Here is a 108255-nt window from a genome sequence, read left to right on the forward strand (position 1 = left end):
ATCACCTTCGGCCCTGGCTCGGCCTCGCAGCCGGCCTTCTCGCCCCGAGGCGACCTGATCGCCTACACCCGCCAGCGCAACGGCGGCTTCGCCATCTGCGTCTCGAAGCCCGACGGCTCCGGCGAGCGCGTGCTCACCGAGGGCTTCCACAACGAGGGCCCGACCTTCGCGCCGAACGGCCAGTACGTGCTGTTCTTCCGCGATCCGGGCGGCCAGGGCGGCGGCAAGCTGTTCATGGTCGACATCACCGGCAAGGTGGAGCAGCCGGTCCCGACGCCCGCCTACGCGTCCGACCCGACCTGGTCGCCGCTGCTGTCGGGCCGCTGAGCGCGTCGCGGAGCCCGGCTCACGGGGCGGGCTCCGGGGCCGTTCCCGATTCTGGTGCAACGGTTCGGCAGGACGGCAGCTCCGGTCGAGAGAGCTGCGCCTTACCCCTCCCCCATACGGGAGAGGGGACCCGCGTTTCGTGCGGCGCCGGCTCGCGGCGCCACGATCGCCACGGCCGTCATCCGGGACGCGTCGCGTCCCGAGCCGCGCGAAGGCGCGCTATCCCTGCACCATCAGCCGGTCGCGGGCCCTCAGCGCCGGGAAGAGCCTGCCCCAGAGCAGCGCGACCCCGACCGTCGCGGCGCCGCCGACCACCACCGCCGGGACCGCGCCGATCGCGGCGGCGAGCAGCCCCGATTCGAACTCGCCGAGCTCGTTCGAGGCGCCGATGAACACCGTGTTCACCGCCGAGACGCGGCCGCGCATCGCGTCCGGTGTCTCGCCCTGCACGAAGGTCTGGCGCACGTAGACCGAGATCATGTCGGCGGCGCCCGTGACGAACAGGCAGGCCATCGACAGCGGCAGCGACGTCGACAGCCCGAACGCGACCGTGGCGGCCCCGAACACCGCGGCGGCGCGGAGCATGCGCACGCCCGCGTGGCGCCGCAGGGGGTAGTTCGCCAGCAGCACCGCCATGGCGACAGCCCCGAAGGCCGGCATGCTCCGGAGCGCGCCGAGGCCGAGCGGGCCGACGTGCAAGACCTCCGCGGCGTAGATCGGCAGCAGCGCCGTGGCGCCGCCGAGCAGCACCGTGAACAGGTCGAGGCTGATCGCCCCGAGCACCACCGGCTGGGAGCGGATGTAGTCGATCCCGGCCGAGAGCGCCGCCCAGGTGATCGGCGGCCGCTCGCTCACCGCCGCCGGCCGGTAGCGGATCAGCAGGGTCAAGGCGCTGGCCAGGGCGAAGCTGCCCCCTGCCCCACCGAACACGACGGCGGGTCCGAGGGCGTAGAGGAAGCCGCCGAGCGCCGGCCCCATCACCGAGGCGCTCTGCCAGAGGGAGGCGTTCCACGCGATCGCCGAGCCGAAAAGCGGCCCGGGCACCAGGGTCGGGAGCAGCGCCTGCAGGGCCGGGTTGGCGAAGGCCCGGGCCGTGCCGACGACGATGACCAGGGCGTAGATCGGCCAGACGGAGTGCACGCCCGCGAGGGCGCAGGCGAGGAGGCCGAGGCTCGCCGCGCTCTGGAGCGCGAAGGCGGCGGCGCCGACGAGGCGCCGGTCGTAGGCGTCGGCGACGTGGCCGGTGATCAGCGCGCACAGCACCGCCGGCAGGAAGCCCGCGAGGCCCACCAGGCCCAGCGCCAGGGCGGAATGGGTCAGGTCGTAGACGTACCAGCCGATCGCCACCGCCTGCATCTGGTAGGCGAGGCCCGTGAGGAACCGGGCCGAGCCGAACAGGCGGAAGTCGCCGATGCCGAAGACGGCCCAGCCGGAACGATCATGCGCGGACATGCCTCCTGCTGCGCGGGACCGGCCGCGGAATCAAGCGCTACGGTGACGTTCGCCGGTCGGATGTCGGCGGCTCCGGCCTGCTCGACTGCAGCGTCAGGGTCGGCTTGCGCGGCGGCGGCGGCGGCGGCGGCGGAGGCGGAGGCGGCGACAGGACGGGCGGCTCGGGTTCGAGCGGCGGCGCGCGCCGGCCCTCGCCCGCGAGGTCGGTGGGGAACGTGCAGGTGACGCGGGTGCCGCTGCCCGGCGCGGTCTCCAGCTGCACCCGTCCCCCGTGCAGCTCGACGAAGGAGCGCACGATCGACAGGCCGAGGCCGACGCCCCGGTGGCGGGTTCCGAGGGTGTGGCTCTCGAAGCGGTTGAACACCGAATCGGCGATCTCGGGGGGCATGCCCCGGCCGTGGTCACGCACGCTGAGGAGAAGCTCCTGCGCGGTCCGGCGGGCGTGGACCTCCACGCGCTGGCCGGCATCCGAGAAGCCGACGGCGTTCGAGAGCAGGTTGAACAGGATCTGGCGCACCCGCTTCCCGTCGGCGTGGACGCTGCCGATATCCTCCGGCACGTCGAGGGCGAGGGTGATGTGCGATTCGGCGAGCCGGTCCTCGATGCCGCGGACGGCGGCCTCGACGGTGGCCTGGACGTCGACCTCCTCCCGCTGCAGCTCCAGCGAGCCGGCGTCGATCGAGGCGAGGTCGAGGATGTCGTTGATGATGACGAGCAGCGCCGCCGAGGAGCGCATGATGTGGTCGGAATACTCGCGCTGGCGCTCGTTGAGCGCGCCGACGGTCTCGTCGCCGAGAAGCTGGGTGAAGCCGATGATGTTGGTGAGCGGGGAGCGCAGCTCGTAGGAGACGTGGTGCACGAAGGTGTCGCGCAGCTGCGCGGCTTTCTCCAGGGCATCGTTCTTCTCGGTGAGCGCCCGCTCGACGTTCACACTCGCCGTGACGTCGATCAGGGTCAGGAGCGTCGCGCCCTCCGGGAGCGGCTGCGCGGCGCAATCGAGCACGGTGCCGTCGACCACCTCGAGGCGGCAGGTCCGGGCCGTGCGCGATTCGAGGCCGACCACCGCGTCGCGGATGTCGAGCCACGGCTCCTCGACGGGGGCGAGCGCCCGGCAGGCGGCGATCACCGCGTCCACGTGCGGGCGCTCCTCGATCATCTCCGGGTCGAGCCGCCACACGGTGAAGAAGGCGCGGTTGGCGAGGGACAGGCGCCCGTCCGCGCCGAACACGGCCACCGGCTCGGCCAGCGTGTCCAGGGTCTCGGCCTGCAGGCGGCGCAGGGCGTTGTAGCGGGACTCGGCGTTCAGGCGGTCGGAGACGTCGTCGAACAGGTAGGTCAGGCCGCCCTGCGGGTTCGGGTCCGCGACCACGCGCAGGGTCCGGCCGTCGGGCAGGTACCACCAAGTCTGGTTCGCCTCCGCGGCCCGGTAGGCGGACAGCACGCCCTGCTTCCAGCCGCGGAAATCCGCGTGCTCCTCGAGCTTCCGCTCCGCCCGCAGGTGGTCGAGGATCTCGCCGTCGGAGGGCCGGCCGTCGAGGAAGGCCTGATCGAGGTCCCAGAGCTGCCGGTAGGCGGCGTTGTGGAAGATCAGCCGCTGCGAGACGTCGAACATTGCGACCGCGGTCGGCAGCTGGTCCAGGGTCCGCACGTTGGCGTTCATCTGCCGCTGCAGGTCGGCGCGCACGCTCTCGAGTTCCGACACGTCGATGGCGATGCCGACGCGGCCGGTCTCCAGCCCGGTCTCGAATACGTCGAGCATCCGCCGGTTCCCGGCCACGATGGCCGAGAGGCGCGGGACGCTCCGGGTCAGGCCGGCGAACCGGGCCGCCTCCTCGCGGGCGATCGTCTCGCGGGCCGGCCGGTCGAACAGCTCCAGGCCGGCGTCGAGGGCGGCCTCGCGGCTCTCCGCCTCGACCGCCGCCACGTAGGCGGCGTTGATCCAGCTCAGGCCACCGTCGCGGTTGCGCCGCCAGACCGGCTGGGGGATCGCGTCGAGGAGCCCCGACAGGGCCGAGAGTCCCCGGCGGGTCTCGTCGAGGGTCGCGCGCAGGTCGGCGATCTCGCAGCGCTCCTGGCTGGTCTCGCGCAGGCGCAGGAGCGCCCGTCCCGCCACGGCCTGCCCGTGGGCCTCGATGTTGCGGCCGGTCTGGGTCCGCAGGCTCAGCGCGAAGCTGGTGCCGCGCGCCCGCAGGGTCTCCACGGCGGTCTCGACAGCGGCCGCGTCCGCGGCGACGAGCCACGTGCCGAAGGCCAGGACGCGGCGGGCGTAGCCGGAGGTCGGTCGCTCGCCGTGGATCGCGAGGCTGATGTCGCCCTCGACCACCGGCTCGCTGCGATGATCCCAGGTGACGATGATCTGCCGCTCGGCGTTGAGGAGCATCTCGGCCCGGTCATGGGCGCCGCGCAGGACGTCGAGGGTCGCGGCGAGCTCGCGCTCGCGGCGGGTCCACCGGCCGCGCTCGTAGAGGTGGAGGAGCGACAGGATCACCGCGAAGGCGACGAGGCCGCCGAAGATCGCCAGGGCGGCCACGCTGTGGATCTCCCGCGCGGGATGCGCGGCGGCGGCCTCCGGCAGCTCGGCGAAGGCCGCGCTCGCCGTCGTCAGCGCGAGCGCGCCCACGCCGATCCGAACGTGTGTCGCACGACCGACACCCATGGTTTGCCCCGCCCCCGTACCCGATGGCTGTCCGACCGGCGCGCGTCGCCGCGCGGCGCAGAAGGCACCGTTCCCGCGGCGATTCTCCCGAACCGCCGCAGCCCCATCGATCTAAGATTCGCCCGCACTCTAGGTGCGGCGGAATCGCCCCGGAAGGGGAACGAAGCGTGGCTTTGGGCAAAGTCGGCATAATCAGCCGTTAACGACACACAGAAGACACAGTTCGATTCGGCCGTCTGCGCTTGACAAACGAGAAGGCCCGGCGCAGCGCGCCGGGCCTCCAAATCTCTCCACCGGGCCGCGCCGCCGGATCGCGGCGGCACGGTGCCGGCCCCGGAAACGAGGCCGTCCGCGCCACCGATGATGCCGGCTCAGTAGCGGTAGTGCTCGGGCTTGAACGGGCCGCTCTCGGAGACGCCGATATAGGCGGCCTGATCGGGGCGAAGCTTCGAGAGCTTCACGCCGATCTTCTCCAGATGCAGGGCGGCGACCTTCTCGTCGAGGGTCTTCGGCAGGGTGTAGACCTGCTTCTGGTACTTGCCCGGGTTGGACCAGAGCTCAATCTGGGCCAGCGTCTGGTTGGTGAACGAGGCCGACATCACGAAGGACGGGTGACCGGTGGCGTTGCCGAGGTTCACCAGGCGACCCTCCGACAGGAGGATGATGCGGTGGCCGTCCGCGAAGGTGATCTCGTCCACCTGCGGCTTGATGTTCGACCACTTGAGGTTCTTCAGGCCGGCGACCTGAATCTCGTTGTCGAAGTGGCCGATGTTGCAGACGATCGCCCGGTCCTTCATCGCCCGCATGTGGTCGATGGTGATGATGTCCTTGTTGCCCGTGGCGGTGACGAAGATGTCGGCGCGCGGGGCCGCGTCCTCCATGGTCACGACCTCGTAGCCCTCCATCGCGGCCTGGAGTGCGCAGATCGGGTCGATCTCCGACACGAGCACGCGGCAGCCGGCGTTGCGCAGGGACGCGGCCGAGCCCTTGCCCACGTCGCCGAAGCCCGCGACCATCGCGACCTTGCCGGCCATCATCACGTCGGTGCCGCGGCGGATGCCGTCGACCAGCGACTCCTTGCAGCCGTACAGGTTGTCGAACTTCGACTTGGTGACCGAGTCGTTCACGTTAATCGCCGGGAAGAGCAGCTTGCCCTCCTTGGCCAGCACGTAGAGGCGGTGGACGCCCGTGGTGGTCTCCTCGGAGACACCCTTGATGCTGTCGGCGAGGCCGGCGAACCAGCCCTTCGGCTTCTCGGCGAGCTTGCGCTTGAGGAGCGCGAAGAAGACCTCCTCCTCCTCGCTCTCCGGCTTGTCGAGGAACGCGGTGTCGCCGTTCTCGGCGCGCAGGCCGAGATGGACGAACATGGTCGCGTCGCCGCCGTCGTCGAGGATCATGTTCGGCATGCCGCCGTCGTGCCAGTCGAACAGGCGCGAGGTGTAGTCCCAGTACTCCTCCAGGGTCTCGCCCTTCACGGCGAAGACCGGGATGCCGGCGGCCGCGATGGCGGCGGCGGCGTGATCCTGGGTCGAGTAGATGTTGCAGGAGACCCAGCGGATGTCGGCGCCGAGCGCCTTCAGGGTCTCGATCAGCACGGCGGTCTGGATCGTCATGTGCAGCGAGCCGGCGATCTTCGCGCCTTTCAGGGGCTGCGCGGCGCCGTACTCCTCGCGGACCGCCATCAGGCCCGGCATCTCCGTCTCGGCGATCGAGATCTCCTTCCGGCCGTAATCGGCCAGCCCGATATCCTTGACGATGTAATCCTTGGCCATGAGTCGATGGCTCCGTGTTCGCGTTGCGGGTCGGGGCAACCCCCTACCACCGCGCGGCCTACGAAGCAATCAAGACATAAAGATGTCTTTATGCGTTCTGATCGGCGGGGCGGCCGCGCGAACGCCCGCCCCGCTCCGGATCAGGTCCCGTCCGCCGCTCAGCGGGTCGGCCGCGCCAGCCACCCGAGGCCGAACGCGACGGCGGCCACCAGGGCGAGGGTCGTGCCGCGGTTCTCGTCCGCGCGCGCCGCGAGGGTGCGCCCGTGGCGCACGGCGCGGTCGCGGTAGTGCTGGCCGCGCTCGAGCGCCTCGTCTGCCAGGGCGTGCCCGCGCTCGCTGGCGTCGCGGAACCGGGCGCGCCCCTCCTCGACGAGGTGCTCGCCGCCGTCGCGCAGGTCGCGGACCGTATCCCGGGCCTCGCCGTAGGCGTACTGGGCAGCGCCGGCGGCCTGATCGTAGGCGCCGTCGAGCTGGTCGACGGCCCGGCCGCGCACCGCGCCCGCCGCCGTCTTGATCCGGCCGCGCAGATGGCGAACGCCGCCCTCGAGATGATCCCTGTTCATGCTGTCTCTCCATTCCGGCGCGCACCCCGGGGGCGCGACGCCTGCGTCGGGGCGGAACGACGGCGGAAGGCTACGGTTCCCTGAGGAGCTGCGAAACGGCCTCAAGTTTCCGTGCATCGGCGAGCCGGCGCTGGAAACAGGTCCGGACCGGCGCAGCGTCCAGGAGGGGCGCGGCGTCAATTGCCGGGATCAGATCGAGGCACATCGCGGCCGGGCGGGTGCTCCGATCTCTGCGCACGACTCCGCCTGTTCTAGGCTGCGCCGCCGCGGTGACTTGCCGAGCTGCGGGAATGTCTCGGGTCGAGGCCTAGATCTCGATCTCGGTGCCGACCTCGACGACCTGCCGGGTCGGCACGCCGAAGAAGGCGCCGGTGCGCTCGGCGTTGCGCTGCATGAAGGCGAACAGGTTCTCCCGCCAGGGGGCCATGCCCCGCTCGTCCCGTCGCGGGATGATCGTCTCGTGCCCGACGAAGACGGTCATGTCGTCGAGGACGTGCGGCGGCAGGTGGCGCGATTCCACCGCGCAGGCCAGCCCCTCGGGGATCGAGGCCTCCTCCATGAAGCCGTAGCGGAGGATGACCCGGTAGAAATCCGGCGCCAGGATCGTCACGTGGGCGCGCCGGTCCCGCGGGACGGTCGGCGTCTCCTCGTAGAGCGCCGTGATGATCAGGATGCGCTCCATCAGGGCGTGGTTGCGCTCCACGAAGCGCGAGAGATGCAGCGGGATGCCGTGCTCGGCCGCCGAGAGGAACGCGGCCGTGCCCGGCAGCCGCAGCAGGTCACGGTGCTGGAGACCGCCGAGGAAGACGTCCTCCGGCAGGCGCAGGGCGGCCCTCGCCTCCTCGACCAGCTCGTTTCCCTTCTTCCAGGTCAGCATCATCGCGGCGACGAGCCCGGCGAGCACCAAGGGAAACCAGCCGCCCTCGAGGATCTTCACGCTGTTGGCGGCGAAGAACACGAGGTCGATGGCGAGGAAGAAGCCGTTGACCGCGAGGACCAGGATCGGGTTGTAGCCCCAGCGGAGCGCGATCAGCGCGGCGAGCAGCGTGGTGATGCCCATCAGCATCGAGACCGCGATGCCGTAGGCGCCGGCCAGCGCGTCGGAGGAGCCGAAGACCACCACGGCCGTCAGGGTCGCCACGGCGAGCAGCCAGTTCACCGCCGGCACGTAGATCTGGCCGCGCTCGTCCTCATCGGTGTGCACCACCCGCATCATCGGCATGAAGCCGAGCTGGACCGATTGCTGGGTCAGGGAGAACACGCCCGAGATGATCGCCTGCGAGGCGATGATGGTCGCCATCGTGGCGAGCGCCACCAGGGGCAGATGGCCCCAGTCGGGGCTGAGGCGGAAGAACGGGTTCTCCAGGGCGTCGGGCGCGGCGATCAGCAGGGCGCCCTGGCCGAAATAGTTGAGCACCAGCGCCGGCAGGACCAGCGCGAACCACGCGATGCGGATCGGCAGGGCGCCGAAATGGCCGAGATCGGCGTACATCGCCTCGCCGCCGGTCACCGCCAGGAAGGCCGCGCCGAGCATCGCGAAGCTGACGTGCCAGCCGGCATGGAGCATGAAATCGACGGCCCGGAACGGGTTGGCCGCCGCCAGAATCTCGGGCTTGGCGACGATCCCGGCGATCCCGAGGAGCCCGAGGACAACGAACCAGACGAGCATGACCGGTCCGAACACCCGGCCGATGGCGGCGACGCCCTTGTGCTGGACCAGGAACAGACCGACCAGGATCACCAGCGTGATCGGCACGACGTACGGCCCGAGTGACGGCGCGTCGACCTTCAGGCCCTCGATCGCCGAGAGCACCGAGATCGCCGGCGTGATCGCGCCGTCACCGTAGAGCAGCGCCGCGCCGACCAGCCCGACCACCAGCAGCAGCGCCTTCCACGTTCCCGGCCGGGCGTGCCGCGCGCCGAGCAGCGCCAGCATGGCGACGATGCCGCCCTCGCCGCGGTTGTCGGCGCGCAGGATCAGCACCGCGTATTTCAGCGACACGATCAGGATCAGCGACCACAGGATCAGCGACACCGCGCCGGTGGCCGCCGCCGGCACCGAGGCGCCGCCGGCGGTCGCCGCCTTCACGGCCTCCTTGAACGCGTAGAGCGGGCTCGTGCCGATATCGCCGTACACGACACCCAGCGCGCCGAACACGAGGGCGGGCCGGAGCCTGTCGCGCGCCGCTTCCGCGTCGACCGCGCCGGTCTCGGATCGGGGACTCGCCGCCGAGGCAAGGGTCTGGCTCACCGCAGGATTCCCCCACGGCGCCACCCGGCCTCGACCGTCCGGGCGCCGGGCGCGACGCCGTGGCGGTAAAGCTAGGGGCCACGGCCGCGCCGTCCAGCGACGCTCTCGCGGCGCTCAGATCGAGCCGGTCAGCTCCTCCGGGCAGGCGTCGCCACGGCGCAGACAGAATACGGGCGCGCCGGCATGACGGGCGATGGCCGCGGCCACGGTCGCGGCGGGCGCCGGCGCGCCCAGGCTCTCGCTGACCACCACCGCGCGCAGCGGCACATCGTGGAGCCGCAGGGTCTCGCAGGCCGTGAGCGCGTGGCTGATCGCCCCGAGATAGCTCCCCGAGACGAGGAGCGCCGGGACGCCGAGCGCGCGGAGCCAGTCCAGGCCGGTTGCGGCCTCGGTGACCGGGCTCATGAGCCCGCCGACACCCTCGATCAGCAGCGTGTCCTGGGTGCGGGCGATCTCAGCCCGGCACCAGCCGACGAGGTCGGCGAGGTCCAGGGAGCGCCCCTCCAGCACGGCGGCCTGATCCGGCGAGAGCGGTGCCGAGAACCGCCAGGGCGAGCAGGCCTCCACGGCCTCCTCGTCCAGGGCGAGCCCCTGCGCGTCCAGCAGCCGGGCGGTGTCGCTCTCGACGAAGCCGGGATCGCTGAGCGGCGGGACACCGCTGGCGAGCGGCTTCACCGTCCGGACCGCCCGGCCCTGCGCCCGCAGGCGGCGGGTCAGGGCGGCGGTGACGTAGGTCTTGCCGATCTCGGTCCCGGCCCCGGCGATGAACAGCGCCCGCGCGGGCATCCCCGCCTCAGGCCTGGAGGCTGCCGTGGCAGTGCTTGTACTTCTTGCCCGAGCCGCACGGGCACGGCTCGTTGCGGCCGACGCGGCCCCAGGTGGCGGCGTCGGTCGGGTCGCGCTCCAGCACGGCGCCGTCCGCCGCGAGGCCCTGCGCCGCGAAGCCGTAGGCCGGTCCCCCGCCGCCGTCGCTGCCAGAGCCGAGACCGGCGTAGTCCATCTCGTTCTCGCCGGTGACCGGGTCGAGATGCTGGGCGAACATCGGCGGCAGCGCCGGACCGCCGGGCGGGTACTCCTCCTGCGGCTCCTGCATCATGATCTCGACCCGCGAGAGCTGCGCGGTCACCTGCTCGCGCAGGGCGGTCACGAGACCGTTGAACAGGTCGAAGGCCTCGGACTTGTACTCGTTCAGCGGGTCCCGCTGGGCGAAGCCGCGCCAGCCGATCACCTGCCGGAGGTGGTCCAGCGTCACGAGGTGCTCGCGCCAGAGATGGTCGAGCGTCTGCAGGAGGACCTGCTTCTCGATATAGGCCGTGACCTCGGCGCCGTTCTTCTCAGTCCGCTCGGCGTAGGCGGTCTCGGCCGCCTTGAGCAGGCGCTCGCGCATCTCCTCGTCGGCGATGCCCTCCTCCTTGGCCCAGTCCTCGACCGGCACGTCGAGGTTGAGGATCTCCTTCACCTGCTCGCGCAGGCCGGCTACGTCCCACTGCTCGGCGTAGGCGTTCTCCGGGATGTGGCGGGCGACGAGGTCGTCGATCACGCCCTCGCGCATCTCGTCCACGGTCTCGCGGACGCTGTCCTGGCCCATGAAGTCGCGGCGCTGCTCGAACACGACCTTGCGCTGGTCGTTCATGACGTTGTCGTACTTGAGCACGTTCTTGCGCATGTCGAAGTTGCGCGCCTCGACCTTCTGCTGCGCCTTCTCGATGGCCTTGTTGATCCAGGGGTGGATGATCGCCTCGCCCTGCTCCAGGCCGAGCTTCTGCAGCATCCCGTCCATGCGGTCGGAGCCGAAGATGCGCATCAGGTCGTCCTGAAGCGACAGGTAGAACTTCGAGCGGCCGGGATCGCCCTGGCGTCCGGAGCGGCCGCGGAGCTGGTTGTCGATGCGCCGCGATTCGTGACGCTCGGTGCCGATGATGTAGAGGCCGCCGGGCAGCGCCTTCTTGCGGCCCGCCTCCGGATCGGCCGGCTCGCCCGAGGCCAGCACCTTGGTGCGGTTCTCGGCGATCTCCGCCTTGATCGCCGCGATGGCGGCGTCGCGCTCCGGACCGTCGGCGAGGTGGCCCAGCTCCTTCTCGATCCGCATCTCGAGGTTGCCGCCGAGTTTGATGTCGGTGCCGCGGCCGGCCATGTTGGTGGCGATGGTGATCGCGCCCGGCACGCCCGCCTCGGCCACGATGTAGGCCTCCTGCTCGTGGAAGCGGGCGTTGAGCACGGCGAAGCGCTTGGTCACCCGGCCCTCGCGGGCGGCGGCGTAGACGTCGGTCAGCGCGTTCGGGTCGGAGTAGTCGAGCAGGCTGTAGCCGGCCTTCTTGAGCATCTCGGCGAGGTGCTCCGACTTCTCGATCGAGCCGGTGCCGACCAGGATCGGCTGGTGGCGCGCATGCGCCTTGTCGATCTCGGCGATGATGCCCTCGTACTTCTCGCCGACGGTCCGGTAGACCTCGTCGTCCTCGTCGACGCGCTCGACCTCCTTGTTGGTCGGGATGTCGACCACGTCGAGCTTGTAGATCTCGGCGAACTCGTCGGCCTCGGTCGAGGCGGTTCCGGTCATGCCGGCGAGCTTCTTGTAGAGGCGGAAGTAGTTCTGGAAGGTGATCGAGGCGAGCGTCTGGTTCTCGGGCTGGATCGTGACCCGCTCCTTGGCCTCCAGCGCCTGGTGCAGGCCTTCCGAGTAGCGCCGGCCCTGCATCATGCGGCCGGTGAACTCGTCGATGATCACCACTTCGTCGTTCTTGACGATGTAGTCCTTGTCGCGGGTGAACAGCGTGTGGGCGCGCAGGGCCTGGTTCACGTGGTGGACCAGCGTGACGTTGTGGGCGTCGTAGAGGTCGCCCTCTTTCAGGAGGCCCGCCTCGCGCATCGCCTCCTCGATGAACTCGTTGCCCTCCTCGGTCAGCGAGACCGTGCGCTGCTTCTCGTCGAGGTCGTAGAACTCCTTGCGCAGGCGCGGCATCAGCGCGTCGACCGCCACGTAGAGTTCCGACCGGTCATCCACCGGCCCTGAGATGATCAGCGGCGTGCGCGCCTCGTCGATCAGGATCGAATCGACCTCGTCGACGATCGCGAAGTTGTGCCCGCGCTGTGCCAGCTGGGACAGCTCGTACTTCATGTTGTCGCGCAGGTAGTCGAAGCCGTACTCGTTGTTGGTGCCGTAGGTGATGTCGCAGGCGTAGGCCTCCTTGCGCTGCGCATCGTCGAGCCCGTGCACGATCGTGCCGACGGAGAGGCCCAGGAACCGGTAGACCTGACCCATCCACTCGGCGTCGCGCGAGGCGAGGTAGTCGTTCACGGTGACGACGTGGACGCCCTTGCCCTCCAGGGCATTGAGGTAGACCGGCAGCGTCGCCACCAGGGTCTTGCCCTCGCCGGTCTTCATCTCGGCGATGCCGCCCTCGTGGAGCACCATGCCGCCGATGAGCTGCACGTCGAAGTGGCGCTGGCCGAAGACGCGCTTGGCCGCCTCGCGCACCGTGGCGAAGGCCGGCACGAGGATGTCGTCGAGACTCTTGCCGTTGGCGAGTTCGGCCTTCAGCATGTCGGTGCGGGCGCGCAGGGCCTCGTCCGAGAGGGCCTGGATCTCCGGTTCCAGCGCGTTGATCTGCGCGACGCGCGGGCGGTAGCCCTTGACGCGGCGGTCGTTCGAGGAGCCGAAAATCTTCTTGGCGATGGAGCCGAGCATCATAGACCTGCGGACGCGCGAGCCCGCCCACGGGTGAGCGTGGCGGGCCGGCCTGGACGGAGTTGGCCGGGCTTATAGAGGTAAACATCGCCCGGCGCACCTGGAAGGGGCAGCCCTCAACGCATGCCGGTACGGTCACGGTTCCGGCACCGGTGAAATGGCCGCGCTTGCCTTCTCGCCCGACGCGGGCCACCTGTGCCGCGGCGCGACGCCCGGCCGATCCGGCGCGACGCCGAGACGTGAGCCGAGGACTTCGCCCGTATGCCGAACACCGCCCTTCTCCGGCGCGTCAGCGCGCTCGCCGTCATGATCGCGATGCCGGGACTGGCGCTGGCCCAGGCACCCCAGAAGGCCCCGACGCCGGCCGCCAACACGCCGGCCGCCGCCTCGCCCGCCGCGCCGGCCGCGGCGCCGAGCGCCGACGCGGTCGTGGCGAGCGTGAACGGCAAGCCGATCACGCAGGGCGACCTCGCCATCGCGGCCGATGACCCGGCCCTGTCGCTGCCCGGCGTCGACGAGGCCCAGAAGAAGAGCCTGCTCGTCGACTACATGGTCGACCTCCGCGTCGGCGCGCAGGCCGCCGAGGCCGCCAAGATCGGCGACTCGCCGGAATTCAAGCGCAAGCTCGCCTACTTCCGCGACAAGCTCCTGCTCGACGACTACCTGGAGCAGGAGGCCAAGCGCGCGGTCACGCCCGAGGCGGAGCACGCGATCTACGACCAGACCGTCAAGCTGATGAAGCCCGAGGAGGAGGTGCACGCCCGCCACATCCTGGTCGACAACGAGGCCGAGGCGAAGAAGATCGCCGCGCGCATCAAGGGCGGCGAGGACTTCGCCAAGGTCGCCGCCGAGGCGTCCAAGGACCCGGGCTCGAAGGCCGAGGGCGGCGATCTCGGCTGGTTCACCAAGGAGCGGATGGTGCCCGACTTCGCCAACGCCGCCTTCGCGATGAAGCCCGGCCAGGTCTCCGACCCGATCAAGACCCAGTTCGGCTGGCACGTGATCAAGGTCGAGGAGAAGCGGACCAAGCCGCAGCCGACCTTCGACGAGCTCAAGGAGCAGATCGACCAGCACCTGATCCGCAAGGCGCAGCAGGACATGATCCTGAAGCTCCGCTCGGAGGCCAAGATCGACCGCGCCGACGCGCCGCCGGCGGCTCAGGCCGCGCCCGAGCCGAAGAAGTGACGGTCCGGGGCTGACCGGCGCGGCCCTGCGGGGCCGCGCCGTGTCGTCAGTACGGCCGATCCGGGACGAGGTAGCTGGATCGCGCCGGGGCCGGCTGGGGCGTGATGCCGAGGGCCGAGAGTTCGGCGCCGCGGCGCCCCTCGGCGATCCTGTCGAGCACCGCGATCAGCAGCCACGGACACGCGATGCCGATGAAGAACGCCATGTGATCCTCCCGCGCCGAACCGATGGGCCCGTTCGGCTTAGGAAAATAATAGGCGGGCCGGGCCGCGCCGCAAGCGGCATCCCGGCCGGGATCTCAGATCCAGCCCTGAAGCTCGCGGCGCACAACGTGCTCGATCACCCGCATGCCGAGGTCGCTGTCGTTCAGGCAGGGGATGTAGGCGAAGCGCTCGCCGCCGTTCTCCTCGAAATAGTGCCGGTTCTCACCGTCGAGCTCCTCGAGGGTTTCCAGGCAGTCCGCCGTGAAGCCCGGGGCGACGATCGCCATCCGCTTCACGCCCGACTTCGCGAGTTCCATCACCGTCTCGTCGGTGTAGGGCTTCAGCCACTCCTCGTTGCCGAAGCGCGACTGGAAGGTGACCCGCATCTTCTCCGGAGACAGGCCGAGCGCCTCGCGGATCAGGCGCCCGGTCTTGTGGCACTGACAATGGTACGGGTCGCCCTTGAGCAGGTAGCTCCGCGGCACGCCGTGGAACGAGGTGAGGATCACCTCCGGCTCGAAGTCGAGCTTGGCTAGGCCCTCGCGGATCGAATCGGCCATGGCGGCGATGTAGACCGGGTCGTCGTGATAGGGCGGCGAGACCCGCACCGTGGGCTGCCAGCGCATGTCCATCAGCGCCCGGAAGGCCTGATCGCAGGCCGTGGCCGAGGTCGCGGCGGCGTATTGCGGGTAGAGCGGCACCAGCAGGATCCGGTCGCAGCCCTGGTCGAGCAGCGCCTGGATCCGGCCGGCGACCTCGGGCTTGCCGTAGCGCATCGCCCAGTCGACGACCACCGACTCGCCCATGGCCGCCTGGAGGCGCTCGCTCTGGCCGCGCGTGATCGTCTTCAGCGGCCCCTCGTTGAGCGCGTTGTTCCAGACGCTGGCGTAGTCGCGGCCCTTCGGCCCGGGGCGCTTCGTCAGGATGATCAGGTTGAGGAGCGGCCACCAGATCAGCCGCGGCACCTCGATCACCCGGCGGTCCGACAGGAACTCCTTGAGATACCGGCGCATCGGCCAGTAGGACGTGCCCTCGGGTGTCCCGAGATTCATCAGGAGCACGCCGACGCGGCCCCAGGCCACCTTCGGGTGGTCGGCCGGAAGGGTGTTCGCCGCGGGCTGCAGCGGTGCGAGGGGCCGGCCATTCGCCAGCGCGGCGGGTTCGACGCGTTCGTTCATGGCAGCGTTCCGGCGCCGCGCGCCGAGATCCTTCCTCTGGCTTCCGATATCCGGCGGCCGGCGCGTACGCCCTGGTACGCCTCGGCTTGGCCGGCGCTTAAACCCCGTCGGGTGCGCTTCCATGTAGGGTGCGAAGCCGCCCGGCGAAGGGCGGACGCGACATGCCGCACCGAGACAGGCCGCGCGCTCGACCCCCGTCCCTAAACACGAGCGGCTCCCGGCCGCAACCGCCGCGCCGATGACGGTGCGCGTCCGCCTCCTATCTCGGCGTGGAAACCGATCGCGAGAGACCATGGCCGCCACACCCGTCGCCGACGCCCTCACGGCCTTCCGCGCCTCCGGTTCGCCCTGGCTGAGCCTGCCGTTCTTCGCCGGCGGGGAGGCCGACGCCGTGGCGGCGCGGGTCGATGCCCAAATTGCCGCGGGCGCCCGCGTCCTGCCGGCACCGGACCGGATCTTCCGCGCCCTGACCGAGACCCCGCTGCAGGACGTGCGGGCCGTGATCCTCGGGCAGGACCCCTACCCGACACCGGGCGACGCCAACGGCCTCGCCTTCTCGTTCGTGGGCTCCGGTCCCCTGCCCGCCTCGTTGAAGGTGATCCTGGCGGAGGCGGGATCCGACCGCGCCGCCGGCGGCGACCTGACGCCCTGGGCGCGGCAGGGCGTGCTCCTGCTCAACAGCGCGCTCACCGTCGAGGCCGGCAAGGCCGGGGCGCACCTGCGCTACGGCTGGGCCCCGCTGACCGATCAGGCCGTGAGCGCCGTCTCGGCCCGCGCGGAGCCCGCCGTGTTCCTGCTCTGGGGCGCCCAGGCGCGGGCCAGGGCCGCGCTCATCGACACGACCCGCCACGGCGTGTTCGAGAGCGGACACCCCTCGCCGCTCAACCGGGCCCGGGATTTTCCCGGCTCCGACCCGTTCGGCCGGGCCAACCGGTGGCTCGCCGCGCACGGGCGCCCGCCGATCGACTGGCGCCTCGGCTGAGGCCGGCGGCGATCCCGCGAATGGGCTATTGCGGCTTGGCGGGCTCGGCGGGCTTCGCCGGCACGGCGGGGTCCTGGCCGGCGGGCAGGAGCACGTTCTTGGCCACCGTGCCCTCGGGCCCGTACTCGCCGGCCACCGCGAGGCAGGCCTGGTCGCGGTTCTGCGCCATCTGGTTCGACATCAGCGTGAACATGGTCTGCACCCGGTTGCCGAACGGTCCGCGCGGCTGGACGTCGCCGATCTGCACGTTCTGCTTCGCCAGCAGGGCCTCGAACTGGTCGCTGCCGATCCGGTAGCCGCAGACGTTCGAGGCCGCGAAGATGTAGGCGGCGAATTCCAGGGCCCGCGGCGACGGGGCGTTCCGGATCTGCGCCTGCGCCGGCAGGGCCGCGAGCGTGACGGCGGCGAGGAGTGTGATCCGGGTCGTAGTGGGGCGCATGCGCGGCGGTTCCTCGATCGGGGGCGGCCTCTCGCGGGCCGCCTCTGGCGGGCGGGACATAGGCCGGACCCGCGCGCGCGCCAATGCGACCGAAGATGCGACCCGAGATGTCGGCAATTCACCCGTCCCGGTTCACGGCCCGTTCGCCATAGGTCCAGTCGCCGGCCCGCGCGTCGACGAAAAGACGGTCGTTCTTCGACGGAACGCCCGGGTGAGAGAGAGTGTTAACCTGCTCGCGTCACGCCAGGACCTGCAGTGTGTCCAGATTCAGGCGGTCCGCATCGCATGTACGGCGTCCATCACCCGGCGGCCTCCATCCCACTCCCGGCTCGCGACGCCGACCGGCGCGCCCGGCCGGGTGCGCAAGGAGCCGCCAGCGCGGAGCGGCGCGGCGCGCCGGCGGTGCCGGTCGCGGCGGTCTGTCCGCACCGCGTCTCGCGCTGGGCCTGGGGCGAGGGCCTGCGGGCCGGGCAGGCCGTGGCGCTCCTGGTGCAGGATCTCGGGCAGGTCGAGGCCATGCGCCTCGGCCTCACCCGTCTAGGGCTGCGCGTCGTCTGCCTCGACTGCGCCGGCCGCGACCAAGCGCTGGCGGAAAGCCTCGCGCAGTCGGGCGCCGAGCTGGTCGTGGTCGATACCGCGCTCGCCGACGCCTATGCCGGCGTGATGGGCCGGCTCACCGCCTATCCGGCGGTGTGGTGGAACGGTCCGGGCGCCGACTACGCGAGCCTCGACCTCGCCCTCGCCGAGCACGCCTGACAACCGCCGCATCGCGGATCGCGCGCCGCGGCACCGTCGCGGACCTGAACCCTGCGTGCTACCGTCCGACGACGCGACCGGCCCCGTGCCAGGGAGGCCGGCGCCGGGAGACGTCGCCATGACCGCAGCCCTTGCCACGGCCCACGCCGCCAGCCCGGAGACGCCGGTGCTGTTGCGCATCGACGCCGACGGGGTCGCGACGCTGACGCTGAACCGGCCGCAGGCCCGCAACGCCCTGTCGATGGCCCTGATGGGCGCGCTCCAGGAGCAGCTCGACGCGATCCGCGCGGATCCGTCCGTGCGGGTGGTGATCCTGGAGGGGGCCGGCCCCGCCTTCTGCGCCGGGCACGACCTCAAGGAGATGCGCGCCGACTCGTCCCGCGCGGCGACCGAGGCGGTGTTCCGCACCTGCGCGCGGCTGATGCTGAGCCTCACGCGCCTGCCGCAGCCGGTGATCGCCCGCGTCCACGGGATCGCCACCGCCGCCGGCTGCCAACTCGTGGCCACATGCGATCTCGCCATCTGCGCCGAGACCGCCCGCTTCGCCACGCCGGGGGTGCAGATCGGCCTGTTCTGCTCGACCCCGATGGTCGCCCTGTCACGCGCCGTATCGCGCAAGGCCGCCCTGGAGATGCTGCTGGTCGGTGAGCCGATCGACGCCGGGGAGGCCCTGCGGATCGGGCTGGTCAACCGCGTCGTGCCGGAGGCGGAGCTCGACGCGGCGGTGGGCGCCCTGGCGGCCCGGATCGCCGGGAAGGCCCGGCGCGTCCTGGCGATCGGCAAGGAGGCGTTCGGCCGGCAGATCGAGATGGGCCTGGAGGACGCCTACGGCTACACCGCCGAGGTCATGACCCGGAACATGATGATGGCCGACGCGCAGGAGGGGATCGACGCCTTCCTGGGCAAGCGGCCGCCCCGCTGGGAGCCGTGAGCCGGCGTCCCGGTCCGCGCACTGGCGCGATACGACGCAGGCCCTCCGGCGCGACGCGCATAGGTGATGGCGCCGCCCTGCCCTAGGATGAGGGGCCTGTCCGACCCTGCCGGGCTCGGCGCCGCCACGCGGAACGGCTGATGAGCACCCTCGACCTGCTCGGTCTGACGCTGTCCTTCTACGGCACGATGCCGCCGCCGCGGCCCCCGCGGCCGAACCGCAACGGCGCCACCTGGGCCGCCGCCGTGATCTTCGGCGGCGTCTGCCTCGCGACGATCGGGCCGATGATCACCATCTGGAGCTTCCACCGGCCCTATGCCGAGGCCAAGGCGCGCTGCATCGCCTCCGGCGGCCGGGTCCTGTACGGGGCCCTCGACGGCAGCGGACCCTATCGCTGCGAGCGGCCCGCGGCCGCCGCGGCCGCCGCGCCCATTGCGCATCCGGCCAAGCCGGCGGATTAATCCGCCCGCCGCATGCGCTTCAGGTCGATCCGGCGCCTCCCGACGCGAACCCGGATAGCCTCACCTTGGAAAACGCGATCACCCGCTGGGTCCAGTCGACCGCCCTGATGCGGTCGGATGTCGAGGCCCTGATCGGCTTCGCGCTGGCGATCGGCGTCACCCTGCACGCCCTGCTGCGCAAGCGCCGGGTCAGCGTGGCGGTGGGCTGGATCGGGCTCGCGTGGCTGTCGCCGATCTTCGGCACCGCCCTGTACCTGACCTTCGGCATCAACCGGGTCTCGCGCCGCGCGCGGCGGCTGCGGACCAAGCCGTCCGACGCGACGCAGCTGCCCGACACCGACGACGCCGTGGTGCCGGAGGCGCTCTGGCCCCTCGACCGAGCGATCCGGCGGATCACGAGCCTGCCGGCCTTCGCCGGCAACACCGTGCAGATGTTCCGCAACGGCGACGCCGGCTATCCGGTGATGCTGGCGGCGATCCGCGAGGCGCGGTCCAGCATCGGCCTGTCGAGCTACATCTTCCGGGACGACGCCACCGGCCGCGAATTCTGCGACGCCCTCGTGGAGGCGAAGGCCCGGGGCGTGCAGGTCCGCGTCATCATCGACGGGATCGGCGGCGGCTATTTCCGCGCGCCGGTCTACCACCGCCTGACGGCCGCCGGGGTGCCGGCCGCCCTGTTCATGCACTCCGCCCTCCCCTGGCGGATGCCGTTCCTCAATCTGCGCTCGCACAAGAAGCTGCTGATCGTCGACGGGCGGATCGCCTTCACCGGCGGCCTCAACATCTCGCACCCGAACCGCGTCGCCCTGAAGCCCGAGCACCCGATCCGCGACACCCATTTCCGCCTGACCGGCCCCGTGGTCGAGCAGCTCGCCGCCGCGTTCGCGGCCGACTGGGCCTTCGTGGACGGCGAGATCCTCGACGGCCCCCCCTGGTTCGTCGACCTCGAGCCGTGCGGACCGAGCGTCGCCCGGGCGGTGACCTCCGGCCCGGACGCGGACGTCGAGAAGATCGAGCAGGTCATCCTCCAGGCGCTCGCCTGCGCGCGCCGGTCGGTGCGCTTCGTGACGCCCTACTTCCTACCCGACGAGCTGGTGACCGGCGCCCTCGCCCAGGCCGCGACCCGGGGCATCACCGTCGACGTGATCATCCCGCGGGTCAGCGACCACCCCTACATCGACTGGGCGACCCGGGCGCATCTCGACCCGCTGCTGCGGGCCGGCGTGAACGTCTGGCTCGACGAGCCGCCTTTCGACCATTCCAAGGCAATGGTGGTCGACGACATCTGGTGCTTCGTCGGCAGCGCCAACTGGGACATGCGCAGCTTCCGGCTCAATTTTGAGCTGAACGTCGAGATCATCGACGCCGACCTCGCCGCCGACCTCGACCGGTTCATGCGCGGCAAGATGGAGGCGCGGCTCAGCCGGGAGGATCTCGCCGCGCGCGGCCTGCCGATCCGTCTGCGCGACGCAGGCGTGCGACTGCTGCTGCCATACCTTTGAACCGGGCGGGGGCGTGCGCCTCCGGCGCCGGGCCGAGATGGACGACGATCGGCCGGTGATCGGAGCGTCCCCGCGGCAGCACCGCGTGCGCGTGGCAGACGAGCCCGCGGGCGAGGCAGCGGTCGAGCCGCAGCGGCAGCACCTCGACCATCGCGTGGGTCGATTGCCGCGGTCCGACGTCGCGGAAGCCCGGGATCAGCGCCGGGCCGACGATATTGTAGTCGCCGAGCACGGCCGCTCGCGGCGGCAGCTCGCTGACGATGCGCCGCAGCTGGCGCCGGTTCAGCATCTGTCCGTGCGACAGGTGGACGTTGGCCACGCCGAACTCGCCGAGATCGAGGATCTGGCAGACCCGGTGCACGAGGGCGCCGGAGGGGAGCGCGATGACCCGGGGCGGCGCCGCCCAGGGCTTCGGGCTCCACATGGCGAGCCCGTGGATCCGGCCCGGCAGGGGCGCCCAGGCGTAGTGGCCGCCGATCCGGTCCAGCAGGAAGCCGATGGCGCGGGTTGCCTCCTGCATCAGCAGCAGGTCGGGCTTCTCCTGCGCCACGAGGGCGGCAACGTCGTCCACCGCCGCGCCGGTGCGCCGCAGCAGGTTCCAGCTCACGATCTTGAAGGGCTGGTGCGGCCGCTCGGCGGGGCGGATCGGCGTGACGGGTGACGGTGCGGTGTTGGAGCGGGCCGGGCGTGCAGCAGGATTCATCGGGCCGGTCTCGTACCTCAGCGTGCGGCGCTCCCGCCACCGCCACGCTCTAACGCGCCCGGAGCCGGGACGTTCGACCGCATGCGCGCCGGGCGCGGGCGCGGTCCGACCTGGGCGCCCCACAGCCCATCGCCGGGCGACGCTTGAGGCCGACCCGGTCGGCGGCCTAAGAGCCGGCATGGCGACGCCGGCCGCTCCGAGAACCGCCGCGCACCGCCATCCCACCGATCCCGTCCGGAGGCCATGACGGCGTTCAGCTTCATCCATGCCGCCGACCTGCATCTCGGCAGCCCGCTGTCGGGCCTCGCCGCGCGCGACGCGGAACTGGCCCGGCGCCTCGCCGCGGCGAGCCGGCAGGCCTTCGAGGATCTGGTGAGCCAGGCGATCGAGCGGTCGGTCGCCTTCGTGGTTGTCGCGGGTGACGTCTACGACGGCGACTGGGCCGACACCACGATCGGCCTGTTCTTCGCCCGGCAGGTCGCCCGCCTCGACCGCGCCGGTATCCGGACGATCCTCGTGCGCGGCAACCACGACGCCGAGAGCGTCATCACGCGCTCGATCACGCTGCCGGCCTCCGTCCACGTCTTCCCGACCGCCCGCGCCGGCACCCTTCGCCTCGACGCGCTCCGCGTCGCGGTCCACGGCCGCAGCTTCCAGGGCCGGGCGGTGGAGGAGAACCTCTCGCTCACCTACCCGGCCGCCGTGCCGGGCTGGTTCAACCTCGGGGTCCTGCACACCTCCTGCACCGGCCACGCCGCCCACGAGACCTACGCCCCCTGCTCGGTCGCCGACCTCGCGGCCCGGGGCTACGAGTACTGGGCGCTGGGCCACATCCACGAGTACGCGGAGCTGTCCCGGGATCCCTGGATCGTGTTCCCCGGCAATCTCCAGGGCCGGAGCGTGCGCGAGTGCGGCGAGAAGGGCGCCGTCGTGGTCGACGTCTCCGACGGTCGGGTGACCGGCGTCAGCCGCCTGCCCCTCGACCGGGCGCGATTCGAGCAGATCACGGTCGAACTCGCGGCGGTGGCCGACGCGCGCGGCGCCGTCGAGGCCGTCGAGGCGGCGCTGAGGCCCCTGGCCAAGATCGCGGCACGCCGGCTGCTCCTGGTCCGCGTCCACCTCGCGGGGACGACCCGGGCCCACGACGCCCTCGCGGCCGATCGCGAGTCCCTGACGGCCGAGATCCAGGCGGCCGCGCACCGGCTGCACGAGGACATCTGGCTGGAGCGCCTGAAGATCGAGACCCGCCGCCCGCGCGCCGCGGCGGAGCCGACCGGCGCCGCCATCGACCCCGCGGCCCTGCTGGCCGACCTCGACCGCGACCCCGAGTTCCGCGCCCGGGCGAAGGCGGCGCTGGCCGAGATCGGCGGCCGGATGCCGGGGACGGCCGCCGCCGAGGCCGACCTCGACGCGGAGTTCGACGCGCTCTGCGCCGAGGCCGAGGCCCTCGTCCTCGGACGCCTCGGCGGCCGGCACTGCTGAGGCGCGCGCCCATGGACCCCCGATGCGCCTGATCCGCCTCGCCCTCGAGCGCTACGGCGCCTTCACGGATCGCACCGTCGCGTTCCGGCCCGACGCGCGCCTGCACGTCGTGCTGGGCGCCAACGAGGCCGGCAAGAGCACCGCGCTGGCGGCGGTCACCGACCTGCTGTTCGGCTTCGGGAAGACCACGCCCTACGCCTTCCTGCACGACATGCCGCAGCTGCGCCTCGGCGCGGAGATCGCCGCCGCCGACGGACGCCGGCTGTCCTTCCGCCGCCGGAAGGGCAACAGCCGCACCCTCATCGACGCCGCCGACGCGCCGCTCGCCGACGACGCGCTGGCGCCGTTCCTCGGCGGCCTGTCCCGGACGGTGTTCTGCCGGGCCTTCGGGCTCGACGCGGCGAGCCTCCGGGCCGGGGGGCGCGAGATGGTCGACGTGGAGGGCGAGGTCGGCGCGAGCCTGTTCGCGGCGGGCTCGGGCCTGCGCGGCCTCACGGAGCTGCAGACGACGCTCGACGCGGAGGCCGACGCCATCTTCGCCCCGCGCCAGGCCAAGCACCGGACCTTCTACCAGGCGCTGGAGCGCCACGAGACGGCCCGGCGAGCGATCCGCGAGCGGGGCCTGCGCGCCGGCGACTGGCGCGCCCTGAACGACGAGATCGCCGCGGCGGCCGCGCAGCTCGAGGCGCTCCGGTCCGAGCAGAAGGCCGGCGCGGTCGCGCGCGCCCGGCTGGAGCGGTTCAAGCGCGTCCGCCCGATCATCGCCGAGATCGACGCGCTGGAGCGGCGCATCGCCGCCGAGACCGACCTCGTCGACGCGGATCCCGCCTGGATCGCCCGCCTGGGGGCGGCCCTGGACGCGTGCCGCGCCGCGGACGCCGAGGCGGAGCGGGCCGAGACCGCGCGCGACCGGGCCCGCGGCGAGGCCGAATCGGTGCCGGTCGAGCCGGGGCTGACCCATCGGGCGGACGAGATCCTGGCGGCGTTCAGCGGCACCCGGGAGTTCGAGAAGGGCGGCACCGACCTGCCCCGCATCGAGGGCGACGCCCACAAGGTCGGGCTGGATCTGGAGCGGCTGCGCGCCCGGATCGGCGTGCCCGACCTCGCCGCGCTCGAGGCCCGCCAGCCCCCGGACGCCGCGCGGGCGCGGACCGAGCGGCTGATCCGCGACGGTCGGACCCTGGCGGCCGCCGAGGAGCAGATCGCCCGCGACCTCGCCGCCGCCCGCGCCGAGCGGGAACGCCTCGCCCGCGAGGTGGAGGCGGCCGACGCGGCCCGGGATCCGACCCCGCTCCGGGAGGCGCTGAAGCCCCTCGCCCGGCTGCACGAGTGGATCGCCGCCCGCGACACCCTCGACGGCGCGATCCGCCGGGAGGCGGCGCTGCTGCGCAACCAGGCCGAGCGGCTGTCGCCGCCGGTGCCCGACCTCGCCGCCCTCGTGCGGACGCCCCTGCCCGCCCCCGACACGGTGGCGCGCTACCGTCAGGGCCTCGAGGCGAAGACCCGCGAGCACGAACGGGCCGCCGACCGGTGCGACGCGGCCCGCCGGCAGGTCGCGGTCACCCGGGCGCGGCTGCGCGAGCGCGAGGCCGGCCGGCCCGTCGCCACCCGGGAGCGGCTCGACGCCCTGCGGTCAACCCGCGACGCGGCGTTCGCGCCGCTGCGCGACGCCCTCGCGGCCGGCCGGGCGGCCGCCGTCGCCGAGGTCGCGGCCTTCGAGCGCGCGCTCCTCGAGGCCGACCGCGTCGCGGACGAGCGCGCGTCCGACGCCGCCCGGGTCGCCGCCCACGCGGCCGACCTGGAACGGCTCGCCGCCGAGGAGGCGGAGGCCGCGCGAGCCGACGACGTCCTCGCCGGTCTCGCCGCGGAACTCGCGGCGGGCGAGGCGGCGTGGCGCGAGGCGTGGCGGCCCGCCGGGCTCGTGCCCGGTCCTCCGGCCGAGATGGCGGCCTGGCTCGCCGAGGTGGAGAGCCTGATCGAGGCCGAGCAGCGCCTCGCCGCGCAGCGGATCGAGGCCGACCGGCTCCTGGCACGGATCGAGGCCGCGCGGGGGCCCCTGGCCGACCTGCGCAGCCGCGCCGGCCTCGACGCCGCGCCGGACCTCGAGATCGCCGCCGCGCTGGACGGTCTCGAAGCGCGGATCGCCGCCCTAGCGAGCCGCTGGGAGGCCAACCTGCAGACCGCCGGCCTGCTGCGCGCGGCCGGACTATCCGTCGCGCGGCTGGAGGCGAGCCTCGCGGAGACCGCCGCCCGCCGCGCCGCCTGGCGGGCCGACTGGGAGGCGGCGCTGCTGCCCCTCGGCCTCGACGGCACGGCCGGTCCGGAAGAGGCCGAGGGCGCGCTGGAGGCGTGGCGCAGCGTGCCCGACCGGCTGGCGGAGCGGGCCGCCCTACAGCGCCGCTCGGCGGGGATCCGCCGGGACATGGAGGCGTTCCGAGCCAACGCCGTCGCCCTGGTCGAGGCCCTGGCGCCCGACCTCGCGGAGGTGTCGCCCGCCGGCGCGGTCCGATCGCTCCACGGCCGCCTCGTCGCCGCGCAGGCCCGCGAGGCGCGCCGCGCCGAGCTCGACCGCCGCCGCGACGAGGCCGAGGCCGCCCATCGCGGCGCCTGCGACTCGCGCGACGCGGCGCGGGCGACGCTCGCCCGGCAGGTGGCCGAGGTGATGCCGGACCTCGCCGCGGCACCGACGCCGGAGATCGACCGGCTGTTCGGCCGCCTCAGCGCGCGGGAGGCGCTGCGCGCCGAGCGCCTGCGGCTCCGCGGCACGCTCGCGGGCGCGGCCGACGGGCTTCCGGAGGCCGAGCTGCGCGCCGGCCTGGAGACCGTGTCGCCGGAGGCGATCGAGGCGGAGCTGGCGCGGCTGTCGCTCGAGGCCGACGAGCAGGCCGAGCGCGGACAGGTCATCTTCGCGGACCGCGACCGGGCGGAGCGGCGGCGGGCGGAGCTCGAGGGCGGCACCGGCGCCGAGCTGGCCCTCGCGGAGCGCAAGGCCGCGGAGGCGGATCTCCAGGCGGCTTCCCGCTCCTGGGCCGTCTTGCGGCTCGCCGGGCTGATGCTCGGGCAGGCGGTCGCCCGCCACCGCGCGGGGCAGCAGGACCCGCTCGTCACCCGGGCGGGCGCGCTGTTCCAGGCTCTCACCGGCGGCGCGTTCTCCGGTCTGGCGCAGATCTACGACGAGGCCGACACGCCGAAGCTCGCCGGGCAGCGCGCCGGCGGCGGCACGGTCGCCATCGAGGGCATGAGCGAGGGCACCCGCGACCAGCTCTATCTCGCCCTGCGGCTGGCCTATCTGGAGGATTACGCCGGCCGCGCCGAGCCGGCCCCCTTCATCGGCGACGACCTGTTCTCGACCTTCGACGAGACCCGGACCGGCTACGGCCTCGACGCGCTGGCGGCGATCGGCGCCCGGGTCCAGCCGATCCTGTTCACGCACCACCGCCACGTCGCGGACATCGCCCGCGACCGGCTCGGCGACGCCGTCGACGTGGTGACGCTCTAGGCGTCGCCGGCGGAGGGGTCGTTCGTCCCCTCCCCGGCCACCGCGTCTCAGGCGCCCGCGCCCCCGAGGTAGCGCGCCTCCAGATGGGCCCGGAACGCCGCCGTGCCGAGCCTCGTCCCGGTGGCGCGGGTGAGGAGGTCGTCGGTGTCGAGCAGGCTCCCCACCGCGTGGACATGCGTGCGGAGCCAGTCCCGCAGGGGGCCGAAATCGCCCTGCGCGAGGCAGCCCGGCAGCGCCGGCTCGGCCGCGCGGGCCGCCCGGAACAGCTGCGCGGCCGCCAGGGCGCCGAGGGTGTAGGTCGGGAAATAGCCGAACGCCCCGCTCGGCCAGTGGATGTCCTGGAGGCAGCCGACCCGGTCGTCGGGCACCGTGAGCCCGAGGAGGTCGCGCAGGCCGTCGTTGAACGACCCCGGCAGGTCGCGCACCGCGAGGTCGCCCGCGATCATCGCGGTCTCCAGCCGGTAGCGCAGCAGGATATGGGCCGGGTAGGTCGCCTCATCGGCATCCACCCGGATGAAGCCGGGCGCCACCCGGGTGTTGAGCGCGTGCAGGTTCTCCGGCGACCATTCGGGCCCGGATCGCCCGAACGCCGCCTGCAGGAGCGGCGCCAGGAAGGTGAAGAACTCCCGGCTCCGGCAGGCCTGCATCTCCACGATGAGCGACTGGCTCTCGTGCAGGCTCATGCCCCGCGCCGCGCCGACCGGCTGGTTGCGCCACGCCGCCGGCCGCCCCTGCTCGTAGAGGGCGTGCCCGGTCTCGTGGAGAACGCCCATCAGCGCCCGGCCGAAATCGGCCGCGTCGTAGCGCGTCGTGATCCGCACGTCGTCGGTGGCGCCGCCGCAGAACGGGTGCAGGCTGATGTCGAGCCGGCCGCGGGTGAAGTCGAAGCCGACCGCCGCCATCAGCTTCAGGCCGAGATCGCGCTGCACCGCCACGTCGAACGGGCCGGCGAGCGGGAGCGGTGCCGGCCGGGACGCCTGGATCTCCCGGGCGCGGGCGATCAGGGCCGGCAGCCAGTCGGTCAGGTCCGCGAAGAGCGGGTCGATCGTCGCCCGGCGCATGCCGGGATCGTAGCTGTCGAGCAGCGCGTCGTAGGGATCGAGGCCGAGGGCCGCGCCCTTCGCCTGGCCGATCTCCCGCTGGAGCCGCAGCACCTCGGCGAGGTGGGGTTCGAGGCGGGCGAAATCGGCGTCGCGCCGCGCCTCGCGCCAGACCATCTCCGAGCGGGACACGGCGCGGGAGCTGGCCTCGACGAGGTCGCGGGGGACCGCCGTGGCGTGTCCTTGCGCGCGGCGCATCTCCCGCAGGTTGGCGGCGGGCCAGGGCTCGAGGTCGCCGCCCTGCTCGGCCGCCGCCAGCTCCTCGGCGGCCTCGGGGGCCGTGAGCATCCCGTGGGCGAGCCCGCGGAGGATCGCGAGCTGGTCGCCGCGGGCCTCGGCGGCGCCGTCCGGCATCAGGGTCTGCGCGTCCCACCCGAGGATCCCGGCCGCGCCCTCCAGGGCGGCGAGCCGGGCGAAGCGCTGTTCGAGGGTCTGATAGGCGGTCATGCGGTCTCCGGTCGGGTACGTCTCGCGGCGCGATGCGGCGGGTCTCATCCCGCCTGAAGCATCTCCAGTTCCAGCCAGCGGTCCTCCGCCTGCGACAGCTCGGTCTCGGCCTGGGCCAGCATGGTCGAGGCCTTGTCGAACCGGGCCGGGTCGCGGGCGTAGAGCTCGGGGTCGGCGAGGATCGTGCGGAGCTGGGCGATCGCCGCCTCCAGCTTCTCGATGCGGGCCGGCAGGGTCTTCAATTCGTGCTGGTCCTTGAAGCCGAGCTTGGGCTTGCCCGACGGCTGGGCGGCCGGCGCGGCGGCGCGCTCGCGCGACTCCTTCGCCTTCGGCGCGACGGTCCGCGCCTCGACGCCCTGACCGCGCTGGACCAGCATGTCGCTGTAGCCGCCGGCATACTCGACCCAGCGGCCGGCGCCCTCCGAGACCAGCACGCTGCCGGCCACGCGGTCGAGGAAGTCGCGGTCGTGGCTCACCAGGATCAGCGTGCCCTGGTAGTCGCCCAGCATCTCCTGGAGCAGGTCGAGGGTCTCGAGGTCGAGGTCGTTGGTGGGCTCGTCGAGGACGAGGAGGTTGGCCGGCTGGGCCAGGGCGCGGGCGATCAGCAGCCGGTTGCGCTCGCCGCCGGAGAGAACCGAGACCGGCGTGCGCGCCTGCTCGGGCGTGAACAGGAAGTCCTTGAGGTAGCCGATCACGTGGCGGCTCTGGCCGTTCACCGTGACGCTGTCGCCGCGGCCGCCGGTCAGCACGTCGGTGACGGTCATCCCGGGCTCCAGCACGGCGCGGGCCTGATCGAGCACCACCGGCAGCAGGTTGGTGCCGAGCACCACCTGCCCGGCATCCGGCGCGAGCCGGCCCATCAGCAGGTTGATCAGGGTACTCTTGCCCGCGCCGTTCGCCCCGACGATGCCGAGCCGGTCGCCCCGCATCACCCGCAGGGACAGCCCGTCGACGATCCTGCGCTCGCCGTAGCTCTTCGCGATGTCGCGGGCCTCGACGACGAGGCTCCCCGAAGATTCCGCGTCTGAGGCCTGCATGCTGACGCTGCCCACCGGGCGACGCACCTCGCGGCGGTTCTGCCGGAGTTCGTGCAGGTTGCCGAGGCGGCGGACGTTGCGCTTGCGCCGCGCGGTGACGCCGTAGCGCAGCCAGTGCTCCTCGGCGGCGATCTTGCGGTCGAGCTTGTGCTGGTCCCGCTCCTCTTCCTCGAAGAAGGCGTCGCGCCACGCCTCGAAGCTGGAGAAGCCCTGGTCGATCCGGCGGGTCTCGCCGCGGTCGAGCCAGATCGTGGCCCGCGACAGGGCCGAGAGAAAGCGCCGATCGTGGCTGATCAGCACGAGGGCCGCGCGGGTGCCCTTCAACTCCGTCTCGAGCCACTCGATCGCCGGCAGGTCGAGATGGTTGGTGGGCTCGTCGAGGAGCAGCACGTCGGGCTCGGGGGCGAGCGCCTGCGCCAGCGCGGTGCGGCGCCCCTCGCCGCCGGAGAGCTTGCTCGGATCCTCCGCGCCGGTCAGGCCGAGGCTCTCCAGCAGGTAGCGGGCGCGGTGGGTCGATTCGCCCGGCGGCAGGCCGGCCTCGACGAAATCCAGGGTGGTGGCGAAGCCCGTGAAATCCGGCTCCTGTGCGAGGTAGCGGATCGTCGTGCCGGGCTGGACGAAGCGCCGTCCCCGGTCGGGCTCCGTGAGGCCCGCGGCGATCTTCATGAGCGTCGACTTCCCCGACCCGTTCCGGCCGACGAGGCAGGTGCGCTCGCCCGGCGCGATGGCGAGGCTCGCGCCCGTGATCAGCGGCGTGCCGCCGAAGGTGAGCGCGACGTCCTGGAGGGTGAGGAGCGGGGGAGCGGCCATGGGCCGGCTTATGGCAGCGCGGGGCGGCCTGTTCAAACAGAGCCGCCCCCGTCGGTCGGCGCCCGATCAGGCGATCGGGTTGGCCGGTCCCGTCGGCGGGCTGATCTCGGGCACGCCCGGATCGTTGACGGGGATCTCGGGCGGCTGGATGCCCGGCGCCTCCGCCGGGGTGTTCCCGGGGATCTCCGGCCCGGGCGGCTGGGTCGGCGCCTGCGGCGGATCGTAGGGGCGGTCCGGCACCGGCGTCGGCTGCGGCGGCACCTCGGGGACCTGCCCCGGGTCGGCGAGCGTGAAATCGGGCACCGTCATCCTCCGCGAGACCGGTGGTGCACAGCGGCACCGGTCCGGCGGAAACAGAGTGCGGCGGATCCGGTTCCGGAGGGCTACTTCTTCGTCAGCAGGAGGTTGCCCTCCTTGCTCGCCACCTTCTGGATCTTCTCGGCGAACAGGGCGAGGAGGAACGGCAGCTTCACCTCGAGGCGCACGCTCTCCGCGCCCACGTCGATCGTGCCGGCGATCTTCTGCGCCACCGCGGACACGCCGAAATCGAGCCGGTCGCCCGTCCAGGCGAGCTGGTCCACCGTGATTCCGCTCTTGGCCAGGAGGGCCCGCGCCTGATCCGTGCCGTGCTCCAGGCGCCGCTTGGCCTCGTCGCGGCCGAGGTCGTGCGGGATGTCGACGATGAGGGGCTTGGGCATGGGCGGGTGATCCGAGCTGAACCCGGCAGCAGATGGTGCGTCCGGGTCCGGCAGACAACGCCCCGGAGGCCGCCCCGCCCGCGCGGGGCGGAGGCGCGCCGGGGCGCTCGATGCCGGTGAAGGGTCAGTGCACGACCTGCAGCGACACGTAGCTGACGCCGCCCATGCCGAGGGCGCGGGCGGAGCCGCGCGACAGGTCGATGATGCGGCCGCGCACGAACGGACCGCGATCGTTGATGCGCACGACGATCGAGCGGCCGGTCCGCTTGTTCTCGACGCGGACCCGCGTGCCGAACGGCAGGCTGCGATGGGCGGCGGTCAGTCCGTTGGGGTTGAAACGCTCGCCGTTGGCGGTGCGATGGCCGCTCCCGTACCAGGAGGCCGCTCCGCTCTGGGCGGCGGCCGGGAGGCTTGTTCCGACGACGGTGGACAGCATTCCAAGCGAGACAACGAGCTTACCGAAACCGAACGACATTCTCGACGCATTCCCATTGTTTTTGTCGGGGCGGCGCCAGTCGTGCCCGAAACGGGCCGGAATATGGCAGGCTTTTTCGGGCTGTCGGGGTCACATTTTGGCCGATTTCGCGCTGGTCATCCCCATTACATGGCGGCTTATTTCAGTTTATTTCCGCTCTTGTTGCGGGTGATGCATTGGCGTGTGGTTCTGCGTATTCAGCAAGAACTGCTCGCCTCCGTTGGGGAGGGTGCAAAATAGGACATCATTCTTAAGCCTTGCGCGGAGCGTGACCCTGCGTCCCGCTGAGGTGGAAGCGCGACCCGCCCGGCGCCCCTGGCACGACGATGATTGTCGTGTGCGGCTGTTTCCCAAGCACAGGCTGCCGCGGCCGCGCGGGACCCGCAGGGATAGAGTGTTGTCGCCCGATCCCGGGGGCGCGGCGCAGCCGGGTAACGGTTGCTTAATCTGTCGGAGGATTGTCCGGGCGCCCGGTCGGCAAAATCTGCAGCCCCAGAACGGGACGCGCCGGACGCGAAATCGACAACGTGACCTTTACCGTACCCGGCGCATGGTCTGCCGGTCAGTCGCGTAACCGGTGTTTGCCATGGCTTCCCCGCGTACCGTGGCTGCCGACGCCGTCGCCCGGAAACAGGTCTCGCGTGCCGGGCGGCCCGCGTCGGCGCCACGGATGGGTCTCGTACCCGCCCAGCGTTCTCTGCCCCTCGACCAGGTACTCGTCGGGGACTGCATCGCGGCCATGAACGCCTTGCCGGCGTCGAGCGTCGACTGCGTGTTCGCTGACCCGCCCTACAACCTTCAGCTCGGCGACGCCGGCCTCCTGCGCCCGGACCAGAGCCGCGTCGACGCGGTCGACGACGACTGGGACAAGTTCGCGACCTTCGAGGCCTACGACACCTTCACCCGGGACTGGCTCGCCGCCTGCCGCCGCGTGATGAAGCCGAACGCGACCCTCTGGGTGATCGGGTCGTACCACAACATCTTCCGGGTCGGGAGCGCGTTGCAGGATCTCGGTTACTGGATCCTCAACGACATCGTCTGGCGCAAGGCCAACCCGATGCCGAACTTCCGCGGCAAGCGCTTCACCAACGCCCACGAGACCCTGATCTGGGCCTCGCGCTCGGCCGACTCGAAGGGCTACACCTTCCATTACGAGGCGCTGAAAGGGGGCAACGAGGACCTCCAGATGCGCTCGGACTGGTTCATCCCCCTCTGCACCGGCGAGGAGCGGCTGAAGGATGCGGAGGGCCGCAAGGTCCACCCGACCCAGAAGCCCGAGGCTCTGCTCGCCCGGACGCTGCTCGCGGCGACCAATCCCGGCGACGTGGTGCTCGACCCGTTCTTCGGCACCGGCACGACCGGCGCCGTCGCCAAGCGCCTCGGCCGCCGCTTCATCGGCATCGAGCGCGAGGCGACCTACGCCGAGGCGGCCCGGGAGCGGATCGCCGCCGTGGAGACCCTGTCGAGGGCCGCCCTCATGGTGGCGCCGACCAAGCGCGCCGAGCCGCGGGTCCCGTTCCTGTCGGTGATCGAGGCGGGCCACATCCGCCCCGGCGAGACCGTGACCGACGAGCGCCGCCGGTTCCGCGCCACGGTGCGCCCGGACGGCCAGCTCGACAACGGCCTCGTCATCGGCTCGATCCACAAGATCGGCGCGCTGGTGCAGGGCCTGCCGGCCTGCAACGGCTGGACGTTCTGGCACGTGGAGCGCGGCGGCAAGCCGGTGGTGATCGATAGCTACCGGGCCGGTCTCCGGCAGGCGATGGCCAACGGCTGAGCCAGCACACCGTCTCTGCGAGCGGAGCGAAGCAATCCAGCAGCGCCACGCAGACAGATGTCGCGCTGCCCTGGGTCGCTTCGCTTCGCTGCGCTCGCGATGACGGTCGGCTACCGCTTCCGGGCCGGCCCCGGCCGCCGCGGCGATGACCGGGCCCGCGCCGGTGCGGGCGATGGTTCGACCTCCCCGTCGAACAGTTCGTCCGTCTCCTGCGGCGGCACCGGCGCCGGCTTCGGCTGGGGCTTCGGGACGGCCCGCACGCGCGGTCGGGGCTCGGGATCCGGCATCGAGATCGGCGCCTCCATCGCCGCCAGCAGCGGCATCGGCGGCGGCTCCTTCCGCGGGCGCCCGCGCGGCTTCTTCTCGGGCTCCGGCTTCGGGTCGAAGGCGTGCGCCAGGACCTTGCGCATGAGGCCGGGCAGCGGTTCGTCCGCGAGGGCGCCGCGCGGCGTGAAGCGCATGCCGGCCGGAGCCGGCGTCGCCAGCGCGACGCGGGCCACGAACACCGTCAGCTCCAGGGGAAAATGCGTGAAGCCGTGGCGGACGAGGCCCGGGAGCCGCTTCCAACGCGCGTCGAGGGGCGCGTCCAGCAGGGCGGCGGCCACGTCGTAATCCGGCTCCCAGGCGCTCCCCGGCGGCTCGGCCATGTTGCCGAGCAGCCCCTCGGGGGCGCGGGTCCGCAGCAGCACCGCCTCGTCGCCGCTACGGATCGCCACGAAGGCGGCGCCGCGGCGGAGCGTCCCCTTGGCGACCCTGATCTTGCGCGGGAAGGTCTCCTGCGTGCCCAGCGACCGCGCCCGGCAGGGCCGCATCCACGGGCAGAGCGCGCAGGCGGGGCGCTTGGGCGTGCAGATCGTCGCGCCGAGATCCATGAGCGCCTGGGCGAAGTCGCCCGGCCGCTCCTGCGGGACGAGCGCCTGCGTCAGGCGGCGGATCTCCGGCCGGCTGCCCGGGAGCGGCGCCTCCACCGCGTAGGCCCGGCTCAGGACCCGCTCGACATTGCCGTCGACGGCGGCCTCCGGCCGGTCGAACGCGATCGCGGCGATCGCGCCGGCCGTGTAGGCGCCGATTCCCGGGAGCTTGCGCAGGCCCTCGGCGGTGTCGGGGAAGCGCCCCCCGGCCGCCGCGACCGCCTTCGCGCAGGCGTGCAGATTGCGCGCGCGGGAGTAGTAGCCGAGGCCGGCCCAGGCCGACATCACCGCCTCCTCGGGGGCCCCGGCCAGGGCGAAGATGTCGGGGAAGCGCGTCAGGAAGCGCTCGAAATACGGCCGCACCGCCGCGATGGTGGTCTGCTGCAGCATCACCTCGGACAGCCAGACCCGGTAGGGATCGGGGATCGCGCCGGCGAGCGCCCGCCAGGGCAGCACCCGCCGATGCCGGTCGTACCAGGCGAGCAGGTCGTCGGCGCGCGGTCCGGGACCGGCTTCAGGATCCGTGGCTGGGCGAGGCGGCATGGGCAGGTCGACAGGGGTCGCGCTGCATAGCCGGAGCGCCGCGGCGATCATAGGGCGGCGAAAGCGCCGGCGCGTGCTCCCTTCGTCAACCATCCTGCGCTAACCTCCGCGGATCCACGGGGCCGGAACCACCATGGCGCGCGTCAAACCGCTGGCCGAACTGATCGAGAGTTGCATCGGGCCGGCCTTCGCGGCGCAGGGTTTCGCCTCGACCGACATCCTGGCCGCGTGGCCGGAGATCGTCGGCGAGCGGCTGGCCCGCTACTGCCGCCCGTCCAAGCTGGAATGGCCGAAGCGCCGCCGGAGCGAGTCCGCCGCGCCCGAATCCGGCACGCTGGTCGTGCGCGTCGAGGGCGTCTTCGCGCTCGAGTTGCAGCATCTCGCGCCGGTGGTGATCCAGCGGATCAACGCCCATTACGGCTGGGCCTGCGTCTCCCGGATCGTGCTGCAGCAGGACCGGGTCGGGCGCGCCGGCCGGGCGCCCGCCCGCGCGCGGGTCGATCCGGCCGCCGCCGTCGAGGTCCAGCGCGCCGTGGCGGGAATCGCCGATGACGGCCTGCGCGCGGCCCTCGACCGCCTCGGCACCGCCGCCGTGGCGACGCGCCCGGAGCGGTGAACGGTCGATTCGGTCACCTTGCCAGGACGGTCGCGCCCGAGTACCGGCATCCGGACGCCACGACTGATCAATCCGGCGGAGCCTGCCCGATGACGACGCGACGCGACGCTCTCAAGTTCTCCGGCCTCGCCCTCGGCGCCGGCCTCGCCCTGCCGTATCTCGGGCGGCCCGCCCGGGCGCAGAATTCCGAGATGGCGGCCCTGCTGCAGCCGGGCCCGCTCGGCGATGTCTGGCTCGGCCCGGCGGACGCCAAGTGCACGATCATCGAGTACGCCTCGATGACCTGCTCGCACTGCGCGGCTTTCCACCGGACCACGTGGCCGACCCTGAAGGAGCGCTACATCGACACCGGCAAGGTGCGGTTCACGCTGCGCGAATTCCCCCTCGACCCGCTGGCCACGGCGGCCTTCATGCTGGCGCGCTGCCAGGGCGATGCCAAGTATTATCCGATCACCGACCTGCTGTTCGATCAGCAGGCGGCCTGGGCCTTCACGCCGAAGCCCGTGGACGCGCTGGAGCAGATGCTCCGGCAGGCGGGCTACAACAAGCAGACCTTCGAGGCCTGCCTGAAGGACCAGAAGATCTACAGCGCGGTCAACGCCGTGAAGCAGCGCGGCCTCGACGTCTTCAAGGTGGATTCGACCCCGACCTTCTTCATCAACGGCGAGCGCTACACCGGCGAGATGACCGTCGAGGGGATGGAGAAGGTGATCAAGCCGATCATCGGCGCCTGATCGACCGGCCGGAGCCTCGCGCGCGGCGCGGCTCCGGCGCATCGCACAAAGTTGGAATACCAAACTAAAATCAATTACTTACGGTGTATGGGGTTCGCCTTGACACTCAAGATAGGCGAAACTATGGTGCGCCCCGCTTGCTGGGGGTGTCCAGCCGGTTCCACAGCCTCCCGCCCGATGAGTTTTGAGCCGTGAACGGCGACGATCCGAGGGACGGGAGAGGGACCGAGCAGACGCCGACGGACAGCGAACTCTCCGCGAGGCTCAGACGTCTCGAGACGCAGATCGAACGGAAGCGGCCGCAGGCTGCTCCCGGTCATTCCACGCGCCCTCGGGACGGCGGGCCATCCTCGCTGGGCCAGGCCATGACGCTCTCCACGGAGTTCGTCGCGGGCGTGATCGCGGGGGGCATACTCGGCTGGATCGTCGATCATGTCTTCGGGACGAAGCCCTGGGGCCTGATCGTCCTCCTGATGCTGGGGTTCGTCGCGGGGGTCTACAACGTGATGCGGGCGTCGGGTTTCGCCGGCGCGCGTCCGGGACGGCGCGATCGGCAGGAGCCATAAGGCGCGCCGGTCAGTGGGAATGTGGGGCGGCCGACACCCGTCGGCGCGCCGGACAAGAAGGGCGGAAGCGGGAATGGCGGTCACGATCGACCCGATCCATCAGTTCGAGCTGAAGCCGCTCGTGTCGCTGGGCCATATCGGCCACCAGCAGCTCGCGTTCACGCAGTCGGCCCTCTACATGTTCGCCGCCGTCGGCGTGATCGCGCTCATCACCATCGTGGCGACCGCGTCCCGCTCGGTCGTTCCGGGCCGCATGCAGTCGCTGGCCGAGATCTTCTACGAATTCATCGCCGACACCGTGCACCAGGCGACGGGCGACGGCGGCAAGCGGTTCATGCCGCTCGTGTTCTCGCTGTTCATGTTCGTGCTCGTCCTGAACCTGTTCGGGATGATCCCCTACGCCTTCGCGGTGACCAGCCACCTGATCATCACCTTCGGCCTCGCCGCGCTGGTGATCTCCACCGTGGTGATCTTCGGCGTGATGAAGCACGGCACCCACTTCTTCGGCCTGTTCGTGCCGTCGGGCGTGCCGAAGCCGCTCCTCGCGATCCTGGTCCCGATCGAGGTGATCTCGTTCATCTCGCGCCCGATCAGCCTGTCGGTCCGTCTGTTTGCCAACATGCTGGCCGGCCACATCGCGATGAAGATCTTCGCGTTCTTCGTGGTCCAGCTCCTTCTCGCGGGCGCCTGGAGCGTGCTATCGCCGCTCCCGCTGTTCCTGACGATCGCGCTGACCGCTCTCGAGTTCCTCGTTGCGGCGCTTCAGGCCTACGTCTTCGCGACGCTGACGGCGATCTACCTCAACGACGCCCTTCACCCCGGCCACTGATCGGCCGGCTCCACCCGCCGCAAACGTCACCGCACGTTTCGATCTGAAGAGACCTCAGGAGTTACCATGGATCCCGTCGCTGCGAAGTACATCGGCGCCGGCCTCGCCTGCCTCGGCATGGCGGGTGCGGGCATCGGCCTCGGCAACCTGTTCGGTCAGTTCCTCGCCGGCGCCCTTCGCAACCCGTCCGCGGCCGACGGCCAGCGCGCCACCCTGCTCCTGGGCTTCGCCCTCACCGAGGCGCTCGGCATCTTCTCGCTGCTGATCGCGCTGCTGCTGCTCTTCGCCGTCTGATCGGCGCCGGAGACCGCGGTCCCCGCGGTCTCCTCACGGGCCCCGGCCCGATGAACGGGTGGACGCTCCCGCGACGGGGCGTCCGCCTTCGTCCGTCACCGCGCCGGCGGTGGCCTCAGCGAACGGTGTCAGTGTAGCGGTCTCATGGCGCAGCCCAATCCCCTCACCACGCCGCCCCCGGGCGCCGACACGCAGGTCGTGCCGGGCCATGTCGAGCATACGGAAGCGCATTCCGGCGCCTTCCCGCCCTTCGAGACCTCGGGCTTCCTGGCGCAGCTGATCTGGCTCGCCCTGGCCTTCGGCCTCCTCTACTACCTGATGGACAAGATCGCGCTGCCGCGGATCCAGTCGATCCTGCACGCTCGCGCCGAGCGCCTGCGTGCCGACCTGGACCAGGCGCAGGCGATGAAGGCCGAGGCGGATGCCGCCGGCGTGGCCTTCGAGACCGCCCTCCGGGACGCCCAGGGCAAGGCGCGCGACATCGCGCAGACCACCCGGAACGAACTGGCCGCGGAGGCCGAGACCAAGCGCAAGGCACTGGAGGACGAGCTGAACGCCAAGCTCTCCGCCTCCGAGGCGACGATCCGCACGCGGACCGAGGCCGCCATGGGCAACGTCCGCTCGATCGCGGGTGAGGCCGCGTCGGCCATCGTCGAGCGTCTGACCGGGCAGGCCCCGGACCGGACGAGCCTCGACCGCGCCCTCGACGCCACCGCACACTGACGGGATCCCACGATGCTGCTCGAAGCCGAATTCTGGGTCGCCGTCGCGTTCGTCATCTTCATGGGCATCGCCTGGAAGGCCGGCGCCTTCTCGACGATGCTCAAGGGCCTGGACGGGCGCGCCAACCGCGTCCGCCACGAGCTCGACGAGGCCAAGCGCCTGCGCGAGGAGGCCGCCGCCGTGCTGGCCGACTACAAGCGCCGCCGCGCCGAGGCCGAGAAGGAGGCCGAGTCGATCGTCGCCGGTGCCCGCGAGGAGGCCCAGCGCGCCGCCGAGGAAGGCCACCGCAAGCTGGACGATTTCCTGGCCCGCCGCACCAAGGCCGCCGAGACGAAGATCGCCCAGGCGGAAGCCCAGGCCGAGGCTCAGGTCCGCGCCGCCGCCGCGGAGGCCGCCGTGAAGGTCTCGGAGACGATCCTGCGCGAGCGGATGCAGGGTGACGCCGCCCAGAACCTGATCCGCGCGAGCCTCGGCGAGGTGCGGACCCGCATGCGCTCCTGATCCGGACGCAGCAGCGCGACGTTCACGAAAGCCGCCTCCGGGCGGCTTTTTTCATGGTCGACGGCCCCTGTCGGCCGACGCGATCCCGCCCGGCGCGGGATCGGGGGACGGGCCGCGCAGGACGCGCTTCCGACGCCGGGCGGAATCGGCGCGCGCCGCGGCGAACATCGAGGCCGTGACCGGCGTTCCCGACCCGTGAGGATGCGGAGACGTCATGGCGGAGAGACCACGGATCGTGATCGTCGGCGGCGGCGTTGCCGGGATCGAGGTGGCGACCAGCCTCGGACGCGGCGGCCGGGCCGACGTCACCCTCGCCGATCGCAGCCTCTCGCACGTCTGGAAGCCGATGCTGCACACCTTCGCGGCGGGTACGGCTCGGGCCGACCGGCAGAAGGTGGATCTCTTCGCCCAGGCGCGCCGCAACGGCTTCCGGTTCCAGCCCGGCGCCCTCGTGGGCATCGACCGGGCGGCCAGGCGCGTCCGGCTCGCGGTCGAGGCCGCGGAGGGGGTTCCGGAAGTGGAGCGCGCCTACGACCTGCTGGTGCTCGCCATCGGCAGCCGCGCCAACGATTTCGGCACGCCGGGCGTGGCCGAGCATTGCCTGACCATCGATGACCTGACCGAGGCCGAGCACTTCCACGAACAGCTGCGGTGCCATCTCCTGGCCCGGCTCGACGGCGGCGGCCTGCTGGAGATCGCAATCGTGGGCGGCGGTGCGACCGGCGTCGAGCTGGCCGCCGAGCTCAAGCACGCCATCAACCTCTTCGCGGCCTACGGCTCGCCCGACCTGCCGGGGCGCCTGCGCCTGACGCTGATCGAGAGCGGGTCGCGCCTGTTGCCGGCCTTCCCCGAGAAGGTGTCGCGCGCCGCCGCCCGCACCCTGTCGGATCTCGACGTGGAGGTCCGGACCGGCGCGACGGTGACGGCCGCGGACGCGGACGGGTTCATCCTGAAGGACGGCCGCCGCATCCCGGCCGGGCTGAAGGTCTGGGCCGCCGGCGTCAAGGCGCCGGACGTGCTCGCCAGCCTCGACGGCCTGGAGCGCTCGCGGGCCGGGCAACTCGTCGTCCGCCCGGACCTGCGCACGACCCGGGATCCGGCCATCATCGCCCTCGGCGATTGCGCCAGCCTCGCCGACTCCCGGACCGGCCACCCCGTTCCGGCAACCGCGCAGGCCGCACGCCAGCAGGCGCAGCATCTCGCGCGCCATCTCGGCCGCGCGCTGGCCCGCGGGGATGCGCCCGACGCGAACCTGCCTCCGTTCCACTATGCCGAGAAGGGCGCGATCGTCTCGCTCGCGGATTTCAACGGCTGGGGCACGCTCGGCCGCTACACGTTCGGCGGCGGGCGCCTGAACGGGCTCTCGGCGCGGCTGACGCACGACCTCCTCTACCGGCAGCACCAGATCGGGCTCTACGGGCCGCTGCGCGGGACGATGACGTGGGTCCTCGACGATCTCGACCACCTGATCAGCCCGCCGGTGCGGCTCGACTGAGGCGGCCGGCGCGGATCCGGCGTCGCGGGCGACGCGCGGTGCCGCCCGGCTGCCCGGTCCTCGGCCCAAATTCTCGGTCTCAGTCCGGACGCTCGCCCTCGACCGCCTTGGTCTCCTCGACCTCGGGGGCGACCTGCCCGTAGTTCAGCACCGCCACCAGCGCCACGCCGCCGAACGTGTTGCCGAGCAGCGTCGGCAGGAAGAACTTCACCGCGTAATCGTGCAGCGACGCGGCGCCCGTGACCACGAGGTAGAAGGCCTCGACGGAGCCGGCCACGATGTGGGCGAGGCTGCAGAGCGCGACCAGCCACGTCATCAGGAGGATCACGAACGGCGCCGCGCTGGCGGTGGCCGGCAGGAACCAGACCATCAGGGCGATCATCCATCCGGCGAAGACGGCCTTGACGAAGGTCGCCCAGAACCCGTGCGCGATGGCGTCGTGGCTGATCTCCGCGAAGGCCCTGAGGACCGGCGGCTCGAAGGCGCCCGAATAGGCCAGCACCGTCGCGATCGCGAGCGTGCCCAGGATGTTGCCCGACAGCACGATCGTCCAGAGCCTGACGACGCGGAGCGCCGTCTTCACGGAGCGGTCGTGCAGGAGCGGCAGGATCGGCGTGATGGTGTTCTCGGTGAAGAGCTGCTGGCGCCCGAGGACGACGACCAGGAACCCGACCGCGTAGCCCATCGAGCCGACGATCTTGGCCCAGTCCGTCTCCGGGAGATGGCTTCGCAGCACGCCCGGCACGATCAGCGACAGGGCGATGCTGAGCCCGGCCGCGAAGGCCGAGAGGAACAGCGCGAGGCCGTGGCGGCGCAGCTCCTCGTCGCCCTCGAGCCGGATGACCTCGTGCAGGACGTAGGCGTCGGGCCGGCCGATCTCGGAGACTTCCTTCAGCAGCTCGTCCCGGCGCGTCTCGGGGTCGGCCCGCTTGTCCCTATCCCGCACCATCCGACAGCTCCGCTACGCAACACGATCGATCGGACGGGACGAGTCAGGCCGAGAGCCGCGCCAGCAGGGCCTCGACGGCGTCGCGCGCCTCGGCGAGGGCCTCCGGGTCCCGGCTGCGCACGACGATCCGGTTGCGGAAGCCCTCCGGCGTGATCGCCGGGTACGAGCCGATGGAGACGGCTTGCCGCGCCCTCGCGATCTCGCCGAGGCCGCCCGCGTAGCTGCCCTCCGGGAGGCCGGCCGCCTCGATCGTCTCGGACAGCATCGCGGCGCCGCCCGTCAGCGTCGGGGCGATCGAGTCCAGCATGGCCTGCATGATGCTGGGCACGCCGGCCATCACGTGGACGTTGCCGATGCGGAAACCCGGTGCCTTCGAAACGGGATTGGCGATCAGGTCGGCCCCGAACGGGATCCGCGCCATGCGCAGGCGGGCCTCGTTGAGATCCTCGGGTTTGTGCCGCTCCAGCAGCATCGCCCGGGCGCGCTCGTCGACGTCGATGCCGACCCCGAAGGCCTCGGCCACGCAGTCGGCGGTGATGTCGTCGTGGGTCGGGCCGATCCCGCCGGTGGTGAACAGGTAGGTGTAGCGGGCGCGCAGGGCGTTGACCGCCTCGACGATCATGGCCGCCTCGTCGGGCACGATCCGCACCTCGCGCAGGTCGATCCCGGCGGCGGTGAGGAAGTCGGCGATGGTGCCGATGTTCTTGTCCTTGGTGCGACCCGAGAGGATCTCGTCGCCGATGACGAGGATCGCGGCGGTGACGGATTCGGAAGGCTGGCTCATGGAACTCTGGCGTCGGGCGGGTCCTGCAGGCAGATAGCGCGACCGCGGCCCGCGACTACGTGAACCCCGAGGATCCCATGCAGTTCGCCGCGCCGCTGGTGCCGGGACGGCTCGTGCAGCGCTACAAGCGCTTCCTCGCCGATATCGACACCGATGACGGCCGTGTCACCGTTCACTGCCCCAATCCCGGAGCCATGCTCGGGCTCAACACGCCGGGTGCGCGCGTGCTGCTGTCGCGCTCGGGCAACCCCGCGCGCAAGCTGCCGCTCACCTGGGAGCTGGTGGAGGCCGACCTCCCCGGCGGGGCGCAGTGGGTCGGCATCAACACGATGCGGCCGAACGCGCTCGTGGCCGAGGCCTTCCGGGCCGGCGCGATCGCGGCGCTCGACGGCCACGACGCGCTGAGGCCCGAGGTGCGCTACGCGGCGGCCAGCCGGGTCGACTTCCTCGCGAGCGGCGCGGCTACGGGGCCATGCCACGTCGAGGTCAAGAACTGCCACCTGATGCGGCGGGCGGGCCTGGCCGAGTTCCCGGACTGCAAGGCGGCCCGCAGCGCCCGGCACATGCGCGACCTGGCCCAGGTCGTGGCCGAGGGCGGTCGCGCGCTGGTGGTCATCGTCGTGCAGATGCGGGCCGAGGCCTTCGACGTCGCCCGGGACATCGATCCCGCCTTCGACCGGGCGTTCCGCGAGGCGCGCGCGGCGGGCGTGGCGGTCCGCGCCTATCGCTGCGCCGTCGCGCCGGAGGGCGTCGCCATCGCCGAGGAGATCCCGGTGATCACGCCGGCCTGACGGCGCCGCGCTCGAACATCAGGTTGAGACGCGAGCGCGCGATCTCGCGGTAGCCGTAGCGCCCCAGATGCCGCAGCAGGTCGAGCTGCCACTGGCCGGTGCCGTTCTCGACCAGCAGGATCCGCGGCAGGAGCGCGTCCGGCGCCTCGCGGAGGAACGGCTCGAGGATCAGGTCCTCGGCGCCCTCGACGTCGAGCTTGATGGCGTCGACGCGGTCGAGGCCCTCGCTGCGCAGCAGGTCGAGGAGCGTCACCGCCGGCACGGTGATCCGCGCGCCCTCGTTGGTGCCGACGATGCGCAGGCTCGACTCGCCGCGGTTGCGCGGATCGATGAACAGGGTCAGCTCGCCGGCCTTGTCGGCCACCGCGCAGGCGACCGCCTTGACGGTGTGGAACGGGTTCTGGGCGATGTTGTAGGTCAGGCGGTCGAACACGTCCGGCTGCGGCTCGACCGCGACGATCCGCGCGCCCGGCCCCGAGAAGGCGGCCACGCACAGCGCGTAGGCGCCGACATTGGCGCCGATGTCGAGGAACACGCAGTCCCGCGGCAGGCGCTCCTGCAGCAGCGCCCGCTCCTCCGGGTCGAAGAACTGCGGGGTGAAGAGCACCTTCTTCTCGCAGTTGTTGTTGTACGGGTGCAGCCGCATCCGCGCGCCGTAGCGGGTTACGTCGAGGGGCTTGCCTCCGAGGCGCGCGATCGCGATCCGGCGCAGGAACAGCGCGAGGCGCCGCCCGTACCAGGACTCGGCCGGGATCCGGTTCGTGCGGCGGGTGATCGCCGCCACGAGGCCGGACGGTTCGTAGGTGCCGTAGGGCTGCGTGTCCGTCATGACCGGGGCGGTTTGCCAGCCGGCGCTCCGACCCGCAAGCGGATCGATCCGCGTTGCTCCCGCGCGCCCGGGTGGTCTAAGCCGTGGCCGAGCTTGATGAACACAGGTTGCGTGGCATGGAGACCTTCAATTCCGACGGCGTGCGGATCGCCTATATCGACGTCCCGCCGGCGGACGGTCCGGGCAAGCCGATCCTGCTGATCCACGGATTCGCGTCGAACCACGCGGTCAACTGGGTCAACACCCAGTGGGTGAAGGCCCTGACCCAGGCCGGCTACCGCGCGATCGCGCTGGACAACCGCGGCCACGGCGAGAGCGAGAAGCTCTACGACCCGGCCGCCTACAGCTCCGAGGCCATGGCCGGCGACGCGGTCCGGCTCCTCAACCACCTCGGGATCGGGCGCGCCCACGTCATGGGGTACTCGATGGGCGGGCGGATCACCGCGCATCTCGCGCTCGACCACGCGGACCGGGTGCGCTCGGCCCTGATCGGCGGCCTCGGGATGCACCTGATCGAGGGCAAGGGCCTGCCCTCCGGCATCGCCGAGGCCCTGGAGGCGCCCGCCGGGACGCCCGCGCCCAACCCCACGGCGGCGGCCTTCCGGATGTTCGCCGAGCAGACCCGGAGCGACCTGCGGGCGCTCGCCGCCTGCATGCGCGGCTCGCGCCAGACGCTCAGCCGGGGCGAGCTCGCGCAGATCGAGGTGCCGGTCCTGGTCTCGGTCGGGACCCTCGACACGGTCGCGGGCTCGGGGCCGGCCCTCGCCGCCCTGATCCCGGACGCCCGGGCGCTCGAGATCGAGGGCAAGGACCACTCCACGGCGGTCGGCGCCAAGCCGCACCGGGACGGGGTGCTGGCCTTCCTGGCCGCGCAGCCCTGAGGCCTCAGCTCTTCAGCCGGTAGCCCGTGCGGAAGATGTAGGTCACGAGGCCGAGGCAGATCACCAGGAACAGCGCGGTCATGCCGAGGCTGACCGCGATGTTCACGTCGGCCTTGCCGAAGAACGCCCAGCGGAACCCGCTGATCAGGTACACGACCGGGTTCAGCAGGCTCACCGCGTGCCAGAACGGCGGCAGCATGCTGATCGCGTAGAAGCTGCCGCCCAGGAAGGTGAGCGGGGTCACGACGAGGAGCGGGACCAGCTGCAGTTTCTCGAACCCGTCCGCCCACAGGCCGATGACGAAGCCGAACAGGCTGAACGTCACCGCGGTGAGCAGCAGGAACCCGATCATCCAGAGCGGGTGGTCGATCCGCAGCGGCACGAACAGGGCCGAGGTCGCCAGGATGATCAGCCCGATCAGGATCGACTTCGAGGCCGCGGCGCCGACGAAGCCCAGCACCACCTCCAGCGGCGAGATCGGCGCCGACAGGATCTCGTAGATCGTGCCGGCGAAGCGCGGGAAGTAGATGCCGAACGAGGCGTTGGAGATGCTCTGCGTCAGCAGCGAGAGCATGATCAGGCCGGGCACGATGAACAGCCCGTAGGGCACATCGTCGACCGCCGAGACCCGGGAGCCGATCGCCGCGCCGAACACCACGAAGTACAGGGTCGTCGAGATGACCGGGGCCAGGATGCTCTGCCCGGCGGTGCGCCAGAAGCGGCCCATCTCGAACAGGTAGATGGCCCGGATCGCCGGCCAGTTCATGCTGAACGCCGCGCTCATGGCTGTGCCCTCTCCTCGCGCACGAGGCCGACGAAGATGTCCTCCAGCGAGCTCTGCTCGGTGTGGAGGTCGTTGAAGCGGATGCCCGCCGCCGCGAGGCCGGTCAGGAGCCCGGTGATGCCGGTGCGCTCGGCGCGGGTGTCGTAGGTGTAGACAAGCTCGGTCCCCTCCCCGCCGAGCGCCAGGCCGTAATCGGCGAGTTCCGGCGGTACCGCGGCGATCGGCTGCTGGAGGTGGAGCGTCAGCTGCTTGCGCCCGAGCTTGCGCATCAGCGCGGCCTTCTCCTCCACGAGGATGATCTCGCCCCGGCGGATCACGCCGATGCGGTCGGCCATCTCCTCGGCCTCCTCGATGTAGTGGGTGGTGAGGATGACGGTGACACCCTGCTGGCGCAGGTCGCGCACGAGGCGCCACATGTCCTGGCGCAGCTCCACGTCGACGCCCGCCGTGGGCTCGTCGAGGAACAGCACCCGGGGCTCGTGCGACAGCGCCTTGGCGATGAGCACCCGCCGCTTCATGCCGCCCGACAGGGTCATCAGCCGGCTGTCGCGCTTGTCCCAGAGGGACAGCGCCCGGAGGATCCGCTCGATATGCCCGGGATCCGGCCGCAGCCCGAACAGGCCGCGGGAGAAGCTCACGGTGTTCAGCACCGTCTCGAAGGCGTCGGTGGTGAGTTCCTGCGGGACGAGCCCGATGGCCCGGCGCGCGGCGCGGTAATCCGCCGCGATATCGTGGCCGTCGACCAGGACGGTCCCCGCACTCGCGGTGACGATCCCGCAGACGATGTTGATGAGCGTGGATTTGCCCGCTCCGTTCGGACCGAGCAGCGCGAAGATCTCGCCGCGCTCGATGGCCAGGTCGATGTCGCGCAGGGCTGTGAAGCCGGACGTGTAGGTCTTCGACAGCTTCGAGATGGAGATGATCGGCATCAGAGCCTGGTGCGAGCGGGAGCGTGCACGGGTCCGGCAACCATGCTCAGGCGCCGGACACGCGAGGGGCCGGCCGAGCGGGACGCCTCCGGCGGCGGGCGCCCCTATAGCATGGTGAATGACCGGCGCTGACCGAGCCCGTGTGCGCCACCGCACCGCGAGGGCGCACACGGCTCACCGGCGGCCGAGGCGCTCCGCCAGCGCGAGGCACTCCTTGCGGAGATCCGGATCCTCGATGCGCGAGAAGGCGGTCAGCAGGGCGGCGCATTCCGCGGCGCTCGGGCCGCCGGCTGCCGGGGACCCCGGCGGCCCGCGGAAGATCGAGACCGGGACGTTCAGCGCGTGGGCGATCTGGCGAAGCAGCACTTCCCGCTCGTGAGCGGAGTTCGCCGTGCCGTCGAGATCGAATCCGCCCGCGTCCGTCATGATCTCTTCGAAACCAGTCCTTCGGCCGAGCTCGGATGCACGGGATGCCCACAGACGCTGCTCACGCGGCGCGCGGCACGACCATCCACACTTTCTCGGCGGGTGCAACCTACCGTTATGGTATCAGCTTGGCAGGGCCGCACTGTCCAGAACGCGCGGACAGCCACCCCGGACCGAGATCTTGTGCCGCTCATCTGTAATCGGCGAAGTCGGTTCAGCCTCCGTTCCGAATCAACATCCAGAAATACAATTGCCGGTAGCATGGTTCCGGCGCTAGGCCGCTCGCCGAAGCGTGATCAGCGCGGCCAGACCGACAAGCGTCGCCGCACCGAGGATCCGGCGCCAGGGGTTCACACCGCGCAGGAGCTCGTCGATCGCCCACCATGTCAGCGCGATATCGGCCCCGAAGGACAGAGAGGAGGCCGGCAGCCAGGAGGCCAGCTCGCCCCTGTCCCGGGCCAGCCAGGCCGCGAGGCTCAGGCCCGCGAAGAGCCAGAGCGGCAGGTTCGGCCACTGCGCCACGGTGATCGCGCCGGTGGTCCTGTCGCGAAACATCCAGTCGACGGCCCGCCCGAAGGTCGTGCGCGGACGTGGAGACATGGCTCGAACCTTCGTGAGTTCCGGCCGGCGCAGATCGTGCCGCCCCGCCGGACCAGAATGAGCCGACGGCTCCGGAAGGCGCCTTAACACATCGGTAACGTTAGCAAAGGGAAACCGTCGGCAAATCCCTAACGGATCCTGAAAGGACTCGCGAAAAATTCGTTAATCTGGTGATCATCGGTCATCGGAACGGCGGCCAACCAGCCGAACATCGAGGATCGATCATGAGCGCCCGTCTCGAAGACCTGAAGTTCATGCTGACGCTCAGCGCCGTGGTCCTGCTCGGCAGCGGCCTCGACGTCATCCTGCGCTGATCGCGCCGGTCAACCCGGCGCGCGGCACCGCGCCCCCGGACGTGAAGGCGCGTCCGAGCGCCGCGCGGGCGGCCGACGGCCGAGCCTCCGGAGCACCGCCCCGGCCGGTCGTGTACGGGACGGCGATCAGCCGCGCGGCAGCGTCCGCGGGACGGCGCGTCCCCCCGATCTCGACAATCGGGATCTGTCCGGAGCGAAGGAAGCTCCGCAAGTCCGCGGCCCGCGCCCGCCGCTCCGTCCGCATCTTGAGCACGGCGATCACGAGGCCGGCCAGCCCGGCCGCCTCCAAGAACGCCGCGACCACGTAGCCCGCAGCCATCCGCTTCCACCAATTGTATCGAGGAGAGGCCGCCCTCGCGGCGGCCGCCACCGATCTGCGGGGTCATGGTTAGCGGGGCCTTAACGGCTGCGTAGAAGTCCGCAGATCGCGCCGGCGTCGACACTCGCCGCCCGCGACCGGGGCGCGGTGCGAGCCTTTCCCGTGCAACGACGATCGGACGCCGCGCAGGGTGCGCGCGTCGCGCCCGGGAGTCCCTTCGGGAAGCCGTGACGGTCCGCGGGGGCGCTACCACATATCGAGGGCGACGCGGGCCTCGTCCGACATGCGGCTCTGGTCCCACGGCGGGTCGAAGACCATGGTCACCGCGCAGGACTGGACCCCCGGCACGGCGGACACCGCGTTCTCGACCCAGCCGGGCATCTCGCCCGCGACCGGGCAGCCGGGCGCCGTGAGGGTCATGTCGATCGCGACGACGCGATCGTCGCCGATATCGACCTTGTAGATCAGGCCGAGCTCGTAGATGTCGGCCGGAATCTCGGGATCGTAGACCGTCTTCAGCGCCGCGACGATGTCGTCGGTCAGGCGGTCCAGTTCCGCCTGCGGGATCGTCGAGTCGCCGGCGACGTCGGGGGCGTTCTTGCCGCCCGTGATGGTGGCGTCGGTGCTCATCGCTTCACTCTCCCCGGGCCCGCGCGGGCGGGACCAGCCTCATCCCAGTATCAGGTGAACAGCATCTCTGCTCTGCCGAGCGCCTCGGCAAGGGCATCGATCTCGGCGGTCGTGTTGTAAAGCCCGAACGAGGCGCGGCAGGTCGAGGTGACGCCGAAGCGATTGAGCAGCGGCATCGCGCAGTGGGTCCCGGCCCGCACCGCCACGCCCTGCCGGTCGATCACCGTGGCGATGTCGTGGGCGTGCGCGCCCTTCATCTCGAAGGCGATCACGCCGCCCTTGCCCGGTGCGGTGCCGATGAGGCGCAGGGAATTCATCGCGCCGAGGCGCTCCTGCGCGTAGGCCGTGAGCTTCGCCTCGTGGGCGGCGATCGCGTCGCGCCCGAGATTCATCATGTATTCGAGCGCGGCGCCGAGACCGACCGCCTCGATGATGGCCGGGGTGCCGGCCTCGAACCGGTGGGGCGGATCGTTGTAGGTGATCGCGTCCTCGCTCACCGTCCGGATCATCTCGCCGCCGCCCTGGTAGGGCGGCAGGCGCTCCAGCCATTCCTTCTTGCCGTAGAGCACGCCGATCCCGGTGGGACCGTAGACCTTGTGGCCGGTGAAGACGAAGAAGTCGCAGTCGAGCGCCCGCACGTCGACCGGCTGGTGCACCGCGCTCTGCGCACCGTCGAGCAGGACCGGCACGCCGTGGGCGTGGGCGATGCGCACGATCTCGGCGGCCGGCGTCACCGTGCCGAGCACGTTCGACATGTGGGTGATCGCCACCATCTTGGTGCGGGGCGAGAACAGCTTCTCGTATTCCTCGACCAGGAAATTGCCCTGGTCGTCGACCGGGGCCCACTTGATCACGGCGCCCCGGCGCTCGCGCAGGAAGTGCCAGGGCACGATGTTGGAGTGGTGCTCCATGATCGAGAGGATGATCTCGTCCCCCTCCCCGATCAGGCCGGCCCAGCCCATCGACGAGGCCACGAGGTTGTAGGCCTCGGTGGCGTTGCGCGTGAAGATGATCTCGTCCGTCGAGGCGGCGTTGAGGAACTGGCGCGTGGTCTCGCGCGCGCCCTCGAAGCCCTCGGTGGCGGCGTTCGCCATGTAGTGCAGGCCGCGATGGACGTTGGCGTAGCCGGTCTCCATGCAGGAGACCATCGCGTCGATCACCTGCCGGGGCTTCTGCGCCGAGGCGGCGTTGTCGAGGTAGACGAGCGGCTTGCCGTAGACCTGCTGCGACAGGATCGGGAAATCCTTCCGGATCGCCGCGACGTCGTAGGCGGGGGTGAGGACGGGTGCGTTCATGGTCGCGACCTTCCGAAGACTTCGCCGATCCCGGGAACAGCCCTCATCCTGAGGTGCCGGAGCGAAGCGGAGGCCTCGGAGGCCTCCGGCTGGCGTTGCGATTCCTGGACCCCGCCCCGAGGCGCGCTGCCGCGGTGGCCTCGGGATGGGATCAGGCATCGAGAAGGGCCGGTCCGCGGAGCGGGCCGGCCGGGTCCGATCAGCCGCGCGCCCGGAGCCAGGCCTCGATCTCGCCGATGAGCGCCGCGCGGGCGCCCTCGTGCGTGACCGCCTCGACGGCCTCGCCGACGAAGGCCTGGACGAGCAGGCTCTCGGCGGTCGCGCGCGGCAGGCCGCGGGCCATCAGGTAGAACAGCAGGTCCTCGTCCGGCGCGCCGCAGGTGGCGCCGTGGCCGCAGGCGACGTCGTCGGCGAAGATCTCCAGCTCCGGCTTGTTCATCATCTGCCCCTCGTCGGTGAGGAGGAGGCAGTCGGACTTCATCTTGCCGTCGGTCTGCTGGGCAGCCTGACGGACGATGATCTTGCCCTGGAACACGCCGGTGGCGTCGCCGTCGATGATCCACTTGAACTGCTCGCGGCCGACGCCGCCGACCGCGGCATGGTCGGCGAGCAGCGTCGAGTCGGCGAGCTGGCCCTTGCGCAGCATCGCGGCGCCGTTGACCACGACGTTGGTGTCCTCGCCCGCGACGTGGACGAAGATCTGGTGACGCGACAGGACCGCCCCGGTCACGAGGTTGACGGTCTCGACCTGACCCTCGGCCTCGACCTTCAGCGACAGGGTCGAGAGCGCGATGGCGGCGTCGCCCTGCTTGTTCAGGCGGGTGTGCCGGAAGGCGGCCTTGGGGCCGACCACCACGTCGAGGGCGTCGTTCGGCTGGCAGGTGAGCCCGTCCGGACCCTCGTGGCTCTCCAGGAGGCCGAACTCCGCGCCCTCGCCGATCTGGACGAGCACGCGGGTCGCCGTCGAGAACGGCGTGTTCCCGGCGCCCACGAAGCGCAGGTGCAGCGGCCGCGCCGGCTTCGCGCCGGGCGCCACCGTGATCAGCGCGCCGTCCGCCAGGAAGGCGGTGTTGAGCTGGTAGACCGGGTTCTCCCGGGCCTGCGCCACCGGCGCGAGCTGCTTCAGGTCGACATGCGCCTTCGTCAGCGCCTCGGACATCGGGACGACCGTGACCCCCTCGGGGATCCTGTCGAGATCCGACAGCTCGCGGACGAGATGGCCGTTCACGAAGGTCAGGCGCGCGGCCTCGATGCCGGCGAAGCCCTTCGCCCCGGCGACGGCCGCCCGGGCGACGTCGAGGCTCGGCGCCTCGGCCGGGGGCGCGGCCTCCGTGATGGCGGCGCGCAGGTCCGTGTACTTGAAGGCCTCGACCCGCCGGCTCGGCAGGCCGGTCGCCTCAAAGAAGCGGAAGGCCTCCTCGCGGGCGATCGCCTTCTCGCTGGCGAAGCTCTGGCGGGCCGACTCGAACAGCTTCGACAGGCCGGCCTCGGCGGGGGAGCGGAGGTTGGTGACGTCGGCCATGGCTCAGGCCGCCTCCCCGGTGCGGTACTCGGCGTAGCCGGAGGCCTCGAGCTCGAGGGCGAGCTCCTTGCCGCCGGTCTTCACGATCTGGCCCTTCGACATGACGTGCACGGTGTCGGGCACGATGTGGTTGAGCAGCCGCTGGTAGTGGGTGATCACCAGGAACGAGCGGCCCTGGTCGCGGAGCGCGTTCACGCCCTCGGAGACGATGCGCAGGGCGTCGATGTCGAGGCCGGAATCGGTCTCGTCGAGCACGCAGAATTTCGGCTGCAGCAGCGCCATCTGGAGGATCTCCATGCGCTTCTTCTCGCCGCCGGAGAAGCCGACGTTGAGGGCGCGCTTGAGCATCTCCTTGTTGATCTCGAGCTTGTCGGCCGCGCCGTTCACAGCGCGGATGAAGTCCGGGGTCGACAGCTCGGCCTCGCCGCGCGCCTTGCGCTGCGCGTTCAGGCAGGCCTTGAGGAAGGTCATGGTGCCGACGCCGGGGATCTCCAGCGGGTACTGGAAGGCCAGGAAGATGCCGGCCGCGGCCCGCTCGTCGGCGGCCATCTCCAGAACGTTCTGCCCGTCGAGCAGGATCTCGCCGTCGAGAACCTCGTAATCCTCCTTGCCGGCGATGACGTAGGAGAGGGTCGACTTGCCCGAGCCGTTCGGGCCCATGATCGCCGCGACCTCGCCGTCGTTCACGGTCAGGTTGAGGCCGTTCAGGATGCGGTTGTCCTCGATCTGCACGACGAGGTTCTTGATTTCCAGCATGTCAGTCCAAGTCCTTCAAAACCATTCGTCCCGCATCGCCCGCAGGAACGCGGCGCTCCCGGCCGGGTAGCCGGAGAGGTCGCCGATCACCGCGTCGATGCCGCACCGGGGACAGAGGGCGGTGCCCTCATCGGCGATCCAGCCCGCGATCTCGTCCGGCGCGAAAACCTCGAGGCAGAAGAAGCATCCGCACAGGACGCTGCTCCTGACCTCGTCGGCGTGCCGCGCGCTGTGCCGATGGGCCGCCCGCAGCACGTCGTCGTCGTAACCGCCCAGGCGGTCAGCCCACCGAGCCTTCCAGGCTGATCGAGATCAGCTTCTGGGCCTCGACGGCGAACTCCATGGGCAGCTGCTGCAGCACGTCCCGCACGAAGCCGTTGACGATGAGCGCGGTCGCCTCCTCCTCGGAGAGGCCGCGCTGCTGGCAGTAGAACTTCTGCTCCTCGGAAATCTTCGAGGTCGTCGCCTCGTGCTCGAAGACGGCCGAGGCGTTCTTCGACTCGATGTAGGGCACGGTGTGCGCGCCGCACTGGTCGCCGATCAGCAGGGAGTCGCAGTTCGTGAAGTTGCGCGCGCCCTTGGCCTTCCGGTGCGCCGAGACGAGGCCCCGGTAGGTGTTCTGCGACCGGCCGGCCGAGATGCCCTTCGAGATGATCCGGCTCGTCGTGTTCTTGCCGAGATGGATCATCTTGGTGCCGGAATCGACTTGCTGCATGCCGTTCGACACCGCGATCGAGTAGAACTCGCCGCGGGAATCGTCGCCGCGCAGGATGCAGGACGGGTACTTCCAGGTGATCGCGGAGCCGGTCTCGACCTGCGTCCACGAGATCTTCGAGCGGGCGCCGCGGCAATCGCCGCGCTTCGTCACGAAGTTGTAGATGCCGCCCTTGCCCTCGTTGTCGCCCGGGTACCAGTTCTGAACGGTCGAGTACTTGATCTCGGCATCGTCCAGGGCGACGAGTTCGACCACCGCGGCGTGGAGCTGGTTGTCGTCGCGCTTCGGGGCGGTGCAGCCCTCGAGATACGAGACGTAGGAGCCCTTGTCGGCGATGATCAGCGTGCGCTCGAACTGGCCGGTGTCGCGCTCGTTGATGCGGAAGTAGGTCGACAGCTCCATCGGGCAGCGCACGCCCGGCGGGATGTAGACGAACGATCCGTCGGAGAAGACGGCCGAGTTCAGCGTCGCGAAGAAGTTGTCGGTCGCCGGCACCACCGAGCCCAGGTACTTCTGCACCAGCTCGGGATATTCCTGCACGGCCTCGGAGATCGGCATGAAGATCACGCCGGCCTTCGACAGCTCCTTCTTGAAGGTGGTGGCCACCGAGACCGAGTCGAACACGGCGTCGACCGCGACGCGGCGCTCGGGGGCGATGCCCTCCAGCACCTCGACCTCGCGCAGCGGGATGCCGAGCTTCTCGTAGGTCTTGAGGATCTCGGGGTCGATCTCGTCGAGCGACAGCGCCGCCGGGCGCTTGGGCGCCGCGTAGTAGTAGATGTCGTTGTAGTCGACCTTGTCGTAGGAGACGCGGGCCCACTCCGGCTCCTTCATGGTGAGCCAGCGCCGGTAGGCGTCGAGGCGCCACTCCAGCAGCCACGCGGGCTCGTTCTTCTTGGCCGAGATGAAGCGGACGACGTCCTCGGAGATGCCCTTCTCGGACTTCTCCATCTCGATCGTGGTCTCGAACCCGTACTTGTACTGGTCGAGGTCGATCGAGCGGACCCGGTCGATGGTTTCCTGCACAGCAGGCATCAGCGTCTCCTAGGCATCTCCGGCGTCAAGGGCCGGGAAGCGACTGTCGGAAAGCGGGGGGCGGCGCTCAGGCCGCCTGGCCTCGCCGTCTATATAGGGTCTCCACGACCCGTTCGAAGGCGTCGAGGAAGCATGCCACCTCCTCGTCCACCGTGTTCCAGCCGAGGCTGACGCGCAGCGCCCCCTCGGCGAGGTCGGAACCGACGCCCATCGCGGCGAGCGTCGCCGAGCGCGCGACCTTGCCCGACGAGCAGGCCGAGCCCGACGACACCGCCACGCCGGCGAGGTCGAGGGCGATCAGGGCCGAGGGCGCGTCGAGCCCCGGGACCGAGAAACTCAGGGTGTTGGGCAGGCGCGGCGCTCCGGCGGCGAACACCACCGCGTCGGGCGCCATGGTGCGCACGCCGGCCTCGATCCGGTCCCGAAGGGCGGAGAGGCGCGCGGCCTCCGCGTCGAGCGCCGCGCGGGCGATCCGGGCAGCCTCACCCATGCCGACGATGGCCGGCAGGCACTCGGTGCCGCAGCGCAGCCGCCGCTCCTGGCCGCCCCCGCGCAGGAAGGCGCTCTCCAGGCTGACGCCCTCGGCCAGGACCAGCGCGCCGACCCCCTTGGGCGCCGCGAACTTGTGGCCCGAGAGGGTCAGCGCATCGAGGCCGAGCGCCGCCATGTCGAGGGGGATCTTGCCGACGGCCTGCACGGCGTCGCTGTGGACCAGGGTCCGGCCGTGCGCCCGCGCCAAGCCGACGATCTCGGCCAGCGGCTGCACCGCGCCGGTCTCGTTGTTGGCGGCATGGACCGAGAGGAGCAGGGTCTCGTCGGCAAGAGCACCCAGGCGCGCCTCCAGGGCGGCGAGATCGACCACGCCCTCGGCGGTGACCGGGACTTCCTCGACGGCCGCGTCCGGGAACCGGTGACCGGCCGCGACGCAGGGATGCTCCGTGGCGGAGTGGAGCAGCCGCCTCGGGGCCGCCGCGCCGCCGCGACGGAGGGCGCCCGACAGGACCGCGTTCGCCGCCTCGGTCCCGCCGCTGGTGAAGACGACCTGCTCGGGCCGGGCGTTCACGAGCGCCGCCACCTGGGTGCGGGCCGCTTCGAGGGCGGCCCGGGCTGCCCGCCCCTCCGCGTGGATCGAGGACGGGTTCCCGGGGAGCGTGAGCGCGCGCGCGACCGCCTCCGCGACGTCCGGGCGGACCGGCGCGGTGGCGTTGTAGTCGAGATAGGCGCGTGCCCGGCTCATCCGCGTTCCGTTAAGCCCTCTGCTGCGGCGCGTCACAATTCCTTGCCCGCGCGCCGGCTCGCCGTGCTAAGGCGCGCCGAGACAATGAGATCCCGCCGACCCGGCACGGTCGGCGTGGCAGCCAACGCGGTGCTTCGGACGGGTTGTTTAGAACAGTTCTAATCGCCTAGAACTGTTCTAAGACTGCTTTTATGGTGCGCGCGCGACGAGTCAAGGCTGCTGCGCCGCCGGGCCGATAGCCCGGCGGGCGATCTCCGGAGCGAGAGACGAGCGATGCCCGAAGTGATCTTCACCGGCCCGGCCGGCCGCCTGGAAGGCCGTTACCAAGCCCCCAAGAAGCGCGGCGCGCCGATCGCCATCATCCTGCACCCGCACCCCCAGTTCGGGGGTACGATGAACAATCAGATCGTGTACAACCTTTTCTACACGTTCGCCAATCGCGGTTTCGCGGCCCTGCGCTTCAATTTCCGCGGAGTCGGGCGCAGCCAGGGCTCGTTCGACCACGGCTCGGGCGAGCTGTCGGACGCTGCGGCCGCCCTCGACTGGGTTCAGTCGGTCAACCCGGAGGCGAAGTCCTGCTGGATCGCGGGCGTGTCCTTCGGCTCGTGGATCGGCATGCAGCTCCTGATGCGCCGCCCCGAGATCGAAGGCTTCATCTCCATCGCCGCCATGGCGAACCGCTACGACTTCACCTTCCTGGCCCCCTGCCCCTCCTCCGGCCTGTTCGTGCACGGCTCCGAGGACCGGGTCGCGCCCGCCCGCGAGGTCATGCCGGTGATCGAGAAGGTGAAGACCCAGAAGGGCGTCATCATCGAGCACCAGATGGTCGAGGGGGCCAACCATTTCTTCGACGGCAAGGTCGAGGAACTGACCCAGACGGTCGACACCTACCTCGACAAGCGCCTCGGCAAGCGCGAGGAGGCGGCCTGACGGATCCGGCCCCGCGCCTTGACGGGGGGAGCCCCGGAGGAATAGGGCGCGGGTTTCGGAATTGAGACGCACCTTCGCAGGTCTGATGTCAGATAGCCCGTCCGACCATCCCGTCGTTCTCCTCGTGGAAGATGACGGCCTCCTTCTGATGGAGGCCTCGGACACCCTCGCGGATGCGGGCTTCACCGTCGTCGAGGCGACGCATGCCGACAAGGCGCTGAAGGTTCTGGAGAACCGCGACGACGTCGGGGTCCTGATGACCGACGTCGACATGCCGCAGGGGTCGATGGACGGCTTCGCCCTGGCCCGCCTCGTCGCGCATCGCTGGCCCTCGATACCCGTGCTGGTGGTGTCGGGCATGGGCACGCCCGGTCCCAACGACATGCCGGAGGGCGCCCGGTTCATCCCGAAGCCCTACGAGCCGACCACCCTGGTCCGGACCCTGCAGGCCTTCATCCGCCGCGCGGCTTGACGCACGGATCCGCTCGGGCTGACACCCGGTCCGGGCCCTGAACACCCGACCGAGAGCCATGACGGACAAGAATCGACCGCACCGCTTCGCGACCCGGGCCATACACGCCGGCGCGGCGCCCGATCCTGCCACGGGCGCCCGGGTCCAGCCGATCTACTTCACCAACGGCTTCGTCTTCGACTCGACCGAGCAGGCCGCCGACATCTTCGCGGGCCGCCGGACCGGCTTCTCCTACTCGCGCGGATCCAACCCGACGGTCGCCGCGCTGGAGCGCCGGATCGCCGATCTGGAAGGCGCGAAGGCGGGTGTGGCGGTGTCCTCCGGACAGTCGGCCATGCAGCTCATTCTGATGACGCTGTTGAAGAGCGGCGACGCCTACGTCGCGTCGCCGCGCCTGTTCGGCGGGTCGCTCGGCCTGATGCGCCGGCTTGACGGGCGCTACGACCTGAAGCCGCGCTTCGCGCGCGGTATGGCCCCGGAGGATTTCGAGGCGGCGATCACCCCGGACTGCCGGGCCATCTTCTGCGAATCGATCGTGAACCCCTGCGCGTCGGTGGTGGACCTCGACGGCATCGCCGCGGTGGCCCGCCGCCACAACCTGCCGCTCGTCGTCGACAACACCCTCGCCTCGCCGGCCCTGATCCGGCCGATCGAGCACGGCGCCGACATCGTCTGGCACTCCACCTCGAAGTTCCTGAGCGGCTCCGGCCAGACCATCGGCGGCGTGATCTGCGACGCCGGCCGCTTCGACTGGGCGAAGGTCGGCGGCTACAACCTGATCACCGAGCCCTGGCCGGACTATGACGGGCTGGTGCTCACCGAGGCCTTCCCGGCGACCCCCTTCGCGGCGGCGTGCCGGTTCTTCGGCCTGCGGGACCTCGGGCCCGGCCTGTCGCCGATGAACGCGTTCCTGACGCTCATGGGGATCGAGACCCTGCCGCTGCGCATGGAGCGGCACTGCGCCAACGCCCGGGCGGTGGCGGCCTTCCTGAAGGATCACCCGGCCGTGGCCTGGGTGAGCTACCCGATGTTGCCGGGCCAGACCGGCGAGGACCTCGCCCGCCGCTACACCCCGGACGGGCCGGGCTCGATCTTCACCTTCGCGCTGAAGGGCGGCGAGCCGTCGGCGCTGCGGTTCATCGCCGGCCTGGAGCTGATCTCCCACTTGGTGAACATCGGCGAGATCAAGTCGCTGGCGATCCACCCGTCCTCGACCACCCACCGGCAACTGCCGGAGCACGAGAAGGCCGCCGCGCAGGTCGGGCCCGAGACCGTGCGGTTGTCGATCGGGCTGGAGAACGAGGCCGACCTCATCGCCGATCTCCAGCAGGCGCTGGATCGCCTCCTCTAGTCCGTCATCGCGAGCGCGGCGAAGCGATCCAGAGCGGCGCGATCTCGACGATCGTGGCGCCGCTGGATTGCTTCGCGCCGCCCGCGAGGACGGCCACGGCTGGCAGGGATTGGCCGCAACCGGGACGGCCTCAGCGCCGCCGCTCCAGGATCGACACGTAGTTGGCGACCGCCGCGCCGCCCATGTTGAAGATCCCGGCGAGCTCCGCCCCGGGCACCTGCATCTCACCGGCCTCGCCCATGAGCTGGAGGCAGGCCATGACGTGCATCGACACGCCGGTCGCCCCCACAGGATGACCCTTGGCCTTCAACCCGCCGGACGGGTTGATCGGCAGCCGGCCCCCCTTCTCGGCGAGCCCCTCGCGCACCACGCGGTAGCCCTCGCCCGGCGCGGCGAGGCCCATCGCCTCGTACTCGATCAGCTCGGCGATCGTGAAGCAGTCGTGGGTCTCCACGAAGGAGAGGTCCTCGTTGGCGATTCCGGCCTGGGCCCGCGCCCTCTCCCAGGCCATTCGTGCGCCCTTGAACTCCACCGGGTCGCGGCGGGACAGGGGGAGAATGTCATTGACGTGCGCGCGCGCGCGGAAGCTGATCGCCCGCTCCAGGCCCTCGGCCGTCTCGGCATCCGCCACCACCAGGGCCGCCGCGCCGTCCGAGATCAGCGAGCAGTCCGTGCGCCGCAGGGGCGCGGCCACGTAGGGGTTCTTCTCCGAGACCCGGTTGCAGAATTCGAAGCCGAGATCCTTGCGCAGCTGCGCGTAGGGATTGCCGACGCCGTTGCGGTGGTTCTTGGCGGCGATCCGGGCCAGCTCCTCGCTGCGGTCGCCGTAGCGCTGGAAGTAGCCCGCCGCGATCCGACCGAAAACGCCCGCGAAGCCGCCCTCGATGTCGGCCTCCTCCTTCCGGTAGGAGGCGCCCAGCAGGATGTCGCCGGTCTCGGCGACGGTCTTGGCCGTCATCTTCTCGGCGCCGATCACCAGGGCCACGCGGCCGCGGCCGCTGTCGACGAAGTCGAGGGCCGCGTAGAGGGCCGCCGACCCGGTGGCGCAGGCGTTCTCCAGGTGGGTCGCCGGGGCGTGGGCGAGGCCCGGCCGGTTCACCGCCACCAGCGAGCCCTCGAAGCCCTGCTTCGAGAAGCCGGTGTTCATCGAGCCCACGTAGATGCCGTCGACCTGCGACTCCTCGACGCCGGCGTGGGCCAGCGCCTCCCCCGAGACCCGGGCGATCAGCCCCTCGACATCGGGCTCCTCGAGCTTGCCGAAGGGGGTGTGGGCCCAGCCCACGATGCAGGCGCGCGTCATCCGGTGACCTCCCGTGTGTGGCCCGGACGATGGGCCCGTCGCGGCCGGCGATCAAGACGGGGCGCGGGCTCTTCGACGCGCTGGACCCCTCCGCACGATGGCCGCCCGGGCCCCGCTCAGCGCAGGTGGAAAGCGACCCACGCGACGCCGACGAGCACCAGCGCGGTCAGCAGCCCCCGGGCGAACGCGCGGCGGCGTCTCACCGGGCGAACAGCTCCGGATGACGGGCGCGGAGCGCCAGGATCAGGGTGAGCGTCTTCAGGTCGGTGATCTCGGCCCGGCCTGCGCGGGCGGCGAGCTCGGCCAGCGGCATCTCGACCACCCGGATGTTCTCGTGCTCGCCCTCGGCCCCGCCGCCGGCCTCGGCGCGGTCCGCCCGGCCGTAGGGCGCGAGGTAGAGGTGGATCTTCTCGGTGGTCAGGCTGGCGCAGGAATAGGTGGCGCCGACGAACTCGAGAGCCCGCAGGCGCAGGCCCACCTCCTCCAGCGCCTCCCGGCGGGCGTTCTCCTCCGGGCTGCCGGCGTCGATCAGGCCCGCCGGTGCCTCCAGCTGGACCTGCTCGCCGGCCGCGAAAAGCGGCGGCACCCGCAGCTCGCGCACGAGCGTCGCGACCTTCCGCTCCGGGTCGTAGGGCAGGATCCCGACCGAGTCGCCGTGGTCCTCGATCTCGCGCTCGACGACGGCGCCGTCGGCGAGGCGCACCCGCGCGATCCCGAAGCGGCTCCAGCCCTCGTGGACGAAGCGGACAGTGAGGATCTCAGCTTTCATATGCACGCCCACCCCTCATCGCCTTACACGGAACCGTGTCCCCGGGTTCCGGGAACGCCGGCGCCCGCGGCCACGTTTGGTCGGACACGCGCATGGTCACGCTTCCGCGGGGCGCGCCGGTCAGGATCGATGCGGGTAGGATCGACGCAGGCAGGACCGTTCGGCGGGCTCGGGAAGCGTTCGCGGCGCGACGGCGCAGCGATCTGGGTCGTCCTCGCCCTCACCTACTTGGTCTTCGCCGGCTCGGTGAGCCTGAACGAGGGGATGGCCGCCGTCGGCTGCGCCAGTCTCGGCACGCTCTGGTGGTGGGGCGTCGGACGGCGCGGCGGGCTGCGCTTCCGCTTCGACCGTGAGGCGCTCCGCCCGCTCGGCCCCGCCATCCGCGACATGCCGCGCCAGAGCGCCCGCGTCGGGCTGCACCTCCTGCGCGCGATCCTCGGTCGCGCCGGCGGCGGCGCGACCCGCGAGCGGAGCGCCGCCGAGATCGCCTGGGCCACGCCGGAGGGCGACGCGGCGCCGGCGGCGCGGGCGGTCGGGTTGCTGGCCGCGTCGCTCGCCCCCGACAGCTACGTGCTCACCCTCGACCGCGCGCACGGAACCGTGGTGACGCACGGCCTGGAGGAGGCGCGATGAGCGTCTGGACGGTCGCCATCCTGGCGCTGCTGCCGCCGCTCGCCGTGGCCGCGGTCCTCGCGTGGCGGGGTCGGCCCGGCCAGCGTTTCGCCGCCTACCAGCTCGCCGGCAGCGTCACGGTCCTGATCCTGACGCTCATGGCCTTCGCCACCGACCAGGCGTCGATCACCGATCTCGCCCTCACCCTGGTCCTGCTCAACCTGCCCGGCACGATGCTGCTCGCGGTCTTCCTGGAGCGCTGGATATGAGCGTCGCGATCGGCTCGGTCCTGGCTCTCGCCGTGGCGTCCACTTGGCTCGCGGCCCTCGCCCTCTGGCGCCTGCCCCGGGCGCTCGACCGGATGCACGCCGTCGCGTTCCTGAACGTCGCGGCCGCGATCCTCGTGACGGTGGCGGCCTTCCTCGCGGACGGCGTCTCCGGGCGCTCGCTCAAGATCCTGGTGATGATGGTGGTGTTCCTCGCCTGGGCGGCAGTCCTGTCGCACGTCTCGGGTCGGGCCGTGCTGATGCGCGAGGGCCGCTCGGCATGACGGTCATCCTGCCGCTGCTCTTCCTGCTCACCGCGGTCTCCGGCACCGCCGTGGTCCTCGTGCGCGACCCCGCGCGGCAGGTCTTCGCCATCGCGGTCAACGGGCTCATCCTGGCGATCCTGTTCGACGCCCTCCAGGCCCCCGACGTCGCGCTCTCGGAGCTGGCGGTCGGTTCGGCGGCGGTGCCGCTCCTCTTCCTTGTGGCCCTGATGGCCGTGCGGACGCAGCCGCCCGAGGAGGAATCGTGAGCCCGCGCGCCCGCGTCGCGCTCCTGGCCGTCGCGGGCCTCGTCCTCCTCCCGGGCGCGGCCGCGGTGATCGCCGGCTTGCCGCCCTTCGGATCGACGATCGCCCAGTACGGCGCGCGCATCAACGCGATCACCCCGGAGGCCCGGCACGTCGCCAACATGGTCAGCGCGATCAACTTCGACCTGCGCGGCCTCGACACCCTCGGCGAGGAATTCATGCTGCTCACCGCCATCACCGGGACGGTGGTGCTGCTGCGCGGGCGGCGCGGCGAGGGCAACTCCGAAAGCGCCATGCGCCGGCCCGGCCGGGCCGTGATCCCGCGCTCCGAGGCCGTCGTGCTCGCGTGCCGCGTCGCCGGCCCGCTCACCGCGCTGTTCGGCCTCTACGTCGTGCTGCACGCGACCGTCACGCCGGGCGGCGGCTTCCAGGGCGGCGTCATCCTCGCCTCGGGCACCCTCCTCATCTACCTCGGCGAGGGCTATGCCGGCTGGCGCGACGCCATCCGCAGTCACTGGCTCGATGCCCTGGAGGGTGGCGGCGCGCTGCTCTTCGCGCTGTGCGGGCTGGTGCCGATGCTCACCGGCGCCGCTTTCATGCAGAACATCCTGCCGCTCGGCACCTTCCGCGACCTGTTCTCGGGCGGCCTGATGCTGGTCGAGAATCTCGGCGTCGCCCTCGCGGTGACGGGCGGTTTCACGCAGCTCTTCCTGGAGTTCATGGAGGAGACCCGCGAGGCTGACGCGCCCGAGGAGCCGGGGGAGGAATCCGCGTGAGTGCGGTCACCAGTGTCCTGCCCTACGCGGTCGCCGCGTGGCTGTTCGGGATCGGCCTCTACGGCATCGCCACGAGCCGCAACTTCATCCATCTCGTGGGCTGCCTCGGCGTCTGCCAATCGGCGACCTACGTGCTCCTGCTCGGCCTCGGCTATCGCTGGGGCAGCATCGCGCCGATCTTCTACGACCACCCGCCGGGGACGCCCGCCGTGGACCCGGTGATGCAGGCGCTGGTGCTCACCGACATCGTGGTGGGCGCGACGCTCACCGCCCTCCTCCTCGTCCTGACCATCCAGGCCTACAAGCGCGGCGGCAGCCTGGACCCGGAGAAGCTCCGACCGATGCGCGCGGGCGGCAAGTCCGGGCGCGATGCTGGGTCCAGCCGCGTGCGCAACGCGGAGCGGAACGCCCCGTGACCGCCTTCCCGGCCGCCCTCCTCCCCCTGCCCGTCGCGATCCCGCTCGTGGTCTGCGCCGCGATGCTGGCGACCGCGCACCTCCTGCCCGGCCGCCTGCCCGACATCTTGGCGACGCTGGCGGCCCTCACCGTCGCGGCGCTCTGCGGCGTCATCGCCACCCACGCCGCTGACGGGCCGCTGGTCTACTGGTTCGGCGGCTGGGAGCCGCGCGACGGGGTCCATCTCGGCATCGGCTTCTCGGTGGACGAGGCCAGCGGCTGGGTCGCGGCCTTCATCGGCCTGCTCTACGCGCTGACCTTCGTGTTCGCCTGGGGCTTCTTCGACCGCACCCACGGCCACTTCCACATCCTGATGCTGCTGTTCCTGGCCGCCATGGTCGGGTTCTGCTTCACCCGCGACATGTTCAACCTGTTCGTGTGGTTCGAGGTGATGAGCGTCGCGGCCTTCGCGCTCACGGCCTACCACCTGGCGGAGTCGTCGCTGGCGGGCGCCATCAACTTCACGGTGGTGAACAGCCTCGCGGGCTTCCTGATGCTCGGCGGCATCGGGCTGATCTACGCCCAGACCGGCACGCTCGACTTCGAGGGCATCGCGGCGGCGGTGGCGCGGGGCGGCCGGGATCCGGTGGTGGCCGGGGCGTTCTGCCTCGTCGCGGCCGCCCTGATGATCAAGGGCGCGATCGTGCCGTTCCAGTTCTGGCTCGCCGACGCGCACGCGGTCGCGCCGAGCCCGGTCTCGGTGATCTTCTCCGGATCGATGGTCTCGCTCGGCCTGTTCGGCCTCGCGAAGGTGAGCGCCGTCGTGTTCGGCGGCTCCGATCAGGTCCAGCACGCCTTGCCGGGGCTCCTCATCGGCCTGGGCAGCTTCACCGCCCTCCTGGGCGGCTGGATGGCGCTGCTGCAGCGGCACCTCAAGCGGCTGCTCGCCTTCTCGACCATCTCGCACGCCGGCATCATGCTCACCGGCCTCGGCGCCCTCTCGGTGGACGGGACCGGCGGGATGCTCGTCTACGTGGTCGGCCACGGGCTGGTGAAGGGCGCCCTGTTCATGATCGCCGGCATCCTGCTCGCCACCCAGGCCAGCATCGACGAGATCGCCCTGCGCGGCCTCGGACGGGGGATCTGGCCCGCCGGCGTCGCCATGGCTCTGGCCGGGCTGCTGCTCTGCGGCCTGCCCCTCGGTGTGCTCGACCAGGGCACGCGCCTCGTCCAGGGCGCGCTCTGGCAGCAGGGGCACGGGGTGGCGCTGGCGGCCGGTGCCATCGGCGCGGCGCTGACCGGGGCCGCGGTGCTGCGGGCCGCGGGCCGGATCTTCCTCGGGCTCGGGCCCGATCCCGGCGACGAGGCCGGCGCCCCGAGCGCGGACGAGCGCGAGAAGGCCAACCGGCCGCTCTGGCTGATGCTGGCGCCGTGCTGCCTTCTCCTCGCGCTCGATATCGGTCTGCCGGCGGCTCTCATCGAGCACGCCCTGCCGCGGGCGGCGTCGGCCTTCATGCACCGGCCAACCGTGCACGCGCTGGCGGAGGGGCCCGGCTGGCTCCCCTGGGCCTCGGTCGCCGCCGCTCTGGCCGGCGCGGCCTACGGGCTGTTCCGCAGACATCTGCCCGCGTTCGTGGTCCGGCCGGTCAGCGCGACGCAATCCGCGCCGACCCGCGTGCTGGAAATGCTCCATAGCGGCTTGATCGGCGATTACGCCGCCTGGCTCGCCGTGGGCGTGGCGGCGATCGCGGCCGTGCTGGCCATCGCCTGAGCGCGCCCGTCGCCGCGCGCCTCAGCCGACGGGCTCGCGCGGGCTCGAGCCGGCACAGGCCATTGGCCAGCGGCTCGCTCGTGTATGCTTTCGGGAAACGCCTGGGGGAAATGGTGCCGCAAGAGGGATTCGAACCCCCGACCCCCTCATTACGAATGAGGTGCTCTACCAGCTGAGCTATTGCGGCCCTGGCCCCGACGGGACCGTCGGCGGCGCGCGGTGACCGGCGCCGGACGTGGCAGGCTCATAGCGGCCCGGCCTGCGTTAGGCAAGGCCACAGCCGGCGCTCGCGGGCGTCAGGCGGCTTGGTCCGACGCCAATTCATCCTGCAGGAACGCCGCCACCTCCGCCCGGTCCACGCCGGGGGCGATGAAGCTCTGGCCGATCCCCCGCGCGAGGATGAAGGTCAGTGCGCCGTCGCGGACCTTCTTGTCCTGGGTCATCGCGTCGAGGAGCGCCTCGGCGTCGCCGCACCCGCCCGGAACGGCCTGCAGACGGGTCGGCAGGCCGGCGAGCGCGAGATGGTTGGCGACCCGGCCCGCATCCTGGCCGGCGCAGAGCCCGAGGCGCGCCGAGAAGCGGAAGGCCAGCGCCATCCCGATCGCCACGCCCTCGCCGTGGACCAGGCGGGCGGAATCGTAGCCGGTCAGGCGCTCCAGGGCGTGGCCGAAGGTGTGACCGAGATTGAGCAGCGCCCGCTCGCCGTCCTCCCGCTCGTCGCGGGTGACCACCGCGGCCTTGGCCCGGCAGCAGGCGGCGACCGCCTGCTCGCGCTCCGGGCCGCCGGCGAAGATCCCGCGCCAGTTCGCCTCGCACCAGTCGAAGAAGCCCGGATCGGCGATTAGCCCGTACTTGGCGACCTCGGCGTAGCCGGCGCGCATCTCGCGCTCGGACAGGGTGTCGAGGGCGGCCGTGTCGGCCAGGACGAGGCGCGGCTGGTGGAAGGCGCCGATCAGGTTCTTGCCCAGCGGCGCGTTGATGCCGGTCTTGCCGCCGACCGAGGAATCGACCTGCGCGAGCAGGCTCGTCGGCACCTGCACGAAGCGCACGCCGCGCCGCAGGGTGGCGGCCGCGAAGCCCGCGAGGTCGCCGACCACGCCGCCGCCCAGCGCCACGACGAGGTCGCCGCGCTCGACCTTGAGGGTGAGCAGACCGTCGCAGACCTCCGCGTAGCCCGTGTAGGATTTGGAGGCCTCGCCCGGCGCCACCGTCACCACGCCCGCCTGGAGGCCGGCGCGCTCCAGGCTGGTCCGCAGCCGCGCGGCGTAGAGCGCGCCGACCGTCGCGTCCGTCACGATCGCCGCCCGGCGGGCCCCGAGCGCGGCGACCGCGGTGCCGGCGGTGTCGATCAGCCCGCGTCCGATCTGGATGTCGTAGGCGCGGCCGGCGTCGAGGGGCACGTGGACGGTCAGGAGGTCCGGACGAGGCTCGGTCATGGATCGGTTCGCTCGGGTCTCACTGGGCGGCCACGGGGATGGATCCTTCGCCGCTGAGATGGGCATCCAGCGCCTCCAGCACGTCCTGGACGACCCGGTCATGCGAGACCTCCCGCGAGATGACCATCACGTCGGCTGCGGCGTAGACCGGGTGGCGCACGGCCATCAGGTCTCGCATCGTCGCCTCGGGATCCTCGGTCTGCAGCAGCGGGCGGTTGCCGCGCTTGCGCACGCGCCGCATCAGCACGTCCAGATCGGCCTTCAGCCAGACGGAGACCGCCGATTCCGCGATGCGCGCGCGGGTCGCCTCGCGCAGGTAGGCGCCGCCGCCCGTCGCCAGGACCAGCGGACCGGCCCGCAGCAGGCGCGAGATCACCCGCTCCTCGCCGTCGCGGAAGCTCGGCTCGCCGTAGATCGCGAAGATGTCGGGGATCGTCAGGCCGGCCGCGGCCTCGATCTCGATGTCGGCATCCTTGAAGATCAGGCCGAGGCGGCTCGCCAGACGGCGGCCGACGGTGCTCTTGCCCGCTCCCATGAGGCCCACGAGCACGATCGAGCGCAGGCCGAGCGCGCGGCGCAGACGCGCCTCGATCGGTTCCCCCGCCTCCTCCCCGCTCATGGCCTCCTGCATCGACTCCTGCATCGCATCCGTGCGGCGTCCCCGCCTCTCCACCGGCCCCCGCGCGCCTGTCGCCCGGGCAGCCTCACATCCTGCGGCAGGCTCTTAGCGCGTTTCAAGCGGCCTGCGAAACGCATCCCTGTGTCGTCGTGGGCCTTGTCAGCGCCTCGTTCACGTGGTCGAACCCGGGCATCGGCGGCGGCTCGGAGAAGGCCTTCGCCCGCCCCCTCCCCGCCGCCAGCGCCCGTCTGCCCGAGGTTCGACCGACGTGCCGACCCTGTTCCGTTTCTTTGCCACCCTCGCGATCCTGGCGGGTCTGGTCTACGCGGCCATGTTCGCGCTCGCGCATTTCGTCCAGCCGACGCCGCGGGAGATGAGCGTGACCATCCCCGCCTCGAAGCTGCAGCCGGGCAACCGTTGAGCGGGCCGGAGGGCAGCGGCGACGCCGCCCGGGCGCCGCGCCCCGAGGTCGCCGAGTATCTCGACATGCTGGCCGCCGAGCGCGGTGCCGGACTGAACACCCTGAGCGCCTACCGCCGGGACCTGGACGATTACCTCGACTATCTCGCGCGCTCGGGCACGGCGCTCGGCGACGTGGAGGCCGGCACGCTGCGGGCCTTCCTGATCGACCTCGAGACCCGGGGCCTGAAGGCGTCCTCGGCGGCGCGGCGCCTGTCCTGCGTGCGCGGTTTCCACAAGTTCCTCTACGCCGAGGGCGGCGCCGAGAGCGATCCGAGTGTCGCGGTGTCCGGTCCGCGCCGCGGGCGCGCGCTCCCCAAGGTCCTGTCCATCGCGGAGGTCGACCGGCTGCTCGCCACGGCGCAGGCGGCCGCCGCCGCCGATCAGGCCCCCGGCCCGGCCCGGCGGGCACGCCGGATGGCGTGCCTGCTCGAGTTGCTCTACGCCACGGGCCTGCGCGTCTCGGAACTGGTCGCCCTGCCCCGCGCGGCGGGCGCGACGCGCGAGCGCTACCTCATCGTCAAGGGCAAGGGCGGCCGCGAGCGCCTCGTGCCCCTGACCGATGCGGCCCGCACCGCGATGGCGGTGCATCTTCCGGCCGTGCCGGAGGACAACCCGTGGCTGTTTCCCGCCGACAGCGACAGCGGCTATCTCACCCGGCAGGCCTTCGCCCGCGATCTCAAGGTGCTGGCCTCGGCGGCGGGGCTCCACCCGGATCGGGTGAGCCCCCACGTGCTCCGCCACGCCTTCGCGAGTCACCTCCTGCAGAACGGCGCCGACCTGCGCATCGTCCAGGAGCTGCTCGGCCACGCCGACATCTCGACGACGCAGATCTACACGCACGTCCTCGACGAGCGCCTGAAGGCGATGGTCCGCGATCTGCATCCGCTGATGGATGGCTGAGCGCTGCCGGGCGGACGGTGTGGCAACTCTCGGTCGGTCGCCCCAATTGTATACGTTTAGCGAACTGCCTAGAAGTAGCCCCTCGCCATACCGGTACGCGAGCCAGCCTTTACCAGAGAGAGTTTTCCTATGTCAGGCCCCACGGCCTCGCAGATCGGCATCGAGCCGGATCGAGCGGGGCACACGCGTGCCGACCAGCTTTCGCAGCGGGAGCGGCAGCGCCTCGACAATCAGCTGTGCTTCGCGGTCTACACCGCCGCGCACGCGTTCGGCCGCGCCTACCGCAACCTCCTGGGGCGCCACGAACTGACCTATCCGCAATACCTCGTCCTGCTGGTCTTGTGGGAGCAGGACGGATTGTCGGTCAAGGAAATCGGGAACCGCCTGTTCCTGGATTCGGGGACGCTGACGCCGCTCCTGAAGCGCCTGGAAGCCTCCGGGCGCGTGCGCCGCGCCCGCGACCGGGTCGACGAGCGTCAGGTCAGCATCTTCCTCACCGCCGCCGGCGAGGCGCTGCGCGAGGAACTCGCCTGCCTGCCCGACGAGGCGGGGGGCATGACCGGTCTCGATATCCAGGGCCGCAAGGACCTGCTTCAGGATCTCGTCACGCTCAGGCTGAGCCTGCAGGCCGGCCTCACGCCCGACTAGGGCGCGGCCGGAGCCCCGGGAGCGGCCGGGCGGCCGCTCCCGGTTCGTACCGATCTTCGCGTCTCAGGACTGCGTCTTGAGGTAGGCGATGACGTCGTTGATCTTCTTGTCGTCGGGGTAGCCCTGGAAGATCATCTTGGTGCCGGGCACCTTCGCCTTCGGGTTCTTCAGCCACTCGTGCAGGTTAGCCTCGTCCCAGGTGATGCCGGAGTTCTTCAGGGCGGCGGAGTAGTTGTAGCCCTCGTAGGTGCCCGCCTTGCGGCCGACGACGCCCTTCAGGTCGGGACCCACGCCGTTCTTCTGGAAGTTGTGGCACGCCTTGCAGGGGGCGAACGCCTTCTCGCCGGCCGCGGCGTCGCCGGCGTCCTGGGCCTGCGCGGCGAACGGCATCACGACGGCAAGGACGGCGCCGAAAACGAGTGAACGCATGGATTTCCTCCTGTTGGCCGCCGCTTGGGCAGCGATGCGGGCAGAGCTTGCCTGCCTGGAACAGCTCTAAATGAATGTGCCCGGCGCGCGCAACGGCCCAGTCTGGGATAGCCGTCATCCGGGGCCGGTTGGCGGCTGCTGCGGGCCGCCGCCCCACTCAACACCGCGTGAACGGATTGGCTCCGTGCGACGGCGCGCGGCGCCGTTCCCTCAGATCCCGTGATAGGTCCGATACCAGTCGACGAAGCGCCCGATCCCAGTCTTCAGCGGCGTGGCGGGCCGGAAGCCGGCGTCCCGCACGAGGTCGTCGATGTCGGCGTAGGTCGCCGGGACGTCCCCGGGCTGCATCGGCAGGAGGATCTTCTCCGCCTTGCGGCCCAGGGCGTCCTCGAGGAGGGCGATCATCTCCAGGAGCGCCACCGGCTCGTTGTTGCCGATGTTGTAGATCCTGTAGGGGGCGGAGCTGGTCCCGGGATCCGGCGCCGCGCCGCTCCACGCGGGGTCGGGCGCGGCCGGCCGGTCGGCCAGGGCCCGGATCCCCGCGACGATGTCGTCGATGTAGGTGAAGTCCCGGAGCATCCGCCCTTCGTTGAACACGCGGATCGGTTCGCCCGCCAGGATCGCGCGGGTGAACAGGTACAGCGCCATGTCGGGCCGGCCCCAGGGGCCGTAGACGGTGAAGAAGCGCAGGCCCGTCGTCGGCAGGCCGTAGAGATGGCTGTAGCTGTGCGCCATCAGCTCGTTCGCCTTCTTGGTCGCGGCGTAGAGGCTGAGCGGATGGTCGACGTTCTGGTGCACCGAGAACGGCATCGCGGCGACGCCGCCGTAGACGGAGCTGGAGGACGCGTAGAGGAGGTGTCCCACGCCGCCGTGGCGGCAGGCCTCAAGGATGTTCAGGAAGCCGACGAGGTTGCTCGCCGCGTAGGCGTGCGGATCGGTGAGCGAGTAGCGCACGCCGGCCTGGGCCGCGAGGTGGATCACCGTGCGGAACGCGTGGCGGCGGAACAGCGCGTCGAGGCCGTCGCGTTCGGCGAGGTCGAGGCGCGCGAAGCTGTAGCCCGGGAAATCCGCGAGGCGTTGCAGCCGGGCTTCCTTGAGGCGCACGTCGTAATAGGCGTTGACGCTGTCCAGGCCGACGACCTGCCGGCCCTCTTCGAGGAGGCGCAAGGCAAGCTGGTTCCCGATGAAGCCGGCCACGCCGGTGATCAGAACAGGTGGCAGGGACATGCGCGCGGACCGACGGGCTGACTGGCCGCCCGGGGGGCGAGCTGTAGCATGGGGTATGGGCGCGACAAATCGGTGCTCCCCCGTGAGCCTGCCGACATGAGCCTGCCGACGCTCCGAGCGGCCTGTCGCGCGGGCGCGTGACGCGCTAGGCTCGCGGCTGCCGTGCAGCCCGATCCGAGACCGCTCCCCGACAGCCTGACCCGCCTGCTCACCGTGCCGGAGCAGCGCCCGGTCCGGGCGCGTCCCGAGCCTTCGCGGAGGGAGCGGGCTTCGGAGCCGCGCTCCGCACACGCGGCGCTGGAAGCGGCGATCCTCCGCGGCTTCGTGTTCGGTCTCTCGGGGCTCGTCTGGCTCGTCGTGCTGGCGCTGTCGGTCCGGCATATCGCGCACTGATCGTGCCCCGAGTCCCCCGCAGTCCCGGCGTGACGCTGTGGATATCGGTGGTGCGCCTGTTCGCCCGCGTCCTCAATCAGTACGCGAACAGCCAAGTTCGCTATTGAGGCGGCCAGACCGGGGGCGGCTCGACGGCGAGGATGGGACGATGTCTCTGACAGGGCGTTTCTGGTTCCGGAAGACCTGGACAGGGCGGCTGGTGCTCCTGGTCGAGGAGGAGCGCCCCCGCTGGTTCGGCCGCGGCTCCGGCAAGCCGCGCTGGCGCAACGCCAAGCTCCTCGATTTCGCCGAGCCCGAGCTGCGGCCGCTCATGGCGATGGAGAAGCAGCACCGCGCGGGCGGTTCCACCGGTCAGGTGCGGGCGCTGCGCCCGGTCCCGGCCGCGCCGGCCGCGCGCGCCGCGCACGGCTGAGGGCCGAGGCAGCGCGGCGCGCCGCGATCTGGTCCGACGCGCGGCCGTCACCACCTGTCGTGGGTCGCTCCGCCCGGGGCGGCACCCCTGCAATCGGTGAAGACCATGCCGCGCTACTTCTTCCACACGCAGATCGGCGAGGACGTCATCTCCGACCCGACCGGGATCGAGCTTCGGGATCCGGACGCGGCCTGGGAGGCGGCGCGGGAGACGATCCGCGCCGCCCTGCGCCAGCCGCAGGATCAGGCCCGGCTGATGACGGCGTGCCTCGTGGTCACGGACGACGACGGCGAGGTCGTGCTGGAATTCCCGTTCAGCGAGGCCGTGGCGCTGCCCGCCGACGCGGACCCGACGCGTCACTGAGATCGGCGACGCGCGCGCTCCGCGCCCTACATCGCGCCGCAGCCCACCGGAACGGAGCTGCGCCCGTATGGATACGCCACCGAACGACCTCGATGCCCGCGCCCTCGGCCGGGCCGCGCCCGCCAAAGGGCTCGCCCGGGAAGCCTGCCCCTACGCGGAGAGGACGGAGGCGCGCGCGCTCTGGCTGGCCGGTTACGACGCGGCCCTGGCGGAGGGCGAGACGCCCGTGACCGGCGGTCTCGCCAAGCACCCGGTCGACGGGTCGGCCCGCTGATGGACGCCCGGACCGCACCGCATCCCGGCGCGCATCATTCGACTCTCGACCGCAAGTCGGTCGGGGCCGTCGTCCTGGGCAACGCCCTCGAATTCTACGACTTCACCGTCTACGCCTTCTTCGCCAAGCCGATCGGCGAGGCCTTCTTCCCGGCGAACGACCCGACCCACAGCCTGCTGGCATCGCTCGCCCTGTTCGGCATCGGCTACGTCATGCGGCCCATCGGCGGTGTGCTGATCGGCGCCTTCGCGGACCGGGCGGGCCGCAAGCCCGCGATGCTGATCACCATCGCGCTGATGGCCGTCGGCATGCTCATGCTGGCCGCCTGCCCCTCCTACGCGACGATCGGCGGCTGGGCGCAGGTCATCGTCATCGCCGGACGCCTCGTGCAGGGCCTCGCCCTCGGCGGCGAGGTCGGTCCCTCGACGGCCTTCCTGCTGGAGGCCGCGCCCCCGGACCGGCGCGGCTTCGTGACGAGCTGGCAGATCGCCAGCCAGGGCTGCGCCGCCCTGTTCGCCGGGATCATCGCGACCGCCCTGGCGCTCGCGGTCGGCGACCAAGCGATGGCGCAGTGGGGCTGGCGGCTGATGTTCGCCCTCGGCCTGTGCGTCGTACCGGTCGGCCTCATCATCCGCAGCCACCTGCCCGAGACCGCCGGCGCCGAGGAGGATCCGCACGCGGCGGCCTCGACGATGGCGGTGGTCGGCCGGCTCCTGCGCGAGCACGGCCGCCTGCTGGGCCTGACCTTCCTGGTCATCGCGGCCTCGACCGTGTCGAACGCGGTCGGCACCAACATGCCGGTCTTCGCGGGCGCGACCCTCGGCCTGAGCGAGACCGCCGCGACGGCGGTGCCGATCGCCCTCGGGCTCGCCTCGGTGATCTTCCCGCTGCTCGGCGGCTGGCTGGCCGACCGGTACGGGCGGCGACCGGTGATGATCTGGCCGCGGGCGCTGATCCTGATCCTGGCGGTCCCGGCCTTCGCCTGGGTGGTGCGGGCGCCGAGCGCTGCCAGCGTCTACGCGGTCACCTTCCTGCTCTCGGCGCTGTCGTCCATCAACGCGGCGGCCGTGATCGTCGGCATTCCCGAGGCCCTGCCGCGGGCGGTGCGCAGCGCCGGGTTGTCGATCGTCTACGCGGTCTCCGTCTCGGTGTTCGGCGGCAGCACGAACTACGTGGTAAACTGGCTGATCGCCGCGACCGGCGACCGGCTCGCGCCGGCCTACTACCTCGCCGCATTCAGCCTCGTCGGGACGATCGCCGCGTTCCTGCTGCCCGAGACCCGCGGAAGGGACCTCGACGCCGACGCGGAGGCCTGAGTCGGTCGCGCTGGGGCGTTCCGCATTATGTATGCACGTGCTGCATCGGGGCGTGTCGTCCATGCGCCCATCGCGGGGCCGACGCCGAGCGGATGTGCGCCCGCGCACGGATCTCGCCGCGAAGAGGTCGGTTGCCCGGGTCAACGCTAGGTGTGCAGGCGCGGCGGGCCTAGATCGGCCCGATGCCCAAGTCCCTCGAGACGCGCCGCCCGCTGGTCCTCGCCGCGGTGATGGCGTCGATGTTCATGATCGCCATCGAGGCGACGATCGTCTCGACGGCGATGCCGCAGATCGCCGGTCATCTGGGCGACCTTCACCTCTACGCCTGGGTGTTCGCGTCCTTCCTGCTGACGCAGACGGCCACCACGGTGGTGTTCGGCAAGCTCTCGGACCTCTACGGACGCCGGCCGGTCCTGCTGTTCGGCATCGCGGTGTTTCTGGCGGGCTCCCTCCTGTGCGGGCTCGCGTGGTCGATGCCCTCGCTGATCCTGTTCCGCCTCATCCAGGGCGTCGGCGCAGGGGCGATCCAGCCGGTGAGCCTGACCGTCATCGGCGACCTTTACGCGGTGCGGGAACGCGGCAAGGTCCAGGGCTACCTCGCGAGTGTCTGGGGGATCTCGTCGGTGGCCGGCCCGCTGGTCGGCGGCCTGATCATCGGTCACCTGAGCTGGCCCTGGATCTTCTGGATCAACCTGCCGATCGGCGTGATCGCGGCCGGCCTGTTCCTGCGCTTCCTCCACGAGGGCGTCGAGCGCCGCCCGCGCCAGATCGACGCGATCGGTGCGGCCCTGTTCACCGCCGCCATCGCGGCGCTGATGATCGCGCTGACCGAGGCGGGCGAGTCGGCCGAAGCGGCCCTGTGGCCGGCGCTGGCCTTCGTGGTGGCCGCGACCCTGTTCGTCGTCCAGGAGCGGCGCGCGCCGGACCCGATGCTCGACATCCGCCTATGGTTGCAGCGCCCCATCGCGACCGCCAACACCGCGACGCTGCTCTCCGGCATGACGGTGATCGGGCTCACGGCGTTCCTGCCGATGTACGTGCAGGGCGTCATGCGGCAGTCGCCCCTGATCGCCGGCCTGACCCTGACCCTGATGGTGCTCGGCTGGCCGATCGGCGCCACGACGGCGGCGCGTAGCTTCGTGCGGTTCGGCCTGCGCCCGATCCTGCTGGTCGGCGCGACGCTCCTGCCCCTCGGCGCGGTCGCCTTCGTGGCCCTCGGGCCCGACACCTCCCCGGCGGTGGCGGCCTGCGGCTCGGTCGTGATGGGGCTCGGCATGGGCTTCCTGTCCACGGCCGCCATCGTGATCATCCAGGACAGCGTCGCCTGGGCGCAGCGCGGGGCGGCGACGGCCTCCAACATCTTCTCGCGCAACCTCGGCTCGACCCTCGGCGCGACCGTCCTCGGGGCGGTGCTGAATTACCGGCTCGCGAACCCGTCGAGCGGCCCGGCGGTGAACTCCGATCAGCTGCGGCGCCTGCTCGACGATCCAGCAAGCCTCGGGGCCGGCGGCGAGGCGATCCGGGCCGGCCTGGAGCACGCCCTGCACGGCACGTTCTGGACGGTGTTCGCCGTGGCGGGGCTGACCCTGCTCCTGTCGCTGCTGGTCCCGCCGGTGGCGATCTCCGACCGGCCGCGCGAGCTCGCCGTCGAGTGAAGGGAGCGGCATTCGCCGAGGGAGAGGCGCCGCAGGCGCGGCGCCGGCCGAGCGATCCCGTCTCCACAGCGGGCCTTTGACTGTCCCGCCGGAGGCCCCTAGCGTCGGCTCATGCCCCTCGTGCCGCCCCCGCGCCCCGCAGCCCAGCAAGCGGCGGACATCCCGCCGACCAGCGTGCTCAACGCCAACCAGCCGGAATGGTCGGTCGGCGAGCTCGCGGGCGCCCTGAAGCGCACCCTCGAGGACGCCTTCGGGCACGTCCGGCTGCGCGGGGAGATCTCGGGGTATCGCGGCCAGCACGGCTCGGGCCACGCCTACTTCTCCCTGAAGGACGGGCAGGCGCGGATCGACGCGGTGGTCTGGAAGGGCGTGTTCGGACGCCTGCGCCAGCGGCCGCAGGAGGGGTTGGAGGTCGTCGCCACCGGCCGCATCACGACCTTCGCGGGCAAGTCCTCGTACCAGATCGTCATCGAGAGCCTGGAGCCCGCGGGGCTCGGCGCCTGGATGGCGCTCTTGGAGGAGCGCAAGAAGCAGCTCGCGGCCGAGGGCCTCTTCGCGCCGGACCACAAGCGGCCTATCCCCTACCTGCCGCGGGTCGTCGGCGTCGTCACCTCGCCGACCGGCGCGGTGATCCGCGACATCCTCCACCGGCTGGAGGACCGCTTTCCCCGTCCGGTCCTCGTCTGGCCGGTGCGGGTCCAGGGCGACGGCGCGGCCGAGGAGGTCGCGGCCGCGATCCGCGGCTTCAACGCCCTCCCGGCCGGGGGGCCGATCCCGCGCCCGGACGTGCTCATCGTGGCCCGCGGCGGCGGCTCGATCGAGGATCTCTGGGCCTTCAACGAGGAATGCGTCGTCCGCGCCGCCTTCGCGAGCGCGATCCCGCTGATCTCGGCGGTGGGGCACGAGACCGACACCACGCTGATCGACTACGTCTCGGATCGCCGCGCGCCGACCCCGACGGGCGCCGCCGAGATGGCGGTGCCGGTCCGCGCCGACCTGATCGCCACGGTGGCGGACCTGTCGGCCCGCGGCCGGGGGGCGGTCGGGCGCCGGATCGACCGCGACCGGTCGGACCTGCGCGCCCTCGGACGCGCCCTTCCGAGCGCCGACGCCCTGCTGGCGGCCAAGCGCCAGCGGCTCGACCTCGCCGAGGCGCGCCTCGCCCCGGCGCTGGCGGCGGGCGCGAGCCGCCACCGCGCGCGGCTCCAGCTGCTCCTCGACCGGATGGCCCGCCGCTCGCCCGACGTGGCCCTCGCCAACGCCCGCGCCCGGCTGGCGCGGATCGACCACCGGCCGCTCCACGCCCTGCGCAACGACGTCCAGCGCAAGGGCGAGACCCTGGTCCAGCTCGGGCGCCGCCTCGTCGTCGCGCGCGAGGCCAGCCTGGAACGGGCCCGGGCGCTGCAGGCGCGCCGCACCGACCGGCTCCTCGCCCTGTCGGAGCGCCTCACCCAGGCGGGCGCGCGCGGCATCGAGCGTCGTCGCGACCGGCTCGACGGTCTGGCGGGCCTGCTCGGCTCGCTCAGCTACCGCGCGGTGCTCGACCGGGGCTACGTGCTGGTGCGCGACGCCGCGGGGCTGCCCGTCCGCCGCGCCGCGGAGGCGGCGGCCGCCCAGCGCCTCAGCCTGCAATTCGCCGACGGGACCGTGACGGCCGTGCCCGACGGGACGGCCGATCCGTCCCTGTCGGCCGCGCCATCTCCGGCCGCGAAGCCCGCTCGGCGCGGCGGCGCGGCCGCGCCGGCGACGGCCGGCAAGCGGACCGGCGCGAGCCCCGCCCCGACGCGGCAGGGCTCGCTGTTCGACGCCTGAAACGGTCGCCGCGGCCGGATGTAAGGGCCGGCCCGCGACCCCCGCGTCTCAGCCGGGCTCCGGTCCGACCCGGTAGTGATAGCGGTACAGTTCGCGCTCGAATCCGAGGGCGCTGTAGAGCGCCCGCGCCGGCGTGTTCGCGGCCACGACCTGCAGGCAGGCGGCCCGGGCGCCCTCCCCGCGGCCCCAGCGCAGCAGCGCGCCGACCGCGCGCCGGGCATGGCCGCGGCCGCGCAGGGGTTCGGGCGTCGCCACCGCCTCGATGACCATCAGCTCCCGGTCGAGCACCCCGAAGGCGATGGCGCCGATGCCCCCCTCGGCCGCTGCCGCCGCGAAGGCCCGCGGCAGGGCCAGGGCGGCGACGGTGTCGCGGAACACCCGCGCGGCCGCTTCATCCGCGCGGTTCACCGCGTCGCGCAGGGCCAGCCAGTCCGGCCCGGGCGCCGCGGCGACCGCCACGGCCGGATCGGGCGCAATCGGCAGGTCGTCGAGACCGCGGATCAGCGTGCAGGTCTCGTCGACCACATCGTAATCGCCGCCGGCGAGGAGCGGCTCCATCTGCGGGGCGATGGCCGGCACGCGGAAGATCGGGCGCTGCCCCAGGCGGCCGTAGATCGCGCGCGCCGCCGCGATGGCCGGTCCGGGCGCGCCGCTCCCGCGCATGGGGTTCACGGAATTCTGCCGCTTCGAGCGGCCGCCGGCGGCGCGCAGCAGGTAGCCGTCGACCAGGAGCTCGCGCGGGCTCGGCCAGGCGTTGAGGCAGGCCTCCTCCACGCGCCAGGCCTGTTCGAGATCCGCCATCGCCGCCTCCTCCGATGCTCCTGATCGCACGCGGCCACGACTCGGCCAATGAGTCCGAGACAAGACTTCGGCCATGCGGCGTCGCGTACGCTTGAAGCATTCCGGCGCCGCGCGATGTCTCGCCGATGTCCGAGCCCGAAGTCCTGTTCTGCCTGCACTATCTGGGCGGAAGTGCCCGAAGCTGGGAGCGTCTCGCGCGCGCCCTCGACGGGACGCCGTTGACTTGCGTGCCCGTAGACTTGCCGGGCTTCGGCGATGCCGCCGGCACGCCGGGCTACTCCGTCGCCGCCATGGCCGATCACGTGGCCGAGGCCATCCGCGCGCGGGCTCCGGCGCGCTACGCGATTGCCGGCCACAGCATGGGGGCCAAGGTTGCGCTGGCGCTCGCGCGCCGGGCCGAGGATGGCGAGGCGGGGCTGGCGGGGCTCACCGACCTCGTCCTGGTCTCCGGTTCGCCGCCGAGCCCGGAGCCGATCCCGGAGGACCGGCGCGCCGACATGCTCGCCTGGATCGACGCGGATCCCGAGACCCGGCGCCGCGAGGCCGAGGCCTTCGTGCGCGCCAACGTGGGCGACGGCCTGGATCCCGAGAGCGAGGCGCGGGCGGTGGCCGACGTCCTGCGGGCCGAGCCGGCCGCCTGGAAAGCCTGGCTCGAGAAGGGCGCCAACGAGGATTGGCGCCGCCGGGTCGGCGTCCTGCGCACCCCGGCGCTGGTCCTCGCCGGGTCCGAGGATGCCGACCTCGGGCCGGACGCGCAGCGGGCCCTCACGGCGCCCCACCTCGCGCACCATCGCCTCGTCACCGTCGACGGCGTCGGCCACCTCCTGCCGCTGGAGCGGCCCGAGGCCCTGGCCGACCACCTGCGCGCCCATCTCGGTGACCGGCCCCGGCCGCCCGTCGAGGCCGGCCCGGCGGTGCCGCCGGACTACGCGGCGCTGATCGCCTCCGAGCGCGTGAACAGCCGCCTCCGTGAGGCGCTCGCGGAGCGCGCCGCGCCGAGCGATCCCGCCTATCGGCCGGCGGCCCTCGACCCGGTGGAACTCGCGATCCTGCGGGCCGCCCTCGCCCGCGTCGTGCCGGTGCCGCACCTCGATCTGGCCGCCCGCCTCGACCGGCGGCTTTCCTCCGGCGACGGGGACGGCTGGCGCTTCTCGGCCCTGCCGCCGGACGCGGAGGCCTACCGCGCCGCCCTTCGGACGCTCGACGCCGCCGCCCGCATCGCCCGCAACCGCCCGTTCGTGACCCTCGACGCGGCCGAGCAGGACGGGCTGCTCACCCTGTGCGCGCGCGCGGCGCTGAAGGTTCCGGAAAGCCTCGGCGGCCGCTTCGACGCCGACCGGATGCGGTTCTGGTTCGAGGATCTCCGCGCCGACGCGGTCCGCCTCTGGCTCGGCCACCCGGCGGCCCTGGCGCGGATCGGCTTCTCGGGCATCGGTGCCGGCGGCGACCGGCCGGGCGAGATCGCGGACGGCCTGCCGGGCTTCCACGCCGTCGGACTCGACGCGCCGGAACCCTGGGAGCCGCGGGCGCTGCGGACGGAGGCGGGACGATGAACCTCGCGGGGATGCGGACCTACCGCGCGGACGAGGCCGTCGACGCGGTCGTGGTGGGGACCGGCGCCGGCGGCGCGCCGCTCCTCGCGCGCCTCGCCGCGGCGGGGCTGAAGGTCGTGGCCCTGGAGGCCGGACCGAACTTCACCCCGGAGCGCTTCGCCTTCGACGAGACGCTGGCCGACGAGATCTACTGGACCGAGGAGCGGCTGAGCGGCGGCTCGACCCCGGAGGCCTTCGGGGCGAACAACAGCGGGACCGGCGTCGGCGGCTCGACGCTGCACTGGGGCGCCTTCGTGCCGAGGGCCGACGCCCGCGACCTCCGACTGCACACGGAGAGCGGCGAAGGGGTCGACTGGCCACTCTCCTACGAGGACCTGCTCCCGTTCTACGAGCGGGTCGAGCGCTTCCTCGGCGTCTCCGGTGCGCAGAGCTATCCGTGGGATGCCGGCCGCCGTTATCCCCTGCCCCCGGTCCCGCGGAACGGGCCGGCGCAGATCATGGCGCGGGCCTGCGAGGCCCGCGGCATCCGGTGGGCGGACGCGCCCGCCGCCGTGGTCTCGCGGGACTTCCAGTCCGAGGACGGGCCCCGCCGCAACGCCTGCATCAATTGCGGCTTCTGCCACCAGGGCTGCCGCACGGGCGCCAAGGCCAGCATGGACGTGACCTACCTGCCCTACGCGGTCGCCCACGGCGCCGAGATCCGGGCCGAGGCCTTCGTCCATGGCCTGGAGCGGGGCGCCGACGGCCGGATCACCGGCGTGGTCTACCGGCAGGACGGCGCGGAGCGGCGGCAGCGCTGCGGCGCCGTCTTCCTCTGCGCCGGGGCGGTCGAGACGCCGCGCCTGCTGCTCCATCTCGGCCTGGCCAATTCCAGCGGCCAGATCGGGCGCAACTACATGGGCCACGTGGCGACCCAGGTCTGGGGCACCTTCGACCACGAGGTGCGCATGAACCGGGGCTATCCGTCCTCGCTGATCACCGAGGACTTCATCCGCGCCCGTGCCGACTTCGCCGGCGGCTACCTGATCCAGAGCCTCGGCGTGGTGCCGTTGACCTTCGGCAACTCGGCGGCGCGGGGGCGCGGCCTGTGGGGGCAGCCGCTGCTCGACTACCTCGACCGCTACAACCACTTCGCCGGCATCGGCATCAACGGCGAGACGCTGCCCTGCGACGCCAACGTGCTGACCCTTGCCGACGAGACCGACGCGCACGGGATGCGCAAGGCCCATATCAGCTTCGGCTACAGCACCAACGAGAACCGCCTCAACGCGCACGCCACCAAGGTCATGCGCGATCTCTGGGAGGAGGCGGGGGCCGACGACGTCTGGGTGCTGGAGCGCGTCGCCCACACGCTCGGGACCTGCCGGATGGGCCGCGACGGGACGAGCGCCGTCGTCGACCCGCACGGCCGCAGCTTCGACATCGACAACCTGTGGATTTGCGACGGCTCGACCTTCCCGAGCTCGCTCGCGGCGAACCCGGCCCTGACCATCATGGCGCTCAGCCTGCGCAGCGCGGAGGCGTTCCTGGCCGGCGGCCCCTGAGCCGGCTCAGCCCGCAGCTGCGCGCAGGTCCGCGAGCCCGCGCCGCTGGCGACCCGCCCCGTCGAAGTTCGACGGGTCGAGCCACGCCGCGAAGCCGGCGCGGACTCGCGGCCACTCGGTATCGGTGATGGAGAACCACGCCGTGTCGCGGGAGCGGCCCTTCACCACCACGGCGTTGCGGAAGATGCCCTCGAAGGTGAAGCCGAGCCGCAGCGCCGCCGCCCGGGACGGGGCGTTGAGGCTGTCGCATTTCCACTCGTAGCGCCGGTAGCCGAGTTCGTCGAAGGCCCGGGCCATCATCAGCGCCATAGCCTCCGTGGCGGCGGGCGCCCGCTGCAGCCGGGGGCCGAAGTGGAGGTGGCCGACCTCGATCACGCCGTTGGCGGGATCGATCCGGAGATACGAGGCGATCCCGAGGGCGTCGCCGTCCGCGGGATCCAGGATCGCGTGGAACAGCGGGTCCTCGCTCGTCTGCTGCCGCGCGAGGCGCGCCCGGTAGACCTCCGCGCTCTCCGGCATCTCGTCGCCGAGATAGGTCCAGCCGCGCGTGTCGGGGGCGGCCCTGTACGTGGCGTAGAGTGCGTCCGCGTGCGCCGCGGCGTCGAGCGGCACGAGCCGGCAGAAGCAGCCCTCCAGGGGCGTGCGCGGCGGCCGCGGGCGCGGGCTCCAGTCCGGCAGCGCCGGGCCGACGGGCTGGCCGAAGCCGTTGAGGCGCGCGCTCACAGCCCGCTCCGCTCGGCGACCAGCCCGGCGAGACCCGCCTCGCCCTCGGCGCGCAGCCCCGCGATGACCCCGTGCCGGTCGGCCTCGGGCCTGTTCTGGCTCATCTTCCACTTCCCCTCGACCCGCGTGATCGGAATCTCGATGCCGATGATGCCCCGAACCTGCGCGGCGACGAACGGCGCCGGCGCGTCCGCGACCGCCCACGGCTCGGCCCGGGACGCCTCGCGCAGGGCGGTGAGGTCGGCGATCTGGCGCCCGAGCCAGTCCGTATCCTCGATCATCCGCGGCCGGCCCCAGGCATGGACGGTGGCGTAGTTCCAGGTCGGGACCACCCGGCCGTGCTCGCGCTTGCTCGCGTACCAGCTCGGCGTGACGTAGCCCTGCGGCCCCTGGAACACGATCAGGCACTCCTCTGCCGCGGCGAGATCCTGACCCTGCGGGTTGGCGCGGGCGAGATGCGCCCGCAGCACCCCGTGGGGACCGTCGTCGTCCAAGAGGAACGGGATTGGGTTGGCGGTCAGGCCACCCGCGCCGGCGGTCACCAGCAGGCCGAGGGGGTTGGCGCGGATCAGCGCGTGCTGCGCGGCGCGTGAATCGTCCCGGAAATGGGGCGGCTGGTACATGGGCCTGTCCTGCGGCGATCTTGCGGATCCGGGCTTGACCGTTCGGCGGTCCAGGCGAAAGGTCCAATTCGCGCACCGCGACTGGACCAGTTTGCCGCATGGCCCGGGTTCCCCTGCCCCTGACGCTCACCCTCGACACCGCGGCCGCGGCGCCGCTGCACGCGCAGCTCCGGGAGGGCCTGCGCGCGGCGATCCTCGAGCGCCGGCTGCCGCGCGGGGCCCGGCTCCCGGCCTCGCGGGTCCTGGCCGCCGACCTCGGCTGCGCGCGCGGGACCGTCGTCCTGGCGCTGGAGCAGCTGACCGCGGAGGGCTACCTGACGGCGCGGCCGGGCTCCGCGACGCGCGTCGCCGCGACCCTGCCGGACGACGCGCTGCCCGCGCTCGGCCCCCTCCGACGCCCGGGGGACGAGCCGGCACCTACCCTGTCCCGTCGGGGCGCCCGCCTCGTGTCCGCTTCGAGCCGGCGCTACATGGCGGGTCCGGGCGTGCCCGACGCCTTCGCGCTGGGCCGGCCGGCGCAGGACGCTTTCCCCTTCGAGGTCTGGGGTCGCCTGCTCCAGGCCGAGTGGCGCCACGGCCCGACCGAGCGGCCGGACCCGCGCGGCTCGCCGGCCCTGCGCGCCGCCATCGCCGCCTATCTGGCGCAGGCGCGCGGCGTCGCCTGCGAGGCCGACGACGTCATCGTCACCGCGGGTATCCGACAGAGCCTGCGCCTGCTCGCCGAGCTGCTCCTCGATCCCGGCGAGACCGCCCTGGTCGAGGAGCCCGGCTTCCCGGGCATCGCGCAGGCCCTCGCCGGCGCCGGCCTGAACCCCATCCCCGTCCCGGTCGGACCCGGGGGCCTGTCGGTGGCCCTGGCCGCCGCGGGGGCGGCCGGCGCGCGGCTCGCGGTGGTGACGCCGGCCCACCATTACCCCCTCGGGCACGCCATGAGCCTGGAGAACCGCCTCGACCTTCTGGCCTGGGCCGAAGCGGTCTCGGGCTGGATCGTGGAGGACGATTACGACGGCGCCTACCGCTATGCCGGGCGCCCGCTCGCGCCGCTGCGCGCCCTCGATCGCGGCGGCCGCGTGATCTACGTCGGCAGCTTCTCGAAGCTGCTGCTGCCCGCCCTCGGCCTGAGCTACCTCGTCCTGCCCCGCGGCCTCGTCGCGCCGGTCAATCAGGCGCTGGCCGAGACGGGCCCCGCCCCGTCCGGGATCGGCCAGTGGGCGCTGGCGCGCTTCATCGAGGACGGCCACCTCGCCGGCCATCTGCGCCGGACGCGCCGCCTCTACGCCCTGCGCCAGGAGGCGCTGATCGAGGCCGCGCGCCGCCACGCCGGGGACGTCGCGGCGATCGCCGCGATGGAGGGTGGGATGCACGTCATCGCCCGGCCGGGGCCGGCCTGGCGCCCGGCCCTCACCGACGTGGCCGCCGCGGCGGCGCTCGGCCGCGCGGGGATCTCGGCGGTCGCGCTCTCGGCCTACCACTCCGGTCCGGCGGAGCCGGGCCTGCTCCTCGGCTACGCCGCCGTGCCCGAGCGGGCGATCGAGCCGGCGGTGCGGCGCATGGCGGAGGTCCTGCGGGCGGCGTTCAGTGGAGGATCGCGCCCGTCTCCATGAACCGGTTCAGCCGCTCGATCAGCGGCGCGACCATCACCCGCTCGTACTGCGGCAGCAATCCGCGCCGCGCGTGGGCCACGTTGGCCTCGGCCTGCTCGCGGGCGAGGCGGTGCCAGCGCGCCCGGTCGTCCCGGCACGCGGCCCAGGCGCGCTCGATCGACCGGAACACGAGCGGCAGCCGCTCGGCCGGGTCGGACACGAGGTCGTAGTGGTGGTCGATCAGGCCGCCGAAGGTCTCGAAGCCCAGCTCGGACAGCCGCGCGACGGCGCGCGGCGCGCCCACCGTCACGAAGGGCAGGCCCGTTGCCGCCGCCTTGATCGACTTCTCGGTGATCCGCTCGACGCCCGGCTCGAAGAAATCGGTCTCCGAGATGACGGTCAGGTCACACTCCGCGTAGGCCTGCGTGTCGAGGGTCATGACCATGTCGGTGCCCTGATCGGCATCGATCCGCCGCGCCCGGCGCGGGATCCAGCTGCCGACATCGGCGAGCAGCGGCCCGAAGGCCGCCTCGATCTCCGGCGGGGCGTGGAAGACGTCGATGCCGCCCGCCTTCGGGTTGTCCTCGCCGATGCCGTGGAAGGAGATCAGCCCGTCGCGGTCCAGCCCGGCGAGCTGGAACCAGCGGTAGAGCAGCACCCGGTGCCAGCGCAGGGCCGCGTTCTGGCAGAGGAACCGGGCCGGGCCGGCGGCGCGGGCGAAGGGCGCGTAGCCGGTGCGGTCGAGGGGGTGCTGGGGGAAGAGCCGCGGACCCTCGGCGTCGTCCAGCCAGAGGGCGACCTGGAGCGGGAAGAACTCGAAGGTCCAGAACCGCAGGCCCTCGCCGTAGAGGCGCTCGTAGTCGAGCCGCAGCAGCCGGTTCTGCGTGACCAGGATCACCTGCTCGCGCGGGATCCCGCGGTCTTCGAGGTTCCGGTGCAGCGCTTCGAAGGTCGGCGCGTGCAGGCCCGGCCCCTCGTTCGAGAGGTCGAGGAGCAGCGCGGCGCGCCCGGCGCGGAGGTTCTCGGCGTCCCCCGGTTCGAGGAGGTCGAGTCGCCCGTTCGCCTCCGGGAAGCCCAGGCGCACGAAATCGAGGACCGGCAGGCAGAGGACGTGGTTCGCCGGGCCGGGTTCGGCGGTGACGGTGACCCGCTTGCCCAGCCAGCCGAGGGCCGCCGGCAGGAAGTGCCCGGCCTCGCCCCGGGGGACGAGCAGGATCTCGGACGGGACTGGCCCGGATAGGACTGGCCCGGATAGGACTTGGCTCATCGTGACGCCCGCGCGGCCGGTTCGGACGCGGTCCGCCGCCGCGGGCCCGCGCCGAGCCGGATAAAGCCTCGGCGCGGGGGCGTCGAGGTCAGGCCGGGACCGGCTCGGCGGCGCGCACCGGGGTCGGGCCGGCCCGGTAGGCCGCCGAGGCCTCCTCGGTCCGCCAGCAGGCGACGCGGTGGCCGGGGGCGATCTCGGCGACCTGCGGCATCTCCCGGCGGCAGCTTTCCTCGGCCAGGAAGCAGCGCGGCGCGAACGGGCAGCCCGGCGGGCGGTTGGCGAGGTCGGGCGGGCTGCCGGGGATCGTCTGGAGCCGGGAGCCCTTGGCGAGCGCCCCCTCCGCGCGGCTGCGCAGCAGGCCGATCGTGTAGGGGTGGTGCGGGTTCAGGACCACCTGATGCGCCGTGCCGGTCTCGACGATCTTGCCCGCGTACATCACGGCGATCCGGTCGGCGACCTCGACCGCCGCGCCGAGATCGTGGGTGACGATCACGATCGACAGGCCGAGGTCGCGCTGCAGCTCGCGGAGCAGCAGCAGGACCTGGATCTGCACCGTGGCGTCGAGCGCCGTGGTCGGCTCGTCGGCGAGCAGGACCTGCGGCCGGCAGGCCAGCGCCAGCGCGATCATGGCCCGCTGGCGCATGCCGCCCGACATCTCGTGCGGGTAGTTGTCGAGCCGCCGCTCCGGGCTCGGGATCCGTACCCGCTCGAACAGGGCGAGCGCGCGCTTGCGGGCCTCGTCCTTGGAGATCGTCTCGTGGCGCAGGATCGCCTCGGTGATCTGCCGGCCGACCGTGTAGACCGGGTCGAAGGCGAGCAGCGGCTCCTGGAAGATCATCGAGACGTCGCCGCCGCGGAAATCGGCGAGCTGGCGCCGGGTCAGCGCCTGCACGTCCTTGCCGGCGGCCCGGATGCCGCCCTCGATCCGGCTGCGCCCCTCCGGGAACAGCCGCAGGATCGCCCGCAGGGTGACGCTCTTGCCGGAGCCGGATTCGCCGATGAGCGCCAGCGCCTGACCGCGCTCCAGACTCAGGTCGACGCCGTCGACGACCTGCACCTTGCCGAAGGCGACGCGCAGGTTCTCGAGGGCGACCGCGGGTTCTGAACCGGACATCGGGGTGCTCATGCTGCCAGCGCGCCCGCGGGCGCCGCGGAATGGCCGGAACCCGGCTGGCGGGCGAGGCAGGCGACGCGGTGCAGCGGCCGGATCGTGTCGAGGGGCGGCTCCGTCCGGCCGCAGACGTCCTCCGCCAGGGCGCAGCGCGGGTGGAAGCGGCAGCCCGACGGCGGGTCGATCGGGTTCGGCGGGTCGCCCGCGAGCAGCGCCGCCTGGGTGCGGTTGTCGGGATCGAGCGACGGCATCGAGGCGAGCAGCGCCTCGGTGTAGGGGTGCGCCGGCGCGTCGAGCACCGTGTCGGAGGGGCCGATCTCGGAGACCCGGCCGAGATACATCACCATCACCCGGTCGGAGATGAAGCGCACGACGTTCAGGTCGTGGCTGATGAAGATGTAGGTCAGGCCGAACTCGGCCTTCAGGTCGAGGAGCAGGTTCAGGACCTGCGCCTCCACCGACTTGTCCAGCGCCGAGACCGCCTCGTCGAGGAGCACCAGCCGCGGCTCCAGGGCGAGCGAGCGGGCGATGTTCACCCGCTGGCGCTGGCCGCCGGAGATCTCGTGCGGGTAGCGGCCGGCGAAGCGCTTCGGCTCCAGCCCGACCCGGGCGAGCAGCCCGCGGGCGCGTTCCACCGCCTCGCGGGCGGGCACGCCGTTGACCTTCGGGCCGAAGGCGATCGACTGCTCGACGGTCATGCGCGGGTTGAGGGACGCGTAGCTGTCCTGGAACACCATCTGGGCCTGGCGGCGGTAGGACCGCCAGGGCATGGCGCGCTCGCCGACCGGCTGGCCGTCGTACAGCATGGTGCCGGAATCGCGCTCGATCAGGCCCATCAGCAGCTTGGCGGTCGTCGACTTCCCGCAGCCGGATTCGCCGACGATGCCGAGCGTCTCGCCCTTCAGGACATCGAAATCGACGCCGTCGACCGCGCGGACGACCTGCTTCTTGCCCCCGGCCTTGCGAACCGGGAAGTGCTTGACGAGGCCGGAGACCGACAGGAGCGGCTGGCCGGGTCCGCCGCGGTCGCGGGCGAACGGGTCGGGGGCGTCCGGGATGACGCTCACTGGCGAATCTCCATGGCGGACCGGAGCCCGTCCGAGAACAGGTTGAAGGCGATCGAGACGATGAAGATGCAGACGCCCGGGAGGGCGGCCACGACCGGATTGACGTAGATCGCGGTGCGCAGGGTGTTGAGCATCAGGCCCCATTCGGGCTCGGGCGGGCGCACGCCGAGGCCGAGGAACGAGAGGCCGGAGGCCAGGATCATCGAGACCGAGATCAGGCTGGTCGCGTAGACGAAGATCGGCCCGACGACGTTGCCGAGCACCTGCACGCGCATGATCGTCAGGGCCGAGGCGCCCGACAGCTTGGCGGCGTCGATGTAGTCGCGCTTGCGGATGCCCGTGGTGACGCTCTCGGCGACGCGGGCGATCTGGGGCACGAACACGCAGGTCAGCGACACGATCGAGTTGAAGATGCCGGCGCCGAGCGCCCCGGACAGCGCGATCGCCAGCAGCACCGACGGGAAGGCGAAGAACACGTCGATGGTGCGCATCAGGATCGTGTTGGTCCAGCCGCCGACGTAGCCGGCCAGGATCCCGATCGCGGAGCCGATCACGAAGGCGATCAGCACCGGCGTGACGCCGATGAACAGCGACAGCCGCGAGCCCATCATCAGCCGGCTGATCATGTCGCGGCCGAGCTCGTCCGAGCCCAGCCAGTAGGTAGCGTCGCCGACGTGCCTGAGGCGGCGCAGCATGGAGCCCTTGTAGGGGTCCATCGGGGTGATCCAGGGCGAGAGGATCGCGATCAGCACGACGATCAGGATCACGGCGCCCGCGCCCATGGCGACGGGGTCGCGCACGAGCCGGTGGCCGACATGGCCCCAGAACCCCCGCGACGGGGCGAAGGCGGCCTCGGGCCCGTGGGTCACGTCCTCGGCGGCGAGGACGCCGCCGTCGAGGGCCACGGAGGCCGCGGTGACGGGAACGGTCATCGTCAGGCTCCGGCTCAAGCGCGCTCGATGCGCGGGTCGAGGGCGGTCTGCATCACGTCCACCAGCAGGTTGAGGAGCACGAAGAACATCGCCAGCACGAGGATCGAGCCCTGGAGCAGGGGCAGGTCGCGCTGGAAGATCGCGGCGTTGAGAAGGAAGCCGGTGCCCGGCCACGCGAACACGGTCTCGACCAGGATCGAGCCGCCGAGCAGGTAGCCGAGCTGCAGGCCCATGATGGCGAGCGCGGTCGGAGCGGCGTTGCGCACGACGTGGCGGAACACGCCGCGCTCGTCCATGCCCTTGGCGCGCAGGGCCTCGACGAAGTCCTGGGACAAGATGTCGGCCACCAGCGCCCGGACCGTGCGGGCGATGATGCCCATCGGGATCACCGACATCGTGATGGCCGGCAGGATCAGGTAGCGCAGGTGCTCGAAGTCGGGCCGCCAGTTGCCGGAGCCGTCGGGCCCGGCCCCAGTGGGCGGCAGCCAGCCGAGATTGGCCGAGAACACGATCACCAGGACCATGCCGAGCCAGTAGTGCGGCACGCTCACGCCGAAGACCGACACGGCCGAGGCGGCCCGGTCGGCCAGGGAGTTGCGGTGATAGCCCGCCACGAAGCCGAACAGGGTGCCGAAGGTGAAGCCGATCACGGTCGCCACCGAGGCCAGGATCAGCGAGTTCACCACGGCGCGGCTGACCTCGCCGAGCACCGGCCGGCCGGTGGCGATCGAGGTTCCGAGATCGCCGTGCAGCACGTGCCAGAGCCAGATCAGGTACTGGACCGGCAGCGGCTTATCGAAGCCGTAGGCGGCCCGCATCTCGTCGATGGTGGCCTGGGTGGCGTCGGCGGGCAGGACCGCGCTCAGGGGATCGCCCGGCGCGAGGTGGACGAGGAGGAAGCAGACGACGCTGACCCCGAACGCCACGGGCGTCACGTAGACCAGACGTTTGAGGATGTAGAGCAGCATTCAAGGGCCTGTTGTCTACTCAGCCGAGACTATTCCCCTCCCCCTTGTGGGGAGGGGTCAGGGGTGGGGGTGGTTCAGGAGGCACCGCAACGCCCTATCCTGCACCACCCCCACCTCCGGCTCCTCCCCACAAGGGGGAGGAGAGAGGCGCCCCGTTACGCTACCGCCCCGCGGTCGCCATCGTAATCTTCGAGAAGTCCTGGAACCAGTTCTGCGCCTGAACGAAGCCCTTCACCTTGGGGCTCATCGCGCGCGGATTGACGTCGTGCGTGATCATGATGAACAGCGCGTCGTCGACGTACTTCTCGTGGACCTTCTCCAGGACTTTCGTCTGCTCGGCCTTGTCGAAGGTGTTGCGGACCTGATCGAACAGCTTGTCCATCGCCGGATCGCAGTAATAGCCCCAGTTCGTGCCGTTCGGCGGGGCGAAGTTGCACTGCAGGTGGCGGATGAAGCCGGTGAAGGGGTCCTGGATGAAGTACGAGTAGTTGATCGCCGAGACGCCGCGGGAGATGTCGGCCTTGGCCCCGGCCCGCCAGATGTTGATCAGCGTGTTCCACTCCACGACCTCGTAATCGACCTGGATGCCCACGTCGGCGAGGTTCTGCTGGACGAACTCGTTCATCGGCAGCGGCTGCATCTGGCCCGAGCCCGAGGCCGAGATCGCGACCTTCAGCTTCAGGGGCTTGGCCGCGCTGTAGCCCGCCTCGGCCAGCAGCTTCTTGGCGGCCTCCGGGTCGTACTTGATGTCGAAGGTCGGGTGGCCGAACCACTGGTGACCGGGCGGCATGAAGCCCTTGGCGGGGATCGCGAGGCCGCCGAGCAGCTCCTTCAGACCCTCGCGGTCGATGGCGAGGTTCGCGGCCTTGCGGACGCGGATGTCGTTCCAGGGCGAGCCCTCGACCCGCGACAGGTGCCACGTCCAGTTATGCGGGTAGGCGTTGGTGACGATGGTGAAGCCGGCGCTCTTCAGCGAGGCCACGGAATCCGGCGCGGGCGCCTCGATCCAGTCGACCTGTCCGGAGCGGAGGGCGGCGGTCCGGGCGTTGGCCTCCGGCAGCGGGATCAGCACGAGCTTGTCGAGCTTCGGCACGCGGTCCTTGTCCCAGTACTCCTTGAACGGGACCATCTCGGCCCGCTCGCGCGGGGCGAACAGGGTCAGCTTCCACGGGCCGGTGCCCGAGGGCTGCTTGGCGAAGGCGTCCCAGGACTTGCCGAGCTTCTCCCACTGCGCCGGCGACGACATCATGATCCAGGCGATCTGGTAGGGCAGCGTCGCGTCGGGGGCCTTGGTGGTGATCTCGACGGTGAGCGGGTCGACCACCCGGTAGCTCGCGACGGCCGGGATGCGGGTCTTGCCCTGCGCGGACTGGCGCGGGTCGTATTGCGGCGCGTCGGCCTTCAAGAGCTTGTCGAGGTTCCAGACCACCGCGTCGGCGGTGAAGTCCGAGCCGTCGTGGAATTTCACGCCCGGCCGGAGCTTGAAGGTCCACTTGGTCTTGTCGGTGGCGTCGACGCCCCAGCTGGTGGCGAGCCCCGGCACGAGATCGGAGGCCAGCTCGGCGCTCGACAGGTCCCAGTTGATGAGGCCGTCATAGACCGTGTAGCCCATGAACCGCATACCCTCGCCGCCGTTGTCGGTCTGGCCGGTGGTCAGCGGGATGTCGGAGGCGGTCATGCCGATCCGCAGCGTCCCCTGCGCGAGGGCAGCGGTGCTCGCGGAGAGCGCCAGGGCACCGGCCAGCGCGGCACGGGCGCCGAGTTTTCTCAGACGGGACAGCATCTTGGGTCGGGTACTCGCGTTGGTCCGCGCCAGACGGCGCGGAATACGCTCGACCGTATGCAAGCCCGCGGCCACACGCCCCCGCCGGGGCGCGGGCCGCTCCGCGGCTAGTCCGCGTCGATCAGGCTCACGTGGGCTGCGACCACCCGCCAGCCCTCCGGAAAGCGCGCCCAGGTCTGGCTCTGGCGACCGATCTTCCCCGGTGCGCTGGCGCGGGTGAACAGCGTCATCGCGGTGGCGAAGTCGCGCCCGTAGGTGGTGATCTGCGTCCGCGCCAGGGTCCGCTCCAGGCCCACCGGGGAGCGGGCCCGGCGGAAGGCGCGGATCGCGTCCATGCCGTAGAGGTTCTCGCCGATCCCGTAGCGGATGGTCAGCGGATCGTCCCGGAACAGCGCCTCCAGGGTCGGGACGTCGTTGGTGGTGAGCGCCGTCTCGTAGGCCCGGAACGCGGCCTCGACCTCGGCCTTCACGGCGGGATCGTCGATGATCATCGGGCAAGCTCCGCGATGGGCGCCGTGCTGACGCCGGTCCGTTCGAGATAGCGCGCCGCGCGCAGGACGAGATCCTCGCGCCAGGGCGCGGCGATGATCTGGACGCCGAGCGGCAGACCGGCGTCGAGCCGGACCGGCGCCGCCACGACCGGGAGGCCGATGAAGCTGACCGGCTGCGTGAACACGCCGATATTGGCGCGCACCGGCAGCGTCACGCCGTCGAGGACGAAGTGGGTCTGGCCGCCCCTCGGCGCGCGGCAGGGCGTGGCCGGGGCCAGGATCACGTCGACGGTCTCGAACAGCTCCAGCACCCGCGCCCGGTACCAGCGGCGGAACCGCTGCGCCCGCTCCACGTGGGGCGCCGGGATCATCGCCCCGGCGATCAGCCGGTCGCGCACCGCCGGGTCGAAATCCTGCGGCCGGGTGCGCAGACGGTCGAGGTGGAGTGTGGCGCCCTCCGCGGCGGTGATCAGGTAGGCGGCCGCGCGGGCGCGGTGGGCCTCCGGCAACTCGACGGTGCGCCGCGCGCCGAGCGCCTCGGCGGCGCGCGCCACCGCCGCGAAGGCTTCCGGATCGCCGTTGCGGGCGAAATGGCCGCCGGCCACCGCGACGCGCAGGCCGTCGATCCCCGCCTCGAGCCGCGGCAGGACCGGCTCCGCCGGGCGGAGCGTCGCCACCGGATCGTCCGGATCGGGGCCCTGCATGGCGTCGTAGGCGAGCGCCAGATCGGTCACGCTCCGGGCCATCGGGCCGAGATGGTCGAGGCTGCCCACGAAGGGGAAGCTCCCCGCGCGGGTCAGCCGGCCGTAGGTCGGCTTGAGGCCATAGCAGCCGCAGAACGCGGCGGGGACGCGGATCGAGCCGTTCGTGTCCGAGCCCAGCGTGAGCGGCACCATCCCGGCGGCGATGGCCGCGCCCGAGCCGCCCGACGAGCCGCCGGTCATGTGATCCAGGGCGTGCGGGTTGTGGGCGTCGCCGTCGTGGATGTTCTCGCCGGTGAAGTCGTAGGCGTACTCGCCCATGTTAAGGGCGCCGACGAGGATCGCCCCCGCGGCCTCCAGGCGTCGGACCAGGGCGCCGTCCCGCTCGGCCGGCGGCCGCTCCCGGTTGATCTTCGATCCGGCGCGGGTCGGCAGGCCGTCGATGTCGATCAGGTTCTTCACCGCGAACGGCACGCCGGCCAGCGGGCCCGGCGACGCCCCGTCGCGCCGCGCCGCGTCCTGCGCGTCGGCCCGGGCCAGGGCGCGCGCGGACAGCACGTCGGTGAAGGCGCCGACCTTGTCGTCGAGGCGCCCGATCCGGTCGAGCGCCGCCGTGACGGCCTGCCGCGCGGTGGTCCGGCCATCGGCGATCGCTGCGGCGATCGCCGTTGCCGTCGAGGGATCGCTCGCGCTCACGCTTCGAACCTCGGGGCCGCGTCGATCTCGTCGGCCAGCGGGAAGGCCTCCACCAGCTCGGCCGCCGCGGCGAGGACGCGCAGATTGGCGGTCACCGGGGCGATCCACGCGGGGTCGAGGGTGAGGCCGAGGAGGGCCGCCGCGGCCGCGGCGTAGCTCTCGGGATCGTACGGGGGGCGGGTCTCGGACATGGAACTCCTCAAGCCGATCGCGCGGGACGCGATCGATCGCGGCAAGCAGGCCCTGTGCCGCGAGCCCGCGCGCAGTGCCGCGAACCGGCGCGCCTGCGTGCCTAGATCATAGGCAGGCAGGGACGTGCTGGCGATGGATTCGATGCGCTCCGATCCGCGTGCACAAGAATTAGGCGGCGGCGGGAGGACCGTTTCTGGGCACGCCCGCGCGCCGGAGCGGAGTCGCGACCCATCGCGGGATCGAAGGTCCGGCAACGAATACGCTGTCGATTCTGCAGGTCTGCTTTGTGATGGGAGTATAGGTCCATCCAGCGGACAGCTGCGCGACGGGCGCCGGGCGAACACGAATCTTGTCTTCGCCCGGCGCGCGACCCATCTAGGACTGGCAGGCAAGTCCAGGGGATGGATGCGCGCCCACCTGTCGAGCACCGAAGCCTCTGCCGGCTGCCGGCCTGAGGTATTTCCGCACCGCGGGTCGAAACTCTTACAGAGTGGGCCGGGATTGTCGCCGGACCGGCTGCCTGCGCAGGTCTCGCCGATTGCATCTCGCGTGAAGCTCTGATTAAGGGCTCTGCGATCTTCGAACAATGGTCCGACCCGAGCGTTCAGACGCAGGCCGAACGCTCGGGTCGGACCATCGGTACAGCCGGTGGATCGGTGCGGTTCCGGGGCGCGGGGATGGCGTCGGAACCTGCAGACTCCGTACGTGCCCGGCCCCGCCGGATGTCCCCGCGACACGCGAGACGTACCCAACTGAGAAAGGTCAGATGAGCGCATTCGACTACAGGAATTTCGACGACCGTCGCCAGAACTCGCAGAACGCCAAGGCCGCCCTGCTGGCCAAGTTCAAGGCGCGCCCCCCGTCCGACGACCCCGAGGTGATCGCCAAGGCGAAGGCCCGCGCCGAGGTCGCCAAGGCCCGCGAGGAGCGCTCCCGCGAGCGCGAGGCCGCCCGGATCGCCGCCGAGCGGAAGGCCGCCGAGGAGAAGCGTCAGCGGGAGGAGGCGGAACTCGCCGCCCAGATCGCCCGCGAGGCCGCCGAGCTGGCCGCCGCGCAGGAGCGCAAGTCGGCCGACCTGGCCGCCAAGAAGGCCCAGCGCGACGCGCGCTACGCGGCCCGCAAGGCGAAGGTCAAGACCAAGCGCTGAGCGCAGGCCGTCGGCTCACCCGAGCTTCGAACGCCCACGACGCCCGCCCGCAAGGCGGGCGTCGTCGCGTTCGGGGGGGCGTGTCCGCACGCGGCAACCAACGCGCGCGGCAACGCGTTGAGGGCGGCCGAACCGCGACGCGCCCGTCCGGCGCGGGTAGCCGAGGCCGCGATGCTTTACCGATCCCGACAGGTTCTTCCCGCGGTCCTCGTCCTCGCCGCCCTGTCCGGCGCCGTCGCGCCCCGGACGGCCCGCGCGCAGGGGGCCGACTCGGTGATGGCCTGCGAGACGCTGATCGCCGCCCGGCGGGTCGACGCGGCCTCGGGCAGCGGTGGCCCCGCCCCCTTGGAGGCCGGCTGTCGGCGGATCCCGCGCAGCGCCATCGGCACCGTGGAGCAGCGGGCCCTGATCGGCGGGGCGCCCTACGAGTGCCTGACCGTGGCCGGCGGGGGGCCGTGCCGCTGGATCGTGCCCTGACGCGAAGGCTGTCGATTATTGCCGGAGCCCGCACTCTGACCAAGCTTCACGGGTGATCGAGACGCTCTATCTGTGTCTCGAGCGAGTGAGGTCCGAACGTCAGTATGCCGAGTACCCTGGCAAGCACGCGCGTATCGATCGTGGCAGCGACCTGGATCGTCTCGGCCCTGGCCGGCGGGGCCGCCCGCGCGGAGCCGCCGATCCGGAGCCCGGAGGACGCGGCCTGCCGCAACGAGGCCCGCGCGAAGGTCTTCTCGGCGCCCAACCCGCAGGGCCTCGAACTCGAGGAGATCGGGCGCCGGATCTACTTCGCCTGCATGGACCGCGTCGCGAAGGCGGCCGCACCGGCGGCGAAGCGGGGTGGCCGGCGCCATCGGCACCGGCGGCATTGACCCGCGACGCGGGGTCAGGCGTCGAGCGGCGCGCCGATCCGGGCGCGGAGCCGCAGCCGCAGGGCCTCGTTACCGCCTTCGGCATCGAGGGCGGCCATCAGGCGGAGCAGCTGGCTGAGCGGGGTCGACCGGCTCTCGACCGCGTCGGCGATCTGCTCCGGCAGCGACTTGGCGACCGGTACGAAGCGCGGTGCCGGGCCGGCCTGGTGAGTCTGGGGCATGCGAGGCGCTCGTCCTTCGAAGGAGTCCAGATTGGCGGGCGGGTCGCTACGCCTTTCGATCGACGGGCACCAGTCCTTTTCGCGTGAATACGTAGCCGGCATCGCTCCGCGTCACCGCGCTGCAACAGCGTGGCGGGAATGTGTGGACGACGCCGGACCCGCCGCGGAATCCGCTTGCCGGGCCGGCGCTCAGCCGCCCGCCAGCGGCGACTCCGCGAATCGGTCGAGCAGATCCTCGGGATCCCGATAGATCGCCGCGCAGCCGGCCGCCCTCAGGTCCGCCTCCGGAAAGCCGCCGCAGAGGAGGCCGACGGTGCGCAGGCCCGCCTTCGCGGCGGCCTCGGCGTCGTAGGGGGTGTCGCCGACGACGATGATCGCGTCGGGCGGGACGCCGTCGAGCTTCGCCAGGGCGGCCTCGAAGATGTCGGGGTGCGGCTTGGACCGGTCCGCGTCGTCCGAGCTCGTGGCGACGTCGACGAGGTCGCCGATCTCCAGGATCTCGGTGTAGTGCTCGACCTCGGAGCGCTTGCCCGACGAGGCGAGCGCGATCTTCAGCCCGGCGGAGCGGATGTGCTCGAACAGCGGCCGGACACCCGGGAACGGCCGGACCTCGGACAGGTAGCGCCGCTTGAACAGGTCGGAGCGGTAGGCTTCGATGGTCTCGCCCTCCCGCGCGATCCGCTCCTCCGACAGGAAGACCGGCATCAGCTCGTCGCCGCCCTTGCCGATCTGCCGGCGGACTTCGGCGAAGCCGGTTTCCACGCCGAAATGCGCGAAGGCCTCCACCCAGGCGCGGGCATGCAGGTCGACGCTGTCGAGCAGCGTCCCGTCGATGTCGAAGATCACCGCGCGCATCGCAGCCCCGTCGCGGAGCCCTGCGCCCGCATCAGGCCGGACAACCTGCCGGCGCCCGGCCTGTTCCGCGCTGGGCCCACGAACGACGGAAGCCCGCCCCTGCGCGAGGGGCGGGCTCCGAGAGAGGCCGTGGTGGCGCCGCGGCGCCGACCCTTCAGTGCATCGAGGCCGGGGTCCGGGCGGGCTTCGCCTTGGCGGCGAGGCCGGCGGTCACCGCGGCCTTGGAGGCGCGGGCGGGCTTCGGGGCCGCCGGCTTCGCGGCGGCCTTCACGGCCGCGGGCTTGGCAGCGGCGGTCTTCGACGCGGCGGGCTTGGCAGCGGCGGGCTTGGCAATGGCGGTCTTGGTGGCAGCGGTCTTGGCGACCGGCTTGGCGGCGGTCTTCACCGGCGCGGCCTTCGCGGCGGCCTCGACGGGCTTGGCGGCCTCGACCGTCTCGGACGCGGCGGCCGCGAGCATCGCGTTCGCGCGCAGCTCGGACTCGGCGCGGATCCAGTGGGCCGCAGCGTGCCCGTGAATCCGGCCCTCGTTCTCCCAGATGTAGTAGGCGCACTCGCGCACGTGGTGCTCGCTGATCAGCATGCGGTCGATCTCCTGTCCGTCCCGGGGACGACGATGGGAGAGCTGGGTTAAGCGTCGGTTAACCCTGCCGCCGGCGACCGGTCGCGGTGCGCGCGCTTCGGGCCGCCCTACTGGGCGATCCCCAGCACCCGCCGCGCCTCGGTCAGCAGCACGGCGTGCCGGGCCGCGCCCGGACCCTGATCCGGCGCCTCGCGGCCGGCCCGGGCGATCAGGTCCTGGAAGCGCCGCCGGTCGAGGGCCCGGTGTCCGATGCTGGCGAGGACCGCGCCCAGGACGATCCGGACCGCCTCGGTGCGCTCGTCGGCCATCGCGGCGGCTTCGGACGCGGCCGCGTTTGCCTGCGCGTCCACCTGCGTCTCGACCCGCGCGGTCGTGGCCGCCTCCGCGCGGGTCTGCGCCTCCGCGAGCGCCGCGGCGAGGCGCTGCCCCTCCTGCCAGGCCTGGTCGTGCTGATGCGTGCGCAGCGCGAGCAGCACCTTGAGCGAGGCCGCTTCCGCGCGCGCCGCGTCCAGCTTGGCTTGGGCCTCGCGCAGATCCTTCAGCAAGTCCTGCGCGAGGGTCTGGTCCGCGGTCATGTCCACTGCCGGCTCCTCTGGCGTTCGACGGCGTTCGTCCTGTCGCGCCGTCGGCCGAATGTCCACTCTCGCGCGCCGGCGGGACCGGACGACAGGTTGAGAAAATCCGATCGCCGGTCCACATGGGAGGCGGCGCCTCGCGGCGCCTGTCCCGGCCGGCCTTGAACCGGCGCAGCGGAGTATCGCCACCATGTTCATCCAGACCGAAGCCACGCCGAACCCGGCCACCCTGAAGTTCCTGCCCGGCCGCGTCGTGCTGGCGGAATCGACCTTCGAGGCGCGGGACGCCGAGGCCGCCGCCCGCTCGCCCCTGGCCGCGGCTCTGTTCACCGTCCCGGGCGTGGCGGGCGTCTATTTCGGCCACGATTTCATCTCGGTGACCAAGGGCGAGGACGGCTCGGACTGGGCGCAGGTCAAGCCGGCGGTGCTCGGCGCGATCATGGAGCACTTCCAGTCCGGCGCGCCCGTGATGGCCGAGGGCGGCCACGGCGAGATCGAGCCGGGCGACGAGTTCTACGACGAGGCGGACCACGACACCGTCGTGACCATCAAGGACCTGCTCGAGACCCGGGTGCGCCCGGCGGTGGCGGGCGACGGCGGCGACATCACCTTCCGCGGCTACAAGGGGGGCGTGGTCTATCTGGAGATGAAGGGGGCCTGCTCGGGCTGCCCGTCCTCCACGGCGACCCTGCGGCACGGCGTGCAGAACCTGTTCCGGCACTTCCTGCCGGAGATCCGCGAGGTCCAGGCGATCTGAGGATCCGCGCCCGCGCCGCGGTGCGGGCGGCACGCCGGAGGGCCGGAACGGCCCTCGGCTGCCCACCGGCTCCCGCCTTCGCGGCGGAGCCGGGGGCCGGTACGCCGGACCCGTCCGAGGCCGCGGGCGCGCACCGGCGCAAGCCGGCAACACTCCACCGGTGATCCGCCCGGTGCGGGCGCCCCGCCGCTGACGAGGCGGCGGTTTTGCTCTAACGCTGGAGGCTCTTCGCGCCCGTCGCGGCGCAGGGAGGCAACCGTCGGCGCGGACCGGCCTGTGGGAGTGAGCGTGCGTATCCTGGCCATCGACACAGCGCTGGACACCTGCGCCGCCTGCGTCATGGCGGAGGAGTCCGACGAGCCTCTCGCCGCCGAGTCGCTGCCCATGGCGCGCGGCCACGCGGAGTCTCTGCTGCCGCTGATCGAGCGGGTGATCGCCCGGGTCGAGGGCGGATTTGAGGCGATCGACCGGGTCGCCGTGACGGTCGGGCCCGGCAGCTACACCGGGCTGCGGGTCGGCCTGTCGGCGGCCCGCGCCATCGGCCTCTCGACCGGCAAGCCCGTCGTCGGCGTCGGCACCCTCTCGGCGCTCCTCGCGCCGCTCCTGGCCGACACCGTAGCGGGCACGATCGCCGCGGTGATCGACGCCCGCCACGGCGCCGTCTACGTGCAGGCCCTCGGGCCGGGCGACGGCCTCGCGCCCGCGCATCTCGCCGTCGAGGCGGCGGCCGAGCAGCTGGGCGACGGCCCGGTGGTGCTGACCGGCTCCGGCGCGCCGATGCTGGCCGCCGCGCTCGCCGCGCGCGGCGTCGCGGCGCGCGTCGCCCATGTCGGCGGTCCCGATATCGCGGCGGTGGCCTCGCTCGGTCTCGTCGCCGACCCGGCGCAGGCCCTGGCGCGGCCCCTCTACCTGCGGGGACCGGATGCCCGGCCGCAGGACCACGCGCGGATCGCACGGCGATGACGCGCCCGCTGCCCTTCTGGCCCTTCGACTGGTGGTTCGCGTGGTGGGACGCGCTGACCCCGGAGCCCTACGTCGCGCCGCTCCGCGACGCCGCGCAGGCCCCTGCCCTCGCCCGCCTCCACGCGACCGCCTTCGCGCGGCCCTGGGACGCGCACGAGTTCGAGCGGATGCTCTGCGAGCGCTCGACCCACGCGCACGCCCTCTGGCGCGCGGGCGTGCTCCAGGGCTTCGTGCTCTCGCGCCGGGCCGCCGACGAGGCCGAGATCCTGACGGTCGTGCTGTCCCCGGCTCTGCGCGGCGGCGGCCACAGCCGCAAGCTGCTCCGCGAGCACCTGGCGAGCCTCGCCCTCGACGGCGTCGCCCGGGTGCATCTGGAGGTCGACGAGGGCAACGCCCCCGCGCTGCGGCTCTACGCCCGGCACGGCTTCCGGCAGGTCGGTTCGCGCACCGGCTACTATCTCAAGGCCGACGGCAGCCGGGCGACCGCGCTGACGATGAGCGCCGACCTGTGACGCCGTGAGCCGCCTCGGCATCGCCTGGCGCGTCGCGGCCCTCGCCCTCGCCTTCGCGGTGCTGGGACCGCCCCACTGGATCGCCCTGCGGCTCCTCGGCCGCCGCGCGACCCTGGCGCCGATCCTGTTCCACCGCGTCTTCCTGTGGCTGTTCGGGGTGCGGGTCACGCAGAGCGGGACGCCCCCGGCCCCCGGCGAGGCGGCGCTGGTGCTCGCCAACCACGTCTCGTGGCTCGACATCATCGCGGTGGGCTCGCTGCGGCCGCTCTCCTTCGTGGCGAAGTCCGAGATCGCCGGCTGGCCGCTGATCGGCGTCCTCGCGGGGCTCCAGCGGACGATCTACATCGACCGGCAGCGCCGCGGCGCGACCGCGAGCGTCAGCACCGCCATGGGCCACCGCTTGGCCGAGGGGGAGCTGGTCGTCCTGTTCGCGGAGGGGACCACCGGCGACGGGACCCGGCTCCTGCCGTTCCGCTCCTCCCTCGTCGGCGCCGCCCGCGCGGCGCTGCAGGCCGAGGCCGGGCGCGGACGGGTGCGCCTCCAGCCGCTCGCCATCGCCTATCCACGGCGCAACGGCCTGCCGGTCACGCGCGCCGAGCGCGCGGAGATCGCGTGGTACGGCGACATGGAGCTGGTGCCGCACCTCGCGACCTTCGTGCAGGGCGGCCCCATCGACGTGCACGTGGTCTGGGGCGCGCCGATCCCCTTCGAGGCGACCACCGACCGGAAGGTCGCCACCGCGGCCGCCGAAGCCGAGGTGCGCGCGGCCCTGCGGGGCGCCGGCACGGGCGCCGGCACCGCCCCGGCACCCGACGCGCGGCCGGCCGCCCCGGGGATCGGTCTCCAGGGGCCGGAGATCGCGCCGGTCTGAACCTCCCGCGACCCCGGCACTCAGGCGCGCGCTGCCGTCTACTCGACGGCCAAGACCCTGGATCCGCACGGAATTCTGTCTCAGATCCAGATTTTGCGCCTGTTCCGGCCGGGCGAGATCCACTCTAGGCCAGAGGGACGCTGCTCGAGCGGGCGGATCCGGCGATCCGCGCCAGAGTAAGCCGATGAAATCACCGTCAGAATACATGATTCACCGCATTGAGCGGTCGGAACACGTCTGCTAGCTAGGCCGCAATCCGGAACAGACGGAAATTATTGGAGGACGCCCGGTGCAAACCTGGAACCAGGTTTACGACCCGTTCGGGAGCCCGTGGCTCTCGACGCTCGCCGCTTCAGTGCCGGTCATCGCACTGCTCGCCATGATCGCCAGCGGGCGCGTGAAGGCCCATATCGCGGCCGTCATCGCCCTCGGCCTCGCCATGCTGGTGGCCATCGTCGGCTTCGGCATGCCGACCGATCTCGCCACCCGCGCCGCCATCCTCGGGATGGTCACGGGCTTCTTCCCGATCGGCTGGATCATCCTCAACGTCATCTTCCTCTACCGGCTCACGGTGGAGAAGGGCTGGTTCGCGATTCTGCAGCAGTCCGTGGCCGGCATCACGGCCGACCGGCGGTTGCAGCTGCTCCTGGTGGCCTTCGCGTTCGGCGCCTTCTTCGAGGGCGCGGGCGGCTTCGGCACGCCGGTCGCCGTCACGGGCGCGATCCTGATCGGCCTCGGCTTCTCGCCGCTCGCCGCGTCCGGCCTGTCGCTGATCGCCAACACCGCGCCGGTGGCCTTCGGGGCGCTCGGCGCGCCGATCCAGGGCCTCGCCTCGGTGACCGGCTACCCACCGGAGATCCTCGGCGCGATGATCGGCCGGCAGCTGCCGCTGTTCTCGCTGATCGTGCCGTTCTGGCTGATCTGGGTGTTCGCGGGCTTCCGCGGCATGATCCGGGTGTGGCCGCCGATCCTGGTCTGCGGCGCCTCTTTCGCGGTCGCGCAGTTCCTGATCTCGAACTACGTCAACCCGTGGATCGTCGATATCGGTGCCTCGCTCGCCTCGATGCTCGCGCTGGTGCTGTTCCTGAAGGTCTGGCAGCCCAAGGAGATCTGGTCGTCGCCGGCTCTGCGCGGCCACGATCCGTCGCTCGCCGTCGCCGGTCCGCGGCCCGTGGCGCTCGGCGCCGGCGTGCCCGGCACGCCCCCGGTCCATACCGGCGCCCGCACCGCCTCGCAGGGCGAGATCCTGATGGCCTGGGTGCCGTGGATCATCCTGTCGATCGTCGTGGCCATCTGGGGGACCGGCTGGTTCAAGGGCATCGTCAACCCGCTCTTCACCTGGAAATACGAGGTGCCGGGCCTGCACAACGTGATCATGAAGGTGCCGCCGGTGGTGGCCAAGCCGGTGCCGGAGGGCGCGGTCTTCCTGTTCACCTACATGTCGTACACCGGCACCGGCGTGCTGATCGCGGCGATCATCTCCGGCCTGATCATGCGGTTCTCGCCGCTGCGCCTCGTCACGGCCTACTTCGAGACCATCTGGGCCCTGCGCTACTCGCTCATCACCATCGCGGCGATGCTCGCGCTCGGCGTCCTCACCCGCTACGCGGGCGTCGACGCCACGCTCGGCCTCGCCTTCGCGGGCACCGGCATCCTCTACCCGTTCTTCGGGACGCTGCTCGGTTGGCTGGGCGTCGCGCTGACCGGGTCGGACACGGCCTCGAACGTGCTGTTCGGCGGCCTCCAGAGGATCACCTCCGAGCAACTCGGGCTCTCGGGCGTGCTGATGGCGGCGGCGAACTCGTCGGGCGGCGTGATGGGCAAGATGGTCGACGCCCAGTCGATCGTCGTCGCCTCCACGGCCACCGGCTATTTCGGCCAGGAAGGCAAGATCCTGCGCTTCGTGTTCTGGCACTCGATCGCGCTGGCCTGCCTCGTCGGACTGTTCGTGATGCTGCAGGCCTACGTGCCGTTCTTCCAGCAGATGGTCATCGACCTGCCCGCGGCGGCGCCGGCCGCCCACTGAGGCCGGTTCGACCGCGACAGCCTCTGACCGGCCACTCTCGGGCGGCCGGTCGCGTTTCGGGCGCCGCGACGGCCCCCGCGATCCGTGCTACAGGCCGCGTGCCGGGCCCCGCGGGGCGGGTGCAAGGATCATCGGACGGTTCGGGACGGCGCGCGTTGAAGAAGGCTTTCGTCAAATCCTACGGTTGCCAGATGAACGCCTACGACGCGGCCCGCATGGCCGACGTCCTCGGCGCCGAGGGCTACACGGCGACCGACACGGTCGAGGACGCGGACGTCGTCGTCCTCAACACCTGCCACATCCGCGAGAAGGCCGCCGAGAAGGTCTATTCCGAACTCGGCCGCCTGCGCGTGCTCAAGGGTGAGCGGAAGGCGCAGGGCCTCGACACGCGCATCGTGGTCGCGGGCTGCGTCGCCCAGGCCGAGGGCGCCGAGATCCAGGCGCGCCAGCCCGCCGTCGACGTGGTCGTCGGCCCGCAGAGCTATCACCGGCTGCCGGACCTGCTGGCGCGCTCCCGCGAGCGCCGCGTCGTCGACACCGAGTTCCCGGTCGAGGACAAGTTCGACCACCTGCCCCGCCGGCGGACCCTCGGGACGTCGGCCTTCCTCACCGTTCAGGAGGGCTGCGACAAGTTCTGCGCCTTCTGCGTGGTGCCCTACACGCGGGGCGCGGAGGTCTCGCGCTCCGTGGCGGCGGTGCTCGCCGAGGCCGAGAAGCTCGCCGACGGGGGCGTCCGCGAGATCACGCTGATCGGCCAGAACGTCAACGCCTATCACGGCGACGGCCCCGACGGCGCGCCCGCGGGCCTCGCCGACCTGGTGCGCGCGGTGGCGAAGATCCCCGGCATCGCGCGGATCCGCTACACGACGAGCCACCCGAACGACTTCGACGACGCCCTGATCCGGGCGCACGCCGAGGTGCCGGCCCTGATGCCCTACCTGCACCTCCCGGTGCAGTCGGGCTCCGACCGGATCCTCGCCGCGATGAACCGCAAGCACACCGGCGACGCGTACCGCCGGCTGATGGACCGGATCCGCGCGGCGCGGCCCGACATCGCCCTGTCCTCCGACTTCATCGTCGGCTTCCCCGGCGAGACCGACGCGGACTTCGCCGAGACCCTGCGGCTCGTGCGCGACGTCGGCTTCGAGAGCGCCTTCTCGTTCAAGTACAGCCCACGCTCCGGCACGCCGGCCGCCGACCGCACCGATCAGGTGCCGGAGGCCGTGATGGCGGCCCGGCTCGCCGAGCTGCAGGCGCTCCTCGACGGCCAGCGCCACGCCTATCAGCGGGCGGCCGTCGGCCGGGTCTTCGACGTTCTGGTCGAGAAGCCCGGGCGGCATCCCGGTCAGGTCGCGGGCAAGACGCCGCACCTGCTGGCCGTCCAGTTCGACGCCGCGCCTCACCATATCGGACAGGTCGTGCCCGTGCGGATCACCGAGGCGGGGTCCAACAGCCTGTTCGGGGAACTCGTCTCCGCGGCTGCGGCGGCGTGAGGAGCGGAGCGGTCGGGATGATGGCGAGGATGGCGGCTTGAGCGCGTCGGACGGTGCGGGCGCGCGCGGCGCGCTCAAGGGGCGCGGCCCGGCGGCGCGGCCGGCCGGATCGGACGAGGCGGTCGAGGTGCCGCTGACCTTCGACGACAACCGCCTCGCGAGCCTCGTCTTCGGCCAGTACGACCAGAACGTCGCCCATATCGAGCGCCGGCTGGAGGTCACCGCCACCGCGCTCGGGAACCACCTCGTCATCAAGGGGCCGGCCGACGCCGCCGAGACGGCGCGGCGGGTGTTCCAGAAGCTCTACGCCCGGGTGCGGACCGGCGGCAGCACGCTGACCCTCGGCGACGTGGACGGCGCCATCCGCGAGGCCACCGCGCAGGCGACCCTGTTCCCGGCCGAAGTCATCGCGGCCGAGGCCGACAGGCCGCATTTCGAGCAGATCGCCACCCGCAAGCGCGGGGCCGTGCGGGCGCGCAACCCGGCGCAGGACGCCTACATCAAGCTCCTGCGCACCAACGAGCTGGTCTTCGCCGAGGGCCCGGCCGGGACCGGCAAGACCTGGCTCGCCGTCGGCCACGCCGTGTCGCTCCTGGAGCAGGGCCATGCCGAGCGGCTGATCCTGTCCAGGCCCGCGGTCGAGGCCGGCGAGCGCCTGGGCTTCCTGCCGGGCGACATGCGCGAGAAGGTCGACCCCTACCTCCGCCCGATCTACGACGCCCTGTACGACTTCATGGAGGCCCGCCACGTCGATCGCGGCCTCCAGACCGGCCAGATCGAGATCGCGCCGCTCGCCTTCATGCGCGGCCGAACCCTCACCAACGCGGTGGTGCTGCTCGACGAGGCGCAGAACACCACCTCCATGCAGATGAAGATGTTCCTCACCCGCCTGGGCGAGGGCTCGCGCATGATCATCACCGGCGATCCGAGCCAGATCGACCTGCCGCCGGGCCAGAAATCCGGCCTCGTGGAAGCGGTCAGCGTGCTGGATGGCGTCGAGGGGATCGGGCACGTGCGGTTCAAGGACGTCGACGTGGTCCGCCACGACCTCGTCCGCCGGATCGTGACCGCCTACGAGCGCGCCGCCCACGGCAGCGCGGAGGCCGACCGCAACCCGAATCCCCGCCGCCGGCCCCTGGCGTGACCATGCCCCACGAGATCGACCTCGCCGTCGAGGACGCGCGCTGGGAGACGGCGGTTCCGGATCTCGAGGCCCTCGTCACCCGCGCCGTCGAGGCCGGGCTCGCCGTCGCCCCCGGGAGGCCGGACGGTCCCGTCGAGGTCAGCGTCCTGCTGACCGACGACGCCGCCGTCCAGGAACTCAACAGGACCTGGCGCGGCAAGGACAAGCCCACCAACGTCCTGTCCTTCCCGGCCGCCCCGCAGCCGCGGCATGCCGGGACCGCCGCGCCCCTCGGCGACGTGGTCCTTGCGTACGAAACCCTGGTGCGCGAGAGTGCGGAGCAGTCGAAGCCGCTCCAGAATCACCTCGCCCACCTCCTCGTCCATGGCACCCTGCATTGTCTCGGTCAGGACCACGAGATCGGCGAGGCCGAGGCCGATGCCATGGAAGCCCTCGAGGTCGCGGCACTCGCGACCCTCGGCATCCCGGATCCCTATGCCTGAGCGCGCGACGTCCGAGCGACCCCAGACCCGAGAGACATGAGCAACGATCGAAGTCGCGGCGCGGCCCTGGCCGCGCCCAGTTCCACCGAGGGCGAGTCCCAGCACCGGGAGCCCTGGTACGACCGCCTGCTCCAGGCGCTCCATCTCAAGCCGCGCGATTCGCTGCGCGAGGGTCTTGAGGAGGCGCTGGCGGAGCCGGACGCCGGCGAGAGCGGCCTCACCCCGCTCGAGCGCGTCATGCTCAAGAACGTCCTCGGCCTGCACAAGGTGCGCGTCGACGACGTGATGGTCCCCCGGGCCGACATCGTCGCCGTCTCGAACGACACGAGCCTCGGCGAGTTGCTCAAGCTGTTCCGCACGGCCGGCCATTCCCGGCTGCCGGTCTACGGCGAGACCCTCGACGATCCCCGCGGCATGGTCCACATCCGCGACCTCGTCGACCACATCGCCGCCAAGGCCGAGCCGGCCCGGCGCAGCGCGCCCGCCGTCTCGAAGCCCGCCGAGGTCGCGGCCGACGGCGCGGCGGACGCGCCGGCCGCGCCGCGCCCGCGCCGGCCGGCGTCGCGCCTGCCGCGCGGCCTGGACCTCGGCAAAGTCGACCTGACGACCACGCTGGCGGCGGCGCGCATCCAGCGGCCGGTCCTGTTCGTGCCGCCCTCCATGCCGGCGATCGACCTGCTGGTGCGGATGCAGGCGACCCGCACCCACATGGCGCTGGTCATCGACGAGTACGGCGGCACCGACGGGCTGATCTCCATCGAGGATCTGATCGAGGTCGTGGTCGGCGATATCGAGGACGAGCACGACGTGGCCGAGGACAAGTACGTCCAGCGCGTCGAGGGCGAGGGCGAGGTCTTCGTGGCCGACGCGCGCACGCCGCTGGCCGAGGTCTCCGAAGTGACGGGCGTCGACCTCGTCGCGGCCGTCGGCGAGATGGCCGAGGAGATCGACACGCTGGGCGGCATGATCGTGACGCTGGCGGGCCGCGTCCCGTCGCGCGGCGAGCTGATCGCCGGCCCCGGGGACCTCGAGTTCGAGGTGCTCGACGCCGATCCGCGCCGCCTGAAGCGGCTCCGGTTCCACAAGGGCGCGGCGCGCATCGGCAACGTCGTGCCGCTCGCCCTGCCGCCGCCCGCGAACGCCCCGGTCGCCGAGACGCCGCACCCGTGACGGTCGCGGCGTGACGGGTCTGGTGGACGGTTTCGCCCGGTCGCCCGCGGCGGCCGGCGCACCGATGCGCGGGCCGATGCCGGGCCCCATGTCCGATCCGGAGCGGGCGCGCGTGCCCGGCGCGGTGCTGGCGATCGCGCGCCTGACCGGCTGGCGCCGGCTCGGGCTGGCGTGGCTCGCCGGCGCCCTGGGCGCGCTGGCCATGCCGCCCTACGGGCTCCTGCCGGCGCTCGCGGTCTCCCTGACGGTCGCGGTCTGGCTGCAGGACGGGGCGGCCGCCGGCCGGACGACGGTCCGGCGATTCGCGCCCTGCTTCCTCATCGGCTGGGCCTGGGGCTTCGGCTACCTCACCGCCGGTCTCTGGTGGCTGGGCCAGGCCTTCCTGGTCGAGGCCGACGAGTTCCTCTGGGCCCTGCCGCTCGGCGTGATCGGCCTGCCCTTCGTCCTCGGCCTGTTCTACGGCGCCGGTTTCGGCGCCGCGGGCCTGCTCTGGGGCCGCGGCACGGCGCGGATCGCCGCCCTCGCCTTCGGGCTCGGCGCGGCCGACTGGCTGCGCGGCCACCTGTTCACGGGGTTCCCCTGGAACACCCTTGGGATGGCGCTGGCCCAGAACCTCTGGCTGATGCAGGGGGCGGCGGCGATCGGGCTCTACGGCCTGTGCATCCTGGCCGCGCTGGTCTGCGCGGCGCCCGCGACGCTCGCCACCGGCGCGCATCCGCGCGCCCGGTTCGGGCCGAGCGTCGCCGCCGCGATCGTGCTCGCCGGCCTGGCGCTCTACGGGGCCGAGCGGCTCGGTCCGCCCGACCCGGTGGTCGCGGGTGTCCGGCTGCGGCTCGTCCAGCCCAACCTGCCCCAGGACGCCAAGTTCAGGCCCGAGAACCGGGCCGACATCGTCGACCGCTACATCGAGCTGAGCCAGCGCCCGACGGAGGCCGGTGCGCCGGAACCGACCCACATCGTCTGGCCGGAATCGGCCTTCCCGTTCCTGATCCAGCGCGACCCCGACGCCCTGGCCAAGGTGGCGGCCGGCCTCAAGCCCGGGCAGCACCTGATCACCGGGGCGGCCCGCGCCGAGGAGCCGCTGCCGGGCGAGCGCCTGCGCTTCTACAATGCCGTCCTGGTGATCGGCCCGGACGGCCGGATCTCCGACAGCTACGACAAGGTCCACCTCGTCCCGTTCGGGGAGTACCTCCCCGCGCCCCTCGACGCCGCCCTGCGGGCCGTGGGGCTGCGCCAGTTCGTGGCGATTCCCGGCGGGTTCTCGGCCGGGACGCTCGCCGGGCAGCGGATCCTGACGGTGCCGGGCCTGCCGCCGGTCGCGGCGACCATCTGCTACGAGGCGATCTTCCCGGGCGCGATCCTGCCCGCCGGGCACGCCGCGCCGTCCCCGCAGCCGCCGGGGCTGATCCTGAACGTCACCAACGACGCGTGGTTCGGCGACACGCCGGGGCCGCGCCAGCACCTGGCGCAAGCGCGCCTGCGCGCCGTCGAGGAGGGTCTGCCGCTCGTGCGCGACGCCAATACCGGGATCTCCGCGGTGATCGACCCGCACGGCCGCGTCGTCGCCCGCACCGCGCTCGACACCGAGACCTGGCTCGACGCCGACCTGCCCGCCCGCATCGTCGGCGGCACGCTCTACGGTCAGTTCGGCGACGCCGCCTTCGCGCTGATGCTGGCCGCCTGCCTGGGCGGGGCCGTGATCGCGCGGCGGCGGCCGTGAGCGCGGATCGGGCGACCGCCAACCGGTTTCTGCTCGGCCTCGCGCTGATGCTGGTCGCGTTCAACCTGCGCCCGGCGCTGAGCACGGTCGGCCCGCTGCTAGCGACGATCCGGGACGGCACGGGGCTCGGCGCCGGCGGTGCCGCCATCCTCACGACGTTGCCGGTCCTGTGCCTCGGCATCGCCTGCGCGCTGGCCGCGCCGCTGATCCGCCGGATCGGGCCCGACCTCGCGGTGCTTGCCGGCTCGACCATCCTCGTCGCCGGCCTGACGCTCCGCGGTCTCGGCGGCCTCGTGCCGCTCTTCGCCGGGACGGCGCTGGCGGCCATCGGGATCGGGATCGACAACGTCCTGCTGCCGGCGCTGGTGAAGCGCGATTTCGCCGGCAACGGTGGCCTGATGACGGGCCTCTACACGATGACCCTGTGCCTCGGCGCGGCCGCCGGCGCCGGGGCCTCGGTGCCGGTGGAGCACGCCCTCGGGGGCGGCTGGCCCTCCGCCCTGGCGATCTGGTCGCTGCCCGCGCTGGTGGCGGCCTTCGTGTGGATCCCGTTCGCCCGCCGCACCGCCTCGACCGCCGCGCCCTCGGCCGGGCGGCTGCTCCGCAACCCGCTGGCGTGGTGGGTGACGGGCTTCATGGGCCTGCAATCGTCGCTCGCCTACATCCTGTTCGGCTGGCTGCCGCTGCTGCTGCAGGGCCGCGGGCTGACGCCGCTGAATGCCGGGCTCTACGCCTCGCTGGCGACGCTGGTGCAGGCGCCGGGCGCCCTGCTCGTTGCCATGCTGGCGGCCCGCGCCCGCGACCAGCGCGCCTGGATCGTCGTGATTCCCGGCCTGACGGCCGCCGCCTTCGTAGTCCTCGCCTTCGGGGCGGAGTCCCTGCGGATCCCCGCCGCCTGCGCGCTGGGCTTCGGGATCGGCGGCTGCTTCGGGCTGGGCCTGACCCTGATCGTGCTGCGCGCCGCGGACGCCGCGAGCGCCGCCGGCCTCTCGGCCATGGCGCAGGGCATCGGCTACACCTGCGCCGCGCTGGGGCCGCTGGTCTTCGGTCTCGCCCACGAGGCGACCGGCGGCTGGACCGTGCCGGGCGCCCTGTTCGTCGGCATCACCGTCGCGGCGATCCTGATCGGGCTGGCCGCCGGACGCGACCGGAAGGTCAGCGCGGCCGAACCCGAGCCGCGGGATCCGGCCGCTCAGCCGCTGACCGAACTCCAGCCGGCGAACCCGGCCAGCGGTTCCTGATCGTAGCGGGCCATCAGGTCGGTCATCGCGGCGGCGTCGCCGAGCCGTCCCTCCGCGGCGAGGCGGGCCAGACCCTCGAAGAAGCCCTCGCGGCCGA

General features: G+C 72.1%; 112 protein-coding genes and 1 tRNA gene (2 of these 113 only partly in view). 57 read left to right on the forward strand and 56 right to left on the reverse strand.

The window, feature by feature from the left end; translation table 11 throughout:
• Positions 1 to 327, forward strand: the end of a protein-coding gene (tolB, locus tag ACQKQD_RS19610; protein WP_091976958.1) for a Tol-Pal system beta propeller repeat protein TolB. 1011 nt of this gene lie to the left of the window's left edge; the window shows 327 of its 1338 coding nt (coding positions 1012-1338); its start codon lies off the left edge, out of view; its stop codon occupies positions 325 to 327.
• 219 nt (positions 328 to 546) lie between these two features.
• On the opposite strand, the gene ACQKQD_RS19615 is transcribed toward tolB, so the two are convergent.
• The 7 genes from ACQKQD_RS19615 to secA form a co-directional block, all read right to left on the reverse strand.
• Positions 547 to 1779 (reverse strand): MFS transporter, encoded by a 1233-nt coding sequence (locus ACQKQD_RS19615; RefSeq protein ID WP_020093366.1) that lies wholly within the window; start codon positions 1777 to 1779, stop codon positions 547 to 549.
• A gap of 37 nt (positions 1780 to 1816) precedes the next feature.
• Positions 1817 to 4435, reverse strand: coding sequence for an ATP-binding protein (locus tag ACQKQD_RS19620; protein ID WP_427509321.1), 2619 nt, complete (start codon positions 4433 to 4435; stop codon positions 1817 to 1819).
• Positions 4436 to 4806: 371 nt separating this feature from the next.
• Positions 4807 to 6207, reverse strand: coding sequence for an adenosylhomocysteinase (gene ahcY, locus ACQKQD_RS19625; protein WP_091679894.1), 1401 nt, complete (start codon positions 6205 to 6207; stop codon positions 4807 to 4809).
• A gap of 158 nt (positions 6208 to 6365) precedes the next feature.
• Positions 6366 to 6770: a hypothetical protein gene (locus ACQKQD_RS19630; RefSeq protein WP_056525297.1), complete on the reverse strand. Its 405-nt coding sequence runs from the start codon at positions 6768 to 6770 to the stop codon at positions 6366 to 6368.
• A 307-nt stretch (positions 6771 to 7077) separates the two neighbouring features.
• On the reverse strand, positions 7078 to 9021 hold the full coding sequence (locus ACQKQD_RS19635; RefSeq protein ID WP_427509322.1) for a potassium transporter Kup: 1944 nt from the start codon (positions 9019 to 9021) through the stop codon (positions 7078 to 7080).
• Between the two features lie 114 nt (positions 9022 to 9135).
• A complete protein-coding gene (gene bioD / locus ACQKQD_RS19640; RefSeq protein ID WP_427509323.1) occupies positions 9136 to 9807 on the reverse strand; it encodes a dethiobiotin synthase in 672 nt (223 codons plus the stop codon).
• A 7-nt stretch (positions 9808 to 9814) separates the two neighbouring features.
• Positions 9815 to 12706, reverse strand: a complete 2892-nt coding sequence (secA, locus tag ACQKQD_RS19645; RefSeq protein WP_026604963.1) for a preprotein translocase subunit SecA — start codon at positions 12704 to 12706, stop codon at positions 9815 to 9817.
• A gap of 261 nt (positions 12707 to 12967) precedes the next feature.
• Between secA and ACQKQD_RS19650 the strand changes: the two genes are divergently transcribed.
• A complete protein-coding gene (locus ACQKQD_RS19650) occupies positions 12968 to 13891 on the forward strand; it encodes a peptidylprolyl isomerase (protein ID WP_427509324.1) in 924 nt (307 codons plus the stop codon).
• A 46-nt stretch (positions 13892 to 13937) separates the two neighbouring features.
• On the opposite strand, the gene ACQKQD_RS19655 is transcribed toward ACQKQD_RS19650, so the two are convergent.
• Positions 13938 to 14096, reverse strand: coding sequence for a hypothetical protein (locus ACQKQD_RS19655; protein ID WP_020093373.1), 159 nt, complete (start codon positions 14094 to 14096; stop codon positions 13938 to 13940).
• Between the two features lie 93 nt (positions 14097 to 14189).
• Complete coding sequence (gene hemH / locus ACQKQD_RS19660) at positions 14190 to 15272, reverse strand: ferrochelatase (RefSeq protein WP_020093374.1); 1083 nt, start codon at positions 15270 to 15272, stop codon at positions 14190 to 14192.
• Positions 15273 to 15564: 292 nt separating this feature from the next.
• Here hemH and ACQKQD_RS19665 point away from each other — a divergent pair, with 292 nt between their 5' ends.
• Positions 15565 to 16254, forward strand: a complete 690-nt coding sequence (locus tag ACQKQD_RS19665) for a uracil-DNA glycosylase (protein ID WP_427509325.1) — start codon at positions 15565 to 15567, stop codon at positions 16252 to 16254.
• Between the two features lie 25 nt (positions 16255 to 16279).
• On the opposite strand, the gene ACQKQD_RS19670 is transcribed toward ACQKQD_RS19665, so the two are convergent.
• Positions 16280 to 16693 (reverse strand): hypothetical protein, encoded by a 414-nt coding sequence (locus tag ACQKQD_RS19670; RefSeq protein WP_427509326.1) that lies wholly within the window; start codon positions 16691 to 16693, stop codon positions 16280 to 16282.
• A 285-nt stretch (positions 16694 to 16978) separates the two neighbouring features.
• Between ACQKQD_RS19670 and ACQKQD_RS19675 the strand changes: the two genes are divergently transcribed.
• The 4 genes from ACQKQD_RS19675 (at position 16979) to ACQKQD_RS19690 (ending at position 20343) form a co-directional block, all read left to right on the forward strand.
• Positions 16979 to 17449 (forward strand): AMP-dependent synthetase, encoded by a 471-nt coding sequence (locus ACQKQD_RS19675; protein ID WP_427509327.1) that lies wholly within the window; start codon positions 16979 to 16981, stop codon positions 17447 to 17449.
• Positions 17450 to 17567: 118 nt separating this feature from the next.
• Positions 17568 to 18380, forward strand: coding sequence for an enoyl-CoA hydratase (locus tag ACQKQD_RS19680; RefSeq protein ID WP_427509328.1), 813 nt, complete (start codon positions 17568 to 17570; stop codon positions 18378 to 18380).
• A 140-nt stretch (positions 18381 to 18520) separates the two neighbouring features.
• Positions 18521 to 18841: a hypothetical protein gene (locus ACQKQD_RS19685; protein WP_020093379.1), complete on the forward strand. Its 321-nt coding sequence runs from the start codon at positions 18521 to 18523 to the stop codon at positions 18839 to 18841.
• 65 nt (positions 18842 to 18906) lie between these two features.
• On the forward strand, positions 18907 to 20343 hold the full coding sequence (locus tag ACQKQD_RS19690) for a phospholipase D-like domain-containing protein (RefSeq protein ID WP_427509329.1): 1437 nt from the start codon (positions 18907 to 18909) through the stop codon (positions 20341 to 20343).
• On the opposite strand, the gene ACQKQD_RS19695 is transcribed toward ACQKQD_RS19690, so the two are convergent.
• The gene (locus ACQKQD_RS19695; RefSeq protein WP_175556264.1) at positions 20261 to 21046 is read right to left on the reverse strand and encodes an endonuclease/exonuclease/phosphatase family protein; all 786 of its coding nucleotides are present in this window, start codon (positions 21044 to 21046) and stop codon (positions 20261 to 20263) included. The two genes, ACQKQD_RS19690 and ACQKQD_RS19695, sit on opposite strands and share 83 nt — an antisense overlap.
• A gap of 243 nt (positions 21047 to 21289) precedes the next feature.
• Between ACQKQD_RS19695 and ACQKQD_RS19700 the strand changes: the two genes are divergently transcribed.
• Together ACQKQD_RS19700 and ACQKQD_RS19705 are read left to right on the forward strand one after the other, a co-directional pair.
• Positions 21290 to 22528, forward strand: coding sequence for a metallophosphoesterase family protein (locus ACQKQD_RS19700; protein ID WP_427509330.1), 1239 nt, complete (start codon positions 21290 to 21292; stop codon positions 22526 to 22528).
• Between the two features lie 22 nt (positions 22529 to 22550).
• A complete protein-coding gene (locus tag ACQKQD_RS19705) occupies positions 22551 to 26027 on the forward strand; it encodes an AAA family ATPase (protein ID WP_427509331.1) in 3477 nt (1158 codons plus the stop codon).
• Between the two features lie 47 nt (positions 26028 to 26074).
• Here ACQKQD_RS19705 and ACQKQD_RS19710 read toward each other — a convergent pair whose 3' ends face one another.
• The 5 genes from ACQKQD_RS19710 to ACQKQD_RS19730 form a co-directional block, all read right to left on the reverse strand.
• Positions 26075 to 27574 carry a carboxypeptidase M32 gene (locus ACQKQD_RS19710; protein ID WP_427509332.1) on the reverse strand — a complete coding sequence of 500 codons (1500 nt, stop codon included), beginning with the start codon at positions 27572 to 27574 and terminating at the stop codon, positions 26075 to 26077.
• Positions 27575 to 27618: 44 nt separating this feature from the next.
• On the reverse strand, positions 27619 to 29421 hold the full coding sequence (locus ACQKQD_RS19715; protein WP_056525268.1) for an ATP-binding cassette domain-containing protein: 1803 nt from the start codon (positions 29419 to 29421) through the stop codon (positions 27619 to 27621).
• Between the two features lie 66 nt (positions 29422 to 29487).
• Positions 29488 to 29730: a hypothetical protein gene (locus ACQKQD_RS19720; protein ID WP_020093386.1), complete on the reverse strand. Its 243-nt coding sequence runs from the start codon at positions 29728 to 29730 to the stop codon at positions 29488 to 29490.
• A 74-nt stretch (positions 29731 to 29804) separates the two neighbouring features.
• Positions 29805 to 30119 (reverse strand): polyhydroxyalkanoic acid system family protein, encoded by a 315-nt coding sequence (locus ACQKQD_RS19725; protein WP_020093387.1) that lies wholly within the window; start codon positions 30117 to 30119, stop codon positions 29805 to 29807.
• Positions 30120 to 30243: 124 nt separating this feature from the next.
• The gene (locus ACQKQD_RS19730) at positions 30244 to 30594 is read right to left on the reverse strand and encodes a septal ring lytic transglycosylase RlpA family protein (protein ID WP_020093388.1); all 351 of its coding nucleotides are present in this window, start codon (positions 30592 to 30594) and stop codon (positions 30244 to 30246) included.
• Between the two features lie 586 nt (positions 30595 to 31180).
• Between ACQKQD_RS19730 and ACQKQD_RS19735 the strand changes: the two genes are divergently transcribed.
• Complete coding sequence (locus ACQKQD_RS19735; RefSeq protein WP_280141568.1) at positions 31181 to 32371, forward strand: site-specific DNA-methyltransferase; 1191 nt, start codon at positions 31181 to 31183, stop codon at positions 32369 to 32371.
• 110 nt (positions 32372 to 32481) lie between these two features.
• On the opposite strand, the gene mutY is transcribed toward ACQKQD_RS19735, so the two are convergent.
• Positions 32482 to 33825 carry an A/G-specific adenine glycosylase gene (mutY, locus tag ACQKQD_RS19740; protein ID WP_427509333.1) on the reverse strand — a complete coding sequence of 448 codons (1344 nt, stop codon included), beginning with the start codon at positions 33823 to 33825 and terminating at the stop codon, positions 32482 to 32484.
• A 133-nt stretch (positions 33826 to 33958) separates the two neighbouring features.
• On the opposite strand from mutY, the gene ACQKQD_RS19745 reads away from it, so the two are divergent.
• The 8 genes from ACQKQD_RS19745 to ACQKQD_RS19780 all read left to right on the forward strand — a co-directional run bounded on the left by ACQKQD_RS19745 (position 33959) and on the right by ACQKQD_RS19780 (position 39583).
• Positions 33959 to 34441 carry a DUF721 domain-containing protein gene (locus ACQKQD_RS19745; protein ID WP_020093391.1) on the forward strand — a complete coding sequence of 161 codons (483 nt, stop codon included), beginning with the start codon at positions 33959 to 33961 and terminating at the stop codon, positions 34439 to 34441.
• Positions 34442 to 34530: 89 nt separating this feature from the next.
• Positions 34531 to 35175, forward strand: a complete 645-nt coding sequence (locus tag ACQKQD_RS19750) for a DsbA family protein (protein WP_020093392.1) — start codon at positions 34531 to 34533, stop codon at positions 35173 to 35175.
• Positions 35176 to 35366: 191 nt separating this feature from the next.
• Positions 35367 to 35741, forward strand: a complete 375-nt coding sequence (locus ACQKQD_RS19755) for an AtpZ/AtpI family protein (protein WP_056525259.1) — start codon at positions 35367 to 35369, stop codon at positions 35739 to 35741.
• Between the two features lie 73 nt (positions 35742 to 35814).
• Complete coding sequence (locus ACQKQD_RS19760) at positions 35815 to 36570, forward strand: F0F1 ATP synthase subunit A (protein ID WP_020093394.1); 756 nt, start codon at positions 35815 to 35817, stop codon at positions 36568 to 36570.
• A 66-nt stretch (positions 36571 to 36636) separates the two neighbouring features.
• Complete coding sequence (locus tag ACQKQD_RS19765) at positions 36637 to 36864, forward strand: F0F1 ATP synthase subunit C (protein ID WP_007566773.1); 228 nt, start codon at positions 36637 to 36639, stop codon at positions 36862 to 36864.
• A 144-nt stretch (positions 36865 to 37008) separates the two neighbouring features.
• Positions 37009 to 37587 carry an ATP synthase subunit b 2 gene (locus ACQKQD_RS19770; RefSeq protein ID WP_020093395.1) on the forward strand — a complete coding sequence of 193 codons (579 nt, stop codon included), beginning with the start codon at positions 37009 to 37011 and terminating at the stop codon, positions 37585 to 37587.
• A 15-nt stretch (positions 37588 to 37602) separates the two neighbouring features.
• Entirely contained in the window at positions 37603 to 38088 is a 486-nt protein-coding gene (locus tag ACQKQD_RS19775) for an ATP F0F1 synthase subunit B (RefSeq protein ID WP_170855147.1), read from the forward strand.
• A gap of 214 nt (positions 38089 to 38302) precedes the next feature.
• Positions 38303 to 39583, forward strand: a complete 1281-nt coding sequence (locus ACQKQD_RS19780) for an NAD(P)/FAD-dependent oxidoreductase (protein WP_427509334.1) — start codon at positions 38303 to 38305, stop codon at positions 39581 to 39583.
• 79 nt (positions 39584 to 39662) lie between these two features.
• Here ACQKQD_RS19780 and ACQKQD_RS19785 read toward each other — a convergent pair whose 3' ends face one another.
• Positions 39663 to 40532 carry a formate/nitrite transporter family protein gene (locus ACQKQD_RS19785; protein ID WP_091976981.1) on the reverse strand — a complete coding sequence of 290 codons (870 nt, stop codon included), beginning with the start codon at positions 40530 to 40532 and terminating at the stop codon, positions 39663 to 39665.
• A gap of 43 nt (positions 40533 to 40575) precedes the next feature.
• On the reverse strand, positions 40576 to 41316 hold the full coding sequence (locus tag ACQKQD_RS19790; protein WP_427509335.1) for a competence/damage-inducible protein A: 741 nt from the start codon (positions 41314 to 41316) through the stop codon (positions 40576 to 40578).
• A 77-nt stretch (positions 41317 to 41393) separates the two neighbouring features.
• Between ACQKQD_RS19790 and sfsA the strand changes: the two genes are divergently transcribed.
• The gene (gene sfsA / locus ACQKQD_RS19795; protein ID WP_427509336.1) at positions 41394 to 42107 is read left to right on the forward strand and encodes a DNA/RNA nuclease SfsA; all 714 of its coding nucleotides are present in this window, start codon (positions 41394 to 41396) and stop codon (positions 42105 to 42107) included.
• Here sfsA and ACQKQD_RS19800 read toward each other — a convergent pair.
• Positions 42094 to 42936: an FkbM family methyltransferase gene (locus ACQKQD_RS19800; RefSeq protein WP_020093401.1), complete on the reverse strand. Its 843-nt coding sequence runs from the start codon at positions 42934 to 42936 to the stop codon at positions 42094 to 42096. The two genes, sfsA and ACQKQD_RS19800, sit on opposite strands and share 14 nt — an antisense overlap.
• Positions 42937 to 43052: 116 nt before the next feature.
• Here ACQKQD_RS19800 and ACQKQD_RS19805 point away from each other — a divergent pair, with 116 nt between their 5' ends.
• Positions 43053 to 43817: an alpha/beta fold hydrolase gene (locus tag ACQKQD_RS19805; RefSeq protein WP_427509337.1), complete on the forward strand. Its 765-nt coding sequence runs from the start codon at positions 43053 to 43055 to the stop codon at positions 43815 to 43817.
• A 4-nt stretch (positions 43818 to 43821) separates the two neighbouring features.
• Here the strand turns inward: ACQKQD_RS19805 and ACQKQD_RS19810 are convergent, their stop codons facing one another.
• The 12 genes from ACQKQD_RS19810 to ACQKQD_RS19865 form a co-directional block, all read right to left on the reverse strand.
• Positions 43822 to 44583: an ABC transporter permease gene (locus ACQKQD_RS19810; protein ID WP_042673785.1), complete on the reverse strand. Its 762-nt coding sequence runs from the start codon at positions 44581 to 44583 to the stop codon at positions 43822 to 43824.
• Between the two features lie 14 nt (positions 44584 to 44597).
• Positions 44598 to 45533, reverse strand: coding sequence for an ABC transporter ATP-binding protein (locus tag ACQKQD_RS19815; RefSeq protein ID WP_042673784.1), 936 nt, complete (start codon positions 45531 to 45533; stop codon positions 44598 to 44600).
• 171 nt (positions 45534 to 45704) lie between these two features.
• Positions 45705 to 45956 (reverse strand): hypothetical protein, encoded by a 252-nt coding sequence (locus ACQKQD_RS19820; protein ID WP_020093405.1) that lies wholly within the window; start codon positions 45954 to 45956, stop codon positions 45705 to 45707.
• 273 nt (positions 45957 to 46229) lie between these two features.
• Positions 46230 to 46556, reverse strand: a complete 327-nt coding sequence (locus ACQKQD_RS19825) for a hypothetical protein (protein WP_427509338.1) — start codon at positions 46554 to 46556, stop codon at positions 46230 to 46232.
• A 300-nt stretch (positions 46557 to 46856) separates the two neighbouring features.
• Positions 46857 to 47189, reverse strand: coding sequence for a hypothetical protein (locus ACQKQD_RS19830; protein ID WP_427509339.1), 333 nt, complete (start codon positions 47187 to 47189; stop codon positions 46857 to 46859).
• 246 nt (positions 47190 to 47435) lie between these two features.
• On the reverse strand, positions 47436 to 47819 hold the full coding sequence (locus tag ACQKQD_RS19835) for an SUF system Fe-S cluster assembly protein (protein ID WP_020093409.1): 384 nt from the start codon (positions 47817 to 47819) through the stop codon (positions 47436 to 47438).
• A 50-nt stretch (positions 47820 to 47869) separates the two neighbouring features.
• Entirely contained in the window at positions 47870 to 49114 is a 1245-nt protein-coding gene (locus tag ACQKQD_RS19840; RefSeq protein ID WP_427509340.1) for a cysteine desulfurase, read from the reverse strand.
• 199 nt (positions 49115 to 49313) lie between these two features.
• Positions 49314 to 50636 carry a SufB/SufD family protein gene (locus tag ACQKQD_RS19845; RefSeq protein ID WP_427509341.1) on the reverse strand — a complete coding sequence of 441 codons (1323 nt, stop codon included), beginning with the start codon at positions 50634 to 50636 and terminating at the stop codon, positions 49314 to 49316.
• A 3-nt stretch (positions 50637 to 50639) separates the two neighbouring features.
• The gene (gene sufC, locus ACQKQD_RS19850) at positions 50640 to 51392 is read right to left on the reverse strand and encodes a Fe-S cluster assembly ATPase SufC (RefSeq protein WP_020093412.1); all 753 of its coding nucleotides are present in this window, start codon (positions 51390 to 51392) and stop codon (positions 50640 to 50642) included.
• Between the two features lie 15 nt (positions 51393 to 51407).
• Complete coding sequence (locus ACQKQD_RS19855; protein WP_020093413.1) at positions 51408 to 51647, reverse strand: hypothetical protein; 240 nt, start codon at positions 51645 to 51647, stop codon at positions 51408 to 51410.
• Positions 51648 to 51672: 25 nt separating this feature from the next.
• A complete protein-coding gene (gene sufB / locus ACQKQD_RS19860; RefSeq protein WP_103985353.1) occupies positions 51673 to 53142 on the reverse strand; it encodes a Fe-S cluster assembly protein SufB in 1470 nt (489 codons plus the stop codon).
• 67 nt (positions 53143 to 53209) lie between these two features.
• Positions 53210 to 54379, reverse strand: coding sequence for a cysteine desulfurase family protein (locus ACQKQD_RS19865; RefSeq protein ID WP_427509342.1), 1170 nt, complete (start codon positions 54377 to 54379; stop codon positions 53210 to 53212).
• Positions 54380 to 54652: 273 nt separating this feature from the next.
• Here ACQKQD_RS19865 and ACQKQD_RS19870 point away from each other — a divergent pair, with 273 nt between their 5' ends.
• From ACQKQD_RS19870 to ACQKQD_RS19880, 3 genes are all read left to right on the forward strand, one after another.
• On the forward strand, positions 54653 to 55309 hold the full coding sequence (locus ACQKQD_RS19870; protein ID WP_010686946.1) for an alpha/beta hydrolase: 657 nt from the start codon (positions 54653 to 54655) through the stop codon (positions 55307 to 55309).
• 85 nt (positions 55310 to 55394) lie between these two features.
• Positions 55395 to 55781 carry a response regulator gene (locus tag ACQKQD_RS19875; protein WP_026604970.1) on the forward strand — a complete coding sequence of 129 codons (387 nt, stop codon included), beginning with the start codon at positions 55395 to 55397 and terminating at the stop codon, positions 55779 to 55781.
• Positions 55782 to 55839: 58 nt separating this feature from the next.
• Positions 55840 to 57132 carry an O-acetylhomoserine aminocarboxypropyltransferase/cysteine synthase family protein gene (locus ACQKQD_RS19880; RefSeq protein ID WP_427509343.1) on the forward strand — a complete coding sequence of 431 codons (1293 nt, stop codon included), beginning with the start codon at positions 55840 to 55842 and terminating at the stop codon, positions 57130 to 57132.
• Between the two features lie 130 nt (positions 57133 to 57262).
• On the opposite strand, the gene ACQKQD_RS19885 is transcribed toward ACQKQD_RS19880, so the two are convergent.
• A complete protein-coding gene (locus ACQKQD_RS19885) occupies positions 57263 to 58432 on the reverse strand; it encodes an acetyl-CoA acetyltransferase (protein WP_427509344.1) in 1170 nt (389 codons plus the stop codon).
• Between the two features lie 199 nt (positions 58433 to 58631).
• On the reverse strand, positions 58632 to 59201 hold the full coding sequence (locus ACQKQD_RS19890) for an NUDIX domain-containing protein (protein WP_427509419.1): 570 nt from the start codon (positions 59199 to 59201) through the stop codon (positions 58632 to 58634).
• A 129-nt stretch (positions 59202 to 59330) separates the two neighbouring features.
• Here ACQKQD_RS19890 and ACQKQD_RS19895 point away from each other — a divergent pair, with 129 nt between their 5' ends.
• From ACQKQD_RS19895 to ACQKQD_RS19925, 7 genes are read left to right on the forward strand one after another with little or no spacing between them, the layout of a single operon-like run.
• Positions 59331 to 59834 carry a hypothetical protein gene (locus ACQKQD_RS19895; protein ID WP_427509345.1) on the forward strand — a complete coding sequence of 168 codons (504 nt, stop codon included), beginning with the start codon at positions 59331 to 59333 and terminating at the stop codon, positions 59832 to 59834.
• On the forward strand, positions 59831 to 60082 hold the full coding sequence (locus ACQKQD_RS19900; protein WP_020093421.1) for a monovalent cation/H+ antiporter complex subunit F: 252 nt from the start codon (positions 59831 to 59833) through the stop codon (positions 60080 to 60082). Before ACQKQD_RS19895 ends, ACQKQD_RS19900 begins: the two co-directional genes overlap by 4 nt.
• The gene (locus tag ACQKQD_RS19905) at positions 60079 to 60363 is read left to right on the forward strand and encodes a monovalent cation/H(+) antiporter subunit G (protein WP_427509346.1); all 285 of its coding nucleotides are present in this window, start codon (positions 60079 to 60081) and stop codon (positions 60361 to 60363) included. The genes ACQKQD_RS19900 and ACQKQD_RS19905 overlap by 4 nt, the downstream gene beginning before the upstream one ends.
• Complete coding sequence (locus ACQKQD_RS19910; RefSeq protein WP_056525210.1) at positions 60360 to 60611, forward strand: Na(+)/H(+) antiporter subunit B; 252 nt, start codon at positions 60360 to 60362, stop codon at positions 60609 to 60611. Before ACQKQD_RS19905 ends, ACQKQD_RS19910 begins: the two co-directional genes overlap by 4 nt.
• The gene (locus ACQKQD_RS19915) at positions 60608 to 61384 is read left to right on the forward strand and encodes an MnhB domain-containing protein (protein WP_427509347.1); all 777 of its coding nucleotides are present in this window, start codon (positions 60608 to 60610) and stop codon (positions 61382 to 61384) included. Before ACQKQD_RS19910 ends, ACQKQD_RS19915 begins: the two co-directional genes overlap by 4 nt.
• Complete coding sequence (locus tag ACQKQD_RS19920; protein ID WP_427509348.1) at positions 61381 to 61800, forward strand: sodium:proton antiporter; 420 nt, start codon at positions 61381 to 61383, stop codon at positions 61798 to 61800. Before ACQKQD_RS19915 ends, ACQKQD_RS19920 begins: the two co-directional genes overlap by 4 nt.
• Positions 61797 to 63551 carry a complex I subunit 5 family protein gene (locus tag ACQKQD_RS19925; protein ID WP_427509349.1) on the forward strand — a complete coding sequence of 585 codons (1755 nt, stop codon included), beginning with the start codon at positions 61797 to 61799 and terminating at the stop codon, positions 63549 to 63551. The genes ACQKQD_RS19920 and ACQKQD_RS19925 overlap by 4 nt, the downstream gene beginning before the upstream one ends.
• A gap of 111 nt (positions 63552 to 63662) precedes the next feature.
• Here ACQKQD_RS19925 and ACQKQD_RS19930 read toward each other — a convergent pair.
• From ACQKQD_RS19930 to ACQKQD_RS19940, 3 genes are all read right to left on the reverse strand, one after another.
• A tRNA-Thr gene (locus ACQKQD_RS19930) sits at positions 63663 to 63738 on the reverse strand.
• Between the two features lie 109 nt (positions 63739 to 63847).
• Positions 63848 to 64987, reverse strand: coding sequence for a 3-dehydroquinate synthase (gene aroB, locus ACQKQD_RS19935; RefSeq protein ID WP_427509350.1), 1140 nt, complete (start codon positions 64985 to 64987; stop codon positions 63848 to 63850).
• 19 nt (positions 64988 to 65006) lie between these two features.
• A complete protein-coding gene (locus ACQKQD_RS19940) occupies positions 65007 to 65630 on the reverse strand; it encodes a shikimate kinase (protein ID WP_020093428.1) in 624 nt (207 codons plus the stop codon).
• Positions 65631 to 65874: 244 nt separating this feature from the next.
• Here ACQKQD_RS19940 and ACQKQD_RS19945 point away from each other — a divergent pair, with 244 nt between their 5' ends.
• The 3 genes from ACQKQD_RS19945 to ACQKQD_RS19955 all read left to right on the forward strand — a co-directional run bounded on the left by ACQKQD_RS19945 (position 65875) and on the right by ACQKQD_RS19955 (position 67616).
• Entirely contained in the window at positions 65875 to 66027 is a 153-nt protein-coding gene (locus tag ACQKQD_RS19945) for a hypothetical protein (protein WP_012317685.1), read from the forward strand.
• The gene (locus ACQKQD_RS19950) at positions 66024 to 66968 is read left to right on the forward strand and encodes a site-specific tyrosine recombinase XerD (RefSeq protein WP_091977005.1); all 945 of its coding nucleotides are present in this window, start codon (positions 66024 to 66026) and stop codon (positions 66966 to 66968) included. Before ACQKQD_RS19945 ends, ACQKQD_RS19950 begins: the two co-directional genes overlap by 4 nt.
• Positions 66969 to 67097: 129 nt before the next feature.
• A complete protein-coding gene (locus ACQKQD_RS19955) occupies positions 67098 to 67616 on the forward strand; it encodes a MarR family winged helix-turn-helix transcriptional regulator (protein ID WP_427509351.1) in 519 nt (172 codons plus the stop codon).
• 63 nt (positions 67617 to 67679) lie between these two features.
• On the opposite strand, the gene ACQKQD_RS19960 is transcribed toward ACQKQD_RS19955, so the two are convergent.
• Both ACQKQD_RS19960 and ACQKQD_RS19965 read right to left on the reverse strand, forming a co-directional pair.
• Positions 67680 to 68045, reverse strand: coding sequence for a c-type cytochrome (locus tag ACQKQD_RS19960; RefSeq protein ID WP_042673136.1), 366 nt, complete (start codon positions 68043 to 68045; stop codon positions 67680 to 67682).
• Positions 68046 to 68255: 210 nt separating this feature from the next.
• Positions 68256 to 69272: an NAD-dependent epimerase gene (locus ACQKQD_RS19965; RefSeq protein ID WP_427509352.1), complete on the reverse strand. Its 1017-nt coding sequence runs from the start codon at positions 69270 to 69272 to the stop codon at positions 68256 to 68258.
• 162 nt (positions 69273 to 69434) lie between these two features.
• Between ACQKQD_RS19965 and ACQKQD_RS19970 the strand changes: the two genes are divergently transcribed.
• The 7 genes from ACQKQD_RS19970 (at position 69435) to xseA (ending at position 75497) form a co-directional block, all read left to right on the forward strand.
• Positions 69435 to 69665: a hypothetical protein gene (locus ACQKQD_RS19970; protein ID WP_020093433.1), complete on the forward strand. Its 231-nt coding sequence runs from the start codon at positions 69435 to 69437 to the stop codon at positions 69663 to 69665.
• A gap of 148 nt (positions 69666 to 69813) precedes the next feature.
• Positions 69814 to 70077 carry a hypothetical protein gene (locus tag ACQKQD_RS19975; protein WP_427509353.1) on the forward strand — a complete coding sequence of 88 codons (264 nt, stop codon included), beginning with the start codon at positions 69814 to 69816 and terminating at the stop codon, positions 70075 to 70077.
• Between the two features lie 105 nt (positions 70078 to 70182).
• The gene (locus ACQKQD_RS19980) at positions 70183 to 70440 is read left to right on the forward strand and encodes a DUF6894 family protein (RefSeq protein WP_020093435.1); all 258 of its coding nucleotides are present in this window, start codon (positions 70183 to 70185) and stop codon (positions 70438 to 70440) included.
• A 67-nt stretch (positions 70441 to 70507) separates the two neighbouring features.
• Entirely contained in the window at positions 70508 to 70714 is a 207-nt protein-coding gene (locus ACQKQD_RS19985; RefSeq protein ID WP_427509354.1) for a ribosome modulation factor, read from the forward strand.
• Positions 70714 to 72030 carry an MFS transporter gene (locus ACQKQD_RS19990; RefSeq protein ID WP_020093437.1) on the forward strand — a complete coding sequence of 439 codons (1317 nt, stop codon included), beginning with the start codon at positions 70714 to 70716 and terminating at the stop codon, positions 72028 to 72030. Before ACQKQD_RS19985 ends, ACQKQD_RS19990 begins: the two co-directional genes overlap by 1 nt.
• A 182-nt stretch (positions 72031 to 72212) precedes the next feature.
• Entirely contained in the window at positions 72213 to 73685 is a 1473-nt protein-coding gene (locus tag ACQKQD_RS19995; protein ID WP_427509355.1) for an MDR family MFS transporter, read from the forward strand.
• Positions 73686 to 73796: 111 nt separating this feature from the next.
• Positions 73797 to 75497 carry an exodeoxyribonuclease VII large subunit gene (gene xseA, locus ACQKQD_RS20000; protein WP_427509356.1) on the forward strand — a complete coding sequence of 567 codons (1701 nt, stop codon included), beginning with the start codon at positions 73797 to 73799 and terminating at the stop codon, positions 75495 to 75497.
• A 48-nt stretch (positions 75498 to 75545) separates the two neighbouring features.
• Here xseA and ACQKQD_RS20005 read toward each other — a convergent pair whose 3' ends face one another.
• Positions 75546 to 76298 (reverse strand): GNAT family N-acetyltransferase, encoded by a 753-nt coding sequence (locus tag ACQKQD_RS20005; RefSeq protein ID WP_427509357.1) that lies wholly within the window; start codon positions 76296 to 76298, stop codon positions 75546 to 75548.
• A 125-nt stretch (positions 76299 to 76423) separates the two neighbouring features.
• Here ACQKQD_RS20005 and ACQKQD_RS20010 point away from each other — a divergent pair, with 125 nt between their 5' ends.
• Complete coding sequence (locus ACQKQD_RS20010) at positions 76424 to 77851, forward strand: alpha/beta hydrolase (protein WP_427509358.1); 1428 nt, start codon at positions 76424 to 76426, stop codon at positions 77849 to 77851.
• Positions 77848 to 79395, forward strand: a complete 1548-nt coding sequence (locus ACQKQD_RS20015; protein WP_427509359.1) for a GMC family oxidoreductase — start codon at positions 77848 to 77850, stop codon at positions 79393 to 79395. Before ACQKQD_RS20010 ends, ACQKQD_RS20015 begins: the two co-directional genes overlap by 4 nt.
• A 6-nt stretch (positions 79396 to 79401) precedes the next feature.
• On the opposite strand, the gene ACQKQD_RS20020 is transcribed toward ACQKQD_RS20015, so the two are convergent.
• Positions 79402 to 80118, reverse strand: coding sequence for a GNAT family N-acetyltransferase (locus ACQKQD_RS20020; protein WP_427509360.1), 717 nt, complete (start codon positions 80116 to 80118; stop codon positions 79402 to 79404).
• Positions 80115 to 80741 carry an FMN-binding negative transcriptional regulator gene (locus tag ACQKQD_RS20025; RefSeq protein WP_427509361.1) on the reverse strand — a complete coding sequence of 209 codons (627 nt, stop codon included), beginning with the start codon at positions 80739 to 80741 and terminating at the stop codon, positions 80115 to 80117. The genes ACQKQD_RS20020 and ACQKQD_RS20025 overlap by 4 nt, the downstream gene beginning before the upstream one ends.
• Before the next feature lie 98 nt (positions 80742 to 80839).
• On the opposite strand from ACQKQD_RS20025, the gene ACQKQD_RS20030 reads away from it, so the two are divergent.
• Positions 80840 to 82345, forward strand: coding sequence for a PLP-dependent aminotransferase family protein (locus ACQKQD_RS20030; RefSeq protein WP_427509362.1), 1506 nt, complete (start codon positions 80840 to 80842; stop codon positions 82343 to 82345).
• On the opposite strand, the gene ACQKQD_RS20035 is transcribed toward ACQKQD_RS20030, so the two are convergent.
• The 9 genes from ACQKQD_RS20035 to ACQKQD_RS20075 all read right to left on the reverse strand — a co-directional run bounded on the left by ACQKQD_RS20035 (position 82317) and on the right by ACQKQD_RS20075 (position 91531).
• Complete coding sequence (locus ACQKQD_RS20035) at positions 82317 to 83591, reverse strand: hypothetical protein (protein WP_427509363.1); 1275 nt, start codon at positions 83589 to 83591, stop codon at positions 82317 to 82319. The two genes, ACQKQD_RS20030 and ACQKQD_RS20035, sit on opposite strands and share 29 nt — an antisense overlap.
• An 88-nt stretch (positions 83592 to 83679) precedes the next feature.
• The gene (locus tag ACQKQD_RS20040; RefSeq protein WP_427509364.1) at positions 83680 to 84705 is read right to left on the reverse strand and encodes an ABC transporter ATP-binding protein; all 1026 of its coding nucleotides are present in this window, start codon (positions 84703 to 84705) and stop codon (positions 83680 to 83682) included.
• Positions 84706 to 84713: 8 nt separating this feature from the next.
• On the reverse strand, positions 84714 to 85769 hold the full coding sequence (locus tag ACQKQD_RS20045; RefSeq protein WP_331326361.1) for an ABC transporter ATP-binding protein: 1056 nt from the start codon (positions 85767 to 85769) through the stop codon (positions 84714 to 84716).
• On the reverse strand, positions 85766 to 86701 hold the full coding sequence (locus ACQKQD_RS20050; RefSeq protein WP_427509365.1) for an ABC transporter permease: 936 nt from the start codon (positions 86699 to 86701) through the stop codon (positions 85766 to 85768). Before ACQKQD_RS20050 ends, ACQKQD_RS20045 begins: the two co-directional genes overlap by 4 nt.
• A gap of 14 nt (positions 86702 to 86715) precedes the next feature.
• On the reverse strand, positions 86716 to 87669 hold the full coding sequence (locus ACQKQD_RS20055; RefSeq protein ID WP_056522601.1) for an ABC transporter permease: 954 nt from the start codon (positions 87667 to 87669) through the stop codon (positions 86716 to 86718).
• Positions 87670 to 87829: 160 nt separating this feature from the next.
• Complete coding sequence (locus tag ACQKQD_RS20060; RefSeq protein WP_091680008.1) at positions 87830 to 89452, reverse strand: ABC transporter substrate-binding protein; 1623 nt, start codon at positions 89450 to 89452, stop codon at positions 87830 to 87832.
• 107 nt (positions 89453 to 89559) lie between these two features.
• Positions 89560 to 89943: an oxalurate catabolism protein HpxZ gene (gene hpxZ / locus ACQKQD_RS20065; protein WP_091680011.1), complete on the reverse strand. Its 384-nt coding sequence runs from the start codon at positions 89941 to 89943 to the stop codon at positions 89560 to 89562.
• Complete coding sequence (locus tag ACQKQD_RS20070; RefSeq protein ID WP_427509366.1) at positions 89940 to 91340, reverse strand: AtzE family amidohydrolase; 1401 nt, start codon at positions 91338 to 91340, stop codon at positions 89940 to 89942. The genes hpxZ and ACQKQD_RS20070 overlap by 4 nt, the downstream gene beginning before the upstream one ends.
• Complete coding sequence (locus ACQKQD_RS20075) at positions 91337 to 91531, reverse strand: DUF4089 domain-containing protein (protein WP_020093454.1); 195 nt, start codon at positions 91529 to 91531, stop codon at positions 91337 to 91339. The genes ACQKQD_RS20070 and ACQKQD_RS20075 overlap by 4 nt, the downstream gene beginning before the upstream one ends.
• A gap of 767 nt (positions 91532 to 92298) precedes the next feature.
• On the opposite strand from ACQKQD_RS20075, the gene ACQKQD_RS20080 reads away from it, so the two are divergent.
• From ACQKQD_RS20080 to ACQKQD_RS20090, 3 genes are all read left to right on the forward strand, one after another.
• Positions 92299 to 92679 (forward strand): DUF6481 family protein, encoded by a 381-nt coding sequence (locus ACQKQD_RS20080; protein ID WP_020093455.1) that lies wholly within the window; start codon positions 92299 to 92301, stop codon positions 92677 to 92679.
• A gap of 171 nt (positions 92680 to 92850) precedes the next feature.
• The gene (locus tag ACQKQD_RS20085) at positions 92851 to 93156 is read left to right on the forward strand and encodes a hypothetical protein (RefSeq protein ID WP_427509367.1); all 306 of its coding nucleotides are present in this window, start codon (positions 92851 to 92853) and stop codon (positions 93154 to 93156) included.
• A gap of 104 nt (positions 93157 to 93260) precedes the next feature.
• A complete protein-coding gene (locus tag ACQKQD_RS20090; protein ID WP_020093457.1) occupies positions 93261 to 93548 on the forward strand; it encodes a hypothetical protein in 288 nt (95 codons plus the stop codon).
• Positions 93549 to 93562: 14 nt separating this feature from the next.
• Here ACQKQD_RS20090 and ACQKQD_RS20095 read toward each other — a convergent pair whose 3' ends face one another.
• The 4 genes from ACQKQD_RS20095 to ACQKQD_RS20110 all read right to left on the reverse strand — a co-directional run bounded on the left by ACQKQD_RS20095 (position 93563) and on the right by ACQKQD_RS20110 (position 95779).
• A complete protein-coding gene (locus ACQKQD_RS20095; RefSeq protein WP_091680024.1) occupies positions 93563 to 93769 on the reverse strand; it encodes a hypothetical protein in 207 nt (68 codons plus the stop codon).
• A gap of 189 nt (positions 93770 to 93958) precedes the next feature.
• Positions 93959 to 94624: an HAD family hydrolase gene (locus tag ACQKQD_RS20100; protein ID WP_103985329.1), complete on the reverse strand. Its 666-nt coding sequence runs from the start codon at positions 94622 to 94624 to the stop codon at positions 93959 to 93961.
• 154 nt (positions 94625 to 94778) lie between these two features.
• A complete protein-coding gene (locus ACQKQD_RS20105; protein WP_056522574.1) occupies positions 94779 to 95204 on the reverse strand; it encodes a DUF2934 domain-containing protein in 426 nt (141 codons plus the stop codon).
• A gap of 107 nt (positions 95205 to 95311) precedes the next feature.
• Positions 95312 to 95779, reverse strand: coding sequence for an atp-dependent helicase (locus tag ACQKQD_RS20110; protein ID WP_427509368.1), 468 nt, complete (start codon positions 95777 to 95779; stop codon positions 95312 to 95314).
• Positions 95780 to 95969: 190 nt separating this feature from the next.
• Between ACQKQD_RS20110 and ACQKQD_RS20115 the strand changes: the two genes are divergently transcribed.
• From ACQKQD_RS20115 to ACQKQD_RS20165, 11 genes are all read left to right on the forward strand, one after another.
• The gene (locus tag ACQKQD_RS20115) at positions 95970 to 96536 is read left to right on the forward strand and encodes a NifU family protein (RefSeq protein WP_427509369.1); all 567 of its coding nucleotides are present in this window, start codon (positions 95970 to 95972) and stop codon (positions 96534 to 96536) included.
• A gap of 288 nt (positions 96537 to 96824) precedes the next feature.
• Entirely contained in the window at positions 96825 to 97499 is a 675-nt protein-coding gene (tsaB, locus tag ACQKQD_RS20120) for a tRNA (adenosine(37)-N6)-threonylcarbamoyltransferase complex dimerization subunit type 1 TsaB (protein ID WP_427509370.1), read from the forward strand.
• Positions 97496 to 98011 (forward strand): GNAT family N-acetyltransferase, encoded by a 516-nt coding sequence (locus ACQKQD_RS20125; RefSeq protein WP_012317649.1) that lies wholly within the window; start codon positions 97496 to 97498, stop codon positions 98009 to 98011. The genes tsaB and ACQKQD_RS20125 overlap by 4 nt, the downstream gene beginning before the upstream one ends.
• Positions 98012 to 98015: 4 nt before the next feature.
• Entirely contained in the window at positions 98016 to 98882 is an 867-nt protein-coding gene (locus ACQKQD_RS20130; protein WP_427509371.1) for a lysophospholipid acyltransferase family protein, read from the forward strand.
• Positions 98883 to 99171: 289 nt separating this feature from the next.
• Positions 99172 to 100908 carry an L-lactate permease gene (locus ACQKQD_RS20135; protein ID WP_056522564.1) on the forward strand — a complete coding sequence of 579 codons (1737 nt, stop codon included), beginning with the start codon at positions 99172 to 99174 and terminating at the stop codon, positions 100906 to 100908.
• 155 nt (positions 100909 to 101063) lie between these two features.
• The gene (miaB, locus tag ACQKQD_RS20140) at positions 101064 to 102401 is read left to right on the forward strand and encodes a tRNA (N6-isopentenyl adenosine(37)-C2)-methylthiotransferase MiaB (protein ID WP_427509372.1); all 1338 of its coding nucleotides are present in this window, start codon (positions 101064 to 101066) and stop codon (positions 102399 to 102401) included.
• 37 nt (positions 102402 to 102438) lie between these two features.
• Positions 102439 to 103545 (forward strand): PhoH family protein, encoded by a 1107-nt coding sequence (locus ACQKQD_RS20145; RefSeq protein WP_427509373.1) that lies wholly within the window; start codon positions 102439 to 102441, stop codon positions 103543 to 103545.
• 2 nt (positions 103546 to 103547) lie between these two features.
• Positions 103548 to 104027, forward strand: coding sequence for an rRNA maturation RNase YbeY (gene ybeY, locus ACQKQD_RS20150; RefSeq protein ID WP_100252188.1), 480 nt, complete (start codon positions 103548 to 103550; stop codon positions 104025 to 104027).
• Positions 104028 to 104063: 36 nt separating this feature from the next.
• A complete protein-coding gene (locus ACQKQD_RS20155; protein WP_020093469.1) occupies positions 104064 to 105197 on the forward strand; it encodes a hemolysin family protein in 1134 nt (377 codons plus the stop codon).
• A gap of 88 nt (positions 105198 to 105285) precedes the next feature.
• A complete protein-coding gene (gene lnt / locus ACQKQD_RS20160; protein WP_427509374.1) occupies positions 105286 to 106917 on the forward strand; it encodes an apolipoprotein N-acyltransferase in 1632 nt (543 codons plus the stop codon).
• Positions 106914 to 108158: an MFS transporter gene (locus ACQKQD_RS20165; protein ID WP_427509375.1), complete on the forward strand. Its 1245-nt coding sequence runs from the start codon at positions 106914 to 106916 to the stop codon at positions 108156 to 108158. The genes lnt and ACQKQD_RS20165 overlap by 4 nt, the downstream gene beginning before the upstream one ends.
• On the opposite strand, the gene ACQKQD_RS20170 is transcribed toward ACQKQD_RS20165, so the two are convergent.
• A protein-coding gene (locus ACQKQD_RS20170; RefSeq protein ID WP_427509376.1) for a cupin domain-containing protein crosses the window boundary here: on the reverse strand, positions 108110 to 108255 show its 3' portion. Its footprint extends 331 nt past the window's final position; the window shows 146 of its 477 coding nt (coding positions 332-477); its start codon lies beyond the right edge, outside the window; the stop codon is at positions 108110 to 108112. The two genes, ACQKQD_RS20165 and ACQKQD_RS20170, sit on opposite strands and share 49 nt — an antisense overlap.

Origin of the sequence: Methylobacterium sp. NPDC080182 (assembly GCF_050281105.1) — a bacterium.
In the GTDB taxonomy this organism is placed as follows: Bacteria; Pseudomonadota; Alphaproteobacteria; order Rhizobiales; family Beijerinckiaceae; genus Methylobacterium.

Excerpts from the sequence above, each read along its gene's own strand:
- ACQKQD_RS19820 (WP_020093405.1), bottom strand. The coding sequence starts at position 45,956 with ATGACGGACGCGGGCGGATTCGATCTCGACGGCACGGCGAACTCCGCT.
- xseA (WP_427509356.1), top strand. The coding sequence starts at position 73,797 with ATGCCCCTCGTGCCGCCCCCGCGCCCCGCAGCCCAGCAAGCGGCGGAC.
- ACQKQD_RS19980 (WP_020093435.1), top strand. The coding sequence starts at position 70,183 with ATGCCGCGCTACTTCTTCCACACGCAGATCGGCGAGGACGTCATCTCC.
- ACQKQD_RS19630 (WP_056525297.1), bottom strand. The coding sequence starts at position 6,770 with ATGAACAGGGATCATCTCGAGGGCGGCGTTCGCCATCTGCGCGGCCGG.
- ACQKQD_RS20040 (WP_427509364.1), bottom strand. The coding sequence starts at position 84,705 with ATGTCCGGTTCAGAACCCGCGGTCGCCCTCGAGAACCTGCGCGTCGCC.
- ACQKQD_RS19905 (WP_427509346.1), top strand. The coding sequence starts at position 60,079 with ATGAGCGTCGCGATCGGCTCGGTCCTGGCTCTCGCCGTGGCGTCCACT.
- ACQKQD_RS20085 (WP_427509367.1), top strand. The coding sequence starts at position 92,851 with ATGCTTTACCGATCCCGACAGGTTCTTCCCGCGGTCCTCGTCCTCGCC.
- ACQKQD_RS20100 (WP_103985329.1), bottom strand. The coding sequence starts at position 94,624 with ATGCGCGCGGTGATCTTCGACATCGACGGGACGCTGCTCGACAGCGTC.
- ACQKQD_RS20030 (WP_427509362.1), top strand. The coding sequence starts at position 80,840 with ATGGCCCGGGTTCCCCTGCCCCTGACGCTCACCCTCGACACCGCGGCC.
- ACQKQD_RS19745 (WP_020093391.1), top strand. The coding sequence starts at position 33,959 with ATGGCGCGCGTCAAACCGCTGGCCGAACTGATCGAGAGTTGCATCGGG.
- ACQKQD_RS19990 (WP_020093437.1), top strand. The coding sequence starts at position 70,714 with ATGGACGCCCGGACCGCACCGCATCCCGGCGCGCATCATTCGACTCTC.
- ACQKQD_RS19685 (WP_020093379.1), top strand. The coding sequence starts at position 18,521 with ATGAGCACCCTCGACCTGCTCGGTCTGACGCTGTCCTTCTACGGCACG.
- ACQKQD_RS19715 (WP_056525268.1), bottom strand. The coding sequence starts at position 29,421 with ATGGCCGCTCCCCCGCTCCTCACCCTCCAGGACGTCGCGCTCACCTTC.
- ACQKQD_RS20090 (WP_020093457.1), top strand. The coding sequence starts at position 93,261 with ATGCCGAGTACCCTGGCAAGCACGCGCGTATCGATCGTGGCAGCGACC.
- ACQKQD_RS19910 (WP_056525210.1), top strand. The coding sequence starts at position 60,360 with ATGACGGTCATCCTGCCGCTGCTCTTCCTGCTCACCGCGGTCTCCGGC.
- ACQKQD_RS19870 (WP_010686946.1), top strand. The coding sequence starts at position 54,653 with ATGCCCGAAGTGATCTTCACCGGCCCGGCCGGCCGCCTGGAAGGCCGT.
- ACQKQD_RS19665 (WP_427509325.1), top strand. The coding sequence starts at position 15,565 with ATGGCCGCCACACCCGTCGCCGACGCCCTCACGGCCTTCCGCGCCTCC.
- ACQKQD_RS19965 (WP_427509352.1), bottom strand. The coding sequence starts at position 69,272 with ATGTCCCTGCCACCTGTTCTGATCACCGGCGTGGCCGGCTTCATCGGG.
- ACQKQD_RS20075 (WP_020093454.1), bottom strand. The coding sequence starts at position 91,531 with ATGTCCGAGACCCGCCCCCCGTACGATCCCGAGAGCTACGCCGCGGCC.
- ACQKQD_RS19800 (WP_020093401.1), bottom strand. The coding sequence starts at position 42,936 with ATGACGGACACGCAGCCCTACGGCACCTACGAACCGTCCGGCCTCGTG.
- ACQKQD_RS19975 (WP_427509353.1), top strand. The coding sequence starts at position 69,814 with ATGTCTCTGACAGGGCGTTTCTGGTTCCGGAAGACCTGGACAGGGCGG.
- bioD (WP_427509323.1), bottom strand. The coding sequence starts at position 9,807 with ATGCCCGCGCGGGCGCTGTTCATCGCCGGGGCCGGGACCGAGATCGGC.
- ACQKQD_RS19890 (WP_427509419.1), bottom strand. The coding sequence starts at position 59,201 with ATGAAAGCTGAGATCCTCACTGTCCGCTTCGTCCACGAGGGCTGGAGC.
- ACQKQD_RS19845 (WP_427509341.1), bottom strand. The coding sequence starts at position 50,636 with ATGGCCGACGTCACCAACCTCCGCTCCCCCGCCGAGGCCGGCCTGTCG.
- ACQKQD_RS19805 (WP_427509337.1), top strand. The coding sequence starts at position 43,053 with ATGGAGACCTTCAATTCCGACGGCGTGCGGATCGCCTATATCGACGTC.
- ACQKQD_RS20005 (WP_427509357.1), bottom strand. The coding sequence starts at position 76,298 with ATGGCGGATCTCGAACAGGCCTGGCGCGTGGAGGAGGCCTGCCTCAAC.
- ACQKQD_RS20050 (WP_427509365.1), bottom strand. The coding sequence starts at position 86,701 with ATGACCGTTCCCGTCACCGCGGCCTCCGTGGCCCTCGACGGCGGCGTC.
- ACQKQD_RS19720 (WP_020093386.1), bottom strand. The coding sequence starts at position 29,730 with ATGACGGTGCCCGATTTCACGCTCGCCGACCCGGGGCAGGTCCCCGAG.
- ACQKQD_RS20015 (WP_427509359.1), top strand. The coding sequence starts at position 77,848 with ATGAACCTCGCGGGGATGCGGACCTACCGCGCGGACGAGGCCGTCGAC.
- ahcY (WP_091679894.1), bottom strand. The coding sequence starts at position 6,207 with ATGGCCAAGGATTACATCGTCAAGGATATCGGGCTGGCCGATTACGGC.
- ACQKQD_RS19760 (WP_020093394.1), top strand. The coding sequence starts at position 35,815 with ATGGCGGTCACGATCGACCCGATCCATCAGTTCGAGCTGAAGCCGCTC.
- ACQKQD_RS19835 (WP_020093409.1), bottom strand. The coding sequence starts at position 47,819 with ATGAGCACCGACGCCACCATCACGGGCGGCAAGAACGCCCCCGACGTC.
- aroB (WP_427509350.1), bottom strand. The coding sequence starts at position 64,987 with ATGACCGAGCCTCGTCCGGACCTCCTGACCGTCCACGTGCCCCTCGAC.
- ACQKQD_RS19840 (WP_427509340.1), bottom strand. The coding sequence starts at position 49,114 with ATGAACGCACCCGTCCTCACCCCCGCCTACGACGTCGCGGCGATCCGG.
- ACQKQD_RS19750 (WP_020093392.1), top strand. The coding sequence starts at position 34,531 with ATGACGACGCGACGCGACGCTCTCAAGTTCTCCGGCCTCGCCCTCGGC.
- ACQKQD_RS20025 (WP_427509361.1), bottom strand. The coding sequence starts at position 80,741 with ATGTACCAGCCGCCCCATTTCCGGGACGATTCACGCGCCGCGCAGCAC.
- ACQKQD_RS19700 (WP_427509330.1), top strand. The coding sequence starts at position 21,290 with ATGACGGCGTTCAGCTTCATCCATGCCGCCGACCTGCATCTCGGCAGC.
- ACQKQD_RS19900 (WP_020093421.1), top strand. The coding sequence starts at position 59,831 with ATGAGCGTCTGGACGGTCGCCATCCTGGCGCTGCTGCCGCCGCTCGCC.
- ACQKQD_RS19710 (WP_427509332.1), bottom strand. The coding sequence starts at position 27,574 with ATGACCGCCTATCAGACCCTCGAACAGCGCTTCGCCCGGCTCGCCGCC.
- ACQKQD_RS19960 (WP_042673136.1), bottom strand. The coding sequence starts at position 68,045 with ATGCGTTCACTCGTTTTCGGCGCCGTCCTTGCCGTCGTGATGCCGTTC.
- ACQKQD_RS19725 (WP_020093387.1), bottom strand. The coding sequence starts at position 30,119 with ATGCCCAAGCCCCTCATCGTCGACATCCCGCACGACCTCGGCCGCGAC.
- ACQKQD_RS19830 (WP_427509339.1), bottom strand. The coding sequence starts at position 47,189 with ATGGCTGCGGGCTACGTGGTCGCGGCGTTCTTGGAGGCGGCCGGGCTG.
- ACQKQD_RS20155 (WP_020093469.1), top strand. The coding sequence starts at position 104,064 with ATGAGCAACGATCGAAGTCGCGGCGCGGCCCTGGCCGCGCCCAGTTCC.
- ACQKQD_RS19940 (WP_020093428.1), bottom strand. The coding sequence starts at position 65,630 with ATGCAGGAGTCGATGCAGGAGGCCATGAGCGGGGAGGAGGCGGGGGAA.
- ACQKQD_RS19695 (WP_175556264.1), bottom strand. The coding sequence starts at position 21,046 with ATGAATCCTGCTGCACGCCCGGCCCGCTCCAACACCGCACCGTCACCC.
- ACQKQD_RS19865 (WP_427509342.1), bottom strand. The coding sequence starts at position 54,379 with ATGAGCCGGGCACGCGCCTATCTCGACTACAACGCCACCGCGCCGGTC.
- ACQKQD_RS19765 (WP_007566773.1), top strand. The coding sequence starts at position 36,637 with ATGGATCCCGTCGCTGCGAAGTACATCGGCGCCGGCCTCGCCTGCCTC.
- sfsA (WP_427509336.1), top strand. The coding sequence starts at position 41,394 with ATGCAGTTCGCCGCGCCGCTGGTGCCGGGACGGCTCGTGCAGCGCTAC.
- ACQKQD_RS19875 (WP_026604970.1), top strand. The coding sequence starts at position 55,395 with ATGTCAGATAGCCCGTCCGACCATCCCGTCGTTCTCCTCGTGGAAGAT.
- ACQKQD_RS19705 (WP_427509331.1), top strand. The coding sequence starts at position 22,551 with ATGCGCCTGATCCGCCTCGCCCTCGAGCGCTACGGCGCCTTCACGGAT.
- ACQKQD_RS19825 (WP_427509338.1), bottom strand. The coding sequence starts at position 46,556 with ATGTCTCCACGTCCGCGCACGACCTTCGGGCGGGCCGTCGACTGGATG.
- sufB (WP_103985353.1), bottom strand. The coding sequence starts at position 53,142 with ATGCCTGCTGTGCAGGAAACCATCGACCGGGTCCGCTCGATCGACCTC.
- ACQKQD_RS20060 (WP_091680008.1), bottom strand. The coding sequence starts at position 89,452 with ATGCTGTCCCGTCTGAGAAAACTCGGCGCCCGTGCCGCGCTGGCCGGT.
- ACQKQD_RS20035 (WP_427509363.1), bottom strand. The coding sequence starts at position 83,591 with ATGAGCCAAGTCCTATCCGGGCCAGTCCTATCCGGGCCAGTCCCGTCC.
- hpxZ (WP_091680011.1), bottom strand. The coding sequence starts at position 89,943 with ATGATCATCGACGATCCCGCCGTGAAGGCCGAGGTCGAGGCCGCGTTC.
- ACQKQD_RS19670 (WP_427509326.1), bottom strand. The coding sequence starts at position 16,693 with ATGCGCCCCACTACGACCCGGATCACACTCCTCGCCGCCGTCACGCTC.
- ACQKQD_RS19985 (WP_427509354.1), top strand. The coding sequence starts at position 70,508 with ATGGATACGCCACCGAACGACCTCGATGCCCGCGCCCTCGGCCGGGCC.
- ACQKQD_RS19790 (WP_427509335.1), bottom strand. The coding sequence starts at position 41,316 with ATGAGCCAGCCTTCCGAATCCGTCACCGCCGCGATCCTCGTCATCGGC.
- mutY (WP_427509333.1), bottom strand. The coding sequence starts at position 33,825 with ATGCCGCCTCGCCCAGCCACGGATCCTGAAGCCGGTCCCGGACCGCGC.
- ACQKQD_RS20115 (WP_427509369.1), top strand. The coding sequence starts at position 95,970 with ATGTTCATCCAGACCGAAGCCACGCCGAACCCGGCCACCCTGAAGTTC.
- ACQKQD_RS20110 (WP_427509368.1), bottom strand. The coding sequence starts at position 95,779 with ATGACCGCGGACCAGACCCTCGCGCAGGACTTGCTGAAGGATCTGCGC.
- ybeY (WP_100252188.1), top strand. The coding sequence starts at position 103,548 with ATGCCCCACGAGATCGACCTCGCCGTCGAGGACGCGCGCTGGGAGACG.
- ACQKQD_RS19955 (WP_427509351.1), top strand. The coding sequence starts at position 67,098 with ATGTCAGGCCCCACGGCCTCGCAGATCGGCATCGAGCCGGATCGAGCG.
- ACQKQD_RS19675 (WP_427509327.1), top strand. The coding sequence starts at position 16,979 with ATGTACGGCGTCCATCACCCGGCGGCCTCCATCCCACTCCCGGCTCGC.
- ACQKQD_RS20125 (WP_012317649.1), top strand. The coding sequence starts at position 97,496 with ATGACGCGCCCGCTGCCCTTCTGGCCCTTCGACTGGTGGTTCGCGTGG.
- ACQKQD_RS19785 (WP_091976981.1), bottom strand. The coding sequence starts at position 40,532 with ATGGTGCGGGATAGGGACAAGCGGGCCGACCCCGAGACGCGCCGGGAC.
- ACQKQD_RS19810 (WP_042673785.1), bottom strand. The coding sequence starts at position 44,583 with ATGAACTGGCCGGCGATCCGGGCCATCTACCTGTTCGAGATGGGCCGC.
- ACQKQD_RS20010 (WP_427509358.1), top strand. The coding sequence starts at position 76,424 with ATGTCCGAGCCCGAAGTCCTGTTCTGCCTGCACTATCTGGGCGGAAGT.
- ACQKQD_RS19895 (WP_427509345.1), top strand. The coding sequence starts at position 59,331 with ATGCGGGTAGGATCGACGCAGGCAGGACCGTTCGGCGGGCTCGGGAAG.
- ACQKQD_RS19730 (WP_020093388.1), bottom strand. The coding sequence starts at position 30,594 with ATGTCGTTCGGTTTCGGTAAGCTCGTTGTCTCGCTTGGAATGCTGTCC.
- ACQKQD_RS20105 (WP_056522574.1), bottom strand. The coding sequence starts at position 95,204 with ATGCTGATCAGCGAGCACCACGTGCGCGAGTGCGCCTACTACATCTGG.
- ACQKQD_RS20095 (WP_091680024.1), bottom strand. The coding sequence starts at position 93,769 with ATGCCCCAGACTCACCAGGCCGGCCCGGCACCGCGCTTCGTACCGGTC.
- ACQKQD_RS19780 (WP_427509334.1), top strand. The coding sequence starts at position 38,303 with ATGGCGGAGAGACCACGGATCGTGATCGTCGGCGGCGGCGTTGCCGGG.
- ACQKQD_RS19770 (WP_020093395.1), top strand. The coding sequence starts at position 37,009 with ATGGCGCAGCCCAATCCCCTCACCACGCCGCCCCCGGGCGCCGACACG.
- ACQKQD_RS19680 (WP_427509328.1), top strand. The coding sequence starts at position 17,568 with ATGACCGCAGCCCTTGCCACGGCCCACGCCGCCAGCCCGGAGACGCCG.
- ACQKQD_RS19885 (WP_427509344.1), bottom strand. The coding sequence starts at position 58,432 with ATGACGCGCGCCTGCATCGTGGGCTGGGCCCACACCCCCTTCGGCAAG.
- ACQKQD_RS19620 (WP_427509321.1), bottom strand. The coding sequence starts at position 4,435 with ATGGGTGTCGGTCGTGCGACACACGTTCGGATCGGCGTGGGCGCGCTC.
- ACQKQD_RS19735 (WP_280141568.1), top strand. The coding sequence starts at position 31,181 with ATGGCTTCCCCGCGTACCGTGGCTGCCGACGCCGTCGCCCGGAAACAG.
- sufC (WP_020093412.1), bottom strand. The coding sequence starts at position 51,392 with ATGCTGGAAATCAAGAACCTCGTCGTGCAGATCGAGGACAACCGCATC.
- ACQKQD_RS20055 (WP_056522601.1), bottom strand. The coding sequence starts at position 87,669 with ATGCTGCTCTACATCCTCAAACGTCTGGTCTACGTGACGCCCGTGGCG.
- ACQKQD_RS19995 (WP_427509355.1), top strand. The coding sequence starts at position 72,213 with ATGCCCAAGTCCCTCGAGACGCGCCGCCCGCTGGTCCTCGCCGCGGTG.
- ACQKQD_RS19615 (WP_020093366.1), bottom strand. The coding sequence starts at position 1,779 with ATGTCCGCGCATGATCGTTCCGGCTGGGCCGTCTTCGGCATCGGCGAC.
- hemH (WP_020093374.1), bottom strand. The coding sequence starts at position 15,272 with ATGAACGAACGCGTCGAACCCGCCGCGCTGGCGAATGGCCGGCCCCTC.
- ACQKQD_RS20080 (WP_020093455.1), top strand. The coding sequence starts at position 92,299 with ATGAGCGCATTCGACTACAGGAATTTCGACGACCGTCGCCAGAACTCG.
- secA (WP_026604963.1), bottom strand. The coding sequence starts at position 12,706 with ATGCTCGGCTCCATCGCCAAGAAGATTTTCGGCTCCTCGAACGACCGC.
- ACQKQD_RS19880 (WP_427509343.1), top strand. The coding sequence starts at position 55,840 with ATGACGGACAAGAATCGACCGCACCGCTTCGCGACCCGGGCCATACAC.
- ACQKQD_RS19655 (WP_020093373.1), bottom strand. The coding sequence starts at position 14,096 with ATGGCGTTCTTCATCGGCATCGCGTGTCCGTGGCTGCTGATCGCGGTG.
- ACQKQD_RS19650 (WP_427509324.1), top strand. The coding sequence starts at position 12,968 with ATGCCGAACACCGCCCTTCTCCGGCGCGTCAGCGCGCTCGCCGTCATG.
- lnt (WP_427509374.1), top strand. The coding sequence starts at position 105,286 with ATGTCCGATCCGGAGCGGGCGCGCGTGCCCGGCGCGGTGCTGGCGATC.